The 106,931-nt window shown below is 58.4% G+C and carries 100 protein-coding genes and 10 pseudogenes (1 of these 110 running past the window's edge); 53 read left to right on the top strand and 57 right to left on the bottom strand.

Annotated features, from left to right (window positions below; all coding sequences use genetic code 11):
* Nucleotides 1-173: 173 nt before the first annotated feature.
* The 3 genes from FHT29_RS25910 to FHT29_RS25900 all read right to left on the bottom strand — a co-directional run bounded on the left by FHT29_RS25910 (nucleotide 174) and on the right by FHT29_RS25900 (nucleotide 2,110).
* Nucleotides 174-347, bottom strand: a complete 174-nt coding sequence (locus tag FHT29_RS25910) for a LysR family transcriptional regulator (RefSeq protein ID WP_168600358.1) — start codon at nucleotides 345-347, stop codon at nucleotides 174-176.
* Nucleotides 348-428: 81 nt separating this feature from the next.
* The gene (rpsU, locus tag FHT29_RS25905) at nucleotides 429-674 is read right to left on the bottom strand and encodes a 30S ribosomal protein S21 (RefSeq protein WP_037191410.1); all 246 of its coding nucleotides are present in this window, start codon (nucleotides 672-674) and stop codon (nucleotides 429-431) included.
* Between the two features lie 143 nt (nucleotides 675-817).
* Entirely contained in the window at nucleotides 818-2,110 is a 1,293-nt protein-coding gene (locus tag FHT29_RS25900; RefSeq protein ID WP_168600357.1) for a cation:proton antiporter, read from the bottom strand.
* Nucleotides 2,111-2,916: 806 nt separating this feature from the next.
* Here FHT29_RS25900 and FHT29_RS34685 point away from each other — a divergent pair.
* Nucleotides 2,917-3,044, top strand: a pseudogene (locus tag FHT29_RS34685) (alpha/beta hydrolase); the annotation flags it as partial.
* Between the two features lie 234 nt (nucleotides 3,045-3,278).
* On the opposite strand, the gene FHT29_RS25895 reads toward FHT29_RS34685, so the two are convergent.
* The 8 genes from FHT29_RS25895 to FHT29_RS25860 form a co-directional block, all read right to left on the bottom strand.
* Nucleotides 3,279-4,433 (bottom strand): FAD-binding oxidoreductase, encoded by a 1,155-nt coding sequence (locus FHT29_RS25895; RefSeq protein WP_348644890.1) that lies wholly within the window; start codon nucleotides 4,431-4,433, stop codon nucleotides 3,279-3,281.
* A 294-nt stretch (nucleotides 4,434-4,727) separates the two neighbouring features.
* Nucleotides 4,728-5,609 carry a hypothetical protein gene (locus FHT29_RS25890; RefSeq protein WP_168600355.1) on the bottom strand — a complete coding sequence of 294 codons (882 nt, stop codon included), beginning with the start codon at nucleotides 5,607-5,609 and terminating at the stop codon, nucleotides 4,728-4,730.
* A 158-nt stretch (nucleotides 5,610-5,767) separates the two neighbouring features.
* Complete coding sequence (locus FHT29_RS25885) at nucleotides 5,768-6,370, bottom strand: general stress protein (protein WP_168600354.1); 603 nt, start codon at nucleotides 6,368-6,370, stop codon at nucleotides 5,768-5,770.
* Between the two features lie 40 nt (nucleotides 6,371-6,410).
* Entirely contained in the window at nucleotides 6,411-6,728 is a 318-nt protein-coding gene (locus FHT29_RS25880; protein ID WP_037191400.1) for a PepSY domain-containing protein, read from the bottom strand.
* 520 nt (nucleotides 6,729-7,248) lie between these two features.
* On the bottom strand, nucleotides 7,249-7,695 hold the full coding sequence (locus FHT29_RS25875; protein ID WP_037191397.1) for a PRC-barrel domain-containing protein: 447 nt from the start codon (nucleotides 7,693-7,695) through the stop codon (nucleotides 7,249-7,251).
* A 278-nt stretch (nucleotides 7,696-7,973) separates the two neighbouring features.
* Nucleotides 7,974-8,342, bottom strand: coding sequence for a response regulator (locus tag FHT29_RS25870; RefSeq protein ID WP_168600370.1), 369 nt, complete (start codon nucleotides 8,340-8,342; stop codon nucleotides 7,974-7,976).
* 298 nt (nucleotides 8,343-8,640) lie between these two features.
* A complete protein-coding gene (gene tkt / locus FHT29_RS25865; protein WP_168600353.1) occupies nucleotides 8,641-10,677 on the bottom strand; it encodes a transketolase in 2,037 nt (678 codons plus the stop codon).
* Between the two features lie 344 nt (nucleotides 10,678-11,021).
* A complete protein-coding gene (locus FHT29_RS25860) occupies nucleotides 11,022-11,219 on the bottom strand; it encodes a hypothetical protein (protein WP_168595935.1) in 198 nt (65 codons plus the stop codon).
* A gap of 311 nt (nucleotides 11,220-11,530) precedes the next feature.
* Here FHT29_RS25860 and FHT29_RS25855 point away from each other — a divergent pair, with 311 nt between their 5' ends.
* The gene (locus FHT29_RS25855) at nucleotides 11,531-12,988 is read left to right on the top strand and encodes a PAS domain S-box protein (RefSeq protein ID WP_037191386.1); all 1,458 of its coding nucleotides are present in this window, start codon (nucleotides 11,531-11,533) and stop codon (nucleotides 12,986-12,988) included.
* A 748-nt stretch (nucleotides 12,989-13,736) separates the two neighbouring features.
* Here the strand turns inward: FHT29_RS25855 and FHT29_RS25850 are convergent.
* Nucleotides 13,737-13,922, bottom strand: coding sequence for a DUF3008 family protein (locus FHT29_RS25850; RefSeq protein ID WP_168595936.1), 186 nt, complete (start codon nucleotides 13,920-13,922; stop codon nucleotides 13,737-13,739).
* A 133-nt stretch (nucleotides 13,923-14,055) separates the two neighbouring features.
* The gene (locus FHT29_RS25845; RefSeq protein ID WP_168595937.1) at nucleotides 14,056-15,354 is read right to left on the bottom strand and encodes a divalent metal cation transporter; all 1,299 of its coding nucleotides are present in this window, start codon (nucleotides 15,352-15,354) and stop codon (nucleotides 14,056-14,058) included.
* On the opposite strand from FHT29_RS25845, the gene FHT29_RS35100 reads away from it, so the two are divergent.
* Complete coding sequence (locus FHT29_RS35100) at nucleotides 15,344-15,856, top strand: hypothetical protein (RefSeq protein WP_348644888.1); 513 nt, start codon at nucleotides 15,344-15,346, stop codon at nucleotides 15,854-15,856. The two genes, FHT29_RS25845 and FHT29_RS35100, sit on opposite strands and share 11 nt — an antisense overlap.
* 186 nt (nucleotides 15,857-16,042) lie before the next feature.
* Here FHT29_RS35100 and FHT29_RS25835 read toward each other — a convergent pair whose 3' ends face one another.
* The 4 genes from FHT29_RS25835 to FHT29_RS25820 all read right to left on the bottom strand — a co-directional run bounded on the left by FHT29_RS25835 (nucleotide 16,043) and on the right by FHT29_RS25820 (nucleotide 20,676).
* Entirely contained in the window at nucleotides 16,043-17,215 is a 1,173-nt protein-coding gene (locus FHT29_RS25835; RefSeq protein ID WP_168600352.1) for a DNA topoisomerase IB, read from the bottom strand.
* Between the two features lie 52 nt (nucleotides 17,216-17,267).
* A complete protein-coding gene (locus FHT29_RS25830; RefSeq protein WP_037191372.1) occupies nucleotides 17,268-19,361 on the bottom strand; it encodes a catalase in 2,094 nt (697 codons plus the stop codon).
* Between the two features lie 451 nt (nucleotides 19,362-19,812).
* Nucleotides 19,813-19,977, bottom strand: a complete 165-nt coding sequence (locus tag FHT29_RS25825; protein ID WP_037192009.1) for a DUF1328 domain-containing protein — start codon at nucleotides 19,975-19,977, stop codon at nucleotides 19,813-19,815.
* Nucleotides 19,978-20,151: 174 nt separating this feature from the next.
* Nucleotides 20,152-20,676 (bottom strand): hypothetical protein, encoded by a 525-nt coding sequence (locus tag FHT29_RS25820; RefSeq protein WP_168600351.1) that lies wholly within the window; start codon nucleotides 20,674-20,676, stop codon nucleotides 20,152-20,154.
* 563 nt (nucleotides 20,677-21,239) lie between these two features.
* Between FHT29_RS25820 and FHT29_RS25815 the strand changes: the two genes are divergently transcribed.
* Nucleotides 21,240-22,046 (top strand): Ku protein, encoded by an 807-nt coding sequence (locus FHT29_RS25815; protein ID WP_168600350.1) that lies wholly within the window; start codon nucleotides 21,240-21,242, stop codon nucleotides 22,044-22,046.
* A 21-nt stretch (nucleotides 22,047-22,067) separates the two neighbouring features.
* On the opposite strand, the gene FHT29_RS35095 is transcribed toward FHT29_RS25815, so the two are convergent.
* The 4 genes and pseudogenes from FHT29_RS35095 to FHT29_RS25800 form a co-directional block, all read right to left on the bottom strand.
* Complete coding sequence (locus FHT29_RS35095; RefSeq protein ID WP_348644889.1) at nucleotides 22,068-22,307, bottom strand: hypothetical protein; 240 nt, start codon at nucleotides 22,305-22,307, stop codon at nucleotides 22,068-22,070.
* Nucleotides 22,308-22,346: 39 nt separating this feature from the next.
* A pseudogene (locus tag FHT29_RS34680) lies at nucleotides 22,347-22,661 on the bottom strand (DNA polymerase ligase N-terminal domain-containing protein); the annotation flags it as partial.
* 2 nt (nucleotides 22,662-22,663) lie between these two features.
* Entirely contained in the window at nucleotides 22,664-23,548 is an 885-nt protein-coding gene (locus FHT29_RS25805; protein ID WP_168600348.1) for a Ku protein, read from the bottom strand.
* Between the two features lie 86 nt (nucleotides 23,549-23,634).
* The gene (locus FHT29_RS25800; RefSeq protein WP_112441876.1) at nucleotides 23,635-23,862 is read right to left on the bottom strand and encodes a hypothetical protein; all 228 of its coding nucleotides are present in this window, start codon (nucleotides 23,860-23,862) and stop codon (nucleotides 23,635-23,637) included.
* 130 nt (nucleotides 23,863-23,992) lie between these two features.
* Between FHT29_RS25800 and FHT29_RS25795 the strand changes: the two genes are divergently transcribed.
* The 5 genes and pseudogenes from FHT29_RS25795 to FHT29_RS34675 form a co-directional block, all read left to right on the top strand.
* Nucleotides 23,993-24,715 (top strand): MgtC/SapB family protein, encoded by a 723-nt coding sequence (locus FHT29_RS25795; RefSeq protein WP_168600347.1) that lies wholly within the window; start codon nucleotides 23,993-23,995, stop codon nucleotides 24,713-24,715.
* A 70-nt stretch (nucleotides 24,716-24,785) separates the two neighbouring features.
* Nucleotides 24,786-25,133: a hypothetical protein gene (locus tag FHT29_RS25790; RefSeq protein ID WP_168600346.1), complete on the top strand. Its 348-nt coding sequence runs from the start codon at nucleotides 24,786-24,788 to the stop codon at nucleotides 25,131-25,133.
* Between the two features lie 34 nt (nucleotides 25,134-25,167).
* On the top strand, nucleotides 25,168-25,425 hold the full coding sequence (locus tag FHT29_RS25785) for a BON domain-containing protein (RefSeq protein ID WP_246703114.1): 258 nt from the start codon (nucleotides 25,168-25,170) through the stop codon (nucleotides 25,423-25,425).
* 15 nt (nucleotides 25,426-25,440) lie between these two features.
* Nucleotides 25,441-25,584, top strand: coding sequence for a hypothetical protein (locus FHT29_RS25780; RefSeq protein ID WP_168600344.1), 144 nt, complete (start codon nucleotides 25,441-25,443; stop codon nucleotides 25,582-25,584).
* Nucleotides 25,585-25,609: 25 nt separating this feature from the next.
* Nucleotides 25,610-25,759: pseudogene (locus FHT29_RS34675) on the top strand (IS5/IS1182 family transposase); the annotation flags it as partial.
* A 313-nt stretch (nucleotides 25,760-26,072) separates the two neighbouring features.
* Here the strand turns inward: FHT29_RS34675 and FHT29_RS25775 are convergent.
* From FHT29_RS25775 to FHT29_RS25755, 5 genes are read right to left on the bottom strand one after another with little or no spacing between them, the layout of a single operon-like run.
* Nucleotides 26,073-27,587 carry an ABC transporter substrate-binding protein gene (locus FHT29_RS25775; RefSeq protein WP_168600343.1) on the bottom strand — a complete coding sequence of 505 codons (1,515 nt, stop codon included), beginning with the start codon at nucleotides 27,585-27,587 and terminating at the stop codon, nucleotides 26,073-26,075.
* Between the two features lie 19 nt (nucleotides 27,588-27,606).
* Nucleotides 27,607-29,316, bottom strand: coding sequence for an ABC transporter ATP-binding protein (locus FHT29_RS25770; protein WP_168600342.1), 1,710 nt, complete (start codon nucleotides 29,314-29,316; stop codon nucleotides 27,607-27,609).
* Nucleotides 29,313-30,164: an ABC transporter permease gene (locus FHT29_RS25765; RefSeq protein WP_047555552.1), complete on the bottom strand. Its 852-nt coding sequence runs from the start codon at nucleotides 30,162-30,164 to the stop codon at nucleotides 29,313-29,315. The genes FHT29_RS25770 and FHT29_RS25765 overlap by 4 nt, the downstream gene beginning before the upstream one ends.
* Nucleotides 30,161-31,099, bottom strand: a complete 939-nt coding sequence (locus FHT29_RS25760; RefSeq protein ID WP_168600341.1) for an ABC transporter permease — start codon at nucleotides 31,097-31,099, stop codon at nucleotides 30,161-30,163. Before FHT29_RS25760 ends, FHT29_RS25765 begins: the two co-directional genes overlap by 4 nt.
* Nucleotides 31,100-31,150: 51 nt before the next feature.
* Nucleotides 31,151-32,041: a proline iminopeptidase-family hydrolase gene (locus tag FHT29_RS25755; protein ID WP_168600340.1), complete on the bottom strand. Its 891-nt coding sequence runs from the start codon at nucleotides 32,039-32,041 to the stop codon at nucleotides 31,151-31,153.
* 128 nt (nucleotides 32,042-32,169) lie between these two features.
* Between FHT29_RS25755 and FHT29_RS25750 the strand changes: the two genes are divergently transcribed.
* Complete coding sequence (locus tag FHT29_RS25750) at nucleotides 32,170-32,952, top strand: LuxR family transcriptional regulator (RefSeq protein ID WP_092574352.1); 783 nt, start codon at nucleotides 32,170-32,172, stop codon at nucleotides 32,950-32,952.
* Between the two features lie 54 nt (nucleotides 32,953-33,006).
* Nucleotides 33,007-33,921: a proline iminopeptidase-family hydrolase gene (locus tag FHT29_RS25745; RefSeq protein ID WP_037192007.1), complete on the top strand. Its 915-nt coding sequence runs from the start codon at nucleotides 33,007-33,009 to the stop codon at nucleotides 33,919-33,921.
* 80 nt (nucleotides 33,922-34,001) lie between these two features.
* On the opposite strand, the pseudogene FHT29_RS25740 reads toward FHT29_RS25745, so the two are convergent.
* Nucleotides 34,002-34,268 (bottom strand): annotated as a pseudogene (locus tag FHT29_RS25740) (IS481 family transposase); the annotation flags it as partial.
* 291 nt (nucleotides 34,269-34,559) lie between these two features.
* Between FHT29_RS25740 and FHT29_RS25735 the strand changes: the two are divergent.
* Entirely contained in the window at nucleotides 34,560-35,150 is a 591-nt protein-coding gene (locus tag FHT29_RS25735) for a cytochrome b/b6 domain-containing protein (protein ID WP_168600339.1), read from the top strand.
* 380 nt (nucleotides 35,151-35,530) lie between these two features.
* Here the strand turns inward: FHT29_RS25735 and FHT29_RS25730 are convergent, their stop codons facing one another.
* From FHT29_RS25730 to copC, 6 genes are all read right to left on the bottom strand, one after another.
* Nucleotides 35,531-36,301, bottom strand: a complete 771-nt coding sequence (locus tag FHT29_RS25730; RefSeq protein WP_210255529.1) for an anti-sigma factor — start codon at nucleotides 36,299-36,301, stop codon at nucleotides 35,531-35,533.
* Nucleotides 36,301-36,828, bottom strand: coding sequence for an RNA polymerase sigma factor (locus FHT29_RS25725; RefSeq protein WP_168600337.1), 528 nt, complete (start codon nucleotides 36,826-36,828; stop codon nucleotides 36,301-36,303). The genes FHT29_RS25730 and FHT29_RS25725 overlap by 1 nt, the downstream gene beginning before the upstream one ends.
* A 51-nt stretch (nucleotides 36,829-36,879) precedes the next feature.
* On the bottom strand, nucleotides 36,880-38,349 hold the full coding sequence (locus tag FHT29_RS25720) for a YncE family protein (RefSeq protein WP_246703113.1): 1,470 nt from the start codon (nucleotides 38,347-38,349) through the stop codon (nucleotides 36,880-36,882).
* The gene (locus FHT29_RS25715; protein WP_246703119.1) at nucleotides 38,349-38,747 is read right to left on the bottom strand and encodes a DUF305 domain-containing protein; all 399 of its coding nucleotides are present in this window, start codon (nucleotides 38,745-38,747) and stop codon (nucleotides 38,349-38,351) included. The genes FHT29_RS25720 and FHT29_RS25715 overlap by 1 nt, the downstream gene beginning before the upstream one ends.
* A 149-nt stretch (nucleotides 38,748-38,896) precedes the next feature.
* Nucleotides 38,897-39,751, bottom strand: coding sequence for a copper homeostasis membrane protein CopD (gene copD, locus FHT29_RS25710; protein WP_168600336.1), 855 nt, complete (start codon nucleotides 39,749-39,751; stop codon nucleotides 38,897-38,899).
* A gap of 14 nt (nucleotides 39,752-39,765) precedes the next feature.
* Nucleotides 39,766-40,161: a copper homeostasis periplasmic binding protein CopC gene (gene copC / locus FHT29_RS25705; protein ID WP_168600335.1), complete on the bottom strand. Its 396-nt coding sequence runs from the start codon at nucleotides 40,159-40,161 to the stop codon at nucleotides 39,766-39,768.
* Nucleotides 40,162-40,612: 451 nt separating this feature from the next.
* On the opposite strand from copC, the pseudogene FHT29_RS25700 reads away from it, so the two are divergent.
* The 4 genes and pseudogenes from FHT29_RS25700 to FHT29_RS25685 all read left to right on the top strand — a co-directional run.
* Nucleotides 40,613-40,894, top strand: a pseudogene (locus FHT29_RS25700) (transposase); the annotation flags it as partial.
* A 382-nt stretch (nucleotides 40,895-41,276) separates the two neighbouring features.
* Nucleotides 41,277-43,091: a methyl-accepting chemotaxis protein gene (locus tag FHT29_RS25695; RefSeq protein WP_113102151.1), complete on the top strand. Its 1,815-nt coding sequence runs from the start codon at nucleotides 41,277-41,279 to the stop codon at nucleotides 43,089-43,091.
* A 237-nt stretch (nucleotides 43,092-43,328) separates the two neighbouring features.
* A complete protein-coding gene (locus tag FHT29_RS25690) occupies nucleotides 43,329-44,063 on the top strand; it encodes a LuxR family transcriptional regulator (protein ID WP_037191306.1) in 735 nt (244 codons plus the stop codon).
* Between the two features lie 398 nt (nucleotides 44,064-44,461).
* Nucleotides 44,462-44,956 (top strand): hypothetical protein, encoded by a 495-nt coding sequence (locus FHT29_RS25685; protein WP_037191304.1) that lies wholly within the window; start codon nucleotides 44,462-44,464, stop codon nucleotides 44,954-44,956.
* Between the two features lie 382 nt (nucleotides 44,957-45,338).
* Here the strand turns inward: FHT29_RS25685 and FHT29_RS25680 are convergent, their stop codons facing one another.
* On the bottom strand, nucleotides 45,339-45,791 hold the full coding sequence (locus FHT29_RS25680) for a GNAT family N-acetyltransferase (protein ID WP_246703111.1): 453 nt from the start codon (nucleotides 45,789-45,791) through the stop codon (nucleotides 45,339-45,341).
* Nucleotides 45,792-45,928: 137 nt separating this feature from the next.
* Between FHT29_RS25680 and FHT29_RS25675 the strand changes: the two genes are divergently transcribed.
* The 3 genes from FHT29_RS25675 to FHT29_RS25665 all read left to right on the top strand — a co-directional run bounded on the left by FHT29_RS25675 (nucleotide 45,929) and on the right by FHT29_RS25665 (nucleotide 47,737).
* A complete protein-coding gene (locus tag FHT29_RS25675) occupies nucleotides 45,929-46,369 on the top strand; it encodes a SyrB-like regulator (protein WP_037191301.1) in 441 nt (146 codons plus the stop codon).
* A 142-nt stretch (nucleotides 46,370-46,511) separates the two neighbouring features.
* Complete coding sequence (locus FHT29_RS25670; RefSeq protein ID WP_037191298.1) at nucleotides 46,512-47,120, top strand: hypothetical protein; 609 nt, start codon at nucleotides 46,512-46,514, stop codon at nucleotides 47,118-47,120.
* Nucleotides 47,121-47,152: 32 nt separating this feature from the next.
* The gene (locus tag FHT29_RS25665) at nucleotides 47,153-47,737 is read left to right on the top strand and encodes a hypothetical protein (protein WP_037191296.1); all 585 of its coding nucleotides are present in this window, start codon (nucleotides 47,153-47,155) and stop codon (nucleotides 47,735-47,737) included.
* A gap of 267 nt (nucleotides 47,738-48,004) precedes the next feature.
* On the opposite strand, the gene FHT29_RS25660 is transcribed toward FHT29_RS25665, so the two are convergent.
* Entirely contained in the window at nucleotides 48,005-48,766 is a 762-nt protein-coding gene (locus FHT29_RS25660; protein ID WP_051963223.1) for a YoaK family protein, read from the bottom strand.
* 378 nt (nucleotides 48,767-49,144) lie between these two features.
* On the opposite strand from FHT29_RS25660, the gene FHT29_RS25655 reads away from it, so the two are divergent.
* From FHT29_RS25655 to FHT29_RS25625, 7 genes are read left to right on the top strand one after another with little or no spacing between them, the layout of a single operon-like run.
* Complete coding sequence (locus tag FHT29_RS25655; RefSeq protein ID WP_245297670.1) at nucleotides 49,145-49,459, top strand: helix-turn-helix transcriptional regulator; 315 nt, start codon at nucleotides 49,145-49,147, stop codon at nucleotides 49,457-49,459.
* Complete coding sequence (gene hyfB, locus FHT29_RS25650) at nucleotides 49,456-51,474, top strand: hydrogenase 4 subunit B (protein WP_168600334.1); 2,019 nt, start codon at nucleotides 49,456-49,458, stop codon at nucleotides 51,472-51,474. Before FHT29_RS25655 ends, hyfB begins: the two co-directional genes overlap by 4 nt.
* Nucleotides 51,465-52,421: an NADH-quinone oxidoreductase subunit H gene (locus FHT29_RS25645; RefSeq protein ID WP_112441902.1), complete on the top strand. Its 957-nt coding sequence runs from the start codon at nucleotides 51,465-51,467 to the stop codon at nucleotides 52,419-52,421. The genes hyfB and FHT29_RS25645 overlap by 10 nt, the downstream gene beginning before the upstream one ends.
* Nucleotides 52,421-53,086, top strand: a complete 666-nt coding sequence (locus tag FHT29_RS25640) for a hydrogenase-4 component E (protein WP_047555566.1) — start codon at nucleotides 52,421-52,423, stop codon at nucleotides 53,084-53,086. The genes FHT29_RS25645 and FHT29_RS25640 overlap by 1 nt, the downstream gene beginning before the upstream one ends.
* On the top strand, nucleotides 53,083-54,546 hold the full coding sequence (locus FHT29_RS25635) for a hydrogenase 4 subunit F (RefSeq protein WP_168600333.1): 1,464 nt from the start codon (nucleotides 53,083-53,085) through the stop codon (nucleotides 54,544-54,546). Before FHT29_RS25640 ends, FHT29_RS25635 begins: the two co-directional genes overlap by 4 nt.
* 12 nt (nucleotides 54,547-54,558) lie before the next feature.
* Nucleotides 54,559-56,076: a hydrogenase expression protein HypE gene (locus FHT29_RS25630; RefSeq protein ID WP_168600332.1), complete on the top strand. Its 1,518-nt coding sequence runs from the start codon at nucleotides 54,559-54,561 to the stop codon at nucleotides 56,074-56,076.
* Nucleotides 56,077-56,088: 12 nt separating this feature from the next.
* Nucleotides 56,089-56,622 (top strand): NADH-quinone oxidoreductase subunit B family protein, encoded by a 534-nt coding sequence (locus tag FHT29_RS25625; RefSeq protein WP_168600331.1) that lies wholly within the window; start codon nucleotides 56,089-56,091, stop codon nucleotides 56,620-56,622.
* 190 nt (nucleotides 56,623-56,812) lie between these two features.
* Here FHT29_RS25625 and FHT29_RS25620 read toward each other — a convergent pair whose 3' ends face one another.
* Both FHT29_RS25620 and FHT29_RS34985 read right to left on the bottom strand, forming a co-directional pair.
* Nucleotides 56,813-57,139 (bottom strand): hypothetical protein, encoded by a 327-nt coding sequence (locus FHT29_RS25620; RefSeq protein WP_037191274.1) that lies wholly within the window; start codon nucleotides 57,137-57,139, stop codon nucleotides 56,813-56,815.
* Between the two features lie 463 nt (nucleotides 57,140-57,602).
* Nucleotides 57,603-57,728, bottom strand: coding sequence for a hypothetical protein (locus tag FHT29_RS34985; RefSeq protein ID WP_281408396.1), 126 nt, complete (start codon nucleotides 57,726-57,728; stop codon nucleotides 57,603-57,605).
* A gap of 405 nt (nucleotides 57,729-58,133) precedes the next feature.
* On the opposite strand from FHT29_RS34985, the pseudogene FHT29_RS25615 reads away from it, so the two are divergent.
* A pseudogene (locus tag FHT29_RS25615) lies at nucleotides 58,134-58,298 on the top strand (ornithine cyclodeaminase); the annotation flags it as partial.
* Between the two features lie 23 nt (nucleotides 58,299-58,321).
* Here FHT29_RS25615 and FHT29_RS25610 read toward each other — a convergent pair.
* A complete protein-coding gene (locus FHT29_RS25610; protein WP_168600330.1) occupies nucleotides 58,322-59,305 on the bottom strand; it encodes an NAD(P)H-quinone oxidoreductase in 984 nt (327 codons plus the stop codon).
* An 11-nt stretch (nucleotides 59,306-59,316) separates the two neighbouring features.
* Nucleotides 59,317-59,853 (bottom strand): hypothetical protein, encoded by a 537-nt coding sequence (locus tag FHT29_RS25605; RefSeq protein WP_112441910.1) that lies wholly within the window; start codon nucleotides 59,851-59,853, stop codon nucleotides 59,317-59,319.
* 116 nt (nucleotides 59,854-59,969) lie between these two features.
* On the opposite strand from FHT29_RS25605, the gene FHT29_RS25600 reads away from it, so the two are divergent.
* Nucleotides 59,970-60,884, top strand: a complete 915-nt coding sequence (locus FHT29_RS25600; protein WP_168600329.1) for a LysR family transcriptional regulator — start codon at nucleotides 59,970-59,972, stop codon at nucleotides 60,882-60,884.
* A 110-nt stretch (nucleotides 60,885-60,994) separates the two neighbouring features.
* Here FHT29_RS25600 and FHT29_RS35090 read toward each other — a convergent pair whose 3' ends face one another.
* Nucleotides 60,995-61,360, bottom strand: coding sequence for a hypothetical protein (locus FHT29_RS35090; protein ID WP_348644887.1), 366 nt, complete (start codon nucleotides 61,358-61,360; stop codon nucleotides 60,995-60,997).
* A gap of 259 nt (nucleotides 61,361-61,619) precedes the next feature.
* On the opposite strand from FHT29_RS35090, the gene FHT29_RS25590 reads away from it, so the two are divergent.
* The 9 genes from FHT29_RS25590 to FHT29_RS25550 all read left to right on the top strand — a co-directional run bounded on the left by FHT29_RS25590 (nucleotide 61,620) and on the right by FHT29_RS25550 (nucleotide 72,455).
* Complete coding sequence (locus FHT29_RS25590; protein WP_168600328.1) at nucleotides 61,620-62,771, top strand: NAD(P) transhydrogenase subunit alpha; 1,152 nt, start codon at nucleotides 61,620-61,622, stop codon at nucleotides 62,769-62,771.
* Nucleotides 62,771-63,079 carry an NAD(P) transhydrogenase subunit alpha gene (locus tag FHT29_RS25585; protein WP_168600327.1) on the top strand — a complete coding sequence of 103 codons (309 nt, stop codon included), beginning with the start codon at nucleotides 62,771-62,773 and terminating at the stop codon, nucleotides 63,077-63,079. Before FHT29_RS25590 ends, FHT29_RS25585 begins: the two co-directional genes overlap by 1 nt.
* Before the next feature lies 1 nt (nucleotide 63,080).
* The gene (locus FHT29_RS25580; RefSeq protein WP_168600326.1) at nucleotides 63,081-64,502 is read left to right on the top strand and encodes an NAD(P)(+) transhydrogenase (Re/Si-specific) subunit beta; all 1,422 of its coding nucleotides are present in this window, start codon (nucleotides 63,081-63,083) and stop codon (nucleotides 64,500-64,502) included.
* A 39-nt stretch (nucleotides 64,503-64,541) separates the two neighbouring features.
* The gene (locus FHT29_RS25575) at nucleotides 64,542-65,933 is read left to right on the top strand and encodes an NAD-dependent succinate-semialdehyde dehydrogenase (RefSeq protein WP_168600325.1); all 1,392 of its coding nucleotides are present in this window, start codon (nucleotides 64,542-64,544) and stop codon (nucleotides 65,931-65,933) included.
* Between the two features lie 64 nt (nucleotides 65,934-65,997).
* Entirely contained in the window at nucleotides 65,998-67,026 is a 1,029-nt protein-coding gene (adhP, locus tag FHT29_RS25570) for an alcohol dehydrogenase AdhP (RefSeq protein ID WP_168600324.1), read from the top strand.
* 27 nt (nucleotides 67,027-67,053) lie between these two features.
* On the top strand, nucleotides 67,054-67,242 hold the full coding sequence (locus FHT29_RS25565) for a hypothetical protein (protein ID WP_037191250.1): 189 nt from the start codon (nucleotides 67,054-67,056) through the stop codon (nucleotides 67,240-67,242).
* 242 nt (nucleotides 67,243-67,484) lie between these two features.
* On the top strand, nucleotides 67,485-68,555 hold the full coding sequence (locus tag FHT29_RS25560; RefSeq protein ID WP_092577339.1) for an HlyD family efflux transporter periplasmic adaptor subunit: 1,071 nt from the start codon (nucleotides 67,485-67,487) through the stop codon (nucleotides 68,553-68,555).
* A gap of 11 nt (nucleotides 68,556-68,566) precedes the next feature.
* Nucleotides 68,567-71,341: a ribosome-associated ATPase/putative transporter RbbA gene (gene rbbA / locus FHT29_RS25555; protein WP_168600323.1), complete on the top strand. Its 2,775-nt coding sequence runs from the start codon at nucleotides 68,567-68,569 to the stop codon at nucleotides 71,339-71,341.
* Between the two features lies 1 nt (nucleotide 71,342).
* Nucleotides 71,343-72,455 carry an ABC transporter permease gene (locus tag FHT29_RS25550; RefSeq protein ID WP_047555596.1) on the top strand — a complete coding sequence of 371 codons (1,113 nt, stop codon included), beginning with the start codon at nucleotides 71,343-71,345 and terminating at the stop codon, nucleotides 72,453-72,455.
* A gap of 184 nt (nucleotides 72,456-72,639) precedes the next feature.
* Here FHT29_RS25550 and FHT29_RS25545 read toward each other — a convergent pair.
* From FHT29_RS25545 to FHT29_RS25535, 3 genes and pseudogenes are all read right to left on the bottom strand, one after another.
* Nucleotides 72,640-72,768: pseudogene (locus FHT29_RS25545) on the bottom strand (IS5/IS1182 family transposase); the annotation flags it as partial.
* Between the two features lie 11 nt (nucleotides 72,769-72,779).
* The gene (locus tag FHT29_RS25540; RefSeq protein WP_348644886.1) at nucleotides 72,780-73,853 is read right to left on the bottom strand and encodes an acyltransferase; all 1,074 of its coding nucleotides are present in this window, start codon (nucleotides 73,851-73,853) and stop codon (nucleotides 72,780-72,782) included.
* A 109-nt stretch (nucleotides 73,854-73,962) separates the two neighbouring features.
* Nucleotides 73,963-74,112, bottom strand: a complete 150-nt coding sequence (locus FHT29_RS25535) for a hypothetical protein (protein WP_162693732.1) — start codon at nucleotides 74,110-74,112, stop codon at nucleotides 73,963-73,965.
* 729 nt (nucleotides 74,113-74,841) lie between these two features.
* On the opposite strand from FHT29_RS25535, the gene FHT29_RS25530 reads away from it, so the two are divergent.
* Nucleotides 74,842-75,555, top strand: coding sequence for a GNAT family N-acetyltransferase (locus tag FHT29_RS25530; protein WP_168600321.1), 714 nt, complete (start codon nucleotides 74,842-74,844; stop codon nucleotides 75,553-75,555).
* A gap of 855 nt (nucleotides 75,556-76,410) precedes the next feature.
* On the opposite strand, the gene FHT29_RS34660 is transcribed toward FHT29_RS25530, so the two are convergent.
* Nucleotides 76,411-76,947 carry a hypothetical protein gene (locus FHT29_RS34660; protein ID WP_246703110.1) on the bottom strand — a complete coding sequence of 179 codons (537 nt, stop codon included), beginning with the start codon at nucleotides 76,945-76,947 and terminating at the stop codon, nucleotides 76,411-76,413.
* A 395-nt stretch (nucleotides 76,948-77,342) separates the two neighbouring features.
* On the opposite strand from FHT29_RS34660, the gene FHT29_RS25520 reads away from it, so the two are divergent.
* The 9 genes from FHT29_RS25520 (at nucleotide 77,343) to FHT29_RS25480 (ending at nucleotide 85,727) form a co-directional block, all read left to right on the top strand.
* Nucleotides 77,343-77,507, top strand: coding sequence for a hypothetical protein (locus FHT29_RS25520; protein ID WP_167669632.1), 165 nt, complete (start codon nucleotides 77,343-77,345; stop codon nucleotides 77,505-77,507).
* Between the two features lie 21 nt (nucleotides 77,508-77,528).
* A complete protein-coding gene (locus FHT29_RS25515) occupies nucleotides 77,529-77,906 on the top strand; it encodes a hypothetical protein (RefSeq protein WP_168600320.1) in 378 nt (125 codons plus the stop codon).
* 108 nt (nucleotides 77,907-78,014) lie between these two features.
* Complete coding sequence (locus tag FHT29_RS25510) at nucleotides 78,015-79,493, top strand: multicopper oxidase family protein (protein WP_168600319.1); 1,479 nt, start codon at nucleotides 78,015-78,017, stop codon at nucleotides 79,491-79,493.
* A 56-nt stretch (nucleotides 79,494-79,549) separates the two neighbouring features.
* Nucleotides 79,550-79,807: a DUF2933 domain-containing protein gene (locus tag FHT29_RS25505; protein ID WP_168600318.1), complete on the top strand. Its 258-nt coding sequence runs from the start codon at nucleotides 79,550-79,552 to the stop codon at nucleotides 79,805-79,807.
* Nucleotides 79,800-80,477 (top strand): isoprenylcysteine carboxylmethyltransferase family protein, encoded by a 678-nt coding sequence (locus FHT29_RS25500; RefSeq protein WP_168600317.1) that lies wholly within the window; start codon nucleotides 79,800-79,802, stop codon nucleotides 80,475-80,477. Before FHT29_RS25505 ends, FHT29_RS25500 begins: the two co-directional genes overlap by 8 nt.
* Nucleotides 80,478-80,484: 7 nt before the next feature.
* On the top strand, nucleotides 80,485-82,686 hold the full coding sequence (locus tag FHT29_RS25495) for a copper-translocating P-type ATPase (protein ID WP_168600365.1): 2,202 nt from the start codon (nucleotides 80,485-80,487) through the stop codon (nucleotides 82,684-82,686).
* A gap of 98 nt (nucleotides 82,687-82,784) precedes the next feature.
* A complete protein-coding gene (locus tag FHT29_RS25490; protein WP_168600316.1) occupies nucleotides 82,785-83,201 on the top strand; it encodes an EF-hand domain-containing protein in 417 nt (138 codons plus the stop codon).
* Nucleotides 83,202-83,210: 9 nt separating this feature from the next.
* Nucleotides 83,211-83,888, top strand: coding sequence for an MFS transporter (locus FHT29_RS25485; RefSeq protein WP_168600315.1), 678 nt, complete (start codon nucleotides 83,211-83,213; stop codon nucleotides 83,886-83,888).
* An 84-nt stretch (nucleotides 83,889-83,972) separates the two neighbouring features.
* Nucleotides 83,973-85,727 carry an ABC transporter ATP-binding protein/permease gene (locus tag FHT29_RS25480; RefSeq protein ID WP_168600314.1) on the top strand — a complete coding sequence of 585 codons (1,755 nt, stop codon included), beginning with the start codon at nucleotides 83,973-83,975 and terminating at the stop codon, nucleotides 85,725-85,727.
* A gap of 4 nt (nucleotides 85,728-85,731) precedes the next feature.
* Here the strand turns inward: FHT29_RS25480 and FHT29_RS34655 are convergent.
* A pseudogene (locus tag FHT29_RS34655) lies at nucleotides 85,732-85,959 on the bottom strand (nucleotidyltransferase domain-containing protein); the annotation flags it as partial.
* 1,001 nt (nucleotides 85,960-86,960) lie between these two features.
* Here FHT29_RS34655 and FHT29_RS25475 point away from each other — a divergent pair.
* The 3 genes from FHT29_RS25475 (at nucleotide 86,961) to FHT29_RS25465 (ending at nucleotide 92,322) form a co-directional block, all read left to right on the top strand.
* Nucleotides 86,961-91,100, top strand: coding sequence for a Pls/PosA family non-ribosomal peptide synthetase (locus FHT29_RS25475; RefSeq protein ID WP_168600313.1), 4,140 nt, complete (start codon nucleotides 86,961-86,963; stop codon nucleotides 91,098-91,100).
* A gap of 128 nt (nucleotides 91,101-91,228) precedes the next feature.
* Nucleotides 91,229-91,666, top strand: coding sequence for a GNAT family N-acetyltransferase (locus tag FHT29_RS25470; RefSeq protein WP_168600364.1), 438 nt, complete (start codon nucleotides 91,229-91,231; stop codon nucleotides 91,664-91,666).
* Nucleotides 91,663-92,322, top strand: a complete 660-nt coding sequence (locus FHT29_RS25465) for a 4'-phosphopantetheinyl transferase superfamily protein (RefSeq protein WP_168600312.1) — start codon at nucleotides 91,663-91,665, stop codon at nucleotides 92,320-92,322. The genes FHT29_RS25470 and FHT29_RS25465 overlap by 4 nt, the downstream gene beginning before the upstream one ends.
* On the opposite strand, the gene FHT29_RS25460 is transcribed toward FHT29_RS25465, so the two are convergent.
* The 5 genes and pseudogenes from FHT29_RS25460 to FHT29_RS25445 form a co-directional block, all read right to left on the bottom strand.
* Nucleotides 92,319-92,891: an MFS transporter gene (locus FHT29_RS25460; protein WP_246703109.1), complete on the bottom strand. Its 573-nt coding sequence runs from the start codon at nucleotides 92,889-92,891 to the stop codon at nucleotides 92,319-92,321. The two genes, FHT29_RS25465 and FHT29_RS25460, sit on opposite strands and share 4 nt — an antisense overlap.
* Nucleotides 92,809-93,168, bottom strand: a complete 360-nt coding sequence (locus FHT29_RS25455) for an SPW repeat protein (RefSeq protein WP_168600310.1) — start codon at nucleotides 93,166-93,168, stop codon at nucleotides 92,809-92,811. Before FHT29_RS25455 ends, FHT29_RS25460 begins: the two co-directional genes overlap by 83 nt.
* Nucleotides 93,169-93,339: 171 nt before the next feature.
* On the bottom strand, nucleotides 93,340-94,761 hold the full coding sequence (locus tag FHT29_RS25450) for an ABC transporter permease (protein ID WP_246703117.1): 1,422 nt from the start codon (nucleotides 94,759-94,761) through the stop codon (nucleotides 93,340-93,342).
* Between the two features lie 192 nt (nucleotides 94,762-94,953).
* A pseudogene (locus FHT29_RS34650) lies at nucleotides 94,954-95,433 on the bottom strand (ATP-binding cassette domain-containing protein); the annotation flags it as partial.
* A gap of 13 nt (nucleotides 95,434-95,446) precedes the next feature.
* Nucleotides 95,447-96,703, bottom strand: coding sequence for an efflux RND transporter periplasmic adaptor subunit (locus tag FHT29_RS25445; protein ID WP_246703108.1), 1,257 nt, complete (start codon nucleotides 96,701-96,703; stop codon nucleotides 95,447-95,449).
* A gap of 507 nt (nucleotides 96,704-97,210) precedes the next feature.
* Here FHT29_RS25445 and FHT29_RS25440 point away from each other — a divergent pair.
* The gene (locus FHT29_RS25440) at nucleotides 97,211-97,831 is read left to right on the top strand and encodes a GAF domain-containing protein (protein ID WP_113134399.1); all 621 of its coding nucleotides are present in this window, start codon (nucleotides 97,211-97,213) and stop codon (nucleotides 97,829-97,831) included.
* A gap of 429 nt (nucleotides 97,832-98,260) precedes the next feature.
* Here FHT29_RS25440 and FHT29_RS25435 read toward each other — a convergent pair whose 3' ends face one another.
* The 4 genes from FHT29_RS25435 to FHT29_RS25420 all read right to left on the bottom strand — a co-directional run bounded on the left by FHT29_RS25435 (nucleotide 98,261) and on the right by FHT29_RS25420 (nucleotide 102,667).
* Complete coding sequence (locus tag FHT29_RS25435) at nucleotides 98,261-99,052, bottom strand: SDR family NAD(P)-dependent oxidoreductase (protein ID WP_168600308.1); 792 nt, start codon at nucleotides 99,050-99,052, stop codon at nucleotides 98,261-98,263.
* 343 nt (nucleotides 99,053-99,395) lie between these two features.
* The gene (locus FHT29_RS25430; RefSeq protein ID WP_246703116.1) at nucleotides 99,396-101,135 is read right to left on the bottom strand and encodes an alpha/beta fold hydrolase; all 1,740 of its coding nucleotides are present in this window, start codon (nucleotides 101,133-101,135) and stop codon (nucleotides 99,396-99,398) included.
* Nucleotides 101,136-101,351: 216 nt separating this feature from the next.
* Nucleotides 101,352-102,074 (bottom strand): acetoacetyl-CoA reductase, encoded by a 723-nt coding sequence (phbB, locus tag FHT29_RS25425; protein ID WP_037191213.1) that lies wholly within the window; start codon nucleotides 102,072-102,074, stop codon nucleotides 101,352-101,354.
* Between the two features lie 188 nt (nucleotides 102,075-102,262).
* A complete protein-coding gene (locus tag FHT29_RS25420) occupies nucleotides 102,263-102,667 on the bottom strand; it encodes a hypothetical protein (RefSeq protein ID WP_037191211.1) in 405 nt (134 codons plus the stop codon).
* 56 nt (nucleotides 102,668-102,723) lie between these two features.
* On the opposite strand from FHT29_RS25420, the gene FHT29_RS25415 reads away from it, so the two are divergent.
* Complete coding sequence (locus FHT29_RS25415; protein ID WP_168600306.1) at nucleotides 102,724-102,882, top strand: hypothetical protein; 159 nt, start codon at nucleotides 102,724-102,726, stop codon at nucleotides 102,880-102,882.
* A gap of 89 nt (nucleotides 102,883-102,971) precedes the next feature.
* Here FHT29_RS25415 and FHT29_RS25410 read toward each other — a convergent pair whose 3' ends face one another.
* From FHT29_RS25410 to FHT29_RS25400, 3 genes and pseudogenes are all read right to left on the bottom strand, one after another.
* Nucleotides 102,972-103,331, bottom strand: coding sequence for a hypothetical protein (locus tag FHT29_RS25410; RefSeq protein ID WP_168600305.1), 360 nt, complete (start codon nucleotides 103,329-103,331; stop codon nucleotides 102,972-102,974).
* Nucleotides 103,332-103,526: 195 nt separating this feature from the next.
* A pseudogene (locus FHT29_RS25405) lies at nucleotides 103,527-103,678 on the bottom strand (IS6 family transposase); the annotation flags it as partial.
* 1,510 nt (nucleotides 103,679-105,188) lie between these two features.
* A complete protein-coding gene (locus FHT29_RS25400) occupies nucleotides 105,189-106,061 on the bottom strand; it encodes a LysR family transcriptional regulator (protein ID WP_047555620.1) in 873 nt (290 codons plus the stop codon).
* 201 nt (nucleotides 106,062-106,262) lie between these two features.
* Between FHT29_RS25400 and FHT29_RS25395 the strand changes: the two genes are divergently transcribed.
* Nucleotides 106,263-106,931, top strand: the 5' portion of a protein-coding gene (locus FHT29_RS25395; RefSeq protein WP_210255534.1) for a TRAP transporter substrate-binding protein. The gene runs 282 nt beyond the window's last position; 669 of the gene's 951 nt are visible here — the first part of the coding sequence; it begins with the start codon at nucleotides 106,263-106,265; the stop codon falls past the right edge of the window.

Below are 106,931 nucleotides of genomic sequence, written 5' to 3'. Positions count from 1 at the left end.
CATCAAGCCAGAATTCTCCTGCCATGAGCCAATCTCCTTCAAATATCCAGATTGAATCATACAGTTCAAGCAAAATCAAATGCATGATTGGGTTTGGAACCTAGCACGCGGCACAGTGATTTGTCGGCAAGGTGGCGCGCTGCTTTCCAAAACAAGGGCGATGCAATACCCTTTCAGCTGCGCATCGAAGTGACGGCTGCGAGCCTCTCCGACACGTCGTCCAGTGCCTGGCGCAATGTCTCAATCAACCGATGTATAGCCCGGCTGAGGGCCGATTGGGATATGCCGAGCCTGATGGCCGCCCGAGTGAAGCTTAAATCGCTTGCACGGGATCTCAACGGGGTCATCGTGCAGAGCCGGTTCACACTTTTGGCTCCGCGGAAGCAGGTTTCCGCCAGGCTGCGCTTTCGGCGGAGAGTAGGTTATATCTATTTGGAGCGGGGAGCCGGCTTGGGCTTTTTAGCTGTGCTTATGCCTAGCTCGCGGTTCAGTTTCTTTTGTGCGAGCTTGCGCGCACGCCGTATTCCCTCAGCCGTTTCGCGGGCGCGCTTTTGGGAAGGCTTTTCATAATACTCGCGCAGCCGCATTTCCCGGAAAACACCCTCCTGCTGTAATTTCTTCTTCAGAAAGCGCAGCGCCTGATCGACGTTGTTGTCTCTAACAAGGACTTGCAAGCTTTTCTCCTGATATAACCGTGCTCATTGTTCGGGGAGAGTCCTTACGCCCAGAGCAGAGGGCTTGGCAATACTGCTTTGGGTGCAGCCATCAAGATGGAGGCATACGTGAATCAGTCGTTGATTGAGCGAACATTTTCGCTCTAGGCGTCTGCCTGGTTTTCGGTCTGTTGGCTGTCCATCGTGGTTGGGCGCAAGCTGTCGGTGCCTCGTTCACGATCGATCCACCGCATTACCGGCGTGACTGCCACGCCGTGGACGATCACCGAAAAAAGGATGATTAGAAAAACCGTCGCCCAGATGACCTCGATCCCGTTGAACGAAGCTCTTCCGGAGGCGTAAGCCAAATAGTAAATCGACCCTAATCCTCTGATTCCGAAAATGGAAACGATGAGCTTCTCGGCACGAGGCTGTTGGCCGCCGATCAGGCTGATCCAGCCAGCCGCCGGTCTGACTATCGCAAGCGTCAGCACGGCCACAGCGACGACACGCCAGTCGACATGCGATATCAGCGATCCCTCCGCAAGCGCGGAGCCGAAGCCGACAAGTACGACCATCATCAGGAGTCGTTCGATCTGCTCGCCAAAATCATGGAGTTCTCCATGAAAGCTGCTCTGCCTTTCGACACTGCGCAGCGTCAGTGCTGTCACAAACACCGCGACAAAACCGTAACCATGGATCAGTTCGGTCGCGCCGTATGAAAGGCATGTGAAACCCAATGCAGCAAGTCCGTCGCCGGTTTTAGCTATGCGACTGGACCTTGGAACCTTAAATGTCAGATATCCGAGTATGCGGCCGGTGACCCAGCCCAAAGCGATACCTGCCGTCAGTCTCCAGACGACATCGAAGGCGAACCAATGAGCGATCCATCCATGATCATTGCTTCCTTGTGAGGTCACCGCGATAGCGGCCATGACGAAGGGGAAGCTGAGTCCGTCGTTGAGGCCGGCTTCCGAGGTTAGCGCGAATCTGATGTCGTCCTCCTCGCCGGTCTGCGGTGGTCCGACCTGGATATCACCCGCCAGTACGGGATCGGTAGGTGCGAGTGCCGCACCGAGCAGGAGCGCGGAGGCGGCTCCCAGCCCGAGAACACCCCAGCCGAGGAGGGCAATCATCCCGATCGAGATGGGCATGGCAATCCCGAGCAATCGCCAGGTCATCGCCCATCGCCGCCATCCCAGCGGCCGGTCAATCTTCAAGCCAGCGCCCATCAATGCTACGATCACGACGAATTCTGTTAGATGTCCCGTGAGTTCGCGACTGTCGAGCGGGTTTATCCGTGGAAGTGGGGCGAGTGGCGTCCACGTCAGAAGCATGCCGATCACCACACAGCAGATCGGCAGCGATAAGGGCATATGACGCAGAGCCAGCGGTAGCCACGCAGTCAGCAGCACGATCGCTCCAAAGATGAACAGCGTGACCATATATGTGTTCATCCAGGCTACGTCTCCCGCACCTATTTGATAGCCAACCCTGCCGGTGCCCGCTGCGACGGCTCAGTAAAGCGCTCCCGCGTTGCAGGATTCTCCTCGCGGGCGACATGATTGGTGGCGTGGCTTGTAGTGATGAACGTTGTCGCTCCTGCATCGTTCCGCTCGATAACTCTGTTTCCGATGCACGAACTCGCAAGGCAATAGAGGACCAGCGGGTTCCCCACGCTCAGACGCCGTCTTTTCCTGTGGATCTGCTCTTTGATATCGGTCTGACGATAGGACTATGGGCGAATATTTCCTTGTACTCGGAGCGCGGATTCGGTCGCTCGAATTTCACATCACGAGTGGAACTTTTATTGCAGCTAAGGACTTTCCCTCTGGAGGAGTGTTGCAATGAGCAAAAATACCGACAACCCCCGCCCCGGCTTGAGAACGACGCCGGTTGATCGGCCGGCGTGGTCTCCTTGGATCGCCATTCTTGCGGCTGTTCTGGTCGCGGCTCTGGCCTGGAGCTTTTGGTCTATCATGGGTCCATCGGACTCTCGCGTTCCGCCTGCCCAGACGACGATCCAGCCATCAGCGGCTAATTCACCCCCACCGGCAACAACACCAACTCAGTAAAGGCGATAGGGCGAAGCTCCGACGGTAAAGCATTCCATCCTGCGTTCAGCGGCGAAGCTGACCCGACTCAAACTATAGAATGGAAGCAACGCCGCAACATCTGGGGCGCTCTCGGGCTGCTACTCGCAATGCTGTATTCCAGTGTTTTGCACTTGCTCCAACTTCGCACCGGAGACCGAGGAGAATGCATGTTCTGCGGCTTCCAATTGGAAATGATCGACGTCGGACCTGAGGAGCTTTGCGTCCGCCATGGGGCTCCGGCCCGCCACTTCTTCTGCTGCACGGTCATCCCCGCACCCATATGACATGGGGCAGGTCGCAGATCTGGCATAGTTCCAAACGAGGCCATCACTTGCATCTGATCGCCCTGCAGAAATGATGGTGTGTCAACGCGCCTAAAAATACTTCGCCGAAATCAATATCGAAATTTAGTCGGATAATGAACCAAAGCCTGATGAAAGCGTCGTCGTCCAAGGCGCCACCGCTCAATGCCGGCGTTCCGGAGGTTCGTCCTTTTCTCTCCGTGTGGTAGCTCTCAGTCACAGTGAGATTAATGGATGGGGAACAGATCCCAATCGGCGTCACGATGCCCCAGGATTTCGGAAGAGATGAGATCCGCCGCAATCTTGCTGAACGTTATGCCGTTGCCACCGAAACCCATCGTCACGAAAACGTTCTTCATTCCCGGGAGGTTGCCGATCATTGGTAACCCGTTTGGCGTTACGCCGAACGCGGCCGACCACGTAAAGTCGGGCTTGCCGATCGATATGCCGGTCAGATCGCCCAGCTTCTCAATAAGAATTCTTGCCTTCTTCGCGACTTTTGACGAATCCTTATAGGCGCCGTCGCCATCTTCGTCTTCGCCGCCGACTATGACCCGACCATCCGGCGTTGTGCGGAAATAGAGATACGGATCCGAGCCCTCCCAGATGAGATAATGATCAAGCCATTCCGGTCGCTTCAGCCGCGGCCGGCTGGCAAGTGCCCAGGTCGAGATCAGCTTCTGGCTCTTGTTCGCAATCGATTCCAGAAATTCGTAACCCGTGCAGAACACGACATGCTTTGCCGTGATCATTTTTCCTTCGGACGTCGAGACGACGACCTCCTCATCGGTATTACGCACGTCCTTGATTTCGATGCCTGCAGCGATTTCGATACCATGGACCTTCGCGTTTCGAAGGAATGCTGCAGTAAGCTGTGCCGGATCGGCTGACGCTGAAATAGCGCTGTCGATCGCTGCGTGCCGATGAAGTCCATATCGTTCTCGAAGAGTAAAGGAATCGAGTAGTTCCGCTTTGATCCCAGCCTTCGCTCTGACATCGACCTCCATCTGAAGTGCTCGAGCGCCATACTCCTCACCCGACAGGAAGAGTGTGTGCTTCCGCTCAAAGGCACATTTCAATTCGAGGTCCCGGACAAGGCTGATGAGTTCCTCAACCGCACGCGCCGAGCGCTGCCAGACACGCTGGGCCTTCTTCTCGCCAACCATCTTCGCCAGCACATGCAGGGGTACATCGATCTCATGTTGTATCATCGCCGTGCTGGCTATGGTGCTGCCACGTACAGGCTGTCTGCGATCGACGACAAGGATTCTCAATGCCTTTCCCGCCAGCGCATGCGCCATGAGCGCACCGCTGATGCCCGCTCCAACGATGATGACATCGAACGATGTGGAAGATGGCCTCTTCCTCGACACCACCGAAATTCTCGGAGAAGCTGTCCACAGAGGTTGGTCGTGGCGCAGGTGCTGCTTATGGGTAAGGGGCACGGGATTGTCCAATGGAGAGGCCTAAACGAGAGGATGCGATGCAATCTGCCATCGCCTGGCGGTCGATCAACGGTGGTAATCGACCATCGTTCGATCTCGGATCTAATGAGCTCGACGGCGATCAACCGTTGCGGCCGGGGGATCGTCCTTCGAGAGCCATGACATCCAGCGAAAAGTTCGAGCCGAAGTCGCTCGGGCGTAGGGTCGCCTGCCTTACAGGCGACCCTACTTTCAAAGTGCTTTCATATCATCGCGTTCGCGACCACCGATGACTGCAGCGACGGCGGCAATGAATGCACCGATCAGCAGCGACAATGTCCCGAAAAGGGCGAGCTTGGCACCAGCCTTGCGAGCACCCTCTGCAGCCTGCTGAGCCTTTGCCTTGGCGTCGGCAACATTCTTCAGAATCGTGTCGACCCGCGTTTTAGCGTCGGCGTCGGACAGGCCGGTCTTCGCAGCGACAAGCTGTGTCAGATACGTCTGGTCATCCGGGGAAATGCTGCCGGAAACCGCGCCATTGGCGAGGATTGTGGCGACCTGCGCTGCTGAGGTGTCGGTGACGTTTGCATTTGCCGGAAGCTTCCGCGGGTCGGCCGGCCGCAGCAGGCTGTCGACGAAGTAGGAGCTTCCTCCCACGCTGTCGCCGGCTTTGGAAACTGCCACGGTGGCCGCGCCAGATGTCACTGTGGAAGCGGCCTGGACCCCGGCGCCGACGATCGATGAAAGGGCTGAACCGAGGACGCCAACGACGACCAGCGTCGCCAATGCCCAGGTGAGTAGTCCGTGGGCGGTGTCCCGGAAATAGACCTCGTCCGTATGGACCGATACCCATTTCGTGCGAAGGCGGCCGGTTAGGTAGCCGCCAATACCAGCCGAAAGCCACTGGACGATGATGAGCCAGATAGCCGCTGAGATTGAAACGGTGGCGACCGCAGCGCTTTGCGAGGACCATGGCGACACCATAGTCAGGCCTAGCCCGGATCCTAGCAGTGTCAGGATCAGCGTCACACCGACAGCGGCGAGTGCTCCTGCGATGATCGGGGCCCAATTCACGCCGGAGGCGGAGGATTCAGGTGCAACAGTGCGCGCAGCATTTGCGTCGATTGTCGTCATGATGCGCTCCTATCGTACAAAGAGCATGATGAGGATGATAATCGGGATCGGAATGCCCAGGAACCAGAGAAGAATGCCGCGACCCATGAGAGCCTCCTGTGTTTAAGATAGATCGGTGAGAAAGGAGAGCCCTGACCTTGAGGCCAGAGCTCATTTCATCAGACGCCTGGCTGGCGATAGCGGGCCCGCTCTTCCTCGATGGCCGCCGGTTCGTACGGATCAAGGCTATCGTCGAACTTGGTCCAGCCTTGCTTGGTATAGGCGTTGCGACGCTCAACCGGATCGACCCAGTTCGACTGCTTGAGAATTGTCTGCGCATTGAGCGCGACTGCATCCTCGACCTTCGCGGTGACGAGCGTCCCGCCGCGACGGACGCCTTCGGCATAGACATGCGCGTCGGCTTCCGGAACGCCGGAATCAGTCAGGGCACCGATCAGGCCACCTGCAGCACCGCCGGCGACTGCGCCAGCGACGGCACCAACCGCGGTCGCCGCAAGCCAGCCGGCCGCGACAACGGGGCCCACGCCCGGAATTGCGATCATGCCCAGGCCCGTCAGTAGACCGCCCGCGCCACCAACGATAGCGCCAAGCCCCGCACCCGTACCGGCGCCATTGGCCGCACCCGAATGATCCTTGTCATGATCGTGAGCATTGTTCGAAACGATGCTTATCTGTTCTGAAGGCACACCAGATCTCTCAAGCGCGTTGACTGCGGTTTCGGCATCCTCGTAGTCGTCAAAAAGTCCGGAAACTGTTTTCATTTTAGTTCTCCTGAAATCGATAGATTCGGATGTGCGGCAATCACATCGCGACGATGTTGCCCTGGTAGTCGAGAGTGACCGACACGGACTTGCCGTCTTTGGTTGCTGTTGACTGCCACAGACCCTTGTCATCAAGCTTGAGCGCCGTGACGCCGCTATACCCCGCCTTCTCTATGCGTTCCTTGGCCTGTGCCTCGGTGAAGCTATTGTGGCCTGCGACGGGCGCCGTCGGGTTCTTGGTGTTGGGGGTAGCGACGGCCGGGGTGTTGGCATCTGTCGACGGGGTCGCGGATGTCTGGGCGACAGCCGTCAGCGCTGACGCTCCAAGGAGCGCCGCGGCGAAAATCATCGTTTTCATTGTGTTTCCTCATATTGCCGGATCTTCTTCACGAGACCCGTAAGTCTACAACCATGTGCGCAGCAATTGGTTCCGGCCGGACTAGACGATTGGGTGAGGGGTTGCCTTTTATTGATGCCCGACTGCAAGCCGTGCCGGCGACGACTAAGTTTAGAACTACCTTGCGGTTCACGGGTTTTGCTGGCGAGACCACAGGCCAACCGACATGAAAGAAAGGTATGGTGAGCATGGCGATTTTTCGGTTTTCCCACCATGGTTAGCGAAACAGCACGCGGGCGTACTGCCTTTCCGTCCGCGATTTCCCCATCACCGCAAGAATGCTTTCAAGGCCTCCATCAGGGCCTTGGAAATTTATGCGGGGAGGGCGTCCGCCATCGATCTACCGTTCTCCATGTCATGCGCGCGTGGAATAACCGCATAGGAAAAGAGGCGGTGATGCGGAGCCAACGTTTTTGGAGCCGGCTCTTCTTCAGCGCAGCAGGTCAGAAGGAAAAGGGCCAGCGCGAAGCTGGCCCCAGCATTATTTCCTCAATTTGGAATAGTCGAGCTTCGGGGCCATCGAGAGATCCTGTTTCGAGGTGTCGACATAAGCCTTCCAGGTTCCGTTGTCCGGCGCCAGCGCGATCGACGATGGATCGAGAACCACGTAGGTTTCACCGATGCCGAGGAAGCCGCCGACACTTGCAACAACGCCAATCACCGACTTGCCCCCACCGATGACTACGTCGGATATTTTACCAATGGTTTCGTTCTGCTTGTTGTATATGCCGATGCCGACCAGTTTCGACGTGACCAGATCATCGTCCTGGATGTTGACGTATTTTAAGGGGCCGCTCGCCGTCTTGCCCATTGTGATGCCGGGGCCAGCCATGGCGGCGTCTGCGCCGGTTGCGGCAGTCGTCTGAGCGAAGGCTGCGCCACTCATAAGTGTGAGCGCCAAGCCGGCAAGGATCGAACGAATTTTCATGAGATACTCCTGTAAAGTACGGCAGACGAAGGTGCATGCCATTACCGGGAGTTAACCCTTGCGAGCGAAAAACGTTCCCTAGTTCATTGATTTATATTGTTTTTCCTCTTTGTACGACGACAGCCGTCGGTTGGGCTTTTATTCCGTGTGCGATCAAAGGGATGGAGTCTTATGGATAACTGGGGCATACAATCCTGAGGAGCATTTATCCTTCCGACCTTATAGGCAAGCAACAAAAGCTCAGCACAAACGTGGATGATGATCAGTGTCGACCTCGCTCAGGCCGCCACCATTTCGCGTATTGCGCTGATAATTCTCTCGGGGTTGTAGGGCTTGCTGAAAAACCGCCCATCGATCGGGAGGTTCTCTTCCAGAATGGACCGGTGGCCGGATGTCACGATGATCTTGATGGGCGGCCAGCGATCTCGAACAGCGGCTGCAAGTTTCAGACCGTCCATGCTGCCGGGCATATCGATGTCGGTGAACAGGGCTTGTATTTCAGTATGTTGTTCGAGGACGACAATGGCTTCGTCGGCATTTGCAGCCTCAAAGACCAGAAACCCGCCCTCCTCCAGAGCACTTACAATGTCTATCCTCGTTAGTGGTTCGTCCTCGACCACGAGAACGGCAATACGGGCATGGGTCATTGAAATATCAATTCTCTTGGGCCACCGCTCTTTTGAAAGTGGTGACAGCAGGTGTGAATTGGCGCGGTTCAAGGTCAGCATCAGTGGATATGTAACGCGGCTCACCTCGAAATTGATCCGTGCCTTTCAATGTATATCGAAAGTAAGTGCAGAGTGACCATGAAAGCGCCTGTTCTGGGCATAAGCGTTCGCAACGCTATGTTTCCGATCAAGCGTTTGAATATCTGGATGTGGTCGTGCACCGCGAGATACTGGCAGCTATTGGGCATTTCGTGAGTGGCACGGGTGATTTCGGCGCTCAAGCCGTTCTCAAGACCGTTCGAGCGGCGCGGACCACGGCGTCGGTCGTGATATCGAACTTCTTGTAGACGTCGTCGATCTTGCCCGATGCGCCGAACTCGTGCATGCCGACAAAACGGCCGTCGAGTCCCAGATAGCGATCCCAGGAATCCTGCACGGCTGCTTCAACGGCAACACGTGCCCGGGTTTCGCCGAGAACCTTGCGTTTGTAATCATCATCCTGCTCTTCGAATATCAGGCGGCAGGGCATGGAAACGACCGCGGTCGGAATCCCTTCGCCCTGTAAGACAGCCCGCGCTTGCGTCGCGAGATGCAGTTCGGACCCGGTTGCCATGATCGTTAGGCGTCGCTCTCCGCCTTCGGCGTCGAGCAGAATATAGCCGCCCCTGGCCGAGAGATTTTCGCCACCGGCATCACGCCGAAGAAAAGGCATCGGCTGCCGGGATAAAGCGATCAGCGCCGCGCGTCTGGGTGCGTCGAGGATCGCTTCCCAGCATTCGGCAGTCTCGATAGGATCGCCCGGTCGATAGACGGCAAGCCGGGGAATGGCGCGCAGCGCACTCAGATGTTCGATCGGCTGGTGTGTTGGACCATCTTCGCCAAGACCTATGGAATCGTGCGTCATCACGAAGATGGTGCGAATTTCCATCATAGCGGCAAGGCGAATGGACGGTCGGCAATAGTCGGAAAACGTCAGGAATGTTCCGCCGTACGGAATGAGGCCGCCATGTAACGCAATGCCATTCATTGCGGCTGCCATGCCATGTTCGCGGACGCCGTAGTGAACATAGGAGCCGGCATAGTGACTGGGTGTGATTTCGACCTGATTTTTCGCCTTTGTATTGTTGGACGGCGTCAGATCCGCCGAACCACCGAGCATTTCGGGAATGGCATCGAACAGATGATTGAGCACGATGCCGCTTGCCTGCCGCGTCGCCAAGTCCTTCTCGCTGGCAAGCAGCTCGACCTTGGCCGATGCGATTGCCTGACGCCAGTGGGAAGGGAGTTCTCCTTTCATGCGCCGTTCGAAATTTTCCCGAAGCGATTCCGGCATCTCCTTCACACGATCGGCCCAGGCCATCCGTGCCTGTCGGCCCCTCGCGCCGATCTGGCGCCAGCTGTCGAGCAGCGGTTGCGGGATTTCAAATGGAGGGGCGGACCAAGCGAGGATCCGGCGGGCGCCGGCGATTTCCTCTTCTCCCGGCGCGTCGCTATGCGCCTTTTGCGTGCCGGCCTTTGTCGGAAAACCAAAGCCGATGATGGTTCGGCAAGAAATCATCGATGGCCTGTCGGTAATTTTCCGGGCCTCGATGATGGCGCCGCGAATAGCGTCTGTGTCGTGTCCGTCGATTTCCTGCACGTGCCAGTTCGAGGCACGGAAACGGTCGGCTTGATTATCGGATTCGGCAAGGCTGGTGGCGCCGTCGATGGATATGGAATTGTTGTCGAAAAAGGCGATCAGTCTTCCGAGCTTCAGATGACCAGCGAGCGAAATCGCTTCGTGGCTGACGCCTTCCATCGTGCATCCGTCACCGAGGAAAACATAGGTGAAATGATCGACGAGATCGTCGCCAAAGGCGGAATTCATGATCCGTTCGGCCAAAGCAAAGCCAACCGAATTCGCCAGCCCCTGTCCCAAAGGCCCCGTGGTCGTCTCGATCCCGGGCGCGTGGTGATATTCCGGATGTCCGGGCGTCCTGCTATCGATCTGACGGAACCGATGGATCTCTTCGATCGTCATGTCCTTGTAACCCGTCAGGTACAAAAGACTGTAGAGCAGCATCGAGCCATGGCCATTCGAGATCACGAAACGATCGCGGTCGAACCAATATGGATCGTCGGCATCGAACTTCACGAAGTCTGAAAACAGCACGGCTGTGATGTCCGCCATGCCCATCGGCATTCCCGGATGGCCGCTTTTTGCCTTTTCGACAGCATCCATGGACAGAAAACGGATGCAATTGGCGAGCTCGCGCAGATGCTGATCTTTGGGAGCCGGTACGGCCTTGTCGGCCGCTTGAGATTGGTTTTGCATTTATTCCTCCAAGGACTTGTTGCCGTGTCATCTGACGCGCAGATGGTGGTCCTGCGTAAACCGGGAACTGTTTTGGCTGGCGCCACGCCTGATTTCAGCAAGGAACCCAGAACGCCACTGGATGGCTTTGGGTTCCTGTTTCGTGCTTCACCGGTTTTGGCGGCGCGAGCGCCTAGGCATCCTTACCCGCTTGCCTATGCCCCGGACGCCGCGGTCCTTGCCAAAAGGACGGAAATATCGCTGTTTGTGGGGTCTCAAGCATCCTTGTGGGCATCCCATTCCGGCAGGTAAGTCGCCTTCAACCAATGGCGGAGATCTTCCCCATACGGCCGTCGCCGCTCCTGCTAAATTTGATAGGCGCGCTGTCTGAGGTAATTCTCTTTCTGCGCCGCCATGTCGATCCTTGCCTCAGCAGAGAGAGAATAGCGCGTCACGCGTTCATTCAAGGATGCCGCACCTGATCGTGATCGCCAAGTCGTCCAAATTCTGAAAACCCGGCAGAGAACAGTCATGCTTTCGATATCAGTATCGGCGCGTCCCATAAGATCTCCGGCACCGTCTCGGTCGGGGTTAACCTGGGGTCGAATTTCTCACTGACCGGATCGCCGGCGTCGCATCGCGCACCCATAAAATGGACCTATGCGACGAAAAAAGACAATTTCTACTAATCGTTATAGTATTTTTCGATCTACAATCCCTACTCCTGCCGCCTTAATAGTTCCATCTACGAGGCCGCCCGAGTGTACTTTAATTGCGGGTGAAGAAGACCTGTCTTCGGCTTTATTACTGCGGCCATACTATCTGCGCATGAGGTCGCGGTTTTTAAGCATTGCCGGGAAACGGAGTGTACGCGATGAGCCATCTGTCGATTGCTGAGAATGATGTGATCACCGAGTCCTCCGAAATTTTTGCTAAAGGTGGATCGCAACCAAATTCGCTTTATCATCCGCTGGCGCTTCAGGATGTTCTCGAGGCATTGCCGGAAGCCGTCTATACGACGGATGCTGTCGGTCGGATCACGTTCTACAACAAAGCAGCAGCTGTGATGTGGGGTGTCAGCCCCGAGCTTGGAGCGAGCGAATTTTTCGGCTCATGGAAGCTCTATCGGCCCGATGGGACACCTCTCCCGCACGACGAATGTCCCATGGCGATCGCGTTGAAAGAGCGCCGCGCCGTCAGAGGGCTGGAAGCGGTTGCCGAGCGGCCGGATGGTACACGTGTGGCTTTCCTTGCACTTCCAACTCCGATCTTCGACGCCGCCGGAAATCTTAGCGGCGCAGTCAATATGCTCGTCGATCTGACCGAACTGACCGTCGCGGAAGAGGCGGCCCAAAGGTTTGCCGCAATCGTTGAATCGTCCGACGACGCGATCCTCGCCAAGGATTTGAACGGCACAATCGTCAACTGGAACCGTGGCGCCGAGCGTCTGTTCGGTTACACGGCGGAGGAAGCAATCGGCCAGCCTGTTCTCATGCTTATTCCTCTGGATCGACAGAACGAGGAGCCAGAGATCCTGGCGCGCATCCGCCGTGGCGAACGCATCGACCACTATGAAACGATCCGGCGCCGGAAGGACGGCAGGCTCGTCGAAATATCATTGTCGGTCTCGCCGATCAAAAATCGCGAAGGCCGCGTAGTCGGTGCGTCCAAGATCGCTCGCGATATAACCGAGCGCCGGCGCGCGGAAGAGCAGCAACATCTGTTGATCAGGGAGATGGACCACCGCGTCAAAAATCTGTTCAGTCTTGCAAGCAGCGTTGTGTCCTTAAGCGCGCGAGCCGCAACGACACCGGGCGAGCTCGCATCCGCTGTTTCGGCCCGATTGAACGCATTGGCGCTTGCGCATGCCTTGACGGTTCCCCGCACGTCTGACGCAGCCAGTCGCAACGAGCAGACAACCATGCTGCACGCCTTGATCCAGACGATTGTGGCGCCCTACGATGTCAGCACCGACAACCGGCGATCGCGGGCCATCATTACTGGCCCCGATGTCACGATTAGCGGCAGCGCGGTCACGAGCTTTGCATTGCTGCTGCATGAATTTGCAACCAACGCCGCGAAATATGGAGCTCTTTCCACCTCGGACGGACGCGTCGATATAACATGCGTCGAGGATGGGGAGCACTTTATGCTGACGTGGACCGAGATCGGCGGGCCGCGGGTGGAGCGGCAATCCGATGGTGATGGATTTGGCAGTATCCTCGCCAAGGCGACGGTCCGCAGCCAGCTCGGCGGCGAGATTTCTCGGGAATGGAGACCCGAGGGTTTGTCGATCCGCCTCACGGTTAGGGCAGACCGTCTCGTTGCGTAATCGCAGTCCCTGTTTCGGTCGCGGATCCAATCGACCGTTCCGCAATATCGCCGCGCCATGCCGACCGAATACTTGCCTTCTTGATCCACTCCTTAAATAACGCAATCGAAAATGATACGCGTGAGGCGGTGTTGCTGCCCGAGGCGGGCTCCCACCAGATGAGCGCTCGCAGGTGAGCCAATGGTGGATTTCAGCTTTGGCGCAACACAAGGTCAAGGTTTTGACCCCGACCTGGCATTGTTCTGCGAAGTGCCAGAACTATGTCATGATTTCTTCGCGTGATCGTCAGTCGTGCGGGTGGATTGGGACGAATACTCTTTGCCGTCTCGATAAAAGAGAGCGAAAGCGTCTCGCCCCGCCGAGAGCCGGCAAGAACGGCAATGGTGCCCATACTCTCGTGAAACGAGCCAAAATAGCGCCTCGTCCCTGCGTCATATCGGATACTGATGCGCATCGATATGCCAAATATGATCGCTGTCGTGCAGCGCCCGTCAAAGACGGCCTGCCGCCCCACGCTATTGCCTTTGAATTCGCACGTCAGCGCGTGGTCTGAGCCATTGGCACGCTCCAACCTGCCAGTTCCGGTAAACTGTCCGTCAAAAGCGCGAAGAAAGTCCGCATCCTGGCTGAGGGCACCGGGTGCTGACTGTGCCCATGTTGTCGTTGTGATTGCGACCAGAAGTAAGACCGTCGTAAATGCCTTGAGCATTGTGAAACGATGAGGCACCGGTCATTCCTCCACGCATCGTCATTTGGATACGTGTTCCGGTTTACCCTTTATCTTGGTCGATGCGAACTCCTCCAGTTGCCGCTCGCTCATGGATCTCTCCATTTCTTTCGAGACTCCCTTCAATTCGCTTTTCGGAGTCTCGCCCCGCTTTGCGGACAGCGCTACGCCGGCAGCCCTTTGTTGAGCTTTGGATTTCGCGGGCATTTCGATCTCCTTTGAAGATTGCCGCTTTCATGGACGGTAGTTCTATAACTTCGGAAGACATTGAACGTTCCAAAATGCCAACCGAAAATCCCTTCGAGACGCATGCTGCAACCGCAACAACAGAGCCTCGCATCTACCAGGTTGCGAACAGGCCGATAGCGGCGGCAACCATGATAAACGTTGCCAGCCATCCGACGATCTTCAATCCGATATGCAACCGAAATTCGCCCATTGCCGGACGATGGCTCGAGAGATGCATCATCAACGCCATGACGGGAACTGCGACGACGCCGTTGATCACCGCACTCCAGAAGAGCGCCTTGATTGGATCTATCGGACTGAAATTCAGGCCAATTCCGAGGAACGTTGCGATAGCGATAGCTCCGTAGAAAGCCTTTGCCCTTCCGGCCGTGCGTGAGAGCCCCACGGGCCATCCAAAGGTCTCTCCAAGCGCATAGGCGGATGAGCCGGCGAGCACGGGCAGGGCGAGCAGCCCGGTTCCGATGATGCCGAGAGCAAAGATGAAAAACGCAAAGGGCCCCGCTATCGGCCGGAGCGCCTCGGCTGCCTGCGAAGATGTCTGGATATCGGTGACGCCGTGCGCGTTCAACGTTGCTGCGGTCGTCAAAATTATAAACAGTGCCACCACGTTCGAGATGAGCATACCGATATAAGTATCCCATTGGATACGCTGAAACTCCGGCTTCGCTTGCTCGGGCGCGCGTTTAAGCGGTTTTGCCTGCGGGCGTTCTTTGACCTCCTCAACTTCTTCTTCAGCCTGCCAGAAGAACAGGTAGGGGCTGATTGTCGTCCCGAGCACGGCAACAACCGCTGTGATGTAGGGCCCATCGAAGGTGATGTGCGGCACGACCAGATTATAGCCGACGGTGCCCCATGGAATATGCACCACGAAGGCGACGCCCACATAAGCAAAGAGCGAGAGGGTCAGCCACTTTAAAACTGAAACATACCGCGAATATTGCGAAAACACTTCCAGCAGCACCGACGCAAGGCCGAACAAGGCAACATAGATCAACGCCGGGCCGCCGATCAGCAGCTTGAGTGCCGCCCCCATCGCGCCGAGGTCAGCCCCAATGTTGATGACATTGGCGACCACCAGCAATGATACGACGCTGTATACGACGCCAACGGGGTAGTGTCTCTTCAGATTGCCGGCGATGCCTTGACCTGTGACGCGCCCGATCCGGGCGCTGATTTCCTGAATGGCGCACATCAAGGGCCAGCTGAAAAGCATGACCCAGCCCATGCTGTATCCGAATTGAGCACCGACTTGCGAGTAGGTCGCAATGCCGCTCGGATCATCGTCGGACGCCCCGGTGATCAGCCCGGGACCAAGGATCTTTAACAGATTCGGACGCTCTGACTGTTTGCTCGCCGCCTGAGGCGATGGCTCGGTAGAATTGGCGTCCATCGAAAATGTCTCACCTCTTGATCGTGCGGCGTCGAACAGCGCTCATACGCTAACGATCAAGGCGACCATTGGTTTCAGCCCATGCCAGCTATTTATTGTTTGGGTTGAGGAGTGTCATGCTGACTTGGTGACTATGGCAGTCATCCGCGTGACAGACCTCGTGCCCAGCAAAAGATCGTTCAAATCCAAACTCGCGCTAACGCGGTTTCTGAAAGATATGCTAGGTGATTTGAGCATCGGTTGTGGGTCGTTACCCAGAGTGCCAGGGAAAAGAAACGCGATGATCCGCAAATATCTCACCAGCCATGAGCATCCGTTGCAGTCGGCCGATTTGGATATCTGTCAGCGGGCTTTCGATGCTCTTCTGATCGAGTTGGACATCGCCAAAGACACAGAAGAAGCCGAGCGCGTGGCTGCCGTTATCATCGAGTTGTATCAACAAGGGGTTCATGATGAACACCAGCTACTCGTTCTCGCTGGTGGAGCCCGCGGTAAGATCTGAACGGGTGTGGGTATAGACAAGTGAATGCGGTGGATTTGCGTCGGTAGTGAGCGGGAAAACTGCCGCGTCAGCCGGCGGGTTCAGCTCGCGATTGGTCGCCTGGCGAATGCGCGCGAGGAGTTCGATCGTATCCCCCGGCTGCGGTTTCTTTGACGGATCGAAATGCTTTGTAAAGCTGGATCGTGTTCATGCTGACTGCTCCAGCCACCGAAGCACTGCGAGTTCATCTTCGTCCAACCATCTCAGCATGTTGCTGGATCTCGTCTTCACCTTCACTTGCGTAATTTCGGCTAGGGCGCCGTTCTCGAAGTCTTCAAATACACGCGGGTGGATGTAGGATGCTCGGCACACAGCGCGCGTGTTCACCAGTTTCGCCGCAACGGCATCGATGACTTCGTTCACTTGTCTTGCTCGCGCTGCGGCGGTGTCGGCAGGTTGGATAGCCGCCAGCGTGGAGGCCGCCATACGGGTGGCGCCCCAGGTGCGGAATTGCCGCGAGCTGAAGTCGCCGGCCGCCGTGTCACGAATATAAGCATTAACGTCCTGCGAGCGTATCGAATGACGAACGCCATCGTCGTCCACATATTGGAACAGCTGCTGGCCGGGCAACTCCTGCAGCATTCGTATGGCGCGGATGATGCGGCGATCACTGTAGCTCAGTCGCCATTCCTTGCCGGATTTTCCCTTGAATCGAAACTGGATGCGTGATCCCACCACTTTGACGTGGCGGCTGCGCAAGGTCGTCAAGCCGTAGGAGTGGTTTTCCATCGCATAGGCCTCGTTGCCGATGCGGATGAAAAGCTTGTCCATCAGCCATACGACGGTAGCGAGCGCCTTTGCTAGTCCGGGCTTCCTTCGGCGAAGGTCGATATCGATCCGCTTGCGGATTTTAGGCAATGCTCGGGCGAACTCCGCCAGTTGCGCGAATTTCTCCCGGCCGCGCTCTGCGATCCAATCCGGATGATAGCGATATTGTTTCCGTCCCCTGACATCGCGGCCGACGGCCTGTAGGTGCGATCGCGGATCCGGTGAAATGATCACGTCGATGTATGCGGGAGGAATGGCCAGGGCGGAAAAGCGGTCGAGCTCGACCTTGTCGACGATGCGGTTTCCGCTCTGATCGTAATAGAGAAAGTCTTTTCGGCCCTTCTTGCGGGTAACGCCGCTGTCCAGTGTGGCGAGATAGAAACATCCGGAACCATGGTCACCTTTCGGCGCTGCCGGGTCAACAGCTGCGCGTCCGCGTCCCTCTACGACCTCGGCCGCGGCTGGTCTGGCGGCGCTGTCGCTGCCGCCGCCATTTAGTCCCGATCCCAAACGCGCATTGCCCTCAGTCGCGGCCCTCTTGCTCGGGCGCATTTGAGATCTTGGGTCCGCGCGGGTGTTCGATGTTCTCTGCATCGCGCGCAGCTTACGCAAGCATACGGATGTGGGGCTCGCGATCCCAATAACGCTTGCCGGCTGCACCGACAAAAGCGGAGAGACCGACCACACCTGCGTCAGGTTGAATGCCGGCTTTGTCGAGCAGAGGCTTGGCCGGCTCATCATAACCGATGGCCTTCAGATGGCCGAAGGCATCCATCACCCATTGCACGGCAGCCCCTTCCTTGACGAGCATTGCCGCGCCCTCCTTCGACAGGATGACCGCCACGGCGTCGAAGAGCTGTGACGGCGAACCGAGGAGTTGCCCGTCGGCCTGGATCGTATTGCCATCTGAAAGTTTCGTTCCCCCCACCTTCGGCGCGACGATGAAGGGTGTGGCGCCGGCGGCGGTCAGAGAGCCGATAAGATCAGAGATTGCCTTGGCGTCGCTGCCCGCGGCGATCATGATGCCGATCTGCCGACCTTCGATCGTGTCCAGCATGTTGCGATGTATGGACAGGGACGGCGAAGGATCGAGATCGATCGGTTTACGGGCGGGCGGATTCTTGTTGGGCAGGACGATACCGAGACCGGCGGCGACGCGGTTTGCCAGATCGGCGTCGACATTCATGAGGTTGCCCACCATGCGTGGCGGCACCTGCTCGAGCTGCACCTTCGATAGCTCGAATACGAAGGCGGAGGCGATGTGAGCCTGTTCCGACGGCGTTTGCGATTTCCAGAACAGGCGTGCCTGACTGTAGTGATCGGCAAAGAGTTCGCCGCGTGCCCGCAATTTGTCACCTTGCTCTTCTTCCCCGGCCTGGTGGGCGAAGGTTCGAAAGCCGGTGACCGGACATTCACGCGGCCCGCCAGGCTCGCCGCTTGCGGCAAGGCTGTTGGGTTCGTAATTGGCGCGGCCCTTGGGTACGTTCATCTGCATCTGGCCGTCGCGCTGGAAGTTCATCACCGGACATTTCGGCGCGTTGATCGGCAATTGATGGAAATTCGCAGTGCCGAGCCGTGATTTCTGTGTGTCGAGATAGCTGAACAGGCGCCCCTGCAGCAGCGGATCGTTGGTGAAATCGACCCCCGGCACGATATTGGCCGGACAGAAGGCAACCTGCTCGGTCTCGGCAAAGAAATTGTCCGGATTGCGGTCAAGCACCATCCGTCCGACGATCTTGAGTGGCAGGATCTCCTCCGGAATGAGCTTGGTGGAATCGAGGACATCATAGGGAAGGCTTTCGGCGAATTTGTCGTCGAAGAGCTGCAGGCCGAGCTCCCATTCCGGAAAATGGCCGGCGGCGATCGTCTCGAAAAGATCGCGGCGATGATAGTCGTTATCGGCTGCCTGTAGTTTCAACGCTTCGTCCCACACCAGCGACTGCATGCCGAGTTTCGGCCGCCAATGGAATTTCACGAAGGTTGATTTACCGGCCTCGTTGACGAGGCGGAAAGTGTGGATGCCGAAGCCCTGCATCATACGGAGCGAGCGAGGAATGGCGCGATCCGACATCGCCCACATCAGCATATGGGTCGCTTCCGGCATCAGGGATGCCCAATCCCAGAAGGTATCGTGGGCACTGCCGGCTTGCGGATAGGCCCTGTCCGCCTCCATTTTGACGGCATGGACGAGATCCGGAAACTTGATCGCATCCTGGATGAAAAAGACGGGGATGTTGTTGCCGACGAGATCCCAGTTGCCTTGCTTGGTGTAGAATTTCACCGCGAAGCCGCGCACGTCGCGCGGCGTATCGACGGAGCCTGCGCCGCCGGCAACGGTGGAGAAGCGGACGAAGACCGGGGTCTTTTCGCCCTTGCGCTGGAACAGATCGGCCTTGGTGATGTCGGGAAGCGGCTCATAGAGTTCGAAAAACCCATGCGCGCCCGAACCGCGGGCATGCACGATCCGCTCGGGGATGCGTTCGTGATCGAAATGAAAGATCTTTTCGCGCAGCACGAAATCTTCAAGAAGGGTCGGCCCGCGCACGCCCGATTTCAAGCTGTTCTGGTTGTCGGAGACAGGGATGCCCTGGTCTGTCGTCAAATGATCGACGCCCCCATGCGGCCCCTTGGCCGGCACCTGCTGATGCGTCTCGCCGCCTTCGCCGCGCGAGGTCTCGAAATTCGTGTCCGTTGCCATTGGGGGTCCTCCTTCGGATGTCATTCTGCGGACCTAACGCCCGCTATTCCCGGTTGTTCCGAGCGACCTGCGTTCGTCGCTCATGGGCCGTTCAGGGGGCAATGAGCCCAATGCCAAGATCGTGTTGGTGGCGACGGTAAAGGTGGGCAGGTGCTTCGACGATCGTCACCTCCAATGTCGGATGCGCGATGCCGTCAGGGAAATGGCCGCCGAGCACAGGGGCAAACAAGCGTAAAACCAGGAATGGTTTTCCGATCATGGATTTCGCGCGACGCGCTATACCCCGACCCTTAGCGGCCTCATTTCCTTGTGGGCGATGTGGTGATTGCCTCTTGAAGACGCTCATCGAAGCCGGGCAATGCCGATGAGAAATTCAGTTCCTCGGCATTTTCCGAAATCGCAAAGCCCGCCCGGCTTTTCAGCCGGGCTGCGTCACAGGCGTTGTCCGTTCCTACGGCCGCCGCACGACCCGCATAACCAGCGAGATGACCAGCAGAACCAAGAAGATGAAGAACAGAACTTGTGCGATCGAAGCAGAAGCGCCCGCGATTCCTCCGAATCCGAGAACCCCCGCAATCAGCGCCACAACAAAAAACACCAGAGCATAATAAAGCATGGTGATCTCCTTTTCGGTGTATGAGGAGACAACGGAATTCATCAAAATTGGTTCCAAAACATCCATAATCTTATTGCATTTGATCTTTCGCGCTTGGCTGCGGGCATTGATCTGCTCAAGCGAGGCAACAATGGAGGTCGGCAATGAAGGCGTCCCATGGCATCTGCTTGTACATCAGCCGAACCCAACAGCGCGTTGAAATAATCTATCGTCCTCATCGGGTTCGGGTGGTTCGGCTGCCTGAAGATAGAATTTTGCAGGAACTGTCAGAACAAACCAAAGACTTGCCCCCAGTAAGAAAAACATCCCCGTCGGGTCGGCTGTTCCTGCGAAAAACGGGAGGCTTGCGGACACGAACAGGACGGTCATTCTCACGGACCATTCTGCCTCCCGTTTTGTGAAGGCGCGCGTCCTGTGGAGTGCATATTCTCGTCGGCTGTAGATATTGGCTACTCTGAACGAGGAAACCAATTTCCAAACCGAAGGGAGCGCGAGCATGGCGAGAGCTGAAGCGCAGAGGACAAACCCAGAGTCGTGAAGAAAATGTGCGGCGGCGATCAAGAGAAGAGAGAGCACAGCGAGATGCCATGTCGGCTCCAGCCGCTCGGGATGTTGTCCGAAACGAATATGCCAGGCTCGCAAGCCGCTAGCTGCGCCGTCTAGCAACGGTCGATCGATGTAGCTGTTAATCCATTCCATCCGCGGGTCCTCATAATCAGACCTGAACGGAACATCATTTTATTGGGTCATCATCGTGGCAACGCCACTGCCAAATGTCGATCCGACATCACAACGGTTGGCGCGCGTCGAGTTATGTTCAGGGGAGTGGAAAGGTGTGATTTCGATTTTGACTTAACCGCCAACTCTTCCGCGGGCGCATTCCGAGGATTCGGATGGGAACCATACAGCTGCCCACATTTATCTCATTGGGATTGGTCGAGTGCATGCGGAGACGCTGTTCCGGGTCGCTCTCCAGAGCGATCTCGGGAGATGATCACACCAGCAACTATGATGAATGCGAGAATTGCTGCCGTCACAATGGAGACCATCAATGACCGGTATTTTCTTGGCTCGGAATATGGCATCGCCGTATCCTTCTATTGCCGAGGACAGGAGTGCATTCCTCAACACTCCGGGGTCTTAAATGTTCCGAGTGGCCACTGCGAGCCTCCCGTGCGCGACAAACATCCTCCGCCTCGTTGCAGCCGTCAGGGAACTAAGCATGCCGAAGTCCGTTCCACTTCCGCGACGGAGGAAAATCCATGGCGCCACGCTCGTTCTGGAAGGGCTATTTGAAACTATCACTCGTGACCTGTCCCGTCGCGATGGCACCGGCGACGACCGAAAACGAGAAGGTGCGATTCCATACCCTCAACAGGAAGACCGGGAACCGCATCGTTAGCCGCTATGTCGATTCCGTGACCGGCAAGGCCGTGGACGAGGATGACGAGGTCAAGGGATACGAGCGTGGCGAGAACGAATTTGTCATCCTTGAAGATGAGGAGCTCGACGCGGTGGCGCTGGAAAGCACCCGCACGATCGACATTGAGATGTTCGTGCCGCGCGACAGCATCGAGTGGATCTGGTTCGATACGCCGCATTATCTGACGCCGGATGATCCCGTCGGTGAAGAAGCTTACTGCGTGATCCGTGACGCCATGGTCGCCACTGGCATGGTCGGCATCTCGCGACTGGTCATGTACCGCCGCGAGCGTGCCGTCATGCTCGAACCGCGCGGACGAGGGATCGTTCTGTGGACGTTACGGTTTGGCGATGAAGTGCGAGATGAGCAGGATTACTTCGGTGATATCGAGAGGCAATCGACGGAACCCACGCTGATGACGCTTATGGAGAAGCTGATAGACAAGCAGAAGAAGCCGTGGAGCCCGAGCATGGTGACCGATCCGATCCGGCAAAAGCTGTTCGATATCATCGCTTCCAAGAAAAAGGGCCGGAAGCGTCCCGCCAAGGTAAAGGTGGAAGAAGAGGCTGCGCCCAGCAACGTCATCAATATCATGGACGCGCTCAGGAAGAGTATTTCGCAGGAAACGAGAACCAAAAAGCGATAGCGGCGCGGTCGTTCGAGTGTTTCAGGCCGCACGCTTTCTCTTCCGCGGTGACCGGCACAGCGGTTCGGCCGCCGCCTTGAAGTCCGCCCACGGGTCCGAGCGCAAAGCCGCCAGCCGTGTCGGCACATTCAGCACCGTAAAATCGTTCGGCCCTATGGGAGGCGTTAGTTCTTCCGATGATAGTGGCATGGAAACCGCCGCTCCTGGGCGGGCTCGGGTCGAGTAGGGGGCACCGGCCGTCATGCCCCGTTGATTGCGCAGGGCCGTCCCGACCGGTAGGTCTTTGAATGAGGCGACGATATCCCAAACGAGGACGGTTCCGCCGCCATATTCGCCTTTCGGGATTGTGCCTTCGAAACCTCCGTATTCCAGCGGGTGGTCCTCCGTGTGGACGGCTAGCCGTTTGTTGCCGGCAACCAGGCTGGGGCCTTTGGCGACCGCCCAACTTTTAAGAACGCCATCCATCCCCAGGCGAAAATCATAATGCAGCCGGCGGGCGGCATGTTTTTGAATGACGAAGCTATTGTCCGAACCCTTGCGTTTTCTCGCAGCCATGCCTTTCGGCTCGGCTGTTTTCGAGAAGTCGCGTTTGCTGTTATAGGTTTCGAGCGCCATGGTCAGCCCGCCTTGCGCCGTGGTGGCGAGGATGCACCGGTGCGCGATTTCGTCGTCCGGCGCCGCGCTGAGCCGGTTTTGTCCGCCGCCTGCTTCGGCCCTGCTTTATCGCCATCCATGCCGGCGCTCTGGCGCAGTGCTTCCATAAGGTCGGTGACCTTCGCGACCTTCGGGGCCTTGCGTTTCGCAATGGCCTTACCTTCGACTTTCGCCTTCACCAATTCGATGAGCGCTGCTTCGTAGCGATCATCGAATTCGCCGGGCACGAACGTGCCGTGCTTGGTATTGATGATGTGTTCGGCAAGGTCGAGCATCTCGCCTTTGATCTTCATCTCGGGCACGTCGTCAAAGGCCTCTTCGGCGGCGCGGACCTCATAATCGAAATTCAGTGTCGTCGCGATCAGTCCCTTGCCATGGGCGCGGATCAGCATGGTGCGCATACGACGAAACAGGACCGCCTGCGCAATGGCCACGACCTGTCTCTTGCGCATGCCTTCGCGGATCAGCGCAAAGGCTTCCTCGCTGGCGCGGGTGGCGGGGGCAAGATAGTAGGAGCGGTCGAAATAGACGTCGTCAATATCAGAGCAGGCGAGAAAGGCCTCAACGCGCAGGACCTTGTCGCTCTCCGGCACTGCGGCGGTGATCTCTTCGGGCTCCAGCGTGATATAGTCATCCTTGTTGATCTCATAGCCCTTGATCTGGTCCTCGCGCGGCACGGGCTTGCCGGTTTCGCTATCGATGAATTCGCGCTTTACGCGATTGCCCGTTGTGCGATTGAGTGTGTGGAAGGAAATCCGATCGGACGTGGAGGTGGCAGTGTAGAGTGCCACCGGGCAACTCACCTCGCCGAATTTGAGAAATCCCTTCCATTGCGCGCGCGGGGCCATGCTTCATGCTCCATTTCCACGTTAGGGTTCAACGGCATTGGATCGGCATTGTTCCGTGCTGTCGGATGTCGTCCCGGATTGCGAGATCACCTCTCGAATTCATCCTCTTCGCCAGCGCAGAGTAGTTCCACCAATTCGGCCACCTTGCCACTCGGCAAGGTCCTGCCCTCACTGATCAGAGCCTCGTCGCTGTTGACCCAGGCCCAGGCCTCCGCGAGCTCTTTGGGCGTTGCGCTTATCGCTGCGATATCAGCCATCAGGGTTTCATCGACCGGGCCAAGAACCGAGACGACATCTTTTGCCGTTATGGTCATGTCTTTTCTCCCGAAAATACGGGGAGGCGAGCCATTGGAGTGCCTCCCTCATCCAGTGGGCGGAACGAAATCTCTCCGGCTTTGTTCCAGAATTTAAGATCTGCCGTGAAACGAGTGGGCGGAGGCCGCTATGCCAACGATGATCGAGTTCATGCCCCTAAACCCTTCATGGGTTGATATCATCGTGCGTCTGCTGCTGGTCATTGCCACCGGCGCGCTGATTGGCGTCAACCGCGAGGTCGGCGGACATGCCGCCGGGTTCCGGACGACGATCCTCGTCGGGTTGGCGGCGTGCCTGGCCATGATCCAGGCCAACCTGCTGCTTTCCACGATCGGCAAGACATCACAATCGTTCGTCTCCATGGACGTCCTGCGCTTTCCGCTTGGCGTGCTGACGGGCGTCGGCTTCATTGGCGGCGGCGCCATTCTCAAACGCGGCGATCTCGTCACGGGCGTCACGACCGCGGCTACGCTGTGGATCATGACGGCGATCGGCCTTTGCATCGGGGGCGGACAATTGGTGGTCGGATCAATTGGCGCCATCGCGGCCTTTATCGTGCTGTCGCCGTTCAAATGGTTCGATGAATTGATACCGCATCAGCACAAGGCGCGCATGGAGATCGAACTCGCAGACGTCGCCGAGATCGCAAAGATCCAGGCGATATTCGAGCCGCTCGGCTACACTTTCCTCTTCATCGCTAAAAGGGAAGGTAAGGCCGATGCCACCGTCCATGTAACCTATCAGGTGCGCTGGAAACACTCTGGCGTCGGCGGCGCCGCGCTGGAACTGCTGACCGCCGTTGAGGAGCGCTACAAGGTCCTCTCCTTCGAGATGGTGACGACGGCCGCGTGATTGGCCGATGTCCGTTGCGGAACATTCTTCATCGGCGTTGGTTTGCCTCTCGGAGCGAAAGGAGAATACTATGGTCAAATTCAAGAACGCCGGGACTAAAGACACATCCTCGCCTTCCAGCGATGTTCGCACCCAACAGGCGCTTGATCAGGCTGCCGGCAGCTCCGGAGACATCGAGTCGATCGCACCGGAGCCAATTCCAGGCTACGCGAAACCTGGCAACGACGATGCCCGCTCGGCGGATACGTTGGTTGGCGACAGGCAGCGTAGCCAAGCGCTGGACAAGGCCCGGGGCCGGATTGCGGAGGCCGCGTTAGCCTCGCAGCCGCGTAAACGCTATGCGACGCGAGGTGCAGCGTTATTTGCGATCGGCGGCCTCGCCGGATTCCTGCTGCACAGCGTTATCGCAAGCCGATAAGCCGATGATGAAGGCTGCAAGCGAGGAGGGCGTCATGCAAGACCCGCACGAGGAACACGGCATTTCGCAGCGGCGACCGGATGCCGAGATACGTCAGGAAATCCATAAGAGATTGAACGAGGACCCGTTGCTGGATGCCGGCGGTATCTTCGTTTCCGTCAGCCGAGGCCATGTCCTCATCGAGGGATCGGTCGAAAACACAGAGTCCAAAGGTCGGGCCGAAACTCATTCCCGACAGCTGAACGGTATCACTGGCCTCGATAGCAATCTCTGTATCCGTAAGGCGCAATAGGATGCGGAGGCCAACATGCGTACGTTGTTGCTTGTCATTCTGGGACTGATGGTAGCGTCGATCCTCAGCATTGTCGTCATCAAGCCGTTCGTGACCGGTACTAAACAGGATTCGACCATCGGCCAGAAGACCATCGAGCAGCCAGCGCCGAAGCCATAGGTACGCGCCGACTTACCGGCTTTCCGGGCTGGAGGAGACGCATCGTGCCAGATCCCGCCGTGGCTGGCGAAAGCTGCGTCTGGTGCTGGATGCCGATAGCGGCGAGATCATTGCCCATATCCCGACGGATCCGGACACCGAAGCCCGTCGGTGTGTCTTTGACCTCGATGAGATCGCTGATGGCGACCGGAATGCCGTGCGACGCCCCGAGGTCGTGACCTGAGCGAAGAATCTACCGCGTGACGTTCGGCATCCTGCATGGCGGCAGCGACGAAATAGGAGACGGCATTCAGTTTCGGCGCGAGGCGTTCCATGCGTTCGATTGCCTGTCTCGTCGCCTCGACCGGCGACAGCGTGCCATCGCGCTAAAGTCGCCCGAGTTCCCACACGCCAAGAAAAGCAGTCTCGCTCATGTGGAGTTCCTAACTCTCGCCCAGTTGATAAGACGCCGCCACCCGAGGGTGGCGGAGATCATCGCAGCTATGGGATCAGTTCTTGACCGTGTCTTCCAGGAAGAAGCGGCCGAGCGGATTCTGGTAGAAGTTCTCGATATTCTTGCGAGAAACGTTGATGTAGGGACTGTAGTAAAGGTCGATCCAGTTGACGTCGTCCTTCGCCATCTTCTGCAGGTCGATATACATCTGCTCGCGCTTCTTCGGATCGAGCTCCAGACGAGCCGCAGCCACCAGTTCCTTCACCTTCTCGTTCTTATAGTTGGTCGAGTAGTTGTTGTTGGAATCGTGGCCGAGGACGAAGGTGGTCTTCTGGTCCGGGTCGAGGATGTCGTTCGTCCAGTAGTTGACCGAGATGTCGTAATCGCCGGCAACCGTCATGTCCCATTCCTGGCTCGGATCGACCTTCTGCAGGGTGGCGGTGATACCGACCTTCTGCAATTGCTGCTGCACCAGCACGGCCGTCTGCTCGTCGACTTCGTCGCCTGCACGCAGAAGATAGGTCAGCGTCAGGTTGGAAACGCCGGCTTCGGCCAGCATCTTCTTGGCCTTTTCCGGATCGTAGGGGCGCTGCAGGTTGTCGGCGTAGTGATAAAGCGCGCCCTTCGGAATGTAGGAATTGGCGACCGTGCCCTGGCCGAAGGTGACGGCATCGACGATCGCTTTCTTGTCGATGGCGAGGTCGAGGGCCTGGCGGACTTCCTTCTTGCCGAGCTCACCATGCGCGTGGTTGATCAGTAGATGATCCTCGCGCGTCGAGGCATCGATGTCGACATTGAGGTTCGGATCCTTCTTCAGCTCCGCCACGCGGGAGAAGGGAACGAAGATCGCCGTATCGAGCTGACCGGCCTGGACGTTCAGCATGCGGGTGTTGTCATCCGGCACGGAGATCCATTCGACGCCATCGAGCTTCACCCGGTCGGCCTGCCAGAAGTAAGGGTTCTTCTTGAGGATAATGCGGTCGCCGCGCCGCCATTCCGAGACGGAGAAAGCGCCGGAGCCGATCGGCTTTTCGGCGTAGGCGTCGGGGCCGAGCGTCTCCATGCCCTTCTTGGAAATGACGGAGGCATTCGGCAGCGCCAGCGTCGACAGGAACGGCGCGGAGGGATGCTTGAGCTTGATGGTCAGCGTATGGGCGTCGGTCGCGACGGCCGTGTCGATCACCTTGTAAGAGTCGCTCCAGAGCGAGGCCGCATCGTCACGGATGCGCAGGAGACTGAAGGCCGCATCCTCGGCCGTCAGCGGCGAGCCGTCGGAGAATTTCGCATCGCGGATCTTGAAGACGTAGGTGAGGCCGTCATCGGATGTGGTCCAGCTTTCGGCAAGGCCGGGCTCCAGCTTGGTGCCGGTCTTGTCGACGCGGATCAGCACGTCGTAGACGTTCGAGAACACCCAGTTGTCGATGTTCTGGGCTGTCTTGATCGGATCGAACGTCGTCGAATCCTCGCGGCGGCCGATGGTCAGCACGCCAGCTGCTTCGGCAGAGGTTGCGGTGAGGGTGAGGCCGGCGACGATAGCCGCGAGCCCGATTGATTTCCATCTGCTGGTCATAAGATCGTTCCCTTGGTTGTTATGGCATGCGTTTGAAAGGCAGGATTTCAGCGACGTTGTTTTCGCCGCGAAGATCGGTGTCGGCAAAGAGTTGCTTGTTCGGATCGATGTCCGGAATGGCTGCGATGAGAGAGGCCGTATAGGGGTGTTTCGGTCGCGCGAAGACCTCCTCGGACGGGCCTTCCTCGACGATCTCGCCGCGATACATCACGACGGTGCGTTCGCAGAGATTGCGAACGATGGCGAGGTCGTGGGCGATGAAGAGCAGGGTCAGGTTCATCTTGCGCGTTAGCTCGCGGAAAAGCTCGATGATCTGCGCCTGGATGGTGACGTCGAGGGCGGCAACGCATTCGTCGGCAATGATGAGCTGAGGATCGACCGCCAGCGCGCGGGCAATGCCGGCGCGCTGGCACTGCCCGCCGCTCATGCTGCGCGGCCTGCGCTTGGCGAATTCACGCTCCAGCCCGACGAGATCCAGCAGTTCACCGACACGGGCGGGGATATTGGCGGACGCGACCTTGCCCTGCACTTTTAGCACTTCGGTGAGCATGTCGCCGATCGTCAGTCGTGGATTGAGTGCGTTATAGGGATCCTGAAACACCATAGCCGCCTCGCGCCGGAGCTTGGCGAGGCCCGCCGTTCTCTGCTGGGCGAGGTCGATGCCGCCGAAGGTGATATGGCCGGAGGAGAGTGGCGTCAGGCCGAGGATGGCGCGGGCAAGCGTGCTCTTGCCGCTGCCGGATTCGCCGACAATCCCGACGGTCTCGCCGGGCATGATCCGCAGGCTGACGCCCGAGACGGCGTTGACCGTTCTGGCGCCGCTGCCCTTGAGGAAGCCGCCGCCGACGTGGAAGCGGACGTGCAGGTCGTCGATTTCGAGAAGCGGCTTGAGCGGGGTGTCGGCTTTTATGGCTTCCGCGATGGATGCCGTCTCGTCCGGCATCGACGGATGGCTCTTGATCAGGTCGATCGTGTAGGGGTGGCGCGGTTGCGACAGAAGCGTCCGCTTCGGACCTTGTTCCAACAGCTTGCCGCCGCGCATCACGGCGATGCGGTCGCAGGTCTGGGCGACGATGCCAAGGTCGTGGGTGATGAGGATGATCGAAAGGCCGCGCTTGTCGCGAATGTCCATCAGGAGCTTGAGGATCTGCGCCTGGATGGTGACGTCGAGCGCGGTCGTCGGCTCGTCGGCGATCAGGATTTTTGGATTGCAGGACAGGGCGACGCCGATCATCGCGCGCTGGCGCATACCGCCGGAGAATTCGTGCGGATAGCTTTCATATTGCCTGATGGGATCGGGAAAGCCGACCTGACCGAGGATTTCGATGGCAGCAGTGCGTGCCTCCTGCGCATTGAGGCCCTGATGATAGCGAATACCCTCGGCGATCTGGTTGCCGATCCGCATGACCGGATCGAGATGGCTGGTCGGGTTCTGGAAGATCATGCCGATCTCGGCGCCGCGCACCTTCAGCATGTCGGCATCACTGATTGTCGTCAGGTCGCGGCCCTCGAGCAGAACACTGCCGCCTTCGATCTTCAGAAGTGAGGAGGGAAGGAGGCGAATCAGCGAGCGGCAGAGCAGGCTCTTGCCGGAGCCACTTTCGCCGACGAGGCCGAGGATTTCTCCCTTGGCGAGATCCAGCGACACGGCATCGAGCAGCGTGCGCTCGCCGCTGTCGAGATGCGCCTTGACGGTGAGATCACGGACGGAAAGGACAGAGGCGCTCATTCGTGCACCCCCAGCAATTCGCCGAGCGCATCGCCCAGCATGCTGAAACCAAAGGCGAGACAGACGATGGAGAGGCCGGGAAACAGCGTGATCCACCAGGCCGTGGTGATGAAGCTCTGGCCTTCGGCGACCATGACGCCCCATTCGGCCAGCGGCGGCTGTACGCCGAGACCGAGATAGCTGACGGCGGCACCGCTCAGCAGCACGAGCACAGCATCCGACATCGAAAAGACGATCGAGCCGGCGATGGCATTCGGCAACAGGTGGCGGAACATGATGCGGAAGCGACTGAAGCCGAGGCTGACAGCGGCAACAGCATAGTCGCTGTTCTTCAACACCAGCATCTGCGCGCGGATGAGGCGGGCATAGGAGACCCAGCCGACCAGCGCCATGGCGATATAGAAGCTGCTCAACCCCGGCCCGAGAATGGCGATGATCGACAGCATCAGCACGAGGAAAGGGAAGGCGAGGATGATGTCGACGACCCGCATGAAGACTGCATCGATCACGCCGCCGAAGAAGCCGGCTATGGTGCCGATGGTCGTGCCGATGAGGAAGGGAAAGACCACGCCGATCACGGCGATCTGCAGGTCGATGCGCGTGCCCCATAGGACGCGCGAGAGTATATCGCGGCCGAAATTGTCGGTGCCGAAGGGGTGAAGCAAAGACGGCGCCTGCAGGCGGACATCGGCATTCTGCAGGATCGGGTCGTAGGGTGCGATCAGTGGAGCGCCGAGCGCCACCAGCAGAAAGAACAGGAGAATGCCGCCACCAATGACGAGGGTTAGCCGCTTGCCGAGCAGATGGCGCCAGGCGACGGAAGCAGGAATAGTTGCCTGAAGGCTCATATGGTCACCCTCGGATCGGCGGCGACGGTGACGATGTCGGCGAGGAAGTTGACGAGCACGGTGGCGCAGGCAAAGACCATGGCGACACCCTGGACCACCATGTAATCGCGCGAGAAGATGGCGCGCACCAGAAGCTGGCCGATGCCGGGGAGCGCAAAGACGCTTTCGACGACGACGGTGCCGCCGATCAGCCAGCCGATATTGACCGCCAGCAGATTGATGGTCGGCACCAGAGAATTCGGCACCACATGCCGCCAGAAAACGATGCTCTCCGGCATGCCGCGCGCGCGCGCCGCCGTCGCCACGTCTGATTTCAGGGATTCGATCATCGCCGCGCGCAGGCTGCGGGTCAGCACCGTCGATAGCGACAATGCGATGGTGAGGCTCGGCAGGATAAGATGCAAAAGCTTGTCGCCGAGCGTCTCGCCGTAGCCGGAGACCGGAAGAACGCCGAGATCGACGCTGAAGAGGATGATCAGCATCAGGCCGAGCCAGAAGGGCGGAAAGCCGATGCCGAAGGTGGAGACGATGCGGACGACATGGTCCGCCGCACGGCCATTGTTGCGGGCGGCAATCGCCGCCATCGGCACGGCGATGAGGATCGACAGGATGACGCTGGCAACGACGAGTGCCACCGTGGGCTCGATACGTGTGGAAATCAGCTTCAGCACGTCGATCTTGTAGAGGATGGACTTGCCCATCTCGCCATTGGCGAGGTTTTTCAGGAAATAGAAGTATTGCAGCCAGATCGGCTGATCGAGGCCGTATTGGGCGCGGATATTGGCCAGCGCCGTCGGCGTCGCGCGCGTGCCGAGGATGTTGCGGGCGGGATCGCCGGGAATGAGACGCACCAGGACGAAGGTGATAAGGCTGATACCGAAAATGACGGGCAGGAATTGCAGCGGGCGGCTGAGAACGAACCTATAGCGATGCATGGTGACGCTCGCTCCCTTGCCTTCTTCCGTCGTTGAACGCTTCCTGTTGCATCATGCCTGCCTGTGCCTCGCCAGAAAATCGAGAAGCGCTGGATAATAGTCGCCGGGGTTTTCATAGAAGGGCATGTGGCTTGCGCTCGTAAACACCTTCAACTCCGCGTTCGGAATGGCGAGCTTCATGCGCAGCGCGCAGGCGGGCGTCAGTTCATCGTGCTCGCCGACGGTGATCAGCGTCGGCACGGTTATGCGCGGCAGATCCGGGATGCGGTTCCAGTCCTTGAGGTTGCCGATATAGAGGAATTCGTTAGGCCCCTGCATTGTCGTGTAAGGTCCCATATTCCAGTCATCGAGCGAACGGCGCACGGGTGCCGGCCATTCCTGCAGGCGGCAAACATGGCGGTAATTGAGGATCGTCACGGCGGCCATGTATTCCGGATGATCGTAGGTGCCTTGCGCCTCGTGCTTCTGCATCATCGCCACCGTTTCCGGGCCAAGCGCCGCACGCAGCCGCTCCAGTTCCCAGATCAGGTGCGGCATGTCGGCGACGGTGTCCTCGAGGATCAGCGTCCGGAGGTTCTCCGGATAGGTGAGCGCATAGTCGATTGCGAGCCAGCCGCCCCAGGAGTGACCGAGCATATGAACCTTGCCGAGGCCGAGCGCCTTGCGAACGGTTTCGGTTTCCTCGACATAGCGGCCGATGGTCCAGAGCGCCGGGTCCGCCGGGCGGTCGGAGGCGCCGGTTCCGAGCTGGTCGAAGGCGACGACGCGGTAACCCTTATCGACGAGGCAGGAATGCGCCTCGCGCAGATAGTCGCAGGGAAGACCGGGGCCACCGTTCAGGCAGAAGATGGTCTCCGCGCCGGAGCCGAAGCTATAGGCAATCACCTTGTGCCCGTCGACTTCGACCTCCATGCGTTCATCCGGGTACATTTCGCGCCACATCAGCTTACTCCGGCAAAGATTCTTCTTGCTCAACATTTGGGCATGATTAAATTTTTACCGTAAACCGCGATCCACACCAGCTATAAGAAGTGATAGGGTCGGAGTTTGGATGTAAGCCGGAGTTCTCCATGCTTGACGAAATCGGAACGATCAGACGCAAGTTTACCGCGCATGATACGCTGGACGGACGGATCGACCAGGCTTTCGAGGCGATGCAACAGCTCGGTTTCGAAGCTCTGGTCTACGACTATACGCCGGTGCCCTTCGATCTTGACGGCGAGATCATGGTTCCGTCGTTTCTGAAGCTGCGCAATATTTCCGATGACATGCTCGAATACTGGCTCGACCGAGGCTATTTCCGCATCGATCCGGTGCAGCAGGTGGCGCTGCGCACCTCGGCGCCATTCTTCTGGAACTACAATGTCGAGGCCGATACGGCGATTAACCGCTATCTCGGAGAAAATACCGAACCGGTCGCCCGCTACCTCAATGAGCGCGACATGTCCACCGGCGTCACCGTGCCGGTGCACATGCCGCGCGGCGACTATGCGACGGTAACCGGCATCCGATTCGGCGCGAACAAGGATTTCGAGCGCAACGCGCTGCGCTACATCGCCGATTTCGGCCTGCTCGCACATGTCTTCCACGAGACGGCCTATGCGCTGTTCGATTCCAGTGCGCGCAGCGTCGGCAAGATGCGGCTGACGGAGCGGGAGCGGGAGTGCCTGCGTCATTCGGCGGAAGGGCTTTCGGCCAAGGAGATTTCCCGCGTCATCAACCGCTCGGTGCCGACCGTCGTCATGCACCTCAATGCCGCTGCCAAGAAACTTGGCGCCAAGAACCGCACGCAGGCGGTGGTGCGGGCCACGCATTACCGGCTACTGGAAAACGAGCCATCCTATAACTTCTGATAGCTGCCGCCGGCCTTGAGGCCGCGTTATGCTTTTTCCGTCCTTGTCAAAAAGATGGAGAAACCGGTGGCCGCCGTCGCATCGAAAGAAGCCTTCCTGCCCTTTCGCGAATACCAGACCTGGTATCGCATCACCGGATCGCTCGATAGCGGCAAGCTGCCTCTCGTCGTCGCCCATGGCGGCCCCGGCTGCACGCATGATTATGTCGATTCCTTTAAGGGTATCACCGAGATCGACGGTCGCGCCGTCATCCATTACGACCAGCTCGGCAATGGCAACTCGACGCGCCTGCCGGAAAAAGGGCCCGATTTCTGGACGCCGGCGTTGTTCCTTGAAGAGCTGGATGCGCTGCTGAAGCATCTCGGTATCCAGGATCGCTATGCTTTCCTCGGCCAGTCCTGGGGCGGCATGCTGGGTGCCGAACATGCTGTGCGCCAGCCGAAGGGACTGAAGGCGCTCGTCATCGCCAACTCGCCGGCGAACATGCACACCTGGGTTTCTGAAGCCAACCGACTGCGCCGCGAGCTGCCGCAGGATGTGCAGGACACACTTCTGAGACATGAAGAGGCCGGCACGATAACTCATCCGGAATATATCGCCGCTTCCCGCGTCTTCTACGACCGGCATGTCTGCCGCGTCGTCCCCTGGCCGCCGGAAGTGGCGCGCACCTTCGCGATCATGGACGAGGACAATACGGTCTATCGCAACATGAACGGCCCGACCGAATTCCACGTCATCGGCACGATGAAGGACTGGACGATCGAGGATCGTCTGCCCTTGATCGAGGCGCCGACGCTGCTGATCTCCGGAAAATACGACGAGGCGACGCCCGATGTGGTCAAACCCTATGTCGATCGCGTCGCCGGTTGCAGATGGGTGCTCTTTGAACATTCCAGCCATATGCCGCATGTCGAGGAGAAGGAGCTTTGCCTCGCCACCGTCGCCACCTTTCTGTCGCAGCATGATTGAAAATGGGTATCGTCTCGCCTCATGATTGGCGGGTGCCCCGATGACGATGAGCTTGGGGGCCGTTCCGGATCGACTGGCCAGCTGTAGAGACATTCGTCGAGCGGCAGAAGGGTATGCCGGCGGAAAGCAATGATAATCGCCTCCTCGTCACCGGACAGGACCGTGGACTTCGGTTCGCTTGGACCGGTCGGCAGATCGGCGACTTCGGTTCGCTTCTTCCATTTGGCTACGGTCTTCTGGTTTATGCCATAGCGCTTGGCAAGCGATCTCAGGCTCTCTTGACTATCTTGTATCGCTCGACCGATTGCCTCTGTCGTCGTGGCGCTGCCGTGAAGAATCTGGGCCATAGCGCTTCCCTCCATTCAATGGATAAGATTGCACCATCAAAGTCCGGGATCAAACAGCTAGGCTGGAAGATCTCAGGCGGAAATCACCTGTTTCCCGTCACGCGGCCAAAACCTTAACAGGGATTTTTGCAGAAATTCCGATCTTGTCGTCATTGGACGCGATGCCCTTTCAGGTAGCCGCAAGCTTGCCGTGCTCAATGGGTTTCACATCAAAATGGGAGGGGTAAGTCATCTCCGGGCGGGTGGATGTCCGCCCCGAGTGTTCCGTTTGTTTCACTTCGAGAAGTTGACATGACTGATCATCCCGTTGCCGTAGCGCCGTCCCGTTTTCAGGATGGCTATGACATCATTACGATATTCTTCCACTGGCTGACCGCTTTGCTGGTCGTCAGCCTTTTTGCGAGCATCGAACTGCGCGGATTTCTTGTGCAAGGCACCTGGATCCGCAGCGAGATGCAACCCTTGCACATTTCTCTCGGCATCTTGTTATTGCCGACCATTCTTCTGCGCAGTCTCTGGCGTCTCTTCTCGCGGGGAGATCGTCCTGCGCCGACCAGTGGACTTATGGATATAGCCGCCAAGCTTGCGCATTTCGGACTTTATGCGCTGCTCATTGCACAGGTTGTGCTCGGCTTCGCCGCGACTTGGGCGCGGGAGGGAATTTTCACGTTTTTCGGACTGTTTCCACTACCGCGGCTGATCAATGTCGATCCCTCGCTGCGCCACACAATCACCGACGTGCATCAGGTCGTGGCCTGGGCAATCATCCTCCTCGCCGCATTGCATGCGCTTGCTGCGCTCGTTCATCACTATGTTCTCAGAGATGATGTTCTGGCGCGAATGTTGCCTGCAGCCCGCCGGCCAGCCGATAGACGGAAGTGATCCGCCGCGGTAATGTTCCGACCAGTCGGTTCCATCATGCTTCAAAACGTTTTCGACTGGCCGACCCCTTGCCTGCAGGACCTGGTTCGTCGCTGGCGGTGGTAAGCCAAGCCGCATCGCCCACAGCTGCCTCGTCCATGCTGGAGGCGAGCGGCGCCGCCGACCTTGCGCCCAGAGTTGTTCGAGGTCCCTGATGCGAATTGCGGGCCGCACTCCCAGACTTGCCAGGAGCTTAGAAAAATCTGCCGCCACGCCGGCGGTTCTACTCCCTACAAGAGCTGGCAAGCTAACAAGCTGAACATTGGCGACCGTGGGGATAAAGCGCAAATGACTCGTCGGTTACGGCTACCCGAACTTAAGCGGAGCGACTGCGACAATGGCTACATGGTCGATAGCTGCGCCCGAATATCATCTGCGATCGGATGCAGGGATTTCGCATCAGTCGCACCCATGAGACTAAAACCCATCCCGCCATTAGCCCAAGTCCAGCCGCTGACCTTTCCATCGGCATGCTCGACCATCGGTCGGTTCTGATCAACGATCATGTGCCTGGCCAACATTACCAGCCGGTCCCCCTTGTCGTCGTTATACATCAACATGAACCCAGGCCCGTGAACGGTGGAAACGATGCGTCCGCCCATGAGACGATAGCCTGACCGGGACAGATCCGGCAGCACCGTCTTGGTGCCCAGCGTTCTCGAAGCGATGTCCGCTAAGCCGGAAAGATCGTCTGCCTTGAATTCGACGGGCTGGACAGCGCTGCCGGCAAATGTCGTATAACTCGCAGACGCTTCCTGAGCGAGCGCTGCCACGCCTTCCGAGGGCGGCAGCGAATAGCCGCGAACCGCCCAGCCACCGGTTGCGCCGACAACGATGAGAACCATGGCCGCGGCGGCCATTCTCCAGGCAGGCAGCTTTTCGGACTGCCGTCGCGCAGCGATCTGCGCCAGGTTCAAACGCATTGGAATGGGCTCCTGGGCGACTGGATCCAGCGCGGCCCGCAGAGTTGCGGCATCTGCCTTGAGGGTGGCGGCTCGCGAAGCTTCATCCGGGTTTGCGGCCAGGTAGGCCTCGACTTCGTCGTGTCGCTCCGGCTGGAGCGCGCAGTCGACGTAACCCTGGATATCCTCTTCTGTAATTGGTCGTTTCATCACTTTACAATCCTGAGCTGGGGTTGCCCTGCTATGACATTTGCGCGTGGCGACTCAAGTATGGCCCGCAATTGTTCTCTTGCTCTCGAAAGCCTGGACATCACGGTTCCCGCCGGAATCCCAAGAACCTTTGCTGCCTCTGCGTAAGACAAGTCCTCAACGGAGATCAACAGGATAACGCTTCGATGATCGGGCGGCAGTCGCTCTATGGCCAGGAGAACCTCCTTGCCGTAGATGGTCTCTTCCTGTGTGGCCGCAGTTGCATTTGTTGCTTCAGGCATATCCTCGATCGGTATGGCGTATCCGCGTCGTGTCTTCTGCCGCAGCCTATTGATGGCAAGGTTATGAAGAATGGCGAACATCCATGTTCGGGGATCATCGTTACGGCGACGGTGCCAGTTGGCGACAACTTTCTCCAGGCAATCCTGGACGGTATCATCGGCCGCTTCAACGTCACGCAGCAGGCCGCGTGCATAACGCCGCAGTGTCGGGATGAGCGGTTCCACAAGAGAAAGCATGTCGTCCACTGGTCACCTTTGTCGTCGAGGGGCCCGCCTCGACGAGGCGGACCTGCACGTTCAATCGGCTTGCACCTGGACAACACTATCCGGCTTGCCATCCAGCGCGGTGGCGACGACCAGATAACGACGTTCGTCCTTGTGCTTGGCCTCGACGATCTGTCGGATCGGGCCTACGGTGTTGACGATAGCGGAACCCGCGGGGTTCGTCATAAAAGATGCAAGGCCTTCGAGCGGACCGCTGCCATTGGCGTTGTCAGACAGGGCGAGTACATACGGTTTTTTTGGATCCAGGCCGGTGACGGACGCCTGCAGAACCTGTGTCAGCCCCTGATTGAACAGCGTAACGCTCGTCGACTGCTTCTTGTCCTTGTCACCCTTGGTTGCAAGCTTCAGATGGGCAGCATCACCCGCAGCACCGAGCGGCACGAGATTCTGCATGCCATCCTCTTCGGGCACGGCGTTCGGAACATAGGCGACAGCCTGCGGCGCCTGGCCGATCGGGATGTTGGCGATAACCTTGTTAGTTAGGGTATCGATGACAGCGAACTGGTCGGCATTTTCAAGCCCGACATAGACCCGCGTGCCGTCTCCTGATGGCCAGATACCGTGCGGCAGGTTGCCCACTGGGATGGTGGCGACCTGCTCGAAGTTGTCGGTCCGGAACACCTTCACTTCGTTTAAGCCACCGACCGTCACATAAGCGAAACTGCCGTTCTTGTTGACGACGAGGTTGACGTGGTTGGTGATCGGTCCGGTGTCGAGCGTTTTGATGAGATCAAAGGGTGCCTCGGCATTGAAGACCTGCGTCTTGCCGACATCCTTCAGCGTGAACCAAACCTGCTTGCCATCGGCGGAAGCGGCAATGTTCGGGCAGAAGGGGCTTGCCTGCTTCACATGGCCGACAATCTGATGGTCTGCGACGGTGACGACGGCGACATCCGGGTTGAAGGATGAGCAGATATAGCCGTACTTGCCATCCGGCGAGAAGATCTGCATGCCGGGGCCAGGAGCAACCTTGATGCGGGTCTTTTCTTCGAAAGTGCTCGCATCGATGACGGAGATATAGTCTTCGCCCCGCACAGTCACCCAGACTTCCTTGCCGTCGGGCGTAAAGAAGGCCTCATGCGGGGAGCGGCCGACATAGGTCGTGTGCTTCACGGCATTGGTTGCTGTATCGATAAAGGTCACCGAATTAGAGCCGATCGAGACGACGGCGAGCGTCTTGTGATCCGGGGAAAACCCCATGCCGTGGACGAGGACCTGGCCCTTATAAAGGGGGCTCAGGTTGCCGGGCTGCGGATCGCCGAGCTTGATGACGCCAAGCAGTTTGTTATCGACCGGATCGGAGACCGACACCGTACTGGAGAACTGCTCGGCCGCATAGACGCGGTCCTTGTGGCTGATCGGAATGTCCGGTGTGGATGCGGCGAATGGTGCCTGGCCCGCGAGGGCGGCAAGCGGAGATAACATGCTGCCGGCAAGCAGGATGGCGGCAAATGATGTGCGTAGCATTGGAAGACCTTTCATTACATTTTCATGCCCGGTGCCATGCCTTGCATAGTCCCGGAGGGGGCAGTCTCTGGCGCAGCCTGGGTGGGTGCGGAAGTCGGAGGCGGCAGGGGATCGCCGATCGCGAGCTTCATCGCGATGATTTCCTGCTGCTGTTCGACGATGATTTCCTGGGCGATCCTGCGGAGCTGCTCGTTTTTGCCGTATTTCAAAGCCGCGACCGCCATGTCGATTGCGCCTTGGTGGTGGGGCGTCATCATGGCTACGAAGTCGCGGTCGACGTCGCCGCTGGGCTTGACGGACATACCGTCCATCATTTTTGTCATAGCGGCGTCGTTTTCAGTGAGATAGGCGGCTTCAGCCGCATTTTGCGCTGACGCTACGACGGCGATGTTGCTGCCGTTGTCCTGCGCCATCGCCTTGTAAGCTGAGAATGCCGCAGCAGAAGCAAGGCATAGGGTCATCAGGTATCGGGAAGAACCGTGCATGTTCATCTTCTTCTCTGTTGTTACGTTGGGGTAGACAGCGTGGCGCGGGGTTTATTCCATCAGGCGCGAAATTAATGTCAGGCGGGATCCTTCAGGCCAAATGAAGCGACCAAACCGAGGGCTGCGGCCCCAAGCACGAGCTCGGCCGCGCAGCCGCACGCGAGCAGCGATCGGGCAAACGATCCGTCTCTCCGGATCATCGGCACGAAGGCATAACGGTTCACGATCGCAATCGCCGTCATAAGGCCGACGGCCAGAATTTTCAGACAAAGCTTTTGATCGTAGGGGGAAGAGAAATGAATCGGAAGTCGTCCAACCGTGAACCAGAGGTTGACGATCCCGCTGATCAGGACAAGACCGACCGCGACATGTCCGGCCGTTGAAAAGCGCCGCATGGCCTTGATCGAAACCGATCGGAGCTCCGATATAGCTGCCATGCGCAAGATCAACATGAATGGGATGAGACCTCCCAACCAAGCGCAGCCCGACAGGACATGGACAGCGTCAACTGCCTGATGAGCAACACCGCCAAGGCCGCTGTCTTCGGCAGCATGTCCACTCAGGGCAAGTTCGCACAGCATCAATCCTGCGATCAAGACGGATGTTCGATACGCGCGCAGAAGATTTGCCAAAAGCAGCATGATGGCAGTCGCAACCTGAAGTGCCAACGCCTCGCCCACGGCTGTTTCTGCAACGAGATGCAACGTGCTGACATCGTACACCGAGGCCCAATGTCCGGTGATGTCGGCAGTTTGCACAGGGAGTGCAGACACGCTCGTTGCGACCACAACACCGACAGCGACGCTAACCGCAGTCTCCAGAAGCCGCACGAGCGGCGTTACCAAAGTCCGACCGGCAAGGAAACAGGCAAAACCCAGACCGCCCCACAGCAGACAAAGGGCACCGTCGTGTAAGAAACGAAGGCACGTCACAGCGCTTTCCGGCGTCATGGTGCGACAGAAAAGTCATATTTTCCCTCGGTCTTATGACCATCTTTCGAAAGCGCGTGCCATGCAACACTATAGCGGCCCGGCATGAGGGGTTTAATGAACGCGGCGGAGAGCTCGGTATCGTCTGGAGCGCCAAGCACTGGATCACTGAGCGAAACCGGTGCGCCCCTGTTGTCGGTGATGGAGACACCGGAAAATGCAAGCTCCAATCCCTCGGTGAAATCCATCGATATCCTGTTGGGAGATGCCTGGACTGTCGAGCCGGTCATCGGCATCGACGTTTTCAGATGGGCATGGGCCCAGGCGGGCGCGGCAAGACCGACGATGCCGGTGCCGGCCACGAGAATGCGTGCGACGTAGGTTTTCATTTCGGAGCTGATTGCAATGTTCATCGGAGCACCCTTCGAGTGGCTTTGATCTCGTTACGAATGGGTAGACATCCCGAAAGCCGAGTTATTCCGTCGTGCCGCGAAATTCCTGAAGCCTGCGGGAAACACCGGAAAAGGTCGGGTTTTCACCGATAACGGCAGCTCCAGTCGTAAGAATGGAATCGCGGTTCCACCGGACCTTGTGAAGCGGCAACCCACGAAGAATCGGAGGGAGCCGACGCGTTACATCCGCCACGAAGAGGGCGATTTTGACACCGCCGCGAAACCAAACCGGTCTCTAATGACGATGGCGCCGGTCGTTGGGCGGACGACGACAGTCTGTCCGCCTGAGAATGCCAATGCCGCAAAGGACCTCATTATGACCAATACAGCCATTTCGACCACGTCCTCCACAGGCAAATGGATGGAGGCGCGCCCAGGAGAACACTCGTTTATCCGGGTTCCGGCAGTCGGCATGGCGATCGTGCAACGACCGACAGATATCATCCTTGGTTCAAGTGCCGGCGATGCCCGAGCGACTGCCGTCACCGGCCTTTCGTTGCGTGCTGCCGTAGGACCAGTTGCAACTCAAGTGGGACTTCGAGCGCATTTGATGAGTGACGAAGCAAAGGCATTCGTTGCCATAGGCGAAAGCTTTGCCGCACACGAGACGGTCAACCACTCCAGCCGCGAATATGTCCGAGATGCCGTCCAAGTCAATTCAGCCGAGGGGTTCAATGCACGGGTCCGGCGGTCGGAATTATACCTAAGTATCCATAAATATTAGTCTTCAGTAAAAATTAAGCTTTATGCCCTATTAATAGGGTGTCCGGACATTAAGTCGAGACCGACATGAGGTCGGTACTTCCAGGAACTTCGACGTTGCTTTAGCGGGAGGTTTCTGGCATCGGGGCATCTGTTCAACTCTCCAAACTTTTTACAGCCCTTGCCGGATTGGATCCTGCCACGGAAGTCTGGAGAAATCGCCATGCTTGCAGATAGCGCGAGCAGAAGTGATTGCAGTTGCTGCTATCAGCTGGCTATCCCGCTCAATCGGTCCGGCTTGAATTAGACTACAAATACGATGAGGGGCAGTGCGCTTGCCTCTTTTACAGGGTCGCCAGAGGAGAGATCTGAAGATGTTCGGCAGTTCCAAAGTGTATCGCATGCAGACAAAGTCGTTGGATTCTATTACTGCCAACATCATGATCGCCGACGCCGATCTGAACATTCGATATATGAACCAGGCCGTCGCCGGGCTGCTCAAGGAAGCCGAAACGGAACTGAAGAAGGAACTCCCGCGGTTCGATTTCGACAGACTTGTCGGAAGCAACATCGACATCTTCCACAAAAACCCGTCGCATCAGCGAAACATGCTCGCGGCGCTAAAGACCCAGCACCGGGCCACGATCTGGGTCGGACATCGCGCCTTTGACTTGATTGTTACCCCGCTGCTCGAAGGAAACAAGACGACGGGCTTTGTCGTGGAGTGGGCAAACGCGAAAGAGCGACTGCAAAATGTCGACTTCCAGGGCCAGATGGTGGCGATCAGCCGTGTTCAGGGGATCATCGAGTTCACGACCGAAGGCGAGATTGTCACGGCAAACGACAACTTCCTGAAGGCGATCGGTTATCGCCTGGACGAGATCAAGGGTCGCAGCCACAGTATGCTTGTCGATCCGGAATACGCCAAGACACCGGCTTACAAGGAATTTTGGGAGGCGCTGCGCCGGGGCGAGTTTCAAGCGGCTGAGTTTACCCGCTATGGCAAGAACGGCAAAGTCGTTGTCATTAACGCATCCTATAACCCAATCTTGGATTCCAAGGGCAAAGTCACCAAGGTCGTGAAATTTGCAACCGACGTGACCGAGCGAGTTCATGCGGTTACGACCATCGGTGCGGCGCTGACCAAGCTTGCAAAGGGAGATCTCTCCTTCAGTCTCGACGAGCCCTTCGCACCGGATTTCGAAGGACTGCGAAACACAATGAACGAGGCGCTGAGCCAGATGCGCAACGCGCTCGGTGATGTCGCGCATTCAACCGATCGGATTGATACGGGCACGCGCGAGATCAGTCAAAGTGCCGAAGATTTGTCCAGGCGCACCGAACAGCAGGCAGCGTCACTCGAAGAGACCGCCGCAGCCCTTGATCAGATCACGGTCAACGTCAACAACGCAGCAAAGCGCGCCGAAGAGGCCCGTCATGCCGCAGCCACGGCAAGTGAAAATGCCGAGCGCTCCGGCAAGGTGGTCGCCGATGCGGTTGGAGCGATGTCGCGGATCGAGAGTTCGTCCAACCAGATCTCCAATATCATTGGCGTCATCGATGAGATCGCCTTCCAGACCAATCTCTTGGCTCTCAATGCCGGAGTTGAAGCAGCGCGCGCCGGCGAAGCAGGTAAGGGTTTTGCGGTGGTGGCCCAAGAAGTGCGAGAACTTGCGCAACGCTCCGCGCAAGCTGCCAAAGAAATCAAAGAACTGATACGCAATTCGTCCGAGGAAGTCAGCACCGGCGTGAAACTGGTCAGCGAAACCGGAGAGGCCCTGCGGACCATCCAGCACAACATTGTGGCAGTCAATAACCACATGGAGGCGATCACCAGTTCGGCAAAAGAGCAGGCGACCGGTCTATCGGAAGTCAATACTGCTGTTAACCAAATGGATCAGGTCACGCAGCAAAACGCCGCCATGGTTGAAGAAACCAATGCCGCTAGCGCCACGCTCGCCCAGGAGACGACGCGACTGCGTGAACTGATAGGAGAGTTCCAACTGGGTGGGCTAGGGCGGCCGAATTCAGCGGGCATCAGACAATCGGCAGATCATACATCAAACCGAAGGCTCGAGCTTGCGAAGCCAGGCCACCGACCGGTGCCCTCGCCGGCCAGGCACATGCTCACCAAAATAGCCGGTAAAGTCGATGGTGGAGCTGCTGCCGAAAGTTGGGAAGAGTTCTAAGACCGGCCTGATAGGCAGTTTGTTGTTCACCCTCAAAGCTGAAAGCACGCCTCATCACAAACGTTTTGTCTTTTCCAGTCGAATTAAGCAGCAAGGTCGCTCTGGCCGGGAGTCTCCACAAAACGATCATCGCTTTTGCTTGCTGAGGTCAATTGTTAATTCACAGGTCAATTGTTAATTCACGGTTAACCATTCGGCTACACAAATGGGGTACCTAATTCAACAATCGAGTCGAAGATGCCCGTTAGCGCTTTTTCCGTGCTCGCACCTGATGCGCTGGATCCTTACGTAGACCTTCGCTCGGTACCAAAATATCGGTATTTCGGTAAAAACAATCTCATTGATAGATTTCGCGAAGGTGTACCGTTCGACCACATCTCTATATCCGGGCTAGACGTCGATCACTATCGTTTTGGGGACGGGTTTTCGATCGACACAGACCTTCCTCCAGGATTTGTGGAGGCGTACATGGAAGACAAGCTTTTCAAGGTCGATCCGTTTATAGCAGCCACCAAGGCGTCGAAAACCGTAATGGTCGAAAGTGAAGTCTACCAGGACGTAGAAGTCCCGCAGCGGTTGCTGTATTTGCAGCGCATATTCGGGGTTCACAACAGAACCATGGTCCCGATCTTGCGTGAAAATACGGTTTACGGCGCGGTCGGCTTCACCCGCATGTCAGCGTTCACGGAAAGCGAGCTTACCTTTCTCACGCTCATCGCAGAACCCATCCATACCGCCGTAACCAAACCACTGATGGACCGCTTCGCCGTGCAACACCTACGTTTGTCAAAAGGCGAGATGGCGTGTCTTTCTCAGGCGAGCCTTGGGCTGACGAGTGAAGGCATTGGCAAAGCGATTGGTTACCAGGTTGACACCGTCAACAGCTACATCAAGTCTGCAGTGAAGAAGCTTGGGGCGTCGAACAGAACGCAAGCGATCGCAGAGGCGATACGCCGCCGACTGATTTCGTGACGGGGCGTTTTCATCCAAGTCATCAAATTGGGAACCTCAGGGACGATCGTTGATTACGGTCAAGCTCGCAATGTCGGATGCTAACGGCCCTTTTTGCCTCTTGCAAAGAACTGACTAGAGCGTTTTGTTTCTTTACGCATTCCAGATGGAAAACCGCTTCGCACTTTTCCTGGAAATGCTCTAATGATCAGCATCTTCAGGCGAGAGCTTAGCGACGAGCTCTTCCTTCTTCTTGAAAGCATCGGGTAATCTCGAGGTCTCGTCCCGTGCGAACTTCCGTTCTTGGCGCATTTTTGTCGCGCTAGAGCTTCGGATCTAAGGGCATGATTTTAAGATATTACCTTTAGAAGTTTGGCCGTCATGCCGCTGCATTGCTCCCAACCTTTTAGGATTCTGACATGAAGAAAATTATCGCTTTGGCCTTGCTTGTCTTAGCATCTCCCCTGGCCGCACACGCTGCGACCCTGAAGTTCCCCAGCGAAAAGCCCGTCGCAAGTATTACCATTCCGGATAGCTGGAAGCCGGAGGAAACAGAGAGCGGCGTCCAAGGAACATCGGCGGATTCGGCCATCTATCTTTCCGCCGACGTTGCCAGCAGCAAGTCAATGGACAAGGTCGTTACCGACGCCGTCGATTTTCTCGCGAAGAACAAAATCACGGTTGATCCCTCGACCCGGAAGGAGACACCCGTCACCGACGTCAACGGCATGCAGATGACGACCCTCGAGTGGGACGGCAACGATGAAGACGGCCCGGTCAGCGTTGGTCTGCTCTTCGTGCAGACATCCGGTGACAACGCTCTCGTCGTAACCTACTGGGGAACCAAGGGAGAGGAAGACAAGCACGGCGCCGAAGTTCAGGCAATCATCGCGTCGATCAAGCCGATTGAGTGATCGGTGAGGATGCTGTCGGTCCGGTCGCCACCGCCGCTGGCTGGAGGCCCGGATCGGCCGCAGGCTTGTCTCCAAGTTAGTTACCGTCGGAGCTCGAAGTCGCAGGCCTTGGAAAACTGGCTCGGCATCTCGGGATAAGTTCCGGACCTGCACATCGACACACTAAAGGTGAAATCCAGGAATTTTCATTGATCCGACTGCAATGTACGCAACGATTCAACCTGGGAAAATAGCGTATCTATAGGCGGATCCGCACAGCAATGCCGGCTACGTCAAATCGTTGGATACAGTTCTCATGATTAACCACAAGGCGACGGTCCCTCTAAAAGGTCCGTGTCGAAAGTGATGATACTGTCTTCGTCTCGGTCACGACTCTATGTTGCTATTCGCAAATCACCTTTTCCATCTGGATCGCTCCTTGGCCAAGACCCACTAATTCTGTTGGGTCCCAAAGCTTCTCAGACCACCCAGCCTTCAGATAAAAGCCTACCGCGTCAGGGGCAGCATTAACGCGGAGAATGCGGACCCCGCGTCTTTTGGCCTCTGCCTCAATGAAATTGTTTAGCCTGAGACCGTATCCCTTTCGCTGTTTGTGCTGAACGATAGCAACAAGTCTCACTATGCCAGTTTCGCCCCGTTCATCCAGCCGCGCCACCCCGAGCGGCTCTTCGTTCTCAAACAGAAGGAAGGGTGTATTTCCATCGGCGCGATCATCTGGGTGGTTCTCATCGTAAGAGATCGAATGCCGACCCGGCGCGAACAGCACCTTTTGCCGAATGTCGTGCATGGCGCGCCAGTCGTCCGGTGTCATAACGGCCCTCAATTCGTATGACATCGATCGTGCATCTCCTTCTTATATTTCTCAGAATATGGTGGTGCTTTGTTTCAAAAGGGCGCGCTATCTATGGCGTTCATGTTGACTCCCTATTGCGCTCAGCCCAAAAGAATTTTTGGCTACAGAAGGAGATAGTGATGGCTGACGAGAATAGCATGGCGCCTGTTACGGAGGCTGCGGATACGGTTGCGATAGTAGAAGCGGCGGCTGAGAAGAAGCAGCGCGCACCGCGGCGTCAAAAGGCAGCCGTCGAGGCGACGGTAGCAGCATCGACTGCGGAGGCTGTTAAGTCGGCGAAGGGTCGCAAGAAGCGTGACGAACAAGCCGGTGAACCGAAGCTGACGCCCGTCGAAACGCCAGTCGCCAAGCAGCGCAAGACAAGGGGCCCCAACAAGGCGGCTACAAAAATCGGGACGGCAAAGCAAACCCGGCAAGCGGCTGGCACGTCTGCTCCGGCAATCGACGAGATCGCGGATCTCATTCAGCTCGAAGAAGAGAATAAGAGGCTTCGCAAGACCCTGGCAGATAAGCTGCGCGCGGAAAATGCCGACCTGCGCAAGCGGCTCGGGCTCGCTTGATCACCCGGAACAGTAGAGCGGTTGCGGGATCGACCGTGGCCGCTACTGTCTCATTAGAAAAGAAATTCCGGGGCTCGCGTCGCTGTTCCGGATCTAAAGCTGCGGCAACGTCGTGGTGCGGTCTGCTCGAGGTTGAAGCGCTATGAAATCACCATGGAAATTTCTTGTTCAATTGACATCGCGGGCACGACCGGCGGAAACGCCAGCGGCTTCGATTGAGCATGATGCTAAAGCCGCGGCAATCGAAAGCGAAGCGCAACGGACGTCGGTGCTTCCGTCGAGCTCAACGGAAGCACCCGATGGGCCTCACCACCATGAGGCCCCAGCTATTGGTCCCGTGGCGACAACGACATCAATCGAAACTGGACGCGATCTCGATGCTACGCCGGCAGCCTCGCCGCCAGTCGATATTGACGAGGGCCAGGCAGAGACGCCAGCTGAGGCCAACCAGTCGAGTGCCGAAGCGCCTGCATTGGTACGGCAAAATGCGACAAGCAAAAAATCTCCACGAGCACCGCAGGCGAAGCGGGCGGCACGCGCCGGGAGAACCCGCATCGATAGTGATGCCGAGCGCACTGATCCTGCGAATGAGGATCAAACTGCACAATCCCCGTCGCCGCCGCCAACCTTCCTCGATGAAGTGGGGAGCTTGGACGACGAAGTCAGGCAGCTGAGACGTCAATTGGCGCATAAGCTGCATTTGCAGAATATTCAGCTCAAGAAGATGCTTGAGCGCTTCGACATCTCGTGAGCGAGCCTCACCTTCTCAAGGATTGGACACATATGAAGACACAGCAACGAACCTTCGTTGTCGAATTCAAATCGGCGCGCCGACGGTCATCGATGCGGCAAGACTCCATTTGGAGCGGCACCGATCTCAAGACCCTTGCGCGTGAGGCAGAAGCTGAAGCGCCGCATCTATTCGACCCCAACACGGTGGCAACGACTGCGAGCCAAGATGGCGTGATGCCAGCGGAGTCAGAACCGGCAGTTCATCTCGACAACAAGATCGAGACCGTCGACGACAAGCAGATTTCGGCGTCATTGGCCGAGGCGGAGCAAAGCACTCCATCGCAGCAAGACAATGCTCCAACGTTCAGCGCGGTTCCAGACGTGAAAGAAGTCCGTCCCGGACGAGCATCTCCAAGAGTGTCGCGGCGCCAACGCCAAGCGAGTGTGGTTCATCATGCCCAGAATGCGAAAGGCGCGGCCACCGCGCGGCTAACCACTGCTCAGGGCGAAATGACTTCCGATGAGTTGGTCCTGCTTGATGAGGAGAATCGACGGCTGAAGGGATTGCTGGCAAACCATCTTCGTCAACAGAACAAGCAACTGCGAGAGATGCTTGCGCGACTTGTCGGCATCTAAGGCATCTTGTGGATCGATCGCCCGGTTTGCAACGCTCCGCCACCATGGGATTTGGGACAAAGGCCTGTAGATTGGCGTGAAAAGAGTTGGCTACTTCCGTGGACTGCTTCAAGGCGCAGTGCGATCAGCTCGGATGCGTTGTGCGCAAACGGTCGCGCCATGGCAGCTGTTCGTTTTAACCGGAAAGATCCCACGCCACTCGCCGATCGCACCGACTGGACGAATAGCCGCAAAAAAGCGAACCCCGCAACAGAGCGTCCATTCCGTTTAGGCCTTTCCGTCGGCATTCTTGCCTACGCCTTTGTTTCGGGCAGTCAGCATCGCTCGCGCGCGCCAAATTGCCTCCAACGCAATCACCATCAACACCACCGCCGCGAGAATGAGAAGGTAGCCGCCGACGGCGCGATAAACGATGACGCCCAGGACGCCGCCGATCAAAAAGGCGGCGATCGTGTAAAAATGCAAACGGAGCTTGATCAGATTGTGGCGCGCCTCCGCCAGCGACTCGCGGCCGCACAAAATATCGAAGGCAATGCCGAGTTCGATTCCAAGGTCGGTGGCCATACCGGACACATGCGTGGTGCGCACTCGAGCATCGGAGATGCGGGTAACAACGGCATTCTGTAGGCCCATCAGGAAAGCGAGGCCGAGAATGAGAACTGGCACACGCCACTCCGTCAGCAACCAAAGATCGGCGCAGCCGAGAATGGCAAGCAACAACGCTTCAGTCAGAATGCTATAGGCGTAAATGGCATGGACGTTGCGCCGCCGCCCTTCGTTGACAATCAGCGTCGACACTGCCGCGCCAAACACGAAAGCCACCACGATCCCGCCATAGAACAGCGCAGACAGCCATTGGCCCACGGCGAGATGATCGGAGAGCGTGGAGACGTTGCCTGTCATGTTGGCAGAGAAGAAGCCTACAGCATAGAAGGCTGATGCGTTCAATGCGCCGGCGATCGCGGCAAGCGAAGCCGCCAAGCCACGGTCGATCTTTTCATTGCGGTGAGAACCCTGTCTTACGAGCATGTGCTGTGAGCTATTGGTGAGATGACATTAGGATTGGTGGGAAGGCTGGGCTGCAGGTACTTTAGGGCTTCTTCTTATCTTGGGGGAATATCTCATTGTTCGACTAGGCGCCTTCGGTTCTCCTGCCTGGGTTCTTGGGCATGCCAGCTCGCCATCCAGAGCGGTAACCGCTGACTATGCATATCGGCGCGCGTCTGCCATGGCCGGCTCCCTTTGGTACCTGAAACAAGATCAACTTACTCCGAGGCATCGTGTCGTAACAAGCAGCTGTTCATGTCAAAAAGATGCTGACGCATCAGAATATTGATTCTAGACATCAATAGGCATATTGTAGACATCAATTATCAGAGCCTGCGCAAGTTAACCCGATGGTGAATCGTGATTACTGCCGCTCAGATGCGGGCCGCCCGGGCCCTTCTCGGTATCGACCAGCGCGCGCTGGCCGAACTAGCGGGAATTTCGGTTCCGACAATCCAGCGAATGGAGGCGAGCGCCGATGTGGTGCGCGGCAATGTCGACACCCTGATGCGTCTTTTGGCCGCGCTAGATGCCGCAGGCATCGAGGTGATCAACCAGGGGGCCGCTAGCACGGATGGCGGGCGCGGGGTCAGGCTCAAGTCGAATGTCCAGCCTTCAGAGAGTGGGACGGCGGAACCATCCGCGACCTTACCTTCAGCGAGGACGCCGCCATGACCCCGCTTGCCGGCTTGGTCGCATGCGTGGCCGCATTGCTTGGGACGGCGATTTTGGCGGTACTGACCGCCCGTTCGGGCCGATCCACGCCGGTCGTCTACGGCGCAAGCCTGGTTTTTTCCGGCATTGCCTTGATAACCGCGCTTGCATCTCTTGCCGCTGGTCTTCCTTCCACAGGCGCGTCGGCGCTTGTCCTTCCTGTTGGCCTGCCGTGGTTGGGAAGCCATTTCCGGCTCGATCCGCTCGCCGCCTTTTTCCTGACGGTTATCAATCTTGGCGGTGTCCTTTCGTCTCTCTACGCGCTTGGCTACGGCCGTCACGAACGCGCACCACATCGGGTTCTGCCGTTCTTTCCGGCATTCCTCGCCGGTATGAACCTGGTGATCCTGGCGGACGATGCCTTCACCTTCCTGATTTCCTGGGAGTTCATGTCGCTTGCTTCCTGGGCACTGGTGATGGCCCACCATCACGACGCCAGCAACCGAAAGGCCGGCTATATCTATATCGTCATGGCAAGTTTTGGCACGTTGGCTTTGTTTATCGCATTCGGCCTGCTTGCCGGTCCTGCTGGCGATTACGGCTTTGCGGCTATCCGGATATCAGAACATCCACCGCTGACAGCCGGTCTTGTGCTTGTCTTGCTACTGCTCGGCGCTGGGTCCAAGGCTGGTCTCGCACCGCTGCATGTCTGGTTGCCGTTGGCGCATCCGGCTGCCCCAAGTCACGTCTCCGCCTTGATGAGCGGTGTCATGACCAAGGTCGCGGTTTACGCTTTCATCCGCGTGGTCTTCGACCTGCTCGGCATGCAGGTATGGTGGTCTGGCATCATCGTCCTGATCATCGGCAGCGGCACCGCGGTTCTCGGCATACTGCAGGCGCTGATGGAGAGCGATCTCAAACGGCTCCTCGCCTACAGTACTATCGAAAATATCGGCCTTATCTTCGTCAGCCTCGGACTGGCACTTGCCTTCAAGGCGAACGGCATGGGGCTGGCGGCGCTGGCAATGACGGCCGCGCTGTTTCATGTCCTCAACCATTCCTTCTTCAAGAGCCTGCTCTTCTTCGGCGCCGGCGCGGTGCTGACGGCGACAGGCGAGCGGGACATGGACAAGCTCGGCGGCCTTATTCATCGCATGCCTGTCACCAGCATCGTCTTCCTTGTCGGCAGCGTCGCGATCTCGGCCCTACCGCCCTTTAACGGCTTCGTGTCCGAGTGGCTGGCATTCCAGGCTATCCTGCAAAGCCCTGATTTGCCGCAATGGGGCTTGAAGATACTGGTGCCGGCCGTGGGCGGTTTACTCGCCTTGTCGGCGGCACTGGCGGCCGCCTGTTTCGTCAAGGCATTCGGCGTGACTTTCCTCGGTCGTCCTCGTACCATCGCAGCCGGACAAGCGCTGGAAGTCGACCGCCTCTCCCTCGCGGCAATGTCTATACTCGCGGCGCTGTGCCTTCTCGCCGGCATCCTGCCGGGAATCGTCATCGACGGGCTTGCGCCCGTAACGCTGTCGGTGATCGGGGACCGGATGCCGGTGCAGACGGATATCGCATGGCTGTCCATCGTGCCGATTGCCGAAAGCCGCAGTTCCTACAATGGCCTTCTGGTCTTCCTGTTCACCCTGTTCTCAGCGTCGCTGACGGCCTATCTCATCCGCCGCTTTGCGTCACGGGCGCTGCGCCGGGCGCCCGCCTGGGATTGCGGCTTTCCGGAGATGAGCCCGGCGACGCAATACACGGCGGGCAGTTTCGCCCAGCCCATCCGGCGCGTTTTTGGAACGCTGGTTTTCCGCGTCCGAGAGAGCGTCGACATGCCCGCGCCCGGTGATCTCAGGCCAGCGCGTTTTGCCGTCGAGGCACATGATTTGATCTGGGAATGGCTCTATCTTCCGATCGCCGGCGCCGTCGGCTTTGCCGCCGAAAAGCTCAATTACCTGCAGTTTCTCACGATCCGGCGCTATCTGAGCCTGGTTTTCCTGGCGCTCGTCTTCCTGCTGTTGGTGCTGGCGCTATGGTCGTAATCTCGGCTCTCCTTGTTCAGTCCTTGCAGATGGCACTCGTCGTGCTGCTCGCGCCGCTGCTGACCGGCTTCATTCGTCTGATCAAGGCGCGATTGCTGCGCCGGCGAGGGCCTTCCATGATCCAGCCCTACCGGGACATCTTGCGGCTTTTGCGCAAGGAAGTGGTGCTGGCTGAAAGTGCATCATGGCTGTTCAGGGTGACGCCCTATCTGATCTTCGCCATAACCTGGGTCGCGGCGGCGATCATTCCGACCTTCGCCACTGGCCTGATCTTCAGCTGGACGGCGGATCTGATTGCCATTACCGCGCTGCTCGGCAGTACGCGCTTCTTTCTGGCGCTTGCCGGTATGGACGTTGGTACCAGTTTCGGTGGTATCGGGTCGAGTAGAGAGGCGATGATCGCAACGCTCGCGGAACCGTCGATGCTGCTGGTCATCTTCACGCTTGCCCTGATCGCAGGCTCGACCCAGCTTTCGACCATCGCCGCCTTCATGACCTCTCCGCAGGTAGGACTGCGCGTTTCGCTGGCAATCGCCTTGATCGCCCTTATCATGGTCGCGGTCGCGGAAAATGGCCGTATCCCCATTGACAACCCCGCAACTCATCTGGAGTTGACGATGGTGCATGAAGCGATGGTGCTCGAATATTCCGGGCGGCATCTCGCGATGATTGAACTTGCGGCATCCCTCAAGCTCCTGCTCTACATTTCCCTGATCGCCTGCATCTTCGTTCCGTGGAAACTCGCCGCACTGGGGGAAGGGCCGTCGGCCTATCTGGTGGGTATGCTCGCCTATCTCATCAAGCTCGCGGCGGGCGGGGCCCTCCTTGCCCTGTTCGAGACCGCGACCGCCAAGATGCGGGTCTTCCGGGTGCCCGAATTCCTGGGCGCGGCCCTTATGCTCGGTCTGCTCGCCACTCTACTACGGTTCGTCTCGAGGAGCTTGTGATGAGCGGGCCGGTCTTGGATATAGCCCATATGCTCGCCGGCGGCCTCGTGCTGGTCAGCATGATGATGCTCTATCAAGACCGCCTCTATGCACTGCTCAACGTGTTCGCGCTGCACTCACTGATATTGACCCTGTCGGTGGCCTGGCAAGCTTTCGTCCAGGACGCCCCACATCTTTATGTCACGGCGGCGATCGCACTGCTCTTCAAGGCCATCGTCATTCCCGTGGTGCTGCATCGCATGATCCGCCAACTCGGCATCCATCGCGAGATCGAGACCGTCGTCGGTATTGGCCTCACAATGCTCGCTGGCATCGGTCTCGTCGCTCTCGCGACTGCGGTGATGTTGCGGGTGACGCCACAGGCGGATCCTCTGGCGCGGGAGGATCTCGCCTTCGCATTGTCGGTCCTGCTGCTCGGCCTGTTGATCATGGTCACGCGCCGTAACGCCGTCAGCCAGGTTGTCGGATTCATGTCGCTCGAGAACGGACTGGTGCTTGCCGCGACCGGCGCCAAGGGTATGCCGTTGGTCGTTGAGATCAGCGTCGCCTTCTCGATCCTGATCGCCTTCATCGTTATCGGTGTTTTTCTGTTTCGTATCCGCGAGAGGTTCGACACGGTCGACGTTCGAGCGCTCGATGATTTCAAAGGGAGGAGACGGAAATGAGCGTGTTCTCCTCTCTATTGACCTCGGATGCGGTGACAGCCGTTCTTGTGATACCGATCGTGGCCGCCGCCCTCCTAGCGCTTTTGCCTGGCTATCGAATGCCGGCACGGCTGAACGTGTTCGCAAGCCTGCTGACCTTCCTCGCCGCTCTGTCCCTGTTCGTCACCGGGCAGCCGGCACCCGGGCAATATCTGCTCGTCGACGATCTCAATATCGCCTTCATCGTCCTCAATGCCTTCGTGGGCTTCACCACCAGCATATTCAGCGCCAGCTACATCGCCCATGAATTGGAGATCGGCCGGCTGACCCCTGCAAACCTCCGTTTCTACCACGCCATGTATCAGATCATGATGTTCGGCATGAATCTCGCATTTGTGTCCAACAACATTGGTCTGATGTGGGTCGCAGTCGAGCTCGCGACGCTCACCACCGTGCTGATGGTCGGCCTCTACCGCACCCACGAGGCGCTCGAAGCCGCCTGGAAATACTTCATTCTGGGAAGTGTCGGCATAGCCTTTGCGCTCTTTGGCACCATTCTCGTCTATCTGGCGGCGCAGCCGGTCGTCGGTGAAGGTTACGATGCCATGGTTTGGACCATCCTGATCGAGCACGCCGCCGCCTTCGATCCGGCGCTTCTCAACGTCGCTTTCGTCTTCCTGTTGCTTGGCTATGGCACCAAGGTCGGACTTGCGCCGCTGCATGCCTGGCTACCGGACGCGCATGCCGAGGGACCGACGCCGATCTCGGCAGTTCTGTCCGGGCTGCTTCTGAATGTTGCGCTCTACGCAGTCTTGCGTTTCAAGATGCTGCTGTCGGCCAATCCCGACGCACTTGCTCCTGGACCGCTGATGATGACAATGGGGCTAGTCTCGCTGATTTTCGCAGCTTTCATGCTCTATCGCCGCCGCGACATCAAGCGCCTGTTCGCCTATTCCTCGATCGAGCACATGGGCATCATCGTCTTTGCCTTCGGCCTGGGCGGCCCCATCGCCAATTTCGCCGGACTATTGCATATGGTCATGCACTCACTGACCAAATCGGCGATTTTCTTCGCGGTCGGTCACATCGCCCAGATAAAAGGAACGCAAAGACTTTCTGCCATTCGCGGCTTGACCGAAACACATCCGGGGCTTGGCTGGGGCTTGGTCACCGGTGTCGTCGCCATCGCCGGCCTGCCACCGGCAGGAATCTTCATGAGCGAGTTCCTGATCGTCAGCTCGGCTTTTGCGAAGCAGCCGCTGCTCGCCATTCCGCTCGTCTTTGGATTGCTGATCGCTTTCGGCGCGCTGCTGCTACGACTGACAGGGGCCGCCTTCGGACAGCCGCGCGGCAGCGTGATGCCAGCAGACGCTTCCTATATACCGATGTATGCCCATCTCGCGCTGGTGCTCATCGCTGGCGTCTATCTACCGTCGCCGCTGGTCGCCTGGTTCCAGCATATTGCCAACCTTCTTCGATGATGGGGAGGGAAGATGTCGACGCTCAACGATATGATCGAGAAGGGGCGCCTCGTACCTCATCACGCACCCCGGCCGCGCGCGATCGTTGATCCGATTGTATGGACATCGGCGGCTCAAGCGTTGTCCGAGGGGCATCTGATCCTGCTTGGTCTGTGGGGCGAGGGGAATGCGGTTCACATGGCTCTGCTCGATGAACTGGCCGGCATGATCGGCGTTCTCAGTCTGGAAGGGCTGGAGGGCGGAGGGTATCCTTCCGTCGCGCGATTGCATCCACCGGCGCTCCGGCCGGAGCGGGCGCTTCGTGATTTGACCGGGCTCGAACCGTGGGATCTGCCGGACAACCGGTCGTGGCTCGATCACAACCGCTGGGATTTGCGCTATCCTCTCGGAAAGCGGGGCGTTTCATTTGAGGAGACCACGCCCTATGCCTTTCTGCGTGCCGAGGGCGAAAGCCTGCATCAGATCCCCGTCGGCCCGGTGCATGCCGGCATCATCGAGCCGGGGCATTTCCGCTTCACGGCTAACGGCGAAACGGTGGTGCGGCTCGAAGAGCGGCTGGGCTATACCCATAAAGGCATCGAGGCGTTGATGGCGGGCGCGGACTTGATCCGCGGAGCGCAACTGGCCGGGCGAACATCCGGTGACAGCACCGTTGCTTATTCCTATGCTTTTTCGCGGGCCGTGGAAGCCGCACTAAGGCTCGTCGTTCCGCCCCGGGCGGTTTGGCTGCGCGCGCTGATGGCCGAACTGGAACGGCTCGCCAACCACCTCGGCGATATAGGCGCCATCTGCAACGACGCCGCCTTTTCGTTGATGCTGGCCCATTGCGGCGTGTTGCGTGAGCACGTGTTGCGCGCCGCCAATACCGCTTTCGGTCATCGCCTGATGCGCGACCGTATCATACCCGGCGGCGTCACCACCGATCTGAATAGTGACGGGGCAGCCGGCGTGCGAAGCCTGCTTGCCGAAATCCGCCGCCGATTTCCAGCCCTGGTGGAACTCTACGACAACACCGCCTCGCTGCAGGACCGCACGGTCGGCACAGGTAAGCTGCGCATCGATCTGGCGCGCGAATATGGAGCTGGCGGTTATATCGGGCGAGCGTCTGGGCGCGATTTCGACGCCCGGAAGGTCTTGCGCTATCCGCCCTATGACAGCCTGGTCTTCGACGTTCCGGTGCTCAACGACGGTGATGTCAACGCCCGCGTCTGGATCCGCATTCGCGAGGTCGAACAGAGCCTACTACTCATCGAAGGTATCCTTGACGGCCTTCCGGAGGGTCCGGTCCTCGATGTGATTTCTCCGGTCAACGAAAGTCGGGAAGGTCTGGCGCTCGTTGAGGGCTTTCGCGGTGACGTGTTGGTCTGGCTGCGTCTCACACCGGAGGGCATGATCGAACGCTGCCATCTGCGCGACCCGTCCTGGTTTCAGTGGCCGCTGCTGGAAGCGGCAATCGAAGGCAATATCGTCGCCGACTTTCCGCTCTGCAACAAGTCGTTCAACTGTTCCTATTCTGGCCACGATCTCTGAAGGCAAGGATCCATGCGAAAGCTGCTCTTCGAAAACCTGATCCACCTGCCGCTGACGGAACCGGCGCCAAGTCCCTCCGATGCGGCGATGGAGGAGCTCGCCACCTCTGTTGACGAAGCCGCTCGCCAGCGCCTCGGGCGCAGTTTGTCGATCCGCGCCGTCGATGCGGGATCCTGTAACGGTTGCGAGTTGGAGATGCATGCGCTGAGCAACCCTTTCTACGATATTGAGCGTTTCGGCATTCGTTTTGTCGCCTCGCCGCGCCATGCCGACGTGCTGCTCGTAACCGGCCCCGTAACCAAGAACATGCGCGAGGCTCTGGAGCGGACATACAACGCCATGCCGGCCCCGAAATGGGTGATCGCGCTCGGCGACTGCGCCCGCGACGGCGGGTGTTTTGCCGGCAGCTATGCCATTATCGGCGGGGTTTCGAAGGTCGTACCTGTCGATCTCCATATTCCGGGCTGCCCGCCGTCGCCGACGGACATTCTCCGCGGTCTTCTTGCTTTACTGGAACATGTGAACACGGGAGGCCGCGCTTCTTGACGGCGAGCTTCAATGGAACCAAGATCGCTTCTCGCTCTGTGGCGAGGTCGCAGCGAAGTCTTCGCTCGAAAACTTCGGCGACAGCCATGCCATCAGCGGAACCGCTGGCCTCCAGGTCAAATGGTAGAGTCGGCTAGGGCACGAGCGATCCTTACGCAGCACTGCCCCGGCCAGCCGCCGCGGGGAGGGATCAGGCGACCAGCATGGGATCTTGCAGGCTCTGGGCGCCAGCAAATTCGGCGCTCTCCAGGGTCGCATCCATCAGTTCCTTCACGTAGGCAAGAGCAGATTTTGAGTCGTCTGCGCTGAGATGAACGTCGTTGCATTTGGCACGCATCGCTTTGCGGATCGATGAGAGCGCATGTTTGGCGGCAATCTTGTCACCCTCCTTTAACAACAGTCGGAGAGATGTCGCAGCAAGGACTTCAAGAACCGTTATTCGGCCTTCTATAGCTCCCATGGATGGAATGGCATGTGAGGCTCCCCCACCTTCACTATCACGCTTCGCATTGTACATTCCGCATTCCTTTTCAAAGGCTTTGGCAGCGCCTGTCCGGTCAAGCTCGCACGCGACGATCACGGATCCGAAAGGTTCGAAGCGAAACGATGGCACGCAGCAAATTTCGGGTATCCCGGGTGTCCATCGAAAGGACCGTTGCAACAACTCCGGATCAGTCGATAAGTTCCATAGTAAGGCGTGGTGCCGGATGAGGATCGCGGGGTTCGCGGTTCAATACTCTCGAGACCATCAATATAGCCGATTTTTTGTTCGGGACAGCGGCTATCCAGTCTCTTTGCAATTGGACCTACCTCGGCTCAGAGGCCGGCAAGCCCGATATGAGCACGGTTCGCGTCCAGCAGGACACACTCTCCGGCGCGACCGTCGATGACCTAGTGCGGCGGGCTACGCCTGTCGTTTCCATCATCGAGAGGCTGCTCTGGCTCTTCCTTCGGCCATGCCTGCCCGGGATATTAGTCGTTTAATGAATGCGAGCAGGCTTAGCCGCGAGCTCGATCACGTATTCCTCCGCCGCATCCGCGAGTGCTAGCGCAACCGCCGCCTGGCTGAATCCTTTGGAGTGAAGTTGCTCAATCAGGTTGCGCATGGCTGCCTCGACGAGCTTACGGCAGTCAGCCTTTCGAGCCTCACGGCGGAGTTCTAATTCGCTCATAGTTATGTGCCCCTCGGTAGAGAAAGTAGCATGACACCGCTGCTAAATTAGAAAATACGGCAAATGACTAGGGTCCTGTAGGAAAACGGCGATGGCAAACGCTCTCTACACGCGATTGCAGGCCACGGCGAAGCGCCAGATTGAGATTTCTGGCCAAAGCGGCACGTAAAAAGCATCGAGGAACAACCCCGTCGAGAGGCGCTTAAGCTTTGAAATAGAATTATTTTTACAAACTAACGGGGGATGACCGACGCCGGTCATCCCCCCGCGGATGATCTGATCTTGCTATTAATTTCAAATCCTTGTCGAGCCTTTCAGCGGGGTGAGCGTTCCGAGCCAGTTTACAGCGTCGGATCTGCTACCGAGGATTTTTCCGCTCTCCGTTATCTCCGACAAAAGCTCAGCGGGCTCCCGCTTTACGAGAAGCTTGATCTGGTTGCTGATCCCGATGAGCCACGCGACCTCTTCGGAATGCTGCTCCGAGCAGGGTTGCAGGCCGCCTAAACCGGCTTCCGAGCCGACTACCATCACTGGAAATCACATAGAACGATCTTCCCAAACAGCCCGCTGGCTTCCATTCGGCGGTGGGCCTCGGCGGCTTCCTTGAGGGGGTAGACGGCGCCAATAACCGGCTTGAGCTCACGTCCCATCATCGGCAGCACCTGCTCCGTGAAGCGCCGGACCATTGCTCTCTTTTCCGTCCTCGACCTTGACTTCATGACCGTTCCGATTAACCGCAAATGGTTGTGAAGCACGAGATCAAGCGGAATGATGGCGTTGTCGTCGCGTCCTAGAAGGCCAACCTGGACGAGCCGTCCGCCGGGCGCCAGGCTGCGAATGTTGCGCGCGAGATAGGATCCGCCGACGAAGTCGATGATCAGATCGACCCCATGCGACGCCGTAGCATCGACGACCTCCGCCTCGAAGTCCGAACGCCGATAATCAAAGACGGCTTCGGCACCCAGCGAGAGCACATTCTCGATGTTCCCTGCCGAAGCGGTCGCCAGCACATGTGCTCCGGCCGCTTTTCCGAGCTGAACCGCAGCCGATCCGATGCCTCCGGCGGCAGCATGGACAAGGGCGGTTTCTCCTTTAGCAACCTGTCCGAGATGGGCGAGCGCTTCCCAGCCGGTGACGAAACTCTCCATGACCGCCGCCGCCTCGATGAAAGACATGCCGTCCGGAATGATCGCTGCCATTTCGCTATCGAGACGGGCGTACTGAGCATAAGCACCACCGCCAACGATACCCATGACACGGTCCCCAATCGCAAAACCGATGACTGCGGAGCCGGTCGCCACGACTTCGCCGGCGATTTCGAGGCCGAGGATCGGGCTGTCCCCGTAAGTTTGCGTGCCATAGACGCCTTCGCGCTGAAGAAGATCAGCGCGATTGACGCCTGCCGCCATGACCTTGACGAGAATATCGTCGGGCCGGATCTCAGGGGGCGGAGCTTCAGCGAGGTGCAGGACATCCGCGCTGCCGAAATCGGCGAACATGATCGCTTTCATCAGAGCTACCCTTACTTGGAGAGTGCGCGGCGAGCGATGCTTGCCGCAAAGAGCGGTGTCTCGCGGCTGTTGTGATCGCCACCTGCGGCCTGCCGGGCAGCGGCGGCATCCTCGAACCTGGTGCCATGCTCTTCGAGAAATGTCATGAAGACATCAGTTGGATGCGCAGTGACCCGGTTCGTGTAGCGGGTCCTGTTTTCGTCGATCTTTTCGGCGATCAGTTCCCAGACGACATTGACCTTGGTGCGACCGCTGGACGTGAACACGTCGGAGATTGAGTTCATGCGGCAATAGGCAGCCTCTGCAACTTCGGCAACATAGTGTTGGACAACGAGACCGGAGCCGATCTGCTCGATATTGATTGACATCCGACGACCGTCGTCGGTCCACGTGACGCCGGCAGCGATGTGATCCGGTGGGCAGCAGCGCAGGTATTCGGCTTCAGGCAGGTTGAAGAGCCAGTCGGCGATATCGATCTTTTCGAACGGGACGTCTACCTCCGCCGAATATGCTGACTGCGAGAGAATTGTGTCGAGGACCTTGACCATCATAGTATTCCTTCTGTTTGTTGTGCGATTGCCCGTTGACGAGAAGGAATGTGCGCCGGATGCCTGCTGATGATAACGAACTGATTGGTCGAAACGGTTTTGCGTCGTAGGCAAAGATGAAGGATCCACGGTTTGCCGAACATCTCGCGGTCTATGTCGATGTCGTCCGCGCGGGAAGCTTCTCCGCGGCGTCACGGCGTCGTGCCGTAACCCCATCCGCCGTCGTCCGGCAGATCGATGCGCTCGAACAGGACCTTGGCGTTCCGCTTCTGGTCCGATCGACGCGTGCTCTGTCGCTGACGGACGCGGGTCGCCATCTCTTCGATAGGGCCCAGCGGCTGCTGGATGACTTGGCCGACACCCATGCGGAAGTAGCAGCCTTCGACAGTGCGGTCAGCGGCACCCTTCGCATCGCTTGCTTCCCGACCTTCGGAAAACGCTACGTCATCCCCGTTCTTGCATCTCTTGCGCAGCAGCACCCGAGCTTGCATGTCGAATTGGATCTCACCGAACGGCTGGCCGACCCCGTCGCCGAACGGCTCGACCTCGTGGTCAGAATGGGTGACCTGGCGGACAGCTCCTTGATCGCCACGAAGCTCGCCCCGCTTGACCGCGTTCTCGTGGCAAGCCGTGCCTATGTCGGGCAGTACGGCGAGCCGAAAGACGAAGAGGCGCTCCGTCATCATCGCCTTCTCGACAAGCTTCATGGCAACGATCTGCTCGGCTGGTCCGATGTTCTCGGATGCCCGGCCGGTGAGGCATGCAAACAGGTCTCTTTCCGCTCCGATGATTTTGAAGCGTTGAACAGCGCCGCGATCTCAGGCATGGGCGTGGCCTTCCTGCCAAGCTGGGTTTCGGGCGCTTCCATCCAGGCGGGCGATCTGCTGCGCCTAACGCTCGCCGGCGAGCGATGGAACGAGCGATCGTCCGGCATCTACCTACTGCGCGCCCTGCAGGTGCCATCCGCCAAGGTCAGGGCGTTTACAGAAGCGCTTAGGGCACATATCGGCACGCCGCCGCGCTGGAGTTGAGGCGCGGTATCAACGACAGTGATTATATCAACGGCTTAAGCCACCTGCTGTTCAACAAATGCCAAGTTCTCCGTAAGATCCCATCAAGAGCAGAGATCTCCGTTTCGCGGTCAGAACGCATGGATTCCCATCACCGCTAGGCGTCCGCAAAACTCTTGTCCCATGGTGTGGGCGAGGGAAAGACCTCGCCGAGGAACGATACCAGCGCCTTGACGTTCCGATTGCCGCCGACTTTCCGGCCAGTATGCGGGTATGTTGCTGCGGTCGACGGAGAATGCCTTCAAGACTGGCACCAGCGCGCGGCGATGCAGATAGGGAGCTGCGATATAGACCGTGCAGGCAGTAATCGCCTCGATCGAATTCACGTAAAAATCCTTCTCTGCAAGCCCAAACAGATCACCAGGCCAGTAGAACGCGACGACCTGCCGATCACCATGGTTCAGCATATGGCTCGCCACCAGGACCCCGCCGGACAAGAGATACAGAAACCTCGCTGGCTCTCCTTGGGTGACGACATGTGATCCCTTCGTTTCAAAGGTAATGACGTCCGCAAGGCGCGCGAGCTCGGATTGATCGGATGACGATAGAACAATGTGGTCGGGTTCTACTCCATGTTCACCTGGCCAGGGATTTGCTGCAAGCGATGTTTGATCAGGATCAATGCATCTCCAAAGCTGGCACCTCTATTAGGGGGCAGATTTCACGGAATTGATTGCTTTCGGAGTGTTTGAATCGATGGTTATTCACGTTGCTGTTTTGAAAGAGAAAGCTTTAGGCGAAAAGCGTGTAGCAATCGTGCCAGCCCTTACTACCCGTCTCGAGCGGTTGGGTGCAGCCCTGACTCTGGAGGCGAACGCTGGACTGGCGGCCACGTTTGCCGATACCGCCTATCGAGACGCCAGGATCGAAAACGACCCGAAAACCGTCGTATCCGATGCCGATATCGTACTCGCAGTTCAGCCGCCGCCAGCAGATCTAGTCAAGGCAATGAAGCCAGGAAGCGTGCTGATCTCGCTCCTTTACGGCAACAGCAATCTCGACACTGTGGCAGCCCTCAAGGACCGAAAGGTGACAGCCTTTGCGATGGAGCAGATCCCGCGCATCAGCAGGGCCCAGTCGATGGATGTCCTTTCCAGCCAGGCAGCTCTTGCTGGCTATTATGCGCCTCTGCTCGGTGCAGTTCACATGCCGCGCATCCTGCCGATGATGACAACTGCGGTAGGTTCGCTACGGGCCGCGAAGGTTCTGGTGATGGGACTTGGCGTCGCCGGGCTTTCGGCCCTCGCCACCGCTCACCGGCTGGGCGCAATCACGGAAGGCTATGATGTCCGTCCCGAGACACGCGAGCAGGCCGAGTCGCTGGGTGCCAAATTCGTCGATACCGGTGTCGACGCACGCGGCGAAGGCGGTTATGCGCGCGAACTGACGGCCGACGAAAAAGCCAAGGTCGAGCAGACACTCACCCGGCATATCGCCGAAGCGGACATGATCATTACGACGGCCTCCGTACCAGGCCGCCCAGCCCCGAAGCTGATTTCTTCAGCCCAAGTCGCGGCCATGAAACCCGGCGCCGTGATTGTGGATCTCGGGGCGGAAAGTGGCGGCAATTGTGAGATGACCAAGCCCGGTGACACGGTGAATGTCGGAGCGGTTACCATCCTTGGCCCGCTCAATGTACCTTCGGCACTCGCCCAGCACGCCAGCGACCTCTATGCAAAAAACATCCTCAATCTTCTTGACCTCCTCATCAAGGATGGCGCGATCCATCTCGATTTCGAGGACGAAGTCGTCGCCGGTACGGCGGCTACGCACGACGGAAAGATCCGAAACGAAGCGCTTCGCCAGATCATCGAGAACGCATCTCACTCAAACCATGAGGTCGCATGATGACGCTCGACACATCCATGACGTGGCTTATCGCCCTGTATATTTTCATGCTGGCAGCCTTCACCGGCTATGAGGTCATCAGTCGGGTGCCCTCGATCCTGCACACGCCACTAATGTCAGGCTCGAACTTCATCCACGGCATCGTGGTCGTCGGCGCTCTCCACATGCTGCTGAACGCCACCACACTGTTCGCCCAGATCGTCGGCTTCGTCGCCGTGGCACTCGGGGCCGCAAACGCCTCCGGGGGCTACGTGGTGACCGACCGGATGCTCGCAATGTTCAAGTCGAGCGGCGGTAAGGAGAAGTAGGATGATCGCACAGCATTTCGTCAGCCTGAGCGGTCTTTTTGCCGCCGCTCTCTTCATCTTTGGGTTGAAGCGGATGGCCTCGCCGGTTACGGCTCTGTCGGGCATCATGACTGCCGGTGCCGGTATGATCGTTGCCGTCATCGCGAGCTTCCTGGTGCTCTTCGAGCTTGATGGAACTGTCCGGTCTCACCTGACGACCAATCTCGGCCTTGCGATCGCCGCGCTGCTTGCCGGTGGCGGATGGGCTTGGTGGCGAGGCGCGAGGGTCGAGATGACTGCCATGCCGCAGATGGTCGCATTGTATAACGGCATGGGTGGTGGGGCTGCAGCCGCGATCGCCGCTGTCGAACTTTCTGGTGGAAGAGCCTCAGGCACGTTACTGCTTGCCGTCACTATTATCGGTGCGCTGATCGGTTCGATTTCCCTGACGGGTTCCTTCATCGCGTGGGCGAAGCTCGACAGCAGGATCAAAAAACCGTGGCGTTTCCCCGGTCAGCGGCTCGCAAACGGCCTGATCTTTCTCGCAACGCTTCTCGTCGGATTGGGCGTCATTCTTCTCTATGGCTCTCCAGCGGACACCGTGCTGGCGGTTCTGTTCTTTGTCGGAGCCCTGGCCTTTGGTGTGTTGATGACGCTACCGATCGGCGGGGCCGACATGCCCGTCGTCATCTCGCTCTACAATGCCTTCACCGGTCTTGCCGTCGGCCTGGAAGGGTTCGCGCTGCAAAACCCCGCCCTGATGATCGCGGGCATGGTCGTCGGCTCGGCGGGCACGCTTTTGACGTTGCTTATGGCGAAGGCGATGAACCGATCGCTGGCAAACGTGTTGTTTTCCAACTTTGGGGACACAACCGCTTCTGGCGGGGCCGAAGTCCACGGACAGATGAAATCCGCCGACGCGGCCGACGCGGCGGTCAACATGCGCTACGCCTCGAGCGTCATCATTATCCCTGGCTACGGTCTCGCCGTCGCTCAAGCGCAACAGAAGCTCTACGAGTTCGTCAAAATCCTGCTGGCCGCCGGCGTCGAGGTCAAATTCGCCATCCATCCGGTGGCGGGCCGCATGCCAGGTCACATGAACGTGCTGCTGGCAGAAGCAGGCGTTCCCTACGACATCATCTTCGATATGGATGACATCAACGCAGACTTCCCAAACACCGATGTCGCCCTGGTAATAGGCGCCAATGACGTGGTGAACCCGGCGGCGCGCACCGATAAATCCTCGCCGATCTATGGCATGCCGATCCTGGACGCCGACAAAGCCCATCAAGTTTATGTGGTCAAGCGTGGACAGGGCAAAGGCTATTCCGGCGTCGAGAACCTGCTCTTCTTCGAAGACAACTGCTCGATGGTCTACGGCGACGCCCAAGCCGTGCTCAGCCAAATGGTTCAATCCGTGAAAGATCTGGCCGCCGCAGCCTGAAGCGGCCCAAGGCAATCTACATTCAAAGGAGAATAACAAATGGCTTACCAGACGATCAATCCCTATAGCAGCGAGACACTCGCCAATTTTCCAGACGCGACCGACGCCGAAGTTCGTACGGCAATCGTCGGCGCACATGAGGCGTTTCTCGGGTGGCGCAACACTTCTTTCGCCGAACGTGGACGCGTCCTTCAGAAGGCGGCGGACATCCTGCGCCGTGATAGCGATGCCTATGCTAAGCTGCTGACGCTTGAAATGGGCAAGCTGTTCTCCGAAGCTAAGGCGGAAGTCGAGCTGTCGGCAAAAATCTTCGAATATTATGTCCGCCATGCCGAGGCGTTGCTCAAGCCCGAGAAGCTGCCGGTTCTGGATCCTGCCGAGGGCGACGCCGTGCTCGTTCACGAACCGCTCGGTGTCCTCCTGGCCATCGAACCTTGGAACTTCCCATACTATCAGATCGCACGTATCTTGGCGCCGCAGCTCGCTGCAGGCAATACGCTCCTCCTCAAACACGCATCGAACGTTCCGCAATGCGCCGCTGCGTTCGAGAAACTGATGGCCGAATCCGGCCTGCCCAAAGGGGCGTTCAAGAACCTCTACGCAACGCGTTCCCAAATCGAGCTGATCCTCAACGACGACCGGGTCCATGGTGTCGCCCTGACTGGCTCGGAAAGCGCTGGCGCGGTTGTTGCGGCTCAGGCTGGCAAAGCGCTTAAAAAGTCCACAATGGAGCTCGGCGGTGCGGATGCCTTCGTTGTGCTGGCTGATGCAGACCTTGAAAAGACCACCAAATGGGCCGTGTTCGGGCGCCATTGGAACGGCGGTCAGGTCTGTGTTTCGTCAAAGCGGATGATCATCGTCGACCCTGTCTATAACGCATTTCTTGATGGCTATCGCAAGGGCGTGGCTGGTCTAATCGCGGGCGATCCCTTTGATCCGAAGACCACGCTGGCGCCATTGTCTTCGAAGGGTGCGGCCGACGAGGTGAAGGACAAGATTCGCGAAGCGGTCAAGCTTGGAGCCAAAGCCGAGGAAGTCGGGCCACCGGTGCCCAATCGAGGCGCCTTCGTCCAGCCGACGATCCTGACTGACGTCGGAGAAGACAATCCGGCGCGCTATTGGGAATTCTTCGGTCCGGTTTCGATGCTCTTTAGAGCAAAGGACGAGGAAGATGCTGTGCGCATCGCTAATGATTCCCCGTTCGGCCTGGGAGGCTCTGTCTTCACGTCGAATCCGACGCATGGCGCGGAAGTCGCGAAGCGCATCTCCACTGGGATGGTCTTTGTCAATCATCCGACCAAAGTCGAGGCAGACTTGCCGTTCGGCGGCATCCGCCGTTCAGGCTACGGTCGCGAGCTTCTTGGTCTCGGTCTCAAGGAATTCGTCAATCACAAACTCATCGATGTCGTCGACATCGATGCGCATTTCTGAACGCACAAGGGGACGCTTTGTCGAGCGTCCCTCATGAACGAACATCAAGCCAAGGAGTCTCACAATGGCCAAGACTATGAAAGCCGCAGTCGTCCGCGAATTCGGAAAGCCGCTAATTATCGAGGAGGCCGCCGTCCCGACACCTGGCGCCGGTCAGATCCTCGTCAAGATCGCCGCGACCGGCGTCTGCCACACCGATCTCCACGCCGCAGAAGGCGATTGGCCCGTGAAGCCCAAGCCGCCCTTCATTCCGGGCCATGAAGGCGTTGGCCACGTCGTGGCTGTCGGCTCTGGCGTGAAACATGTCAAGGAAGGCGATCGCGTCGGCGTGCCATGGCTTTATACCGCCTGCGGACATTGCAAGCATTGCTTGGGCGGGTGGGAAACACTGTGCGAGGAGCAGCAGAATACCGGCTATTCGGTCAACGGCAGCTTTGCGGAATATGTCGTTGCCGATCCGAACTATGTCGGTCATTTGCCCGATAACGTGTCGTTTATCGATATTGCGCCTATCCTATGTGCGGGCGTCACCGTCTATAAGGGTTTGAAAGTCACCGACACGAAGCCCGACGACTGGGTGGTAATTTCCGGTATTGGCGGTTTGGGGCATTTGGCAGTCCAATATGCCAAGGCGATGGGGCTCAACGTTATCGCCGTCGATATCGATGATGAAAAACTCGATCTTGCGAAATCTCTCGGTGCTTCGCTTGCCGTGAATGCCCGTAAGGACGACCCGATCGCCTTTGTGAAGAAGGAGGTTGGCGGCGCCCAGGGCGTGCTGGTTACGGCTGTCTCACCCAAAGCCTTTGAACAGGCCCTCGGCATGGTCGGCCGCGGCGGCACAGTGTCCCTCAATGGGCTTCCTCCGGGCGATTTCCCCTTGTCGATCTTCGACACAGTCCTGAACGGGGTTACCGTGCGCGGCTCGATCGTCGGCACGCGCCTCGACCTTCAGGAGGCGCTGAACTTCGCTGGCGAAGGCAAGGTCAAGGCGACGATTACGACCGACAAGCTCGAAAATATCAACGATATCTTTGCTCGCATGCACAAGGGAGATATCCAGGGCCGGATCGTCATCGACTTTGCAAAATAAAACCAAATCAATGCCGTGATGCACGCGATGGTGCTTCACCAAATCGGCGAACCGCTTGTCTGGACCGAGCCGCCGCATCGAGAGCCAGATCCAGGCGAGCCGCGTCTGGGTTCCCGCCTTCTGCATCTGCCGGATGGATTTGCATCCGGTGGAGAGGGCGTCGACGCCGCGGCGACGCTACCTGACGCAGTCGCGGCCGCCAAAATGGTCGTCTAGGTTGAATGCGATTCGTCCCGGATGGATGCGTTTGCTGCAAGCGCATTCTGTCTGCCTGTTCCGCTTGCGCTCGTGGGTGATGTCTTCGTGTTCAAGACAAGCCTGACGATGAGCGGCTTGACGTGATATCCTTTTCGAAATAGCGACCAGTTAGCTGGTCGTCTGATTAGGTGATTGAAAGTTCTAAGTAATTTTCGTACGCGGCCCGATAATACGCGGGTCGCCGGCTATGGAGAGACCGATTGGTTGTTTCACGAAAGACTTTGCTTGCGGGCGCAATCATTCTCATTGTTGCAGCGGCTGGCTACTACGCATGGATCAAGATCCATGCTCCTAGCCTTCCCGACGGCTTTGCTGCAAGCAATGGTCGCATCGAGGCCGTTGAAATCGACATTTCGACCAAGACTGCCGGGCGACTACAGGACTTGCTGGTCCGTGAAGGCGATTTCGTCACCGCCGGCCAGACGCTCGCCCAAATGGATACGGTTCAGCTCGCGGCCCGCAAGCGACAGGCGGAAGCGCAGCTGCGTCGCGCCCAGATCTCGATCGACACGGCGCATAGCCTTGTTGCCCAACGCCAGGCCGAAAAGACCTCGGCGATGGCTGTGATCGAACAGCGTAAGGCCCAGCTCGATTCCGCAAGCAAGACCAATGCTCGCAACAGGCAGCTACTGAGCAGCAACACGGTCTCACAGCAAATCGTCGATGACAGCGAAGCGAACGAGCAGGCAGCCAAGGCAACGCTTGCCTCGGCGCAGGCAGCTCTTGCAGCGTCGGATGCCGCCATCAATGCTGCCAAGGCGCAAGTGGTGGATGCGGAAGCGGCGGTCGATGCAGCAAAGGCCGAGATTGAGAGCATAGAAGCGGATATATCCGACAGCACGCTCAAGGCTCCGAGGGATGGCCGGATCCAGTATCGCATTGCCCAGCCTGGCGAAGTGTTGGCAGCCGGCGGCCGGGTGTTGAATCTCGTCGACCTCGGCGATGTCTACATGACCTTTTTCCTTCCGACGGAACAGGCGGGCCGGACCTCGATGGGGTCGGACGTCCGTCTCGTGCTCGATGCGGCGCCGCAATACACCATCCCCGCCAAGGTCTCGTTCGTTGCAGACGTTGCGCAATTCACGCCGAAAACAGTCGAAACCGAGGAAGAGCGGCAGAAGCTCACCTTCCGCGTTCGCGCCCAGATCCCTCAGGAGCTTCTGAAGAAATACATCCAATATGTCAAAACGGGCCTGCCAGGCATGGCCTATGTCCGCCTCGACCCGCAGGCGCAATGGCCTGACAATCTCGAACGCAACCTCGTCAAGTAGCGGTTGACGACATGGCGGAAACCATCGAAGGCACACCGAAAGACGACGAGAGCGGCGCCGCAGTTGCCAGGCTGAGTGATGTCCGGCTCGTCTACAAGAATGCGATCGGGCTGGACAAGGTCACGCTTGAGATTCCATCGGGGCGAATGACCGGCTTGATCGGCCCCGACGGTGTCGGCAAGTCAAGCCTTCTATCGCTGATTTCCGGTGCCCACGCGGTGCAGACGGGACGCGTGGAGGTGTTCGGCGGAGACATGCGTGATGCCCGGCATCGCGAGCGAACCTGCCCAAGGATTGCCTATATGCCGCAGGGGCTCGGCAAGAACCTTTATCCAACCCTGTCCGTCTTCGAGAATGTCGACTTCTTCGGGCGCCTCTTTGGGCAGGACAAACATGAACGGACGGCCAGGATCGCCGAATTGCTCGACAGCACCGGCCTTGGTCCTTTTGCAGACCGCCCCGCGGCGAAACTGTCGGGTGGCATGAAGCAGAAACTCGGATTGTGCTGCGCTCTCATTCATGATCCCGACCTGCTCATTCTCGACGAGCCGACCACAGGCGTCGATCCGCTGTCGCGCCGGCAATTCTGGGAACTGATCGGCAGCATTCGGGCAAGCCGGCCCGGTATGAGCGTCATCGTCGCGACCGCTTACATGGAAGAGGCTGCCGGCTTCGACTGGCTGATCGCGATGAATGCCGGCAAAGTCCTTGATACCGGCACTCCCAAGCAACTTCTCGAGCGCACGCAGACCAGCGATCTCGACGCTGCCTTCATCGCTCTGCTTCCCGAAGCCGATCGGCGCGATCATCACGAGATCATCATTCCGCCACGTCCGCAGACGGCTGATGGTGTCTACGCCATCGAGGCCAGTCATCTCAGCATGCGCTTCGGCGATTTCACCGCGGTCGACAATGTCAGCTTTCAGATCCCCAAGGGCGAGATATTTGGCTTTCTCGGTTCGAATGGATGCGGCAAGACCACGACGATGAAGATGCTGACGGGCCTGCTTGCCGCCAGCGAAGGCGAAGCCAAGCTTTTCGGCCGCAAGGTCGACGCCAGCGACATGGCGGTCAGGCGCCGCGTCGGCTACATGAGCCAGGCCTTCTCGCTCTATGGCGAGCTGACGGTCCGGCAAAACCTTGATCTCCATGCCCGTCTTTTCAAGCTGAAGGAAGACCGGATTCCCGCGCGCATCGCCGAAATGACCGATCGCTTCGGCCTGGGCGATGTGATGGATGCACTGCCGGACACACTGCCGCTCGGTATCCGCCAGCGGCTATCGCTTGCGGTTGCGATGATCCACGCGCCGGACATTCTCATTCTCGACGAGCCGACCTCGGGTGTCGATCCCGTTGCTCGCGATGCTTTCTGGCAGATCCTTGCCGACCTGTCGCGCAAAGACGATGTGACGATTTTCGTCTCGACCCATTTCATGAACGAGGCAGAGCGCTGCGATCGCATTTCGCTGATGCACGCAGGCAAGGTGTTGATAAGCGACACCCCTGCCGCCATTGCCAAAAGCCGCAATACGGAAACACTCGAGGACGCCTTTATCGCTTATCTCGAGGAGGCGTCCGGAATTGTGCGTGGCCAGGAGGCAAAGCCTGTCGTCATGGCAAACGCCCTTGAGGCAGCCGCATCGCCGACACGCCGCCGCTTCTTCGATTTTCGCCGCATGTTCAGCTACACGCGCCGCGAAGCCTTGGAGCTGCAACGCGATCCCGTTCGCGGCACGCTTGCCGTTCTCGGGAGCGTTATCCTGATGTTCGTGATCGGTTATGGCATCAACCTCGATGTCGAGGATCTGACCTTTGCCGTGCTCGACCGCGATAGCTCGACCATCAGCCGCGATTACGTACTCGATATTGCCGGATCGAGGTACTTTATCGAGAAGGCGCCAATCAAGGATTATGCCGATATGGATCGGCGCATGCGGGACGGCGAACTTAGCCTCGCCATCGAGATACCGCCTGGCTTCGGCCGAAACGTGCTGCGCGGCGATGTCGTCGAAATCGGCGCATGGATCGACGGGGCGATGCCGCAACGGGCCGAAACGGTCAGGAGTTACGTTCAGGGCATGCATGCCAATTGGCTGGCACGCAAGGCAAAGGAACTCTATGGGGCGGCGGCCACGCAAGGCTCGTTCACCATTGAAACGCGCTTTCGCTATAATCCCGACGTCAAAAGCCTGGTGGCGATGGTCCCTGCCGTCATCCCGCTGCTGCTGATGCTCATCCCGGCAATGCTCGCAGCCTTAAGTGTCGTGCGCGAGAAAGAGCTCGGCTCGATCATCAACCTTTACGTCACGCCGGTCAGCAAGCTGGAGTTCCTGATCGGTAAACAATTGCCCTATATCGCGCTCGGGCTATTGAACTTTGTTCTGCTGACGGCCTTTGCCACGCTGGTCTTCCGCGTGCCGTTTACCGGCAGCTATCTGACCTATCTGACGGCGGCGCTGCTCTATGTGATCATCGCTACCTCGATCGGCATCGTCATCTCGTCCTTCATGAAAAGCCAGATCGCGGCCATTTTCGGCACCGCGCTCCTGACCTTGATACCGGCGACGCAATATTCCGGCATGATCGACCCGGTCTCATCGCTACGGGGCGCCGGCGCCCTCATCGGCGAGCTCTATCCGGCCACCTATTTCATGACGATTTCTCGCGGCACCTTCTCCAAGGCGCTCGACTTCGCAGGCCTCTACGGCTCCTTTATTCCGCTATTGATCGCGATCCCGATCCTTTCGATCCTGGGGACGCTGCTAATCAAGAAGCAGGAGGGATGACATGGCATTGTCCAATATCCTGCAACTGGGGATCAAGGAGTTGCGTGGGCTTGCCCGCGATCCGATGCTCGTCCTGCTCGTCGTCTATGCATTCACGCTGCAGATCTATACTGGCTCCAGTGCCTTGCCGGAAACCTTGAACAACGCGGCTGTCGCCATCGTCGACGAGGATCAGTCGCCGCTGTCGGGGCGGATCAGCACTGCCTTCTATCCCCCTTACTTCGTGCCACCCAAGCAGATTTCCATCGCCGAGATGGATCAGCGGATGGATGCGGGCCTCGACACATTTGCGCTCAACATCCCCCCGGACTTTCAACGCAAGGTCATGGCGGGGCAACATCCGGCGATTCAGCTCAATGTCGACGCCACGCGGATGAGCCAGGCCTTCTCCGGGAGCGGCTATATCCAGACCATCGTCACAAGCGAGGTCGATGAATTCATGAAGCGCTATCGCGCTGAAAGTAACGTGCCGGTGAATCTGACCTTGCGGGCCAGATTCAATCCGCAGCTTAACAAATCCTGGTTCGGCTCGATCAATAACATCATCACCTCGATCACCATGCTTTCGATCGTGCTGACGGGTGCCGCCCTGATCCGTGAAAAGGAGCACGGCACGATCGAGCATTTGCTCGTCATGCCGGTGACCCCACTGGAGATCATGCTGAGCAAGATCTGGTCGATGGGGCTCGTGGTCCTGGTCGCCACTGCCGTCTCTGTCTTCATGGTGGTCAAAGGTCTGCTTGGCATACCGATCGAAGGCTCGATGGCGCTGTTTCTGCTTGGAACTGCGCTCCAGCTTTTTGCAACGACGGCAATGGGAATATTTCTGGCCACCGTCGCAGGCTCGATGCCGCAATTCGGCTTGCTCCTCATTCTGGTGCTTTTGCCGCTGCAGGTCCTGTCCGGCGCCATGACGCCACGCGAAAGCATGCCCGAAATCATTCAGAACATCATGCTTCTTGCGCCCAACACCCACTTCGTCATTCTGGCGCAAGCCGTGCTCTTTCGAGGCGCCGGCATAGATGTCGTCTGGCCGCAGCTTTTATCCTTGCTTGCTATCGGAATGGTCCTGTTTTTCTTTGCTCTCGGGCGGTTTCGGAAGTTCTTGAGATGACGGCGCTCGATTATCGCGCCGGTTACGCGCCGCTCCCCACCATCGAAGAAAGAAAATCAGCGAAGGAAGGACTTTCGCCTGGTTCATCACGGCACAACTTCGCAGCTGCGCCATGCATCCTCTAACTGTAAATTGGGGTATGGGTAGATACGTTAATGGGCAACGAGGCAGCCGGAAACCGATCCTCATGGGCGCGAACGATCCTGCTGTCGATCATCAGATACTGGTTGTTGCGGTCTGCCGTCAGTGCCTCGAACACCCGCTCCCAGACGCCGGCATGGCACCAGCGGCTGAAACGCTTATACACCGTCTCGCTTACCTGCTTTACACATCGCGCGGTCGAACACCGGAAAGCCGCTTCTCCGTTTTTTGTTTGCGGCCGGATCCCAGCTCTCGCACATAGATCGTGAGGGGTCTTTCGACAGCCCTGAAGAGCGCTAGCGCGAATATGATGGAACCGATGGTCGCATAGATGACGAACAGGCCAAGAGAGAGGTGGTCACCGATAGCCTTCGCCCAAATGGCCCGCATAGGCCGCACGATGAAGGGATGGGCGAGATAGAGGCTATAGGAAGCGTCTCCAACGGCGACGCCCCACAGCACGATCCGTTTGAGAGGAAGGGCAGGACCGATTGCGGCGGCTAGGACAAACACGGCAGCGGGCACACCTCTACGCAGGAATTGCGGAAGAGCTGCATCGTCCCAGGGAGTGGAAAAACGAGCGAATCCGATGAGCCCGATCGCAATCAGAGCAAGTGCGACCCCAGTACCGATCCGCAGGCCGCTGCGGAAAATCAACGCTACATATACACCCAACAGAAATTCCAGGATGATGGGGTTCGTCCAGAAAGCAATCTTGACATTCCCGGGTTCAATCGTGGTGCCAACGAGGGCCAGCGCAGCCATCAGTACCGACAGCCCAATAATGCCCGGCCGGATCGGCATCATTAGCGCTAGCGCGAAGAGCACATAGAACAGCATCTCATAGTTCAAGGTCCAGCCAAGGGCGAGCACCGGCCGTATCTCATTCGCGCCACGCATGTCAGGGATGAAGAGATAGGATGCGACGACATGAGAAATATCGCCAACCGGAACGTTGAGCAGTGAAGGCGCCACGGCCGCGCCGAGCAGCATGACGCTCGTTAGCAACCAGTAGAGCGGAACCACGCGTGCGCAGCGTCGCAGGAAGAAGCGCAAGGGAGCACCGCTTTTGCCGAACTCCGCCGCGGCGGTATGCATCATGATGAAGCCCGACAGGACGAAGAAGATATCGACACCGTAGCCGAGGTACCATGCCTTGGCGTCGACGGCTTGGCGTGCTGTCACGACAGCCAGATTTTCAGTTTCATGGATGGTATGTGCCACCACCACAGACAAGGCAGCGAGCGCTCGAAGCACTTGAAGATTTATGAGTTTGGCAGCGACATCCGCTTTCGTGGATTGCGGAATTCCAATCGATTGCCTCTGTTCTGCTCCGATCCGGTTCCAAGTCATGTCAGATTGTGCCTCAGTGGGCCTTGTTCATGCCGACGCCGATGGAGCCAACGGTCGCCTGGGTTGAGTTGCCATAATCCGTGTTAGCTCCGCCGCCCCGGGGCATCATGCTGGTAGCTGTTCCGTTAATCCGATCATCAAGTATTTTTTGATAAAAAGTCACCAGAAGCTCCAATCCGAAATTCGATTAAGTTCTAACTGCCGCATTGGTCGATACAACAACGTATCACTGCGTAAGTTAATGAATTAATTCGCTGAACAGTTGATCCGCCGATACTTCCGCTCAAGGGCGCCGCAGCCCCAGACGATGCCGATCAACATGTAAAGATGGCGCCAGTCGCGAGCGGCCGCTCCATGGACATCATGAAGCCGATGCCATGGCGTTCGAAACGGCCGAGCTTGCCATCGCTGTCGATTTCGCCCCGGCAAACATTTGTCCTCCCATCGGAAAGCGCCGCGGTCATGGCAGGCCATGAGGATGCCGAAGACAGCATATTTCACGCGACGCGTTGGATCTCTGGACGACCGAGTTCAGTCATCCGGTTGAGAACATGGACGCCGATCTTGGCCTCTGCTTTCTGGTTGTCAAAGTTCCTCGCTTTGAGATTCGGTTCATCTAAGTCTCCACTAGGCTGCGCTGAACAGCCTGAAGCCGTGTTGTCGTGTCAAGCTGCCGACTGGCCGCGGCGGCCGTCCGGATTCGAGAGAGCGAATGGCGATGGAGATCCGCGAGATCTATGTGCCGTTATGCCGAATTCGGCATAATGGGATTTATCCCGAGCCGGAGACTATGCCGAGCCGGTTCCCCAAAGCCCGAGATTTCCGGTAAAGCCGGACAGCAAGTTCGGCATAATATCCAACCTTCGCTATTACAAATTTAGCGGAGCCGAGCATGACCACGACACCAGCAAAGAGTGCAATTCTTTCGCAAACTATCGACAATTGGCCACATCAGGCCTGCGTGCGATCCGACACCAACTGTATGATGGATGAAGGTTATAGGGCCAAAAGCACTCTGCGCCATAACCGGCCATTGGATTGGCAGCAAATCTCGGGACCTGTTGACAATGCGTGTTGGCCGCAGTCTCATGCGTTGGCCTTACCTCCCGACATGAGCTTCGCTTTGATGAACCTCGTTTCCGTTACGCTCGAACACCCGATGCAGTCGGATGTGTCATCTCTCCTGCAGCAATCGGATGCCGTCGCCGCTCTGCTTTACCCAGGGGAATATCGGCGGCCGATCAATGCGGCGTCTTTGGCAAAGACCGACACTTATGTTCTGATCGCCCGTATCGCCGAGAAAGCGGTCGGAATGTGCGTGCTGTTTGACAGAGGTGATTGTTCGGCTGAACTCAAACGTATGATCGTTGACGCGGAGTCGCGCGGCGCTGGTGTTGGCATGGCGCTCCTTAAAGGGGCGGAAGCTCAGGCCATAAAACTTGGCGCACTCACCATGCTGCTCGAGGTGGGGACGCGTAATACGGAGGCACAGCAACTCTATCGGCGCGGGGGCTACAAGTCCTGTGACCCGTTCCCGCCCTACGCGAGAACGCCAATAAGCCTCTTTATGACGCGGCGTTTATCGACAGCGTTTCCTGACAACTGAGCAGTTTCAGACCAAGCGCCCTTAATAAACGAGATGGTCGGTTTGGGCCGAAACCCGTCCTCCAGTGCTTCGAAAATATGCCGAGCTTGCCGCGCGGCTTTACCGGAAATCTCGGGCTTTGGGGAACCGGCTCGGCATAGTCTCCGGCTCGGGATAAATGCCTGATTTGCACATCGATGCGCTCAAGGTGAGGAGCCGGAATTTTCACTGAGTTTGCGCGCATTCCGTCCGACGCCGCAATATAGTTTGTGACATGCGGCGGACGACAGGGCGGCGAGGATGAGGATAATGTGGGGCCGGAGCACCGGTCACTGCCCATCACCAGGAAAACCGAATAGCCTCCAGTTTCCACCCGATGCGAAATCGAATAGCATCTCCCTTTATTTCAGATGGTCAAAGAGAGCATTGGGGATGTCTATGCAGCCGATCGACTACGGCCTCACGAGGGCGGTTGCCTTGGGTATTCTGATTATTTTTCCCGCCGTGTTCTTTGTTTCCTGCTCGACGATCGGCGGAACTCGCGGTCAACCTGGTCCCGTGACCGCGAGTTCCGCCAACGCCAAAGAAAAAGCGGCCGAGCGTCGGCGATGGTCTGAGCGAGTCGAACGAGATAATCAGCTAGATCCAAGCGGGTCGACACCGGGTTCCTATGGCTCTTTCGGTCCCCGTTTCACTTGGTGAGCGCTAGACTGCGTGGGCGATGATTTCGGCTGGAAAGCGATGACGGCGGTAGATAGGCTCACGATCGGTCATGCCCCATCATCGCTCATCAAGTTCCAAACTCCGTTAAGTTTGCGATGCCCTTTGAAGTTATCAGAACCAAAGGCCGATGCGACATTTCTCGCGATGCGCAGCCTATTTCGGATCATCAAAAGTGTAGAGTGCACACATCTCATTGCTGCTTCTCGGTGCCCTTTTGCCATTGAAGACGGCAATTGCCGTTGACTCCGATCCGTCGGCCCAAGACGCGACAAAGGTGACGTCGCCGGCACCGCAGAGTTGGTTGCCATTTTGCAGCTCGGGATCGCCAGGCTCTTTGACACGATAGACCGACGCCGGCACATTCCGACCATCTACGCTGAAGTGATCGGCAACGAGATCAGAGAATTCGAGCGACTCTCCGTTTTCAAACTTGATACTGAAATCGTCCAGCCAGACATCGCCGGTGACGCTCATGGCTGTATTGCTCATCGCTATATAGTGATCTGCCTGTTGGGCGAGCGCTCCAGACGTTGAGAGGATCGTCAGGAGGCTGGAAAGGATAAGGCTGCGCAATTTTAAATCTCGCGAAAATGACATGAGCGGGTTGGCCGACCCCATACATCGCATCTTTTCTCCGGAACGCACAGGCTCATTTTGAGGTGCTTTTAGCCATCGGTGCGCCATGTTCATGGCCCTGCGGCTGGTGTCTGAAGCGACTGTAGTATGAGGAGGCTGTGAGAGATTTCCAGATCGGATCGACTAAGATGCTATGTTTGTAGCGTCGAGAGTGAATTGACGCTTCCCCCTCCAGGCTACCTGCAATGGCTCTGATGGGGTGGACGCCCCCCGACGGCATCGATGTACCAGAATGGAGACGTTGATCACCATTTAAAGGAGGCGTCCAATAGCATCCAATAGCATCCAATAGCATCCAATAGCATCCAATAGCAGAATCCATGCGGCCCTCGATCAGATGCTCAGCTTCTTTTCACATCTTTGACTTGCATCAAGGATAGAGGCGAAGGGCCGGTTCAACATCGATCCGTCATCGCGGCTGTATCGACAGCCCGGCAGAGGATCGTTCAATGGCGAATATAACCCTGCAAGCTCTTTCCGCGAGATGTTCGGCGGCACCGACGCGCGTCTCCTTCCCGGTGCTCGGCGTGACCCTCACCGCCCTCGTCTTCGGCGGCTATGCGGGAGCGTTGACCGCTGCTATCTTCAACGTCGTCAGCCCACGTTTCGGCTGATCAGGGGACGGAGCCGCGCACATGGCCGCCGACCGCCGCAGGTTCGCATGGATGAACGCAGTGCTGACCACGCTGGTCGCGCTCGCGCTTCTCATTGCGCCCGCCGCAGGCGTGCAGGCGATGCAGTGCCATGAACACGAGGCCCACGGTCACTCCGGCTCGGCGCAGTCCTCTGTACTTGCGAAGGACGTCCGCGTCCCGCTCCAAGGCGGTCTTCACACTTCTGATCACAAAGCCTGCTGCGCGGTGCAGTGCGGCTTCTGTATCGTGCTCGCCAGCGCGGACAGGATAGAGGCTCCCGCAGCCATAGGTTCCTTCCTTTGTTTCGCATGGGGCGACCAGACTGGTAGCGGTCTGGCCCTGCCACCCACGCTCGGTCCTCCTCGTCTTCCGGTCTGAGGATTCCGGAGGCCGCCTTATTGCTGCGTCCGGTCGATTCCACGGGCTTCTATCCAGATGCCCAAGATCAATGATCGGCTGAGCCGATCCGGAAACAGGACCAATACTATGAAACGCCGTGACTTTCTCAACGGCCTGATGGTGGGCGCAGCAGCGCTCGGCACATCGGCCGCCCTTCGTCCCATGCGCAGCTTGGCGCAGGATGCCGCTGTCAAAACATCTCCTGCGCCGCGCCGCTTATCTGTCGGCTACCGGACCATCGACATCAAGGGCAGATCCGCCCGCGTCTTCGGTCTCGTCCAACCCGACGGAACGTCGGGGCTGGCGTTGGATGCCGGCACCGAATTCGACGTCGCGCTGTCGAGCAGCATCGATGAACCGACTCTGATCCACTGGCACGGGCTGACGCCCCCCTGGGCGGCCGACGGCGTGCCGGACAATCCCGCTGCGCTCCTGCGACCGTCGGAAACCCGGCGCTACACCTTTCCGGTCGGCGCGGGCGGTACGCACTGGATGCATGCCCACACATTGCAGGAGCAGAACCTGCTCGCCGCCCCGCTGATCGTGCGAACCGCGGACGACCTGAAGCGGGACGAGCAGGAGGTTGTCGTCCTGCTGCACGACTTTTCCTTCCTGCCGGCCGAGGAACTGCTCGGGAAGCTGAAGGGGAATGCCACACCCGGCGCCATGCCGATGGGCCACGGCGCGATGCGGGGCATGGGCGGCATGCAGCACATGATGTCCGGCAACGACATGGCGGGCATGGCCATGCCGGGAGCGGCGGCCATGGACCTCAACGACATCGACTACGACGCCTATCTCGCCAACGACCGTACGCTCGACGACCCCGAAGTCGTCAAGGTCGAAAAGGGTGGTCGCGTCCGCCTTCGGATCATCAACGGAGCGACGGCGACCGCCTTCACCATCGACATCGGCGGCCTTTCCGGCGAGTTGATCGCCGTCGACGGGCAGGGCATCGAACCCGTTGCAGGGACGTCGTTTCCGGTCGCCATGGGCCAGCGTCTCGACATCCGTGTGAGCCTGCCTAGGGAAGGTGGCGCCTTTCCCATCCTCGCTCTTCGCGAAGGCGCCGTCGATCGTACGGGAATCGTCCTGGCCACGGCAGGTGCTGACGTCCGCAGGATTCCAGCCGCGGGTGATGCGAAGGGACCGGTCCTCGGTCTCGACCTTGAGCAGCGCCTGCGACCTATCGGCCCGTTTGCCTACTGTGCGGCGGACCGCCGCTTCGAGCTTTCGCTGACGGGCGACATGGCCGCCTATACCTGGGGTATCGATGGAGCGGATGGTCTCGTCGTCAAGCGCGGCGAGCGGATCGAGGTGACGATCGCCAATGCCTCGATGATGGCGCATCCGATGCACCTGCACGGGCATCATTTCCAGGTGGTCGCCATCAATGGGACGCCTATAGCCGGCGCGGTCAGGGACACGGTCCTGCTGCCGCCGATGGCGAGCGTCGTCCTGGCCTTCGATGCCGACAATCCCGGCCGCTGGCCGCTTCACTGCCACCACCTCTATCACATGGCGACGGGCATGATGGCCTACGTCACCTACGACGGCATCGGCTGACGCGGTCCATCGGTTCGCGAAGCCTTTCCCCGAACTCCTTTGAACGAGACACCGTCATGAACGACAATCATTCCTCATCGGCCTGGAGCACCTATAGCAGGACCGTCTTCATCGCCTTCGCCTTGATCGCCCTCGGGCTCATCGCATACGAGCATCGCGTGCACGTCCTCGGCATCCTACCCTGGCTCCTCATCCTCGCCTGCCCGCTGATGCATCTGTTCATGCATCACGGTCACGGCGGTCATTCCGGCCACGACCATGCCAGCCATCAGGCCGGCCCCGTCCAGCCGAAGAAGGAGGCAGACGATGTCTGACACCCCGGCCTACGGGCTCTGGAGCCTCGTGATCGTCAATTCGGTGGTGTTCATCGTCTTCGCGGCGAGCTTCATCAAGCTCGAAACGAAGCAGGACTGGCGTTCGCTCGGCGCCTTCTCCGCCTTCATCGTCGCGCTCTTCACCGAGATGTATGGCTTCCCGCTGACCATAGACCTGCTGTCCGGCTGGCTCGGGCGGGAGTTCCCCGGCGTCGACTTCTGGTCGCATGACGCCGGCCACCTGCTTGAGACAATGTTCGGCTGGAGGCTCGAGCCGCATTTCGGGCCGTTCCACCTCGCGAGCAACATCCTGATCATCGCCGGCTTCTGGCTGCTCGCCTCGAGCTGGCACGTGCTTTACGCCGCCCAGCGTGACCACCGTCTGGCGACCATCGGCCCCTATGCTCGCGTCCGCCATCCGCAATACGACGCCTTCGTCGTCATCATGTTCGGATTCCTGCTGCAATGGCCGACCTTGGTGACGCTCGCTATGTTCCCGGTTCTCGTCTGGATTTATGTGCGCCTTGCGAAGCGGGAGGAGGAGGCCTCGCGCGTCGAGTTCGGAACTGCGTGGGACGCCTATGCCAGGGCCGTTCCCCGCTTCATACCGCGGCTCGGCCGCGGAACAAAGGCCGCCGGAAGCCATCGTGGAGGAGCTGTCCGTGACTGATCATCACATGCACGAAGGCCATGACCACGGTCACCGCCACCACCATGAGAAGAAACCCGACGCCCAGGTGAGCGTCGGGCCGGCGGGTCAGGAGGGCGTGATCTATACCTGCCCGATGCATCCCCAGATTAGGCAGCTCGGTCCCGGTACCTGCCCGATCTGCGGCATGACGCTGGAGCCGGAGGTCGCGACTGCGGCGACGGGGCCGAGCGCCGAGCTCGTCGACATGACCCGGCGGTTCTGGATCGGCCTGGTCCTGACGATGCCCGTCCTCGCGCTGGAGATGGGTGGGCATCTCACCAACCTGCACATGCTGCTCGGCGCACAGGTCTCCAACTGGGTCCAGCTCGTGCTGGCGACGCCGGTGGTGCTGTGGGCGGGATGGCCGTTCTTCGAGCGGGCCTGGGCTTCGCTCGTCAACCGAAGCCTCAACATGTTCACTCTAATCGCGATGGGAACGGGCGTCGCCTGGGTCTACAGTGTCGTCGCCACGGCGGCGCCTGACATCTTTCCGGACACCTTTCGGGCCGCCGACGGTTCCGTCGCCATCTACTTCGAGGCGGCCTCCGTCATCGCCGTCCTCGTGCTGCTGGGACAGATTCTGGAACTAAGGGCGCGGGAGCAGACGGGCGGCGCTATCCGGGCGTTGCTCGACCTCGCGCCGAAGACGGCGCGCCGCATCCGGGAGGACGGTTCGGACGAAGACGTCGGGCTGGACGTCGTCGTTGTCGGGGACCGCCTGCGCGTCCGGCCGGGTGAGAAGGTGCCCGTCGACGGCGAACTGGTCGAGGGACGCAGCTCCATCGATGAATCCATGATTACCGGCGAATCCATGCCGGTCACCAAGGAAGTCGGCGCCAAGCTGATCGGAGGCACGCTCAACCAGAGCGGCGGCTTCGTCATGACGGCCGGCAAGGTCGGGCGCGATACCATGCTGGCGCAGATCGTGCGCATGGTCGCGGACGCCCAGCGTTCCCGGGCGCCGATCCAGCGCCTGGCCGATCGGGTCTCCGGCTGGTTCGTTCCCGTGGTGATCCTCATCGCGATCATCGCCTTCGTCGTCTGGGGAATCTGGGGACCCGAGCCCCGCTTCGCCCATGGCCTCGTCGCCGCCGTCGCCGTGCTGATCATCGCCTGCCCCTGCGCCCTCGGGCTGGCGACGCCGATGTCGATCATGGTCGGCGTCGGACGGGGCGCCCGGATGGGCGTCCTCATCAAGAACGCCGAGGCGCTGGAACACTTCGAGAAGATCGACACACTGGTCATCGACAAGACCGGCACGCTGACGGAAGGCCGGCCGAAGGTCACCGCACTGAAGGCCGTCGGCGGATTCGACGAGGCCGAACTTCTCAGGCTGGCAGCCACGCTCGAAAGGGCCAGCGAACATCCTCTGGCTGCCGCCATCGTCGCAGCAGCTCAGGAGAGGGGAATTGTCCTCGGCGAGGCCCGCGAGTTCGACAGTCCTGTCGGCAAGGGTGTCACCGGAACGGTCAACGACAGGAAGCTCGTGATCGGCAGCCATCGGATCATGGCGGAAGCAGGCGTCGACCTCTCGGCTCTCGTGGCCGAGTCCGAGGCGCTTCGCGGCGAGGGCGCGACGGTGATCTACGTCGCCGTCGACGGCAAGGTGGGCGGTCTTGTCGCCATCGCGGATCCGATCAAGGCGACGACGGCCGCGGCGCTGCGCTCGCTGAAGGAGGAGAACATCCGCGTCGTGATGCTGACCGGCGACAACAGGACGACGGCTGAGGCCGTGGCGCGCAGGCTCGGCATTGACGAGGTGGAAGCGGAGATCCTGCCGGAGGACAAGGGCAAGGTGGTCGCCAGGCTTCGGAGCGAAGGTCGCGTCGTCGCCATGGCCGGAGACGGGGTCAACGATGCTCCGGCGCTTGCCGCCGCCGACGTCGGCATCGCCATGGGCACGGGAACGGACGTAGCGATCGAAAGCGCCGGCGTCACGCTGCTGAAGGGCGACCTGCAGGGCATCGCGAGAGCCCGCAAGCTCAGCCATGCGACGATGAGCAACATCCGCCAGAACCTGTTCCTCGCCTTCGTCTACAACGCCGCGGGCATCCCCATTGCGGCGGGCGTGCTCTATCCGGCCTTCGGGCTGTTGCTCTCGCCGATCATCGCGGCCGCCGCAATGGCGCTGTCCTCTGTGAGCGTCATCGGCAACTCGCTGCGGCTTCGGCGCGCGGCGGTCGACTAGGTGTCCGGCGGCGCGGTCGCCGGACACGACAATCGGGTACCGGCTCGTGCGGAATGCACGGGGCGGAGGAATGGACACCAACCGAAAGGAGAAACGACATGATTACGAGAAGATTGCCATACGCGACAGGTCTGGCCGCCTTGATCGCCATCGGCAGCGCAGGCCTGGCTCTCGCACAGGAGGCCGGAACCGATCCGCATCATCCCGCGAACGCGGAGGCGGCCCCGCCGGCCGGGACCGACGACATGACGGGGCAAGGCCAGAATGGCAGGCCCGGCGTCGACCTGATGCAGGGTGCGATGATGGAACCGGGCATGATGCAGCCCGGCATGCCGATGATGGGCATGCGCGGACACATGATGAAGATCATGTTCGCGATCGCCGACACGGACGGGGACGGCGCGCTGTCCTTCGAGGAGGTGACGGCCATCCACAAGCGTATCTTCGACGCTGTGGACGCGAACAAGGACGGCAAGGTCACGCCTGACGAGATGCAGGCGTTCATGCGGCAGTAGGTTCCGGAGATGACAAGGACCGATAGCAATTCCCTTCGTCCGCTGCCACCACGGTCGCTGGCCGCCTTGCTGCTGGCTATGTTCGCCATCGCCATCGCCCTCGTCTACGGATTCCTGCTGCCGATCCTTCCGTCCACGATTGCCAGGATTGCCGGGACGTCGGATCCGGCAATCCTGGCGCAGCATACCGGCGTCCTGACTGGAACCTACACCCTCGCGCTGTTCCTGTTTGCACCGCTGTGGGGGCACTTCTCGGACCGATACGGGCGGCGTCCCGCGATCGTCGCCGGACTGGTCGGCTTCGCTTTGACCTTGATGCTGTTCGCCATGGCCGGCAACCTGTCCTCCCTCTATCTCGGGCGTTTCCTGAATGGCGCGTTCGCTGCCTCGATCGCGCCGGCCGCCTACGCCCTCGTCAGAGATGAGCGCGACGAACGACAGGGCGCCGACCTGGGCTGGCAGACCGCGTCGGCAAGTCTCGGCCAGGCGGCCGGGTCGGCCGCAGGAGGACTGCTCTTCGGCGTCGTCCTCGTGCCGAACGCATCCTTCACGCTGACAGCGATCGTCGTTCTCGCCGCAAGCATCGGCCTCCCGCGCCTCCTGAAGCAACCCGAGCGGGAGGGGCCGGACGCTCCGGCATCCACCGGAACGTCCAGAACGGCCGCCGAAGAAGGACGCCGCTCGTGAGAGGCGTTCTTCCAAGAAGGTTTCCCCTCTTCTCCGCCTGCCAGGAATCGATGCCAGCATTTCCGGATCTCAAATCGAGGCGCCATGTCACAGGACCAATCCTTTTTCTCTTCGGCTGCGAGCACAGCCGGAACGGCTCGACAGCTCCGCACCTATGGGGACGCCGTTAGCGGATCGCCGGGCCGTTACAAGCTCCTTCTGCTCGTGCTCGGCCTAGCCGTCGTCATCGCCGCGACGACGATCGGCCAGCTTCGGCTGAACGCCTGGTACGAACCGTTCTTCGACGCTGTGAAGAACAAGGATCTGGCCTCGTTCCTCCGGCAGCTCGTCGTGTTCACCATCGTCGCCATCGTCCTCATCTTCCTGAACATCGCACAGACATGGCTCGACCTATGGACGAAGATCGCCTTGCGCGACTGCGTCACCCGCGATCTCCTTGTCCAGTGGTTCGCACCCCGGAGGGCATTTCTTCTCGCCGGCGCAGGGCCGGTCGGCAGCAATCCCGACCAGCGTGTCCAGGAGGACGCGAGACGGCTGACCGAGCTTACCGTGTCGCTGGCGATCGGATTCTTCCAGTCCACGTTGCTGCTATTTAGCTTTGTCGGAGTGCTGTGGCTGCTCTCCCGCGGCTTCGTGTTCGAATTCGACGGCCGCAGCTTTCAGATCCCAGGATTCATGGTCTGGGTCGCGTTGATCTACGCGGCGTCCGGCTCGTCGCTGAGCTGGCGTCTGGGCCGTCCTCTGATCGAGCTCAACGCGGCACGGTACGCTCGAGAGGCCGAATTCCGCTTCGGCCTCATGCAAGCGAACGAAGCCAGTGACGGCATCGCACTCTCTGGAGGCGAGGAGGGCGAGCAGGCGCGGCTCGAACGCGAATTCGACGGCGTGATCGGGCTCATGCGGCGGATTGCCAACGTTGCCACGAGGCTGACGGGCGTCACAGCAGGATACGGGTGGTTCGCGACCGTGGCCCCGATCGTCGCCGCAGCTCCGGGATATTTTGGCGGGCAGCTCACATTCGGCGAGTTGATGGTTGTCGTCGGTGCCTTCAACCAGGTCCAGCAGGCACTGCGATGGTATGTCGACAACGCCGGCAACATTGCCGACTGGCGGGCCACGCTCCAACGCGTCATGGACCTGCGCCAGGCGCTTCTCGCCATGGACCAGGCCGCGCCGTCGCAAAGCCGCATCGCCATTCTCGAGGGCGAGCCGGTGCTGGCCCTCGACGACCTGACTGTGCACGTTGCGGACCGGGCAGTCTCCATCGACGAGCCGCACGTCGCCGTTCTGCCGGGCGAACGTGTCCTCGTCATCGGCAAGCCGGGCACAGGCAAGAGCATGCTGTTTCGCGCGTTGGCCGGGCTTTGGCCCTGGGGAACCGGGCGGCTGCGCCTGCCGCCGAAAGCGGATACCATCTTCCTTCCGCAGCGGCCGTATGTCCCGAACGGTTCATTGCGCGAGGTGCTGTCCTACCCCTGCAAACCTTCCACCTTCCAGGAGGCGGCCTTCTCGCGCGCGCTGGAACGCACGGACCTCCGCCACCTGATCCCGTCGCTCGACCGCGTGGCCCGCTGGGACAACGAATTGACGGTCGACGAGCAGCAGCATCTGGCCTTCGCCCGGCTCCTGGTCCACGGGCCCGCTTGGGTCGTCAGCGACGAGGCCCTGTGCCATCTGAACGAGGACGATCGCAAGATGCTGTTCTCGATCTTCGACGACGAACTGTCGAAGACCGCCGTCGTCAGCATCTCCAGCAACGACGCCCAGTACGGCTTCTATTCCAGAATACTTCATCTGAATGCACAGCCGCGTGCCGAAGCAAGCCCGGCGCCGTCGTGATCGGGGGATCTTGAACGAAAGCTTCGACAGGAAAACCCTCCATGTCGAACGACTCTCTCCATGCTCTCGGTAGGTTCGGGAATACGACCATGAGATCAATGTCGGAGTAATCATTGCCTTCGCCACGCATAATTGATCCTGACGCAAAGGCGAAACTTGCCTCCGTAAAGCGGTTTGCTAGGCGGTCGCTCGCGACGTCAAGTGCCCATTCAGCCCGATGTCGTTGATCCACGTCTCACTCCAAAGTTAACGATCAGAGCGAGTGCAAAAGAAAACCCCGCTCGTGCCCGGCGGGGTTGATCCACTTTATCAAATGAAAGACTTAGTTCACCACAGGACCGACCATCGCACTCGGGCGGTCATGGCGGTCAAGCGAGATTCATCTTGCTCATGTTTCCAGGCTACCCGCACCATATTCTCCGCTCAAGCCGCCACAATGAACGTGATCACCTCTCCAACGCAGGTTTAGCACGAGGTTCGTTGTGACAGTGATTCCGATCGGTTTCGCAGTTCGCCAGAACTGCGCACAACCGGAAAACCCGATGCGGTGGTCGCGCCAGCTTAACCCGGCTTGCTCACAGACTCTCACGGCGTGCGATGTGCGTTGATCAATGCTACGTGCCTCGTCGGGGCGGATATCGGCCACCCTCCGATCAGATCATTGATACGCATCAATGATCTGACAGCCCTTGCATGATCTTTAAGATCGAAATCGGGAGCAAGATGATGATGAGGAATATGCGAAGCCTATCCCAGGGGATGTCGTGCCGCCCTTCTAGCGCAGCCTCGGGCAATTTGATCTATTGCACGCGAGATTTCAGATTTACAACATAGTCCCAACTTGGGGTCTCTAATCTGTTCGCGAAAGGCCGTTTTCCGGTCAATCTCAAAAGTGGTCCAGCAACTGTCATCGAGAGTGAGTTTACGGACAAGGAGATGGCCGGGCTTTGTCGCGAGCTTTTGTCGAGGTCGCAGAAACGGCTATTGCTGGACACGATTCTGCCGCGAGGCCGCGAATTCCTGGAGTGAGGACCGCTTCAGACAAGCGAAAGACGGTATTGCCAGAAATTGCGGTTTTGAATTGCAGACTTTTCTTCTATGGAGGCTTCCACGAAACAGAGGTTAGTTGCAACTGCGGATTGCAGCCTGCAGCGGGTAGTGCTTGCTGGAGAAGTGGCACGACGCCTCGTGTGATACAAGCGCCCGGCGATGCTAGGCTTTTGACTAGAGAGTATGAAAATGGATCAAGGTGTTGATGGTACCGAACTCGCCGGGGGCGCGGTGACCAATTCAAGTAACCAACCCGGAACAAAGGCTCGTTTCGGAAGCACTGATACGCTTGTAAAAATCCACCCTGATCTCAGAACGATCGCACGCTCTCAGATTCTGACGGGTGCCGACTTTTCCGAGGAAGGACGGCCCGATGAGCGGCTCGATATCGTCTTCGAGCAGCTTGCCGAGAGGTTTGGTTCGTTGCCGGCCGTGATCTCCGATGGACGCGCCTGGACATATCAAGAGATAAACAAACGCGCGAATCAGTTTGCCCGCCTCCTCATGGACAAGGGCGTGCGGCCGGGCCAGCGGGTGGGTTTGCTTGTCGATCGATCCGCCGAGACCTATATTGCGCTGCTCGGTGTCATGAGGGCAGGGGCGGCGTTCGTTCCTCTCGCTGCTGCTTTTCCCGAAGAGCGGATGGCGCTCATCATCGAAGACGCCGATGTGGAGCTGGTCGTCACCATCGACGCCTATTCCTCTCGCGCCAAACAACTCTCCGTTCCCCTCGTCCTGATCGATGCCGCCGACGCCGAAATCACGGCTAGGTCCGATGCACCGCTGCAACCGAACGCTGTGCCTTCTGCATCCGACGACACCTGCTACATTCTCTATACATCCGGTACGACAGGCAAGCCTAAGGGCGTGGTCATAAAGCACCAAAGCATTTGCAACTTTGTGCGGGTCGCTGCCGCAGCCTATGGGTACCGGCCGGGTGATCGCGTCTATCAGGGCATGACCATCGCCTTTGACTTTTCTGCCGAAGAGATTTGGGTGCCATTTGCCGCTGGCGCCACAATCGTGCCAGCGCCGGGTCAGCTTACTCTGGTGGGCGAGGAGCTCGCTGATTTCCTGCGGATGAATGACGTTACTTGCATGGCCTGTAGCCCGACATTATTATCCTCCATAGAAAGTGACGTGCCTGGCCTCCGATTGCTGCTGGTCGGCGGCGAGGCTTGTCCTCATAATCTCGTCATGCGCTGGACGAAGCGGGGGCGGCAAATTCTCAACACATATGGCCCGACCGAGGCCACGGTGACCGCAACGATGGGTGTGCTGGTGCCTGAGAGGTCGGTGACCATCGGTGCACCACTGCCCACTTACTCCATCGTCATTCTCGATCCTTTGGTATCGGAACTTGCCGAGCCAGGTGAGTCAGGTGAAATCGGCATTGCCGGCATCGGACTGGCGGCAGGCTACCTCAATAGGCCGGATCTGACCGAACAGAAGTTTATTGCAGATTTTATCGGCCTGCCGAACAATCCGTCGAAGCGCATTTACCGGACGGGGGATCTCGGCCGGATCAACGACGACGGCGAGATCGAATATCAGGGTCGCATCGACACCCAGGTGAAAATCCGCGGATACCGCATCGAGCTCGGAGAGATCGAGGCGGTGCTTCTGGACCAGCCCGCGATCGCGCAGGCTGTTGTCACGACCTGGGAGATCGAGCCCGGCCGTATGGAACTCGTTGCCTATTACGCATCGAAGACCGGCCTGCCACCGATCTCGCGTGCCGATATTGCGCGCGCGCTGAAACAACGCCTGCCGGACTACATGGTGCCTTCTTATCTGGAGGAATTGCCCGCGATCCCGATGACGGTCTCGAACAAGGCGGATCTTCGTCAGCTCCCGAAGCCGACAGGCGTTCGGCTCGCGGCAGAACGAACGGTGGTGCCGCCCCGCAATGACGATGAACGCTTCCTGGCGGAGACGCTTTCGAACGTTCTGAAGTTTGATGATGTCTCTGTGGAAGACCATTTTTTCGACGATCTCGGTGCCAACTCCCTGCTCATGGCTCGCTTTTGCGCCCGCGTGCGCACCCGAAAGGAATGGGCGACGGCGTCCATTCGGGACATCTACCTGCACCCGACTGTGGCGCTTCTCGCACAGCACCTCCGTATCCCGGAGGAGAGGACGACGGCCATCAATGAGCCATGTCTAACCCACCGGGCATCCAATCTTGCCTACTGGACCTGTGGAGCAGCACAACTCCTATTTTATGGCCTCTACAGCTATTTTGGACTGCTGCTTTTCAACTACGGTCTTAACTGGGTATATGACAAGCTCGATGAGCCGCTGTCGCTCTATCTGCGCTGCGCGCTGCTGTCCGGCGGTGTTTTCTTCGGTATGTCGGGGGCCGCGATCATCGCGAAGTGGCTGCTGGTCGGCCGCTGGAAGCCAGAAGCGTTCCCCATCTGGGGCCTGCGCTACTATCGTTTCTGGGTAGTTCAGACCATGATCCGGACCGCACCCGTGGTGCTCTTCCGCGGCAGCCCGCTCTACAGTCTCTATCTGCGGCTTCTGGGTGCCAAGCTCGGACGGAATACCGTTATCGAATGCCGATCCGTGCCGGTCTGCACCGATCTTATATCGATCGGCGACAACACGATTCTGCGCAAAGAATCGATGATACTCGGCTATCGGGCGCAGTCCGGCTATATTCACACGGGTCGGCTGACCATTGGCCGCGATGCCTTCGTGGGTGTCGGTAGCACACTCGATATCGATACCCGGATCGGCGATGGCGCCCAGCTCGGCCACTCTTCGTCGCTCCAGCGCGGACAGAGCATTCCGGATGGTGAGCACTGGCATGGATCGCCGGCGGTGCCGACAACGGCGGACTACTGCAAGGTTCGCAATGTCAGCCTTTCCAAGGCCCGGCGCATCCTTTACGAAGCGGCTCAGCTCGTTGCCCTATTTACGGTCGTGACGCCTCTGCCACTTCTCTTCCACAGCTATTGGGAAAATGTGAGCGACGACTATCAGGAGACCATCGGCATTGTCGCGATCGGCACCACGGTCACGCTGTTCGGTTACATCGCTGTGTCCCTGCTTGCTGCGACATTGCTGCCACGTCTCTTCAGGTTCTTCTTAAAGCCGGGTCGTACTTATTCTCTCTACGGCTTTCACCACTGGCTGCAAGCCACGATCGAGCTTTCCAGCAACTCTCGTATCCTCAACCTGATATTCGGCGATAGCTCGGCGATTGTGCATTATATGCGCAGCATCGGCTGGAAGCTTAACAAGGTGACCCAGACAGGTTCCAATTTCGGAACGAATCAGCAGCACGACAACCCGCTTCTGTGCGAGATCGGCACCGACACCATGGTGTCGGACGGGCTTTTCATGATCAACATGCACAAGTCCGCCACCGCATTCAGGTTGGATCACACCAGGATCGGCGAGCGCAACTATCTGGGCAACAATATCTACTATCCGCCGGATGGGCGGACAGGTGAAAACTGCTTGCTCGGCACCAAGGTGATGGTTCCTATCGACGGGCCGATCCGGGAGAATGTTGGCCTGCTGGGCTCGCCGTCCTTCGAAATTCCGCGCATGGTGAACCGCGACAAGGAGCTTATCGCCGGCGTCGACGAAGATGCCCGACGCAGCCGCCTGAAGCGCAAGAATCTCTATAACACCATGACGGCGGTCCTCTTCCTGGCAACGCAGTGGGTCATGTTGTTCGCCACGCTGGCGATCTGGGATCGGGCGCTTAACTACTACACAGAATGGGCCGAGATCGCGCTCTTCGCCGCTGTGGTCCTGACATCGGCGATCACCATACCATTTTACATTTTTGTGGAGCGCGCCAGCCTGGGCTTTGGCAAGCTGAAGCCGCAGATGACGACGATCTATGATGTCACATTCTGGCACCATGAACTTCATTGGAAGCTGTCGGACTCGCCGATCACCGGCCTGTTCAGCGGCACGCCGTTCCGACCCATGATCCTGCGCATGCTCGGCGTGAAGGTTGGACGGCGCGTCTATGACGGCGGCAGCAATCTGACTGAGCGTTCCCTGGTGGAGATCGGCGACGATGCCACCCTGAACGAAGGATGCGTCATTCAGGCCCATTCGCTGGAAGAGGGCGTGTTCAAGTCCGATTTCATACGGGTCGGCAAGGGCTGCACGCTTGGACCTGCTGCCTTTGTCCACTATGGCGTTGTGATGGGCGACGGGTCGGTGGTCGACGTCGACTCCTTCGTGATGAAGGGGGAAGTGCTGGAGCCTAACTCCATCTGGCGCGGCAACCCGGCGAAGCTGAGCCGCTTCGTGACGCCGGTTCTAAGGGACGGCGCCAGGAAATCCGCCTGAATATCCCGTTGCCATCCCGTGTGTCGAGCCCGAGGACGCAGTGGAGGCAGCTGCATCTTGAAGATTGCCCAGGAGGTAACGCCTTGACTGATCAATCCGCGCAGACGGCGGAAATCCGTCTCGCTCCGATGACCGAGGCAAACCGGGCGTTGGTGACGTCCTTGGAGCTTGCTCAAGAGCAGGTGGATTTCGTCGCGAGCAATTCGGACTCTCTGGAAGAAGCCGATGACGATGTGGACGCGCAGCCGCGCGCTATCATGTTGGGGGATCGTATTGTCGGGTTTCTGATGTACGAGGCGCCGGCGGACGATTACGAGGCGCGAATCTACCGCTTCATGATCGACCGCGTCTACCAGGGTAGAGGTTACGGCAAGGCCGCGTTGCGCGAAGTGCTGGCGGAAATCGGGAGGCTCGGCCACATCAGGCACGTTTCGATCTGCTATGACCCTGAGAATAAAAGCGCGCGACACCTCTATCGCGCTGCCGGCTTCGTTGAAGAGGGACTCGACGAGGACGGGGAAATGATCGCCGACCTGGTCCTACCTGCACGGGCGGACAATCCATGACACGCCCGCCCTACGCTCCGCCGACCCTGCCCGAGGAAATAGCACTTTTGGAGGCGATGGCTACCATTGCACCGAAAGGCGTTCGGATTGGATGCCGGAAGATACGCGACGAGGATGAGGCCCACTTGCTGCCGGAGGAAGCACGGGCCATCCCGGCACGCCACCCGGCCATCCGGCGGGCCAGCGGCGCGGCCCGGTGGATCGCACACGGTCTGCTGTGGGACATTGGCTTAAACGACTTCGCTGTCCTGCGTACGTCATCAGGCGCGCCGGTCTGGCCCGACGGGATGACGGGTTCGTTGGCTCACGACAACGAAATGGCCGTAGCGGCGGTGGCGCCTGTTTCCCACATCGGCTCTCTCGGTATCGATGTCGAGCCCGCCCAGCCCCTCCCACACGACATTTTCGCGCTAGTTACAACCCCTGCGGATACGACAGAAGCACTAAATCAAGACCTTACCGGTCGTATTCTCTTTTCAGCCAAGGAGGCAGTCTATAAGGCGGTGTATCCGCTTGATCGTGAGATATTGGGCTATGAGGATATCGCCGTGGACCTCAACGCAGGCCTCGCAATGACGGCGACAGGCCACCGGGTCAAGCTCTTATACTGTGTTGCTCCACGCGTGGTCGTTGTGGCGTTTATTTGCGGCAATTAGTTCCGGCATTCTGCGGGTACAAGTATCAGCAGCGCAACGATGCCGACCACTGCGAAAACTGCTCCATAGACGAACACGGCCTTATGGCCCAGGTGATCCCAAAGCAGACCGGCGATGACGCTGGCAATGAGTTGAGTGAGCCCAACCAGGGAATTGTACCAACCGATGCCGCCGGCACGCAGTTCCCGGGGTGCGTGGCTAGAAGCGAGCGCCTTTCCAGCGGCACGGAAGGTACCCTGATAGGCGCCATAGCAGACGAACAGTACGGCCACGATGACGACATTGACCGTGAGCGCAAACCCCGCATAAGCGACAAAGAACACGGCGAACGCCGCGAGTAGAACATCACGGCGGCTGATCCGATCAGACAAAAAGCCCTTGGGATAGGAGACCAGAGCAGCGACGAGATCGAACCCCGAATAGATGAGAATCGTATCCTCGATCGAGGCACCTGCGGCTCGCGTTTCGAGGATCAGAAATGCGAGATTATGGTAATGGAGTTGGGGAGTGTCTGCTGAGCAACACCCATGCCGCAAGTATGATGAGCAGCAGGCCGGAGATAAGAGCATTCCATGTAAAGAGGGGATTCTCAGTATATCGAAGAGCCCAGGGGGAGACGATAAGCCAGCCGCCGAGCAGGATATCGGCTCGATCCTCCCAAAGATGGTATGACGCGTAGGCCGCTCCTCCCAGAGCTGCGACGACGAGGCCGCAGACAAGAAAATTCCAAGCGGGCGCGCCAATGGGAAAGGAATCGGGGCCGTAGCTCCCGAATACCCATGGCGAGGCAATTAGCCACATGCCAATGATGAACACAATATGGTCCTGCCAGCGACGCTGTTTCATATCGCTTCTCCTTCACGCAACAAATAAAACTTATCGTGTCTTCAGGAGCCAATCATTGCGTTTGGTCAAATCCAATCGATGTCTGCTTCAGCGATAAGCCGGCTGCGTACGGAACAGATGCCATAAGCTGCGAGATAGCGTGACGAACGATGCCCCCTGCTCGCAACACGCTCATTCGTACCGGAGCGCCTCGATGGGATCGAGATTGGCTGCCTTATGGGCCGGATAGTAACCAAAGAAGACTCCGACCATTGCCGAGAACAGAAAACCTCCTGTCATTGCGGCCACCGAAAGTGGCGCCGGCCAGTTGAAGACCTGTGAAATCACCAGGGAAACAGCAATGCCCATGACAATTCCGGCAATGCCGCCACTGACGCTGAGAAAGATCGCTTCGGCCAGAAACTGCAATAGAACATGTAGGCGCCGGGCACCGATCGCCATGCGCAGACCAATCTCCCGAGTTCGTTCCGTCACCGATACCAGCAGAATATTCATAATGCCAATTCCGCCGACAAGAAGAGAGATCGATGCGACGACCGCAAGCAGGAGGGCCATAATCCGGCTGCTGCTTTTAGCCGCCTCCGCGAATTGGCTGAGGTTACGGACATCGAAATCCTTGTTTTGGGTCGCCTTGATGTTGTGGCGTCGCGTCAGAATATCGTTAATGTCTTTGACCGCCTCGGGTACCTGGTCGGCGCTCTTTGCCTGAACGAACAGCATATTGGCAAATCCCGTCAGGCGGGGTTGCAGATTGTAGGGATTCGGTGCCGGCAAATAGACCCAGTTGTTGGGCGTTTGCACCTGGCTCGGTGCTGCAACACCCAGTACGCGTCGTTCGGCGGTCGTAAACGGGATCATGACAACATCGTCTTGATCTTGTCCCATTGCCGACTGGCCTTTGCCCGCCAGCAGGCCAACGACTCGCATCGGAACATTCCGAATTCTGATCATCGCTCCGATCGGATTTTCGGTCGTAGCGAACAGCTGACGATAAACCGTCTGACCGATGACGGCGACCAGATCGCCATTGCGTTCGTCTTCGCCGCTTATCGGCGCGCCGGCGGCGATATGCCAATTGGTGATGGCCGGATAGGCTTCGCTGACCCCCTGAATATTCGTTGTCCAATTTTTGCTGCCATATTCGGCCTGGCCCTGCTGGCGGATGAGATAGCCGATATTCGCGACAGCTGTATCCTCCCCGATCGCCCTGGCATCCGCAACGGTCAGCGTGCTTGCGCTGCCATATCCTATCCGCGCGCCACCGCTTGTGAGCGCTCCTGGCAGAACCACCACGACGTTCGTTCCAAGGCTTTCGATTTGTCTCGCAACGGCGTTGTTTGCACCTTGTCCAACTGCCACCATCACGATAAGCGCCGCCACACCGATGAAGACGCCCAGCATCGTCAGTATCGATCGCATCTTGTTGCGACGGATAGCCTGCCCGGCTGCACCGAGCGCCATAAGCCCGAAGGCGAGGCCACCACTGGATTCCGATCGCACTCTGCCATCATTGTCGGCGCTCGGCACTAGAGACACATTGGCCCGGTTGCGTTCGATCTTTCGTTCATCCGCAACGATCTGGCCGTCGCGCATGGTTACGATACGATCGGCATAGGCGGCGATGTCCGCTTCGTGCGTGATCAGCACTATGGTTACGCCTTGGTGGCGATTGAGAGCGACAAGGACTTCCATGATCTCATGCGAGGTCTTCGTGTCGAGGTTTCCCGTTGGTTCGTCCGCCAGAAGCAGATGAGGAGAGTTGATCAAAGCGCGCGCTATGGCGACTCGCTGCTGTTGGCCGCCGGATAGCTGACCGGGCGTGTTGCGTTCGCGATCTCCAAGCCCCAAGCGAGCAAGCGAAGCGCGCGCGTGTTCTACCGCACCGGCACCGTCGACCGTGCCAGCTTTGGCATAGTAGAGCGGCAGGCGAACATTTTCGAGAGCACTCGTACGCGGCAACAGGTTGAAGCTCTGAAAGACGAAACCGAGTCGTTCGCTTCGAATAGCGGCGAGAGCCGGTTCTGTAAGTTTCGCGACATCGACGCCCTCAAAAAGATAGCTACCGCTGCTTGGGCGATCGAGACAGCCGAGAATCGATATCAATGTGGATTTTCCTGAACCTGACGACCCTACGATCGCAATGAATTCGCCCCGCTCGACCTTGATATTGACCCCGCGGATCGCCTTGACCTCCGTGCCGCCGACCACAAAAGTTCTTGTGACATCCTTCAATTCTATAACGGGCTGAGTTTCCTGAAATGTCATGGCAGAACCGCCTTTACAATCTGAGGAGGCGGGAGAGAGCCGACGAATTCGATGATGTACTTTGTCCTATGATGACCTTGTCACCGACGGACAGGTCGCCCGCCTCGATCGCGGTGAAGGACTGGTCGCTTATACCTGTTCTTACGGGCACCAGGGTCAGCACACCGCTGCGCTGCACCCATACATGTGCCGCCTTCATATCTGCGGGGTAGGGTGTTGTGGACGGAATCGAGCCCTCTCTTGGCTGGAACCGCAGAGCCTGGTTGGGAACGCGAAGGACGCTCGTCTGATGATCGGTAACAATGCTCAGCGACGCGGTCATACCCGGTTTCAGGGCAAGATCCGCGTTGTCGACGCCGACGACCGCATCGAAAGTGACGATATTTTGAACGGTTTGCGGCGATTGCCGAACTTGTTTGACTTTACCTTCAAAGGCCCGTGCCGGAAAGGCATCGACACTGAAAGTGACCGGCTCGCCCTCTCGGATAGCCCCGATATCGCTTTCGCTGATGTTGGTATCCACCTGCATTCTGGTTAGATCGGTGGCGATGAGGAAAAGTGTGGGGGTCTGGAAGCTCGCGGCCACAGTTTGGCCCTGGCTCACATTGCGGGAAACTACGACGCCATTAACGGGTGAGCGTATGTTCGTATAGTCGAGATTGATCTGCGCGGCGGCAAGCTCGGCTTTGCGCTGCTCGACTACCGCCTGGTCAAGGGCCACCTGCGCTTCGGCCTGCTCGGCAAGGTTTTTGGCGATATCGACGGTGTCCTGAGAGACTGCTTGAGGCTCTATGAGACGGCGGCTCCTTTTATAGTTCAATTGCGCATAATCCAAATTGGCCTTATCTTTGCTCATCTGAGCATTGGCGACCGACAGATTTGCAGAGTCCTGATTGACGGTGGTCTGGTAGGGGCGTGGGTCGATAGTCGCACACACCTGTCCCGCCTTGACCACGGTATTGTAGTCGCAGCGGATCTCCGTGATCGGGCCGGATACATAGCTGCCGACGATGATGGTGAGTTCCGGATTGACTGTTCCGGTTGCTGTCACCTGCCGTACCACGTCACCTTTCGTCACGAGGGCGATCTCGAAGGACTGCGTTATAGGTTTTCCAATGCGCTGCCAGACAACGATGAACGCAAACGCCGACACGACCGTCATGCTTGCCAGCAACCAAGGCCAAAGCACCCGGCGTTTCCGCGCCTTCGGCGTTGTCGCCGGCGCGGATACCTCACGCAGTAGCGGTCGCGCTTCGATTGAGCCATCCATGCGCCATACTCCTTCTGTGCTCCAACTCTGCCATCGCGAGACAGTCTGGACATTGATCTGGCGCAAAGGTCATAGAGTGGACGTGGCGGCTATCGCCTCCAAAACGTCGTGAGATCGATCTCATCTCCAAGAGCGATGCATCTACGGCACGCCGGCTGGGTATCCCCGGTTACGAAGGCTGTGCCAGAATGGCTGTGCTCCGCTGCGCCGCAGTAACTCCGCGCAGGCGGGCCACGATTATGTGGCGTGAGAGCCTCCGGTCGGCCAATCCGGAAGCGATGGCGTATCCGATATCGATTGATACGGCCATCCAGCCATCGATCGATCACTATGACGATATCCAGACGCATAAGCGCTAGATTTTGGTATTTACATTCCTCTTGCTGAAACAAGCAAAAGTAGAAATCCCTCCAATGATTCCGAAATCAAAAGCTGTTCTCAGCTGTACATGCGAAGATTTGGAGGTTAAGCTAATTTAGCCTTCTGCAAAGACTATGTGAGGGGCGGATGCGACGCTTCATCGTTCGGCAGAATATCGAGCGCTTCGAGCGCCTGCTTAGCGAAGGCTTGGACGATCATGAGCGCTCGATGTTTGAGCAACTGCTCGCTCAAGCGCGCAATGAATTATACTGGCTGGAGAATATTTGGTCACAAACCTGTCCGCATCTCGGTATTTCGGATTCCGTCGGGGCTAACGCCGAAAGATGTCTCGATCGCGTTGTCATGGCCCGGGGCGCCAACTTTGGAAGTTTGCAGCTGTTGGATATCGACACGGCTCATCTCTGCCTTATTGCCCACCACAATTTTGATCGCTCTTCCGTCGAACAGTTTGCAAGGGTGCGGAACGGAGAGGCGACGACCTGCGATGCCGCTCGCATTTTACAAGCATCCGTCTTCGTTGAAGATATCGAGAGTGCCGATGGGTTTGCTTCTTTAAGAGACTGGACTCGCAGGATCGGTATTCGAGCGATCCAGACAACACCGATATTCGGCCATTCCGGAAAGTTCATTGGCGCGTTTTCCACGCACTATGCTAGTCCACGTTCCTTTTCGAGCGAGGAAAGGGAAATGAATTCCGTCAGTTCTGAACAGTTTAGACGCTTGTTCGCTGACATGGGACGAACATAGGTTGCGAATCGGCATTAGTTTCCGACGCCGATGAGAGCGACAAATAGTTGTTTGCTGACGTGGCCAAAATGGCTGTTTTTGGAGATCGGTTCTGGTAGTGCGACTGCTATTTTCTGAAGGATTCCTAGAAATTGAACGCACTCAGCGCTGCTCATCCGCAGTTTGTTCTTCTGAGGCAACGGAGTGATCGCCGGTTCAAATCCCAACAAGAGCCTCACCTGCGTTTATAGTCACGCAGGCATGGCGCGGATAGAGTCAAGGCTTCGGATGCAAGGGGCGGGAAACCGTCGACATGTGCCGGCCGGAGCCTCTGCTCACCCGGACGTCGATCGGCAAAGATGATCGTGCCGTCTTTTAATTAACCTCAGGAACAGCATTGTTGCCGCCCCCCGAATTTACGCGAGTGGACGGCGTTCTCTCCCGTGACAATCAGAACGCGCTCTTCACAACGCCGCCATCGACCCGCAGTGCCGCGCCATTGGTGGCCGAGGATAGCGGGCTTGCCACATAGGCAACCATGGTTGCGATTTCCTCAGGCGTCGTGAAGCGTTTGATCAGTGAAGTTGGTCGGATTTTCTCGAAGAACTCGGTCTCGAATTGCGCGAAAGTCTTCCCTTCTGATCCGGGCAACGCGGCGACAAAATCGATGACGCCGCGCGACTTCGTTGGACCTGGCAACACGCTGTTGACCGTGATCGCGGTGCCGGCAACCGATTCGGCGATACCGCGCGCCGCTGCGATCTGGGCCGCCTTGGTCACGCCGTAGTGCACCATCTCGGCGGGAATATGTACGCCGCTTTCGCTCGATATAAAGATGATGCGGCCCCAGTTACGCTGGCGCATCGCGGGCAGATAAAGACGGGCGAGACGAACGCCTGAAAGCACGTTGACATCGAAGAAATGCCGCCAGTCAGCATCCGGGATCTCTTCGAACGGCTTGGGTTCGAAGATGCCGAGATTGTTGATCAGGATCTCGACATTTGGAAAGAGTTTCGTAATCGCATCGGCGGCTGCGTCAGTTCCGAGATCGCCGGCAAATCCGTCAACGCGACCGCTTCCAATTGCGACAAGTTCCGCGACCGTGCGATCGACGGCATCTTGGGTTCGTCCATTAACGATGACATGGGCGCCCTCGCGAACAAGAGTTGCCGCGATTGCATGACCGATGCCGGCGGTGCTGCCCGTAACGAGAGCCAGTTTACCGTTGAGTTCGAGGTTCATGAGAATTCTCCGATGAGAGACACAACAGATCGATTGAGCATGAAAAGCGCGTTACCCGAGAGGAGGCGGCGTCGCATTGAGCTTTGCCACCCTACGGCAGATCCGGTTGGTAGACCAGTTTGCCTTCCTTGGTAACGATAGTCGATCCACAGGGCTCGCGAGACGCGACTGCCAGCGCATCATCGGAGTTCACTGCTGTGTAGACGACCTTTCATCCGCGCATCGACCTCCTTGCGCTGCAAGTTCGACTGCTCGCGTGGCAGCGGCATGGCAGGCGCGGCCCGGCCCCTGGCGATGACGTGTTCGTAACGGTTATATGGGAGGAAATCGGTCATGGGCCGGATCATCGCTGCATCACGTAGCTACCAGGCGCATCGCAAAGCGGAGGGTAGCCGTTGATCGGAGCGCCCATGGTGGGCGGCGCGACGGGTTCGCTATTTGTCTGCGCCGACAGCCACGCCTCCCAGGCAGGCCACCAAGATCCGTCGCAAACCGGCGCAACCGAGTACCATTCATCCGCGCTAAGGCAGGGGTCGTCTGGCTTTTTCTCCAGCATTCGGAAATGCCGGCCGCGATGGCCTGGCTCACTGACAATACCCGCGTTGTGACCACCGCTGGTCAAAACGAAGGTTACGTCGGTATCGGTGAGATAGTGGATCTTATGGACCGAGCGCCAAGGGGCGACATGGTCACGTTCCGTGCCCACGGCGAAGATTGGAACACGAATGTTCTGGATGACGGCAGGTTGGCCGTCAACCATATAGCGGCCGGAAGCAAGGTCATTATGAAGAAAAAGGTTGCGCAGATAGTCGGACTGCATTTGGTAGGGCATGCGGGTGGCGTCGGCATTCCACGCCATCAGATCGTTCAGCGGCTCGCGTTCACCCATCAGATATTCGTGGATCATGCGGGACCAGATCAGGTCGTTGGACCGGAGCATCTGGAAAGCGCTAGACATTTGCGAGGCCTCGAGTGTGCCATGCTGCCACATCATGGCCTCTATAAAGGCGATTTGACTGTCGTCGATGAAAAGTTGCAATTCACCCGGCTCGGTGAAGTCGGTCTGTGCGGCAAAGAGCGTCACCGAGGCAAGACGATGGTCGCCGTCCTGCGCCATGGCGGCTGCCGCTAAGGTCAGTATCGTTCCGCCCAAACAGTAGCCGGCTGCATGAATCTTACGATCCGGGACGATAACCGCGACTGCGTCGAGTGCCGCCATCACCCCGAACCTGCGATAATCATCGAGCGAGAGATCGCGATCTTCCGCCGTCACATTGCGCCAGGAAATGCAAAAAACGGTGTGGCCGCGTTCCACGAGGAAGCGGATCAGGGAGTTGGCCGGCGAAAGATCGAGGATGTAATATTTCATGATCCAGGCCGGCACGATGAGTACTGGCTCGGCTTGAACGGCGTTTGTCGCTGGTGCATATTGTATTAATTCGATCAGATGATTGCGGAAGACGATTTTTCCAGGTGTCACCGCGACGTTCCGCCCGACCACGAAATCTTCCGTCCCGACTGGAGGCTGTCCCGTCAGGAGGCGGTGGCAATCTTCGGCCAAGTTTCGGGCGCCAAACAATAGATTTAGACCGCCGGTCTCCATTGTGCGCTGGATCGTTTCGGGATTGGCCCATAGCATATTGGCCGGCGATGCCATGTCGAGCCATTGCCGTATCGCAAACGACACGACGTCCTCATGATGCTGGGAGACGCCCGTGACATCGTGCGTGGCGTTGTGCCACCATTGCTGGGTCAAAAGGAACGCCTGCGCCCAGAAGCGATGGGGCCAACGCTGCCAGGCTTCATCCTGAAAACGCTCGTCGCCCGGGAGTGGCTCAATGCACCAGGGTGTGTCGGGATCTAGGATGGACTGTAGCATGTGAGTGAGGAGACGCATCGACTTCTGGTCCGCCTTTACGGCGAGTTCCGTTCGCTTACCCGGCGCCGCGGCGAGATGCGCCCCCCAATCGGCGAAGGCGAGCCAGAAAGCGGTTGGTGAAAACCCAAATGTCGCGCGGGCGATCGACGCACTTGTCATAAGATCGATTGTTCGGAAGCTTTCACCCAGGAACGGATTACTCATGTCGGGTTCCGACGGCGCGAGGAACTGAGCTTCCGTGGCTTTCATTGGGAGTGTGTTCATAGCAACATTTCCTTTCGCGGCGAATGAACCATCTTCCTTCGTTCTCACGCGGTTTCGTCGCAAAGTGTGGGGCAGCTTTCCGAATCTGAGTCTGTTACCTCCCGGAAAGGGGCGAGTAATCGGGCAATCCTGGGAGATGAGATTTCCCGCGTTAAGCTACGACATATATCTACCGCCGTTGATCGACAGTGTTTCGCCGGTAATGAAGCCGGCTTTGTCCGACACGAGAAAAATGGCGCCGCGCGCGATTTCCTCGGGTAGAGCCAGCCGTCTGGCTGGAACCGCATCGACGATCATCTTCAGGATATCGGGTCGCACGGTCGCGACCATGTCGGTCTTCGTGTAACCCGGTGCAATCGCGTTGACCGTGATACCGCGCGGGGCACTCTCAAGCGCCAGTGCTTTGGTGAAGCCGATCATTCCTGCTTTGGCCGCTGCGTAATTGGTCTGCCCCGCCTGGCCCATGAGGCCGTTGACCGAACTGATGTTCACAATACGTCCAAAATTTCGCTCGCGCATGCTCTCGATCACGGCTCGGCACATGTTGAAGCATCCACCCAGATCGATATCGATGACAGAACGCCATTGCTCCTTAGTCATCTTGTGCAGCATGGAATCTCGCGTAATTCCCGCATTGTTGACGAGTATCTCGACCGGACCCAGCTTGGCGGCAACCTCAGCAACGCCGTGTGCGCAGGCATCGAAATCGGCGACATCCCAGGCGAATGTCGGAATTCCGTTTGACCGACCGAAGGCCTCGGCCCCTGCTTCATTGCCGAGATAGTTGACACAAACCCGATAGCCGGCCGCCTTCAGCGCCAGGCTTGTGGCGGCACCTATTCCTGTGACTCCCCCCGTGACAAGTGCGATACGATTCATGGATGCCTCTAATCTTGTTGAACCAGCCGGGCCGCAAATATCAAGCGCTCACGTCACCTTTGCTCGTTTGTTCTGGACCAGCATCAATCCGGCTGCGGGTCAGACACCATTGGAATCCGACCACGAGCACCGGTTTCATCCAGCTTCCTTGCGTGCGTGGCGCGAGAAAATGCAATCCAGGAGGTTGTTTATTTCAGCGTTACAACAATGCCGCTTGCGGCAAGGTTGAGCTTCAGGCCCGACGTTTTTGAATGAAAATGGACGATGACCCCGTTTTGGTTTTCGAGCACCGCCACCGAGCCACCGCCGGCGATCGTCGCGCCGGCGCCAGCGGCGAAATAAGTGCCCGCGGCGTCGGCGGGATTCTTCAGATTGTAGACTGTTCCGGCGCCATCAATGCGATCAATGCCGATGTCAACAACACTCAGTCCCGAAACGGTGAAGGGATAGGGCTTGCCTTTGAACAACAGAGTTCCGTTGCCCCAGGTATATCCAACGCCAGCGGCGACACTGCCACCGGAGAATGCAATCGTAGCCGATGGGGCTTCTTGAGCGAAGCTGACAGCCGGTGACGCCAGAAGTGCGATGGTCATCAGACAAATAGTTGACAAGCGTGACATGCGAACGTTCCTTCTTTGAGATAGAAATTTTGGAAATCAAGAAAACCGGCGTGGGCGCAAAACCGGCCTCGAAAAGCGCGACAATCTCGGAGCCATCGGTGGATGCTGAGTTGAGCGTGCCGCCCGCCAATTTCGTGATCGACCAAACGTCGGGTACTTTCCATTGGCATCCCGCTGCTATCTTCTAGCCATCAGCGGGCAAGAAGATTGCGGAATCACCGATGGTTAAGGAGGCGAGGGCACTCCCTGGCGCGTGACCGCGCTCACGGTTGCAGTGTTAAGCGTTTTTGGCCTCTTCTCGCACGATGCCGGCGGTATCGGACGCAAATCGCGCGTTGATCGCCAGGGTTTTGCTGATTTCTTTCGCATAGTCCGAAACCGCATCGCGCCAATAGTCGCCGATGACATCCAGGGTATCATTGGTTTTTTCCGCAGCTATGACGTCGTCCATCAGCTTGATGTCGCGCTGAAAACGGTGCTGAAGGAATGATAAGCCTTCGACCTGATAGCGAAGCAATGCTTTCGCTATCGTTGTCGGTATCTTCAATGCGGACCCAGTCGGGTTGTTGTCATCGCTCAAGGCCAGGAATGACGCCATCGGAAGCTCGAAAGCAGACTTTAGAACTTGTTTCTGCATGACACGTTTTCTCCATTGAACACGCAGAAGCCTACCGCGCCGAGAAGGAAGCCACTTTGATCGAAGTCAAGAACCGATCTTCAGTGTCATCGGAAGCCGGAACCACGGTCGCACGATATCGGACAGCGGATTTCCGGCAGCTCACATCGGTGGAAAGTTGTCTCTCGCGGAGATGAGCGCAATAACCATGGATCGGCGGACGATCCAGCGATGAACCGTGGAGTGGTCGACGTGAATCCGCGCTCGGCCATCATCTCTTCCAGATCACGCAGGCTAAGATTGTAAGCCAGACACCAACGTGCGCACAGCAGGATTACAGATCGGTCGAAGTGACGGCCATTGAACATCGACGAGCTTCCTGAAATGGAAGAGCCTATGCTCCAGCCAACGTTGCCGTGCGGTTTGCGAGAGAGCAGACGCAGGTGCCCCAGGTTCCGGCGGGTGAAACTTTCCGCAAGCGTACCGGTTCGAAAGAATGTGATCTTCCGGCTTTCGCTCATCTGCATTAAACACGCGTCGCAGCTCTAATATTTCCCGGAGCAGCATCAATTTAGCCTCACTCCGGTGGGGCTTTTCTTTGACTTCAATCGTGGCGGTCGTTTCGCGAATGGCGTCCTTGCGCGACATCTTGCAATGTCAGCGCCTTCGTCCTCTGGTCTGATGAAAATCGCTTGGGACTGCATGATGGAAACGTCCCGAGTCGAATCGATGACTTCGGTCGTCCCCGTCCTGTACAGCAATGCATGTTCAACCCCCGAGGTTGGCAATTTTGCAACACCGACTATGTCCGCTAAATTTCGAAGTTCTTATAGATGGACAACGGGAGAGGTTAGCGCTGATATGAAGTCGCAGGGTCCGGTCTTGGTTCGAAAGCAATGCGATGGGATTTTTAAGCTGGTGGCACATGGAAATGATCAGATTGCGCAGCCGGCTCGATACTCGCGCCGTTGCTGGATCATACGAGCCGTGGGCCTGCGATGCGATTGATCGCTTCGAGCGTGAGATCGAGGCTTTCTGTCGACGATCGGGATTTTTCGTCGTGATGTGAGGGTCGAAACTTGCGCAGGCAGCAAATGTTTCAACCCAGACAATAAGTCGGTTGGAACGAGGAGACCAATTACGAAATGGCACTCTGGACGGCATAAGGCAGGTGCATCGAAGATGCTGGTATAGAATTCATTCTGGAAGACGCCGATGGCTATGGAATCCGGATCAAGAAGCCGCAATTGCCGCCATCGTAGGCTCGACTGCAAACAAGCTCGCGCGGCATGGGGACATATGTAGCGAACATCGTTGTCGTATGGCGGACTGCTTTAAAGCAGAGGATGGGGCAACTAGATCTCTTTTGGTTGGGGGACAAAGACGCAAAAGCGGTGGTCAGGCCCGGCCTCGCTCGAATGCGTCGGCATAGAGCGCCTCGATCCGTTCGACCTCGACGTCGTCCAATGCAGCGAACTCCTTCGTGCGTGCTCTCTGCGACAGCCGGCCGTCGTTCCGGTCGAGGAATTTGTGCAGCAGTTCACTTGAGCTGTTGGCATGTCGACGATCATTGCCAGGGCGCTGAAAAATGTCGCAATCAGGCTGGGCGAGCTATTTGGCCCATTGGATAATCTCTAGTGTCGCGACGACCTTCCTCAGACAACCATCGTCTTCGACCCTGCAGACCACACCATGCGATTGGCCAATTACCGCAATTGTACTTGTAATGCATCACGCTAGCACAGACGACCACCTTTCGTCTGTGCCCACCGTTACGTTCATTCCTATCGAACGACGCGCTTTCCGGCGAAAAATCCAAAATAACGCTCTTAATGGAAGCAGGACAGCCGATCACGCCGTCACTTCGGGGCTGCCAGCCTAAGATGCCTGGAGCCGTTCAGCAGTGAGTTGAAATTCCGACCTTAGGAATGATGCAAGCTGGCGAACAGGAAGACGCGGTTGCATCGGCAGAATCATGGCAAGGCGCAGCAGAGGGAGTGTGGGCAGGCCGTCTCCTTCGCCGAGGCGGCGCCAATCGACCGGAACCGCGCTTTCCGGCAGCACTGTCAGAACATCTCCCGAAGCAACTGCCAAGCGAATGCCTGCGATGTCCGACGAGGAGTAAACGATACGCCAGTTTCGGGCCTGCTGGTCCAATGCCGCAAGTATCTGGGGTCGCGCGCGGCAGCCATCGGGAAAAAGTGCAAGGTGAAGATTGGTGGCCGTCTCCGGCGACCGGTTTGGGCCGCAACACCAGACCTGGCGCTCCTCGCGAATGATCTCCCCCTTGGGCTCGGAAACGCTCTGCGTCACGATCGCGACATCTAGGTCGCGCGATTCCACCATCTGTTCCAGCCGATGCGAAAAATCGTGCCGAAGATCGAGGCTGACATTCGGATGGCGAGGCACGAAACGATCCAAAAGGGCTGTGCCGAAAAGCGTGAGGTAGTCGTCCGGCATGCCGAGCCGAACCCGGCTTTCGTTTCGTCCTTCGAGGAGCATCGCGAGCGCCTCGTCCTCGATCGCGCGGATCCTGCGCGCATAGCCTAAGAGCCGCTGTCCCGTCGGGGTTAGTGAAACACGTCGATGCGCGCGCTCAAAGAGGCGCAGATCGAGCCGCTCCTCCCATTTCGCGACGGCCATGCTGACGGCAGCCTGCGTGCGGCCAAGCCTCTCGGCTGCGGCAGTGAAGCTCCCGGTTTCCGCTACGGCAAGAAACGCAGCCAAGGCATCGCTATCGAGGTTTCTCATGATCTATCGCACCAGTTTGATAGCGTTTCTATACGCCTGATGCAGCCTTTGTGAAAGATCAGTGACGCTTATGGATCAATAAGAAATCTCTGCTTTCGCCTCCGGCTGGCGCGATTATGGTTTCATCCCGTGCTTACCAATCCTAAGAAAAAGGGGAACAACGTGAAACACAAATTCCATGCCACGCTCATCTCGGCACTCCTGTCTGGCGCTGTACTTTCATGCGCCTTTGCCTTTCCGGCCGCAGCGGAAACTACATTGCGGCTCGCGCATGCATCGTCGCCGGACAGCCTGATCAACAAGGCGGTTGAAAAATTTGCGGCGGAGGTGAAGGAGGAGAGCAAGGGATCAGTCGTGATCCAGATCTTCCCGAACGGCCAGCTTGGCGACGAAGGCCCGATCGCGGACGGCGTCGGCGCCGGCGCGATCGACATCGGCCTGGGTGGATCGATCGACGCGATCGATCCGCGTCTCAACGTGCTCTCGCTGCCGTTCCTCTTCAAGGACGCCGCGAATGTGCACAAGTTCCTGGATAGCGAACAGGGGCAGGCAGTGCAGCATTTCGGTGAAAAACGCGGCTATCTCATGCTCGGCGCACTGGATTCAGGCTTCCGCCAGTTTGCCACCAGCAAAGCCATCGAAAAGCCCGCAGACCTCTCGGGCGTCAAGATCCGCACTCCCCCGAACCCGGTCATTCTCGCAACCATGAAGCAGTTCGGTGCTCTTGCCGAGTCCATTCCCTTCGGTCAGGTCTACACCGCCCTGCAGTCGCACGTCGTTGCCGCGGTGGAGCCCGAGATGCGCGATTACTACGATTCCAAGTGGTATGAAGTCGCAAAGCATCTGACCATATCCAACTATATCTGGACC

This window comes from Rhizobium sp. SG741 (assembly GCF_012275435.1).
GTDB classification, from domain to species: Bacteria; Pseudomonadota; Alphaproteobacteria; order Rhizobiales; family Rhizobiaceae; genus Rhizobium; species Rhizobium lusitanum.
The sequence above is the reverse complement of the archived record's forward strand: the minus strand, read 5'-3'. Positions and strand labels throughout refer to the sequence as shown.

Coding starts and splice junctions, on each gene's coding strand:
- FHT29_RS25795 (WP_168600347.1), top strand. CDS start 23,993: ATGCCAACGATGATCGAGTTCATGCCCCTAAACCCTTCATGGGTTGAT.
- FHT29_RS25685 (WP_037191304.1), top strand. CDS start 44,462: ATGAAGAAAATTATCGCTTTGGCCTTGCTTGTCTTAGCATCTCCCCTG.
- FHT29_RS25430 (WP_246703116.1), bottom strand. CDS start 101,135: ATGAGTAATCCGTTCCTGGGTGAAAGCTTCCGAACAATCGATCTTATG.
- FHT29_RS25860 (WP_168595935.1), bottom strand. CDS start 11,219: ATGGGACGCGCCGATACTGATATCGAAAGCATGACTGTTCTCTGCCGG.
- FHT29_RS25510 (WP_168600319.1), top strand. CDS start 78,015: ATGAAACGCCGTGACTTTCTCAACGGCCTGATGGTGGGCGCAGCAGCG.
- FHT29_RS25900 (WP_168600357.1), bottom strand. CDS start 2,110: ATGAACACATATATGGTCACGCTGTTCATCTTTGGAGCGATCGTGCTG.
- FHT29_RS25780 (WP_168600344.1), top strand. CDS start 25,441: ATGCGTACGTTGTTGCTTGTCATTCTGGGACTGATGGTAGCGTCGATC.
- FHT29_RS25625 (WP_168600331.1), top strand. CDS start 56,089: ATGCGAAAGCTGCTCTTCGAAAACCTGATCCACCTGCCGCTGACGGAA.
- FHT29_RS25755 (WP_168600340.1), bottom strand. CDS start 32,041: ATGTGGCGCGAAATGTACCCGGATGAACGCATGGAGGTCGAAGTCGAC.
- copC (WP_168600335.1), bottom strand. CDS start 40,161: ATGAACATTGCAATCAGCTCCGAAATGAAAACCTACGTCGCACGCATT.
- FHT29_RS25830 (WP_037191372.1), bottom strand. CDS start 19,361: ATGGCAACGGACACGAATTTCGAGACCTCGCGCGGCGAAGGCGGCGAG.
- FHT29_RS25630 (WP_168600332.1), top strand. CDS start 54,559: ATGTCGACGCTCAACGATATGATCGAGAAGGGGCGCCTCGTACCTCAT.
- FHT29_RS25635 (WP_168600333.1), top strand. CDS start 53,083: ATGAGCGTGTTCTCCTCTCTATTGACCTCGGATGCGGTGACAGCCGTT.
- FHT29_RS25445 (WP_246703108.1), bottom strand. CDS start 96,703: ATGGATGGCTCAATCGAAGCGCGACCGCTACTGCGTGAGGTATCCGCG.
- FHT29_RS25620 (WP_037191274.1), bottom strand. CDS start 57,139: ATGTACAATGCGAAGCGTGATAGTGAAGGTGGGGGAGCCTCACATGCC.
- FHT29_RS25450 (WP_246703117.1), bottom strand. CDS start 94,761: ATGCGCGACGGCCAGATCGTTGCGGATGAACGAAAGATCGAACGCAAC.
- FHT29_RS25400 (WP_047555620.1), bottom strand. CDS start 106,061: ATGAGAAACCTCGATAGCGATGCCTTGGCTGCGTTTCTTGCCGTAGCG.
- FHT29_RS25420 (WP_037191211.1), bottom strand. CDS start 102,667: ATGACCATCGCACTTCTGGCGTCACCGGCTGTCAGCTTCGCTCAAGAA.
- FHT29_RS25820 (WP_168600351.1), bottom strand. CDS start 20,676: ATGGAATGGATTAACAGCTACATCGATCGACCGTTGCTAGACGGCGCA.
- FHT29_RS25515 (WP_168600320.1), top strand. CDS start 77,529: ATGGCCGCCGACCGCCGCAGGTTCGCATGGATGAACGCAGTGCTGACC.
- FHT29_RS25765 (WP_047555552.1), bottom strand. CDS start 30,164: ATGAGCCTTCAGGCAACTATTCCTGCTTCCGTCGCCTGGCGCCATCTG.
- FHT29_RS25460 (WP_246703109.1), bottom strand. CDS start 92,891: ATGCTCTTATCTCCGGCCTGCTGCTCATCATACTTGCGGCATGGGTGT.
- FHT29_RS25760 (WP_168600341.1), bottom strand. CDS start 31,099: ATGCATCGCTATAGGTTCGTTCTCAGCCGCCCGCTGCAATTCCTGCCC.
- FHT29_RS25520 (WP_167669632.1), top strand. CDS start 77,343: ATGGCGAATATAACCCTGCAAGCTCTTTCCGCGAGATGTTCGGCGGCA.
- FHT29_RS25480 (WP_168600314.1), top strand. CDS start 83,973: ATGTCACAGGACCAATCCTTTTTCTCTTCGGCTGCGAGCACAGCCGGA.
- FHT29_RS25870 (WP_168600370.1), bottom strand. CDS start 8,342: ATGACCCATGCCCGTATTGCCGTTCTCGTGGTCGAGGACGAACCACTA.
- FHT29_RS25665 (WP_037191296.1), top strand. CDS start 47,153: ATGAAGACACAGCAACGAACCTTCGTTGTCGAATTCAAATCGGCGCGC.
- FHT29_RS25690 (WP_037191306.1), top strand. CDS start 43,329: ATGCCCGTTAGCGCTTTTTCCGTGCTCGCACCTGATGCGCTGGATCCT.
- FHT29_RS25470 (WP_168600364.1), top strand. CDS start 91,229: ATGACCGAGGCAAACCGGGCGTTGGTGACGTCCTTGGAGCTTGCTCAA.
- FHT29_RS25490 (WP_168600316.1), top strand. CDS start 82,785: ATGATTACGAGAAGATTGCCATACGCGACAGGTCTGGCCGCCTTGATC.
- FHT29_RS25730 (WP_210255529.1), bottom strand. CDS start 36,301: ATGAAACGACCAATTACAGAAGAGGATATCCAGGGTTACGTCGACTGC.
- FHT29_RS25695 (WP_113102151.1), top strand. CDS start 41,277: ATGTTCGGCAGTTCCAAAGTGTATCGCATGCAGACAAAGTCGTTGGAT.
- FHT29_RS25815 (WP_168600350.1), top strand. CDS start 21,240: ATGGCGCCACGCTCGTTCTGGAAGGGCTATTTGAAACTATCACTCGTG.
- FHT29_RS25910 (WP_168600358.1), bottom strand. CDS start 347: ATGACCCCGTTGAGATCCCGTGCAAGCGATTTAAGCTTCACTCGGGCG.
- FHT29_RS25835 (WP_168600352.1), bottom strand. CDS start 17,215: ATGCGCCCGAGCAAGAGGGCCGCGACTGAGGGCAATGCGCGTTTGGGA.
- FHT29_RS25600 (WP_168600329.1), top strand. CDS start 59,970: ATGAAGGATCCACGGTTTGCCGAACATCTCGCGGTCTATGTCGATGTC.
- FHT29_RS25485 (WP_168600315.1), top strand. CDS start 83,211: ATGACAAGGACCGATAGCAATTCCCTTCGTCCGCTGCCACCACGGTCG.
- FHT29_RS25500 (WP_168600317.1), top strand. CDS start 79,800: ATGTCTGACACCCCGGCCTACGGGCTCTGGAGCCTCGTGATCGTCAAT.
- FHT29_RS34985 (WP_281408396.1), bottom strand. CDS start 57,728: ATGCGCAACCTGATTGAGCAACTTCACTCCAAAGGATTCAGCCAGGCG.
- rbbA (WP_168600323.1), top strand. CDS start 68,567: ATGGCGGAAACCATCGAAGGCACACCGAAAGACGACGAGAGCGGCGCC.
- FHT29_RS25800 (WP_112441876.1), bottom strand. CDS start 23,862: ATGACCATAACGGCAAAAGATGTCGTCTCGGTTCTTGGCCCGGTCGAT.
- tkt (WP_168600353.1), bottom strand. CDS start 10,677: ATGCAAAACCAATCTCAAGCGGCCGACAAGGCCGTACCGGCTCCCAAA.
- FHT29_RS25505 (WP_168600318.1), top strand. CDS start 79,550: ATGAACGACAATCATTCCTCATCGGCCTGGAGCACCTATAGCAGGACC.
- FHT29_RS25640 (WP_047555566.1), top strand. CDS start 52,421: ATGAGCGGGCCGGTCTTGGATATAGCCCATATGCTCGCCGGCGGCCTC.
- hyfB (WP_168600334.1), top strand. CDS start 49,456: ATGACCCCGCTTGCCGGCTTGGTCGCATGCGTGGCCGCATTGCTTGGG.
- FHT29_RS25890 (WP_168600355.1), bottom strand. CDS start 5,609: ATGACGACAATCGACGCAAATGCTGCGCGCACTGTTGCACCTGAATCC.
- FHT29_RS25660 (WP_051963223.1), bottom strand. CDS start 48,766: ATGCTCGTAAGACAGGGTTCTCACCGCAATGAAAAGATCGACCGTGGC.
- FHT29_RS25455 (WP_168600310.1), bottom strand. CDS start 93,168: ATGAAACAGCGTCGCTGGCAGGACCATATTGTGTTCATCATTGGCATG.
- FHT29_RS25550 (WP_047555596.1), top strand. CDS start 71,343: ATGGCATTGTCCAATATCCTGCAACTGGGGATCAAGGAGTTGCGTGGG.
- FHT29_RS25605 (WP_112441910.1), bottom strand. CDS start 59,853: ATGGTCAAGGTCCTCGACACAATTCTCTCGCAGTCAGCATATTCGGCG.
- FHT29_RS25410 (WP_168600305.1), bottom strand. CDS start 103,331: ATGCAGAAACAAGTTCTAAAGTCTGCTTTCGAGCTTCCGATGGCGTCA.
- FHT29_RS25745 (WP_037192007.1), top strand. CDS start 33,007: ATGGAGAAACCGGTGGCCGCCGTCGCATCGAAAGAAGCCTTCCTGCCC.
- FHT29_RS25750 (WP_092574352.1), top strand. CDS start 32,170: ATGCTTGACGAAATCGGAACGATCAGACGCAAGTTTACCGCGCATGAT.
- FHT29_RS25670 (WP_037191298.1), top strand. CDS start 46,512: ATGAAATCACCATGGAAATTTCTTGTTCAATTGACATCGCGGGCACGA.
- FHT29_RS25675 (WP_037191301.1), top strand. CDS start 45,929: ATGGCTGACGAGAATAGCATGGCGCCTGTTACGGAGGCTGCGGATACG.
- FHT29_RS25580 (WP_168600326.1), top strand. CDS start 63,081: ATGATCGCACAGCATTTCGTCAGCCTGAGCGGTCTTTTTGCCGCCGCT.
- FHT29_RS25440 (WP_113134399.1), top strand. CDS start 97,211: ATGCGACGCTTCATCGTTCGGCAGAATATCGAGCGCTTCGAGCGCCTG.
- FHT29_RS25785 (WP_246703114.1), top strand. CDS start 25,168: ATGCAAGACCCGCACGAGGAACACGGCATTTCGCAGCGGCGACCGGAT.
- FHT29_RS25590 (WP_168600328.1), top strand. CDS start 61,620: ATGGTTATTCACGTTGCTGTTTTGAAAGAGAAAGCTTTAGGCGAAAAG.
- FHT29_RS25825 (WP_037192009.1), bottom strand. CDS start 19,977: ATGCTTTATTATGCTCTGGTGTTTTTTGTTGTGGCGCTGATTGCGGGG.
- adhP (WP_168600324.1), top strand. CDS start 65,998: ATGGCCAAGACTATGAAAGCCGCAGTCGTCCGCGAATTCGGAAAGCCG.
- FHT29_RS25610 (WP_168600330.1), bottom strand. CDS start 59,305: ATGAAAGCGATCATGTTCGCCGATTTCGGCAGCGCGGATGTCCTGCAC.
- FHT29_RS25790 (WP_168600346.1), top strand. CDS start 24,786: ATGGTCAAATTCAAGAACGCCGGGACTAAAGACACATCCTCGCCTTCC.
- FHT29_RS25875 (WP_037191397.1), bottom strand. CDS start 7,695: ATGAAAATTCGTTCGATCCTTGCCGGCTTGGCGCTCACACTTATGAGT.
- FHT29_RS25435 (WP_168600308.1), bottom strand. CDS start 99,052: ATGAACCTCGAACTCAACGGTAAACTGGCTCTCGTTACGGGCAGCACC.
- FHT29_RS25575 (WP_168600325.1), top strand. CDS start 64,542: ATGGCTTACCAGACGATCAATCCCTATAGCAGCGAGACACTCGCCAAT.
- FHT29_RS25530 (WP_168600321.1), top strand. CDS start 74,842: ATGACCACGACACCAGCAAAGAGTGCAATTCTTTCGCAAACTATCGAC.
- FHT29_RS25775 (WP_168600343.1), bottom strand. CDS start 27,587: ATGACCAGCAGATGGAAATCAATCGGGCTCGCGGCTATCGTCGCCGGC.
- FHT29_RS25465 (WP_168600312.1), top strand. CDS start 91,663: ATGACACGCCCGCCCTACGCTCCGCCGACCCTGCCCGAGGAAATAGCA.
- FHT29_RS25805 (WP_168600348.1), bottom strand. CDS start 23,548: ATGGCCCCGCGCGCGCAATGGAAGGGATTTCTCAAATTCGGCGAGGTG.
- FHT29_RS34660 (WP_246703110.1), bottom strand. CDS start 76,947: ATGAACATGGCGCACCGATGGCTAAAAGCACCTCAAAATGAGCCTGTG.
- phbB (WP_037191213.1), bottom strand. CDS start 102,074: ATGAATCGTATCGCACTTGTCACGGGGGGAGTCACAGGAATAGGTGCC.
- FHT29_RS25495 (WP_168600365.1), top strand. CDS start 80,485: ATGCACGAAGGCCATGACCACGGTCACCGCCACCACCATGAGAAGAAA.
- FHT29_RS25770 (WP_168600342.1), bottom strand. CDS start 29,316: ATGAGCGCCTCTGTCCTTTCCGTCCGTGATCTCACCGTCAAGGCGCAT.
- FHT29_RS25855 (WP_037191386.1), top strand. CDS start 11,531: ATGAGCCATCTGTCGATTGCTGAGAATGATGTGATCACCGAGTCCTCC.
- FHT29_RS25735 (WP_168600339.1), top strand. CDS start 34,560: ATGACTGATCATCCCGTTGCCGTAGCGCCGTCCCGTTTTCAGGATGGC.
- FHT29_RS25475 (WP_168600313.1), top strand. CDS start 86,961: ATGAAAATGGATCAAGGTGTTGATGGTACCGAACTCGCCGGGGGCGCG.
- FHT29_RS25885 (WP_168600354.1), bottom strand. CDS start 6,370: ATGAAAACAGTTTCCGGACTTTTTGACGACTACGAGGATGCCGAAACC.
- FHT29_RS25645 (WP_112441902.1), top strand. CDS start 51,465: ATGGTCGTAATCTCGGCTCTCCTTGTTCAGTCCTTGCAGATGGCACTC.
- FHT29_RS25715 (WP_246703119.1), bottom strand. CDS start 38,747: ATGGCGCAGGACAACGGCAGCAACATCGCCGTCGTAGCGTCAGCGCAA.
- FHT29_RS25680 (WP_246703111.1), bottom strand. CDS start 45,791: ATGTCATACGAATTGAGGGCCGTTATGACACCGGACGACTGGCGCGCC.
- FHT29_RS25845 (WP_168595937.1), bottom strand. CDS start 15,354: ATGGACGCCAATTCTACCGAGCCATCGCCTCAGGCGGCGAGCAAACAG.
- FHT29_RS25585 (WP_168600327.1), top strand. CDS start 62,771: ATGACGCTCGACACATCCATGACGTGGCTTATCGCCCTGTATATTTTC.
- FHT29_RS25880 (WP_037191400.1), bottom strand. CDS start 6,728: ATGAAAACGATGATTTTCGCCGCGGCGCTCCTTGGAGCGTCAGCGCTG.
- FHT29_RS25565 (WP_037191250.1), top strand. CDS start 67,054: ATGGTGCTTCACCAAATCGGCGAACCGCTTGTCTGGACCGAGCCGCCG.
- FHT29_RS25720 (WP_246703113.1), bottom strand. CDS start 38,349: ATGAAAGGTCTTCCAATGCTACGCACATCATTTGCCGCCATCCTGCTT.
- FHT29_RS25850 (WP_168595936.1), bottom strand. CDS start 13,922: ATGCCCGCGAAATCCAAAGCTCAACAAAGGGCTGCCGGCGTAGCGCTG.